General features: G+C 47.3%; 99 protein-coding genes, 2 tRNA genes and 5 pseudogenes (1 of these 106 running past the window's edge). 47 read left to right on the top strand and 59 right to left on the bottom strand.

The features are described 5' to 3' along the window. Positions 1 to 57: 57 nt before the first annotated feature. The 4 genes from CMR00_01870 to CMR00_01885 all read right to left on the bottom strand — a co-directional run bounded on the left by CMR00_01870 (position 58) and on the right by CMR00_01885 (position 7041). Positions 58 to 3585 carry a hypothetical protein gene (locus CMR00_01870; GenBank protein PIO48862.1) on the bottom strand — a complete coding sequence of 1176 codons (3528 nt, stop codon included), beginning with the start codon at positions 3583 to 3585 and terminating at the stop codon, positions 58 to 60. Between the two features lie 73 nt (positions 3586 to 3658). Continuing rightward, entirely contained in the window at positions 3659 to 4363 is a 705-nt protein-coding gene (locus CMR00_01875) for a hypothetical protein (protein PIO48863.1), read from the bottom strand. Next, the gene (locus tag CMR00_01880; GenBank protein PIO48864.1) at positions 4332 to 6200 is read right to left on the bottom strand and encodes a hypothetical protein; all 1869 of its coding nucleotides are present in this window, start codon (positions 6198 to 6200) and stop codon (positions 4332 to 4334) included. The genes CMR00_01875 and CMR00_01880 overlap by 32 nt, the downstream gene beginning before the upstream one ends. Before the next feature lie 13 nt (positions 6201 to 6213). Beyond that, positions 6214 to 7041, bottom strand: coding sequence for a hypothetical protein (locus tag CMR00_01885; GenBank protein PIO48865.1), 828 nt, complete (start codon positions 7039 to 7041; stop codon positions 6214 to 6216). Positions 7042 to 7183: 142 nt separating this feature from the next. Here CMR00_01885 and CMR00_01890 point away from each other — a divergent pair, with 142 nt between their 5' ends. Next, on the top strand, positions 7184 to 8095 hold the full coding sequence (locus tag CMR00_01890) for a hypothetical protein (protein ID PIO48866.1): 912 nt from the start codon (positions 7184 to 7186) through the stop codon (positions 8093 to 8095). An 81-nt stretch (positions 8096 to 8176) separates the two neighbouring features. Here CMR00_01890 and CMR00_01895 read toward each other — a convergent pair whose 3' ends face one another. From CMR00_01895 to CMR00_01930, 8 genes and pseudogenes are all read right to left on the bottom strand, one after another. Then, positions 8177 to 8977 (bottom strand): hypothetical protein, encoded by an 801-nt coding sequence (locus CMR00_01895; protein ID PIO48867.1) that lies wholly within the window; start codon positions 8975 to 8977, stop codon positions 8177 to 8179. A gap of 91 nt (positions 8978 to 9068) precedes the next feature. Beyond that, a complete protein-coding gene (locus CMR00_01900; protein PIO48868.1) occupies positions 9069 to 11900 on the bottom strand; it encodes a TonB-dependent receptor in 2832 nt (943 codons plus the stop codon). Between the two features lie 329 nt (positions 11901 to 12229). After that, complete coding sequence (locus CMR00_01905) at positions 12230 to 12598, bottom strand: hypothetical protein (protein ID PIO48869.1); 369 nt, start codon at positions 12596 to 12598, stop codon at positions 12230 to 12232. Positions 12599 to 12748: 150 nt separating this feature from the next. Further along, positions 12749 to 13207 (bottom strand): glutamyl-tRNA amidotransferase, encoded by a 459-nt coding sequence (locus CMR00_01910; protein PIO48964.1) that lies wholly within the window; start codon positions 13205 to 13207, stop codon positions 12749 to 12751. 73 nt (positions 13208 to 13280) lie between these two features. After that, positions 13281 to 14120, bottom strand: a complete 840-nt coding sequence (gene panB, locus CMR00_01915) for a 3-methyl-2-oxobutanoate hydroxymethyltransferase (GenBank protein PIO48870.1) — start codon at positions 14118 to 14120, stop codon at positions 13281 to 13283. A gap of 81 nt (positions 14121 to 14201) precedes the next feature. Beyond that, the gene (locus CMR00_01920; GenBank protein ID PIO48965.1) at positions 14202 to 14471 is read right to left on the bottom strand and encodes a 30S ribosomal protein S15; all 270 of its coding nucleotides are present in this window, start codon (positions 14469 to 14471) and stop codon (positions 14202 to 14204) included. A gap of 86 nt (positions 14472 to 14557) precedes the next feature. After that, positions 14558 to 16245: pseudogene (locus CMR00_01925) on the bottom strand (arginine--tRNA ligase). Continuing rightward, positions 16242 to 17291: a hypothetical protein gene (locus tag CMR00_01930; protein ID PIO48871.1), complete on the bottom strand. Its 1050-nt coding sequence runs from the start codon at positions 17289 to 17291 to the stop codon at positions 16242 to 16244. The pseudogene CMR00_01925 and the gene CMR00_01930 overlap by 4 nt, the downstream one beginning before the upstream one ends. Before the next feature lie 114 nt (positions 17292 to 17405). Between CMR00_01930 and CMR00_01935 the strand changes: the two genes are divergently transcribed. The 4 genes from CMR00_01935 to CMR00_01950 all read left to right on the top strand — a co-directional run bounded on the left by CMR00_01935 (position 17406) and on the right by CMR00_01950 (position 20397). Next, positions 17406 to 18665, top strand: a complete 1260-nt coding sequence (locus tag CMR00_01935; protein PIO48872.1) for an MFS transporter — start codon at positions 17406 to 17408, stop codon at positions 18663 to 18665. After that, entirely contained in the window at positions 18665 to 18904 is a 240-nt protein-coding gene (locus CMR00_01940; GenBank protein PIO48873.1) for a hypothetical protein, read from the top strand. The genes CMR00_01935 and CMR00_01940 overlap by 1 nt, the downstream gene beginning before the upstream one ends. Continuing rightward, positions 18870 to 19712, top strand: coding sequence for a xanthine dehydrogenase (locus CMR00_01945; protein PIO48874.1), 843 nt, complete (start codon positions 18870 to 18872; stop codon positions 19710 to 19712). Before CMR00_01940 ends, CMR00_01945 begins: the two co-directional genes overlap by 35 nt. 88 nt (positions 19713 to 19800) lie before the next feature. Continuing rightward, positions 19801 to 20397, top strand: coding sequence for a 4-diphosphocytidyl-2C-methyl-D-erythritol synthase (locus CMR00_01950; GenBank protein PIO48875.1), 597 nt, complete (start codon positions 19801 to 19803; stop codon positions 20395 to 20397). A 22-nt stretch (positions 20398 to 20419) separates the two neighbouring features. Here the strand turns inward: CMR00_01950 and CMR00_01955 are convergent, their stop codons facing one another. Both CMR00_01955 and CMR00_01960 read right to left on the bottom strand, forming a co-directional pair. Next, a complete protein-coding gene (locus tag CMR00_01955; GenBank protein ID PIO48876.1) occupies positions 20420 to 21247 on the bottom strand; it encodes a hypothetical protein in 828 nt (275 codons plus the stop codon). Further along, on the bottom strand, positions 21244 to 22539 hold the full coding sequence (locus CMR00_01960; protein ID PIO48877.1) for a hypothetical protein: 1296 nt from the start codon (positions 22537 to 22539) through the stop codon (positions 21244 to 21246). The genes CMR00_01955 and CMR00_01960 overlap by 4 nt, the downstream gene beginning before the upstream one ends. Positions 22540 to 22598: 59 nt before the next feature. Between CMR00_01960 and CMR00_01965 the strand changes: the two genes are divergently transcribed. From CMR00_01965 to CMR00_01980, 4 genes and pseudogenes are all read left to right on the top strand, one after another. Next, positions 22599 to 22916, top strand: a complete 318-nt coding sequence (locus tag CMR00_01965; protein PIO48878.1) for a hypothetical protein — start codon at positions 22599 to 22601, stop codon at positions 22914 to 22916. Positions 22917 to 22919: 3 nt separating this feature from the next. Beyond that, on the top strand, positions 22920 to 23597 hold the full coding sequence (locus tag CMR00_01970) for an N-(5'-phosphoribosyl)anthranilate isomerase (GenBank protein PIO48879.1): 678 nt from the start codon (positions 22920 to 22922) through the stop codon (positions 23595 to 23597). A 38-nt stretch (positions 23598 to 23635) separates the two neighbouring features. Further along, positions 23636 to 24860: pseudogene (locus tag CMR00_01975) on the top strand (aspartate aminotransferase). Between the two features lie 140 nt (positions 24861 to 25000). Next, complete coding sequence (locus tag CMR00_01980) at positions 25001 to 26503, top strand: amino acid transporter (protein ID PIO48880.1); 1503 nt, start codon at positions 25001 to 25003, stop codon at positions 26501 to 26503. Positions 26504 to 26572: 69 nt separating this feature from the next. Here CMR00_01980 and CMR00_01985 read toward each other — a convergent pair whose 3' ends face one another. The 7 genes from CMR00_01985 to CMR00_02015 form a co-directional block, all read right to left on the bottom strand. Continuing rightward, positions 26573 to 27547 (bottom strand): hypothetical protein, encoded by a 975-nt coding sequence (locus tag CMR00_01985; GenBank protein ID PIO48881.1) that lies wholly within the window; start codon positions 27545 to 27547, stop codon positions 26573 to 26575. Further along, positions 27544 to 28083 (bottom strand): hypothetical protein, encoded by a 540-nt coding sequence (locus CMR00_01990; GenBank protein PIO48882.1) that lies wholly within the window; start codon positions 28081 to 28083, stop codon positions 27544 to 27546. The genes CMR00_01985 and CMR00_01990 overlap by 4 nt, the downstream gene beginning before the upstream one ends. A gap of 164 nt (positions 28084 to 28247) precedes the next feature. Beyond that, on the bottom strand, positions 28248 to 28658 hold the full coding sequence (locus CMR00_01995) for a hypothetical protein (protein ID PIO48883.1): 411 nt from the start codon (positions 28656 to 28658) through the stop codon (positions 28248 to 28250). Positions 28659 to 28680: 22 nt separating this feature from the next. Further along, complete coding sequence (locus CMR00_02000; protein PIO48884.1) at positions 28681 to 30516, bottom strand: hypothetical protein; 1836 nt, start codon at positions 30514 to 30516, stop codon at positions 28681 to 28683. Between the two features lie 287 nt (positions 30517 to 30803). Then, positions 30804 to 31265, bottom strand: a complete 462-nt coding sequence (locus CMR00_02005; protein ID PIO48885.1) for a phosphatidylglycerophosphatase A — start codon at positions 31263 to 31265, stop codon at positions 30804 to 30806. Between the two features lie 10 nt (positions 31266 to 31275). Continuing rightward, positions 31276 to 31887, bottom strand: coding sequence for a CDP-diacylglycerol--glycerol-3-phosphate 3-phosphatidyltransferase (gene pgsA, locus CMR00_02010; protein ID PIO48966.1), 612 nt, complete (start codon positions 31885 to 31887; stop codon positions 31276 to 31278). Between the two features lie 94 nt (positions 31888 to 31981). Beyond that, complete coding sequence (locus tag CMR00_02015; GenBank protein ID PIO48967.1) at positions 31982 to 32245, bottom strand: DUF493 domain-containing protein; 264 nt, start codon at positions 32243 to 32245, stop codon at positions 31982 to 31984. 166 nt (positions 32246 to 32411) lie between these two features. On the opposite strand from CMR00_02015, the gene CMR00_02020 reads away from it, so the two are divergent. From CMR00_02020 to CMR00_02045, 6 genes are all read left to right on the top strand, one after another. Then, positions 32412 to 33047: a hypothetical protein gene (locus tag CMR00_02020; protein PIO48886.1), complete on the top strand. Its 636-nt coding sequence runs from the start codon at positions 32412 to 32414 to the stop codon at positions 33045 to 33047. Positions 33048 to 33110: 63 nt separating this feature from the next. Next, positions 33111 to 34052 (top strand): tyrosine recombinase, encoded by a 942-nt coding sequence (locus tag CMR00_02025; GenBank protein ID PIO48887.1) that lies wholly within the window; start codon positions 33111 to 33113, stop codon positions 34050 to 34052. 89 nt (positions 34053 to 34141) lie between these two features. Continuing rightward, entirely contained in the window at positions 34142 to 34489 is a 348-nt protein-coding gene (locus CMR00_02030) for a Fis family transcriptional regulator (protein ID PIO48968.1), read from the top strand. A 208-nt stretch (positions 34490 to 34697) separates the two neighbouring features. Next, complete coding sequence (locus tag CMR00_02035) at positions 34698 to 35627, top strand: HPr kinase/phosphorylase (protein PIO48888.1); 930 nt, start codon at positions 34698 to 34700, stop codon at positions 35625 to 35627. A gap of 102 nt (positions 35628 to 35729) precedes the next feature. Next, positions 35730 to 36386 (top strand): ABC transporter ATP-binding protein, encoded by a 657-nt coding sequence (locus CMR00_02040; GenBank protein ID PIO48889.1) that lies wholly within the window; start codon positions 35730 to 35732, stop codon positions 36384 to 36386. Between the two features lie 130 nt (positions 36387 to 36516). Beyond that, positions 36517 to 37221 (top strand): TIGR00730 family Rossman fold protein, encoded by a 705-nt coding sequence (locus CMR00_02045; protein ID PIO48969.1) that lies wholly within the window; start codon positions 36517 to 36519, stop codon positions 37219 to 37221. Positions 37222 to 37239: 18 nt separating this feature from the next. Here CMR00_02045 and CMR00_02050 read toward each other — a convergent pair whose 3' ends face one another. From CMR00_02050 to CMR00_02080, 7 genes are all read right to left on the bottom strand, one after another. Then, a complete protein-coding gene (locus CMR00_02050; GenBank protein PIO48890.1) occupies positions 37240 to 37914 on the bottom strand; it encodes an ABC transporter permease in 675 nt (224 codons plus the stop codon). Between the two features lie 16 nt (positions 37915 to 37930). Further along, positions 37931 to 38896, bottom strand: coding sequence for a diguanylate cyclase (locus CMR00_02055; GenBank protein ID PIO48891.1), 966 nt, complete (start codon positions 38894 to 38896; stop codon positions 37931 to 37933). Between the two features lie 3 nt (positions 38897 to 38899). Continuing rightward, on the bottom strand, positions 38900 to 39922 hold the full coding sequence (locus tag CMR00_02060) for a GNAT family N-acetyltransferase (protein PIO48892.1): 1023 nt from the start codon (positions 39920 to 39922) through the stop codon (positions 38900 to 38902). 14 nt (positions 39923 to 39936) lie between these two features. Beyond that, positions 39937 to 40536, bottom strand: a complete 600-nt coding sequence (locus CMR00_02065; GenBank protein ID PIO48893.1) for a hypothetical protein — start codon at positions 40534 to 40536, stop codon at positions 39937 to 39939. Positions 40537 to 40659: 123 nt separating this feature from the next. Further along, positions 40660 to 41643, bottom strand: a complete 984-nt coding sequence (locus tag CMR00_02070; protein PIO48894.1) for an electron transfer flavoprotein subunit alpha — start codon at positions 41641 to 41643, stop codon at positions 40660 to 40662. A 61-nt stretch (positions 41644 to 41704) separates the two neighbouring features. Next, positions 41705 to 42448 (bottom strand): electron transfer flavoprotein subunit beta, encoded by a 744-nt coding sequence (locus CMR00_02075; GenBank protein PIO48895.1) that lies wholly within the window; start codon positions 42446 to 42448, stop codon positions 41705 to 41707. A gap of 182 nt (positions 42449 to 42630) precedes the next feature. After that, on the bottom strand, positions 42631 to 43428 hold the full coding sequence (locus CMR00_02080) for an SAM-dependent methyltransferase (protein ID PIO48970.1): 798 nt from the start codon (positions 43426 to 43428) through the stop codon (positions 42631 to 42633). Positions 43429 to 43716: 288 nt separating this feature from the next. Here CMR00_02080 and CMR00_02085 point away from each other — a divergent pair. The 14 genes from CMR00_02085 (at position 43717) to dacB (CMR00_02150) (ending at position 56271) form a co-directional block, all read left to right on the top strand. Beyond that, positions 43717 to 43789 (top strand) — tRNA-Lys (locus CMR00_02085). Between the two features lie 44 nt (positions 43790 to 43833). Further along, positions 43834 to 43915 (top strand) — tRNA-Leu (locus CMR00_02090). Between the two features lie 118 nt (positions 43916 to 44033). Then, complete coding sequence (locus tag CMR00_02095; protein PIO48896.1) at positions 44034 to 44315, top strand: hypothetical protein; 282 nt, start codon at positions 44034 to 44036, stop codon at positions 44313 to 44315. 55 nt (positions 44316 to 44370) lie between these two features. Continuing rightward, positions 44371 to 45414 carry a hypothetical protein gene (locus CMR00_02100; protein PIO48897.1) on the top strand — a complete coding sequence of 348 codons (1044 nt, stop codon included), beginning with the start codon at positions 44371 to 44373 and terminating at the stop codon, positions 45412 to 45414. A gap of 95 nt (positions 45415 to 45509) precedes the next feature. Further along, positions 45510 to 46493: an AAA family ATPase gene (locus tag CMR00_02105; protein PIO48898.1), complete on the top strand. Its 984-nt coding sequence runs from the start codon at positions 45510 to 45512 to the stop codon at positions 46491 to 46493. Positions 46494 to 46502: 9 nt separating this feature from the next. Continuing rightward, positions 46503 to 47372 (top strand): hypothetical protein, encoded by an 870-nt coding sequence (locus tag CMR00_02110; GenBank protein PIO48899.1) that lies wholly within the window; start codon positions 46503 to 46505, stop codon positions 47370 to 47372. Positions 47373 to 47392: 20 nt separating this feature from the next. Continuing rightward, positions 47393 to 48421 carry a hypothetical protein gene (locus CMR00_02115; protein PIO48900.1) on the top strand — a complete coding sequence of 343 codons (1029 nt, stop codon included), beginning with the start codon at positions 47393 to 47395 and terminating at the stop codon, positions 48419 to 48421. Between the two features lie 243 nt (positions 48422 to 48664). Continuing rightward, entirely contained in the window at positions 48665 to 50560 is a 1896-nt protein-coding gene (locus CMR00_02120) for a hypothetical protein (GenBank protein ID PIO48901.1), read from the top strand. A 97-nt stretch (positions 50561 to 50657) separates the two neighbouring features. Further along, the gene (locus CMR00_02125; protein PIO48902.1) at positions 50658 to 51458 is read left to right on the top strand and encodes a hypothetical protein; all 801 of its coding nucleotides are present in this window, start codon (positions 50658 to 50660) and stop codon (positions 51456 to 51458) included. A 92-nt stretch (positions 51459 to 51550) separates the two neighbouring features. Further along, positions 51551 to 52339, top strand: coding sequence for an SMC-Scp complex subunit ScpB (gene scpB, locus CMR00_02130; GenBank protein ID PIO48903.1), 789 nt, complete (start codon positions 51551 to 51553; stop codon positions 52337 to 52339). Then, positions 52329 to 53192 (top strand): pseudouridine synthase, encoded by an 864-nt coding sequence (locus CMR00_02135; GenBank protein PIO48904.1) that lies wholly within the window; start codon positions 52329 to 52331, stop codon positions 53190 to 53192. The genes scpB and CMR00_02135 overlap by 11 nt, the downstream gene beginning before the upstream one ends. Positions 53193 to 53320: 128 nt before the next feature. After that, entirely contained in the window at positions 53321 to 54499 is a 1179-nt protein-coding gene (locus CMR00_02140; protein ID PIO48905.1) for a hypothetical protein, read from the top strand. Between the two features lie 106 nt (positions 54500 to 54605). Then, entirely contained in the window at positions 54606 to 55739 is a 1134-nt protein-coding gene (gene dacB, locus CMR00_02145) for a D-alanyl-D-alanine carboxypeptidase/D-alanyl-D-alanine-endopeptidase (GenBank protein ID PIO48906.1), read from the top strand. Further along, positions 55687 to 56271, top strand: coding sequence for a D-alanyl-D-alanine carboxypeptidase/D-alanyl-D-alanine-endopeptidase (gene dacB, locus CMR00_02150; GenBank protein ID PIO48907.1), 585 nt, complete (start codon positions 55687 to 55689; stop codon positions 56269 to 56271). Before dacB (CMR00_02145) ends, dacB (CMR00_02150) begins: the two co-directional genes overlap by 53 nt. A gap of 66 nt (positions 56272 to 56337) precedes the next feature. On the opposite strand, the gene CMR00_02155 is transcribed toward dacB (CMR00_02150), so the two are convergent. Further along, positions 56338 to 61029: a hypothetical protein gene (locus tag CMR00_02155; GenBank protein PIO48908.1), complete on the bottom strand. Its 4692-nt coding sequence runs from the start codon at positions 61027 to 61029 to the stop codon at positions 56338 to 56340. 143 nt (positions 61030 to 61172) lie between these two features. On the opposite strand from CMR00_02155, the gene CMR00_02160 reads away from it, so the two are divergent. Together CMR00_02160 and CMR00_02165 are read left to right on the top strand one after the other, a co-directional pair. After that, complete coding sequence (locus tag CMR00_02160; protein PIO48909.1) at positions 61173 to 61559, top strand: hypothetical protein; 387 nt, start codon at positions 61173 to 61175, stop codon at positions 61557 to 61559. Further along, the gene (locus CMR00_02165; protein ID PIO48910.1) at positions 61529 to 62242 is read left to right on the top strand and encodes a hypothetical protein; all 714 of its coding nucleotides are present in this window, start codon (positions 61529 to 61531) and stop codon (positions 62240 to 62242) included. Before CMR00_02160 ends, CMR00_02165 begins: the two co-directional genes overlap by 31 nt. Positions 62243 to 62308: 66 nt before the next feature. On the opposite strand, the gene CMR00_02170 is transcribed toward CMR00_02165, so the two are convergent. The 3 genes from CMR00_02170 to CMR00_02180 all read right to left on the bottom strand — a co-directional run bounded on the left by CMR00_02170 (position 62309) and on the right by CMR00_02180 (position 64823). Then, positions 62309 to 62731: a Holliday junction resolvase RuvX gene (locus CMR00_02170; GenBank protein PIO48911.1), complete on the bottom strand. Its 423-nt coding sequence runs from the start codon at positions 62729 to 62731 to the stop codon at positions 62309 to 62311. Beyond that, positions 62697 to 63164 carry a hypothetical protein gene (locus tag CMR00_02175; protein ID PIO48912.1) on the bottom strand — a complete coding sequence of 156 codons (468 nt, stop codon included), beginning with the start codon at positions 63162 to 63164 and terminating at the stop codon, positions 62697 to 62699. The genes CMR00_02170 and CMR00_02175 overlap by 35 nt, the downstream gene beginning before the upstream one ends. 237 nt (positions 63165 to 63401) lie before the next feature. Further along, positions 63402 to 64823, bottom strand: coding sequence for a tRNA (N6-isopentenyl adenosine(37)-C2)-methylthiotransferase MiaB (locus CMR00_02180; GenBank protein ID PIO48971.1), 1422 nt, complete (start codon positions 64821 to 64823; stop codon positions 63402 to 63404). 144 nt (positions 64824 to 64967) lie between these two features. Between CMR00_02180 and CMR00_02185 the strand changes: the two genes are divergently transcribed. Both CMR00_02185 and CMR00_02190 read left to right on the top strand, forming a co-directional pair. Next, on the top strand, positions 64968 to 65705 hold the full coding sequence (locus CMR00_02185) for a hypothetical protein (GenBank protein ID PIO48913.1): 738 nt from the start codon (positions 64968 to 64970) through the stop codon (positions 65703 to 65705). Then, a complete protein-coding gene (locus tag CMR00_02190; GenBank protein PIO48914.1) occupies positions 65654 to 66205 on the top strand; it encodes a hypothetical protein in 552 nt (183 codons plus the stop codon). The genes CMR00_02185 and CMR00_02190 overlap by 52 nt, the downstream gene beginning before the upstream one ends. 32 nt (positions 66206 to 66237) lie before the next feature. Here the strand turns inward: CMR00_02190 and tilS are convergent, their stop codons facing one another. Continuing rightward, positions 66238 to 67218, bottom strand: a complete 981-nt coding sequence (gene tilS / locus CMR00_02195) for a tRNA lysidine(34) synthetase TilS (GenBank protein ID PIO48915.1) — start codon at positions 67216 to 67218, stop codon at positions 66238 to 66240. Between the two features lie 44 nt (positions 67219 to 67262). Between tilS and CMR00_02200 the strand changes: the two genes are divergently transcribed. The 4 genes from CMR00_02200 (at position 67263) to CMR00_02215 (ending at position 72073) form a co-directional block, all read left to right on the top strand. Continuing rightward, complete coding sequence (locus CMR00_02200; GenBank protein ID PIO48972.1) at positions 67263 to 67901, top strand: phosphatidylserine decarboxylase family protein; 639 nt, start codon at positions 67263 to 67265, stop codon at positions 67899 to 67901. A gap of 183 nt (positions 67902 to 68084) precedes the next feature. Continuing rightward, entirely contained in the window at positions 68085 to 69506 is a 1422-nt protein-coding gene (gene dacB / locus CMR00_02205; protein PIO48916.1) for a D-alanyl-D-alanine carboxypeptidase/D-alanyl-D-alanine-endopeptidase, read from the top strand. A 147-nt stretch (positions 69507 to 69653) separates the two neighbouring features. Further along, positions 69654 to 69944, top strand: coding sequence for a hypothetical protein (locus CMR00_02210; protein PIO48917.1), 291 nt, complete (start codon positions 69654 to 69656; stop codon positions 69942 to 69944). Next, the gene (locus CMR00_02215; GenBank protein ID PIO48918.1) at positions 69944 to 72073 is read left to right on the top strand and encodes a hypothetical protein; all 2130 of its coding nucleotides are present in this window, start codon (positions 69944 to 69946) and stop codon (positions 72071 to 72073) included. Before CMR00_02210 ends, CMR00_02215 begins: the two co-directional genes overlap by 1 nt. A gap of 210 nt (positions 72074 to 72283) precedes the next feature. On the opposite strand, the gene CMR00_02220 is transcribed toward CMR00_02215, so the two are convergent. After that, positions 72284 to 73309, bottom strand: a complete 1026-nt coding sequence (locus CMR00_02220) for an alpha/beta hydrolase (GenBank protein PIO48919.1) — start codon at positions 73307 to 73309, stop codon at positions 72284 to 72286. A 105-nt stretch (positions 73310 to 73414) separates the two neighbouring features. Further along, positions 73415 to 73759 (bottom strand): annotated as a pseudogene (locus CMR00_02225) (hypothetical protein). Between the two features lie 165 nt (positions 73760 to 73924). On the opposite strand from CMR00_02225, the gene ggt reads away from it, so the two are divergent. Continuing rightward, complete coding sequence (gene ggt / locus CMR00_02230) at positions 73925 to 75652, top strand: gamma-glutamyltransferase (protein PIO48920.1); 1728 nt, start codon at positions 73925 to 73927, stop codon at positions 75650 to 75652. 107 nt (positions 75653 to 75759) lie between these two features. On the opposite strand, the gene katG is transcribed toward ggt, so the two are convergent. Further along, on the bottom strand, positions 75760 to 78009 hold the full coding sequence (gene katG, locus CMR00_02235) for a catalase/peroxidase HPI (GenBank protein PIO48921.1): 2250 nt from the start codon (positions 78007 to 78009) through the stop codon (positions 75760 to 75762). 261 nt (positions 78010 to 78270) lie between these two features. On the opposite strand from katG, the gene CMR00_02240 reads away from it, so the two are divergent. Next, a complete protein-coding gene (locus CMR00_02240) occupies positions 78271 to 80715 on the top strand; it encodes a hypothetical protein (GenBank protein PIO48922.1) in 2445 nt (814 codons plus the stop codon). On the opposite strand, the gene CMR00_02245 is transcribed toward CMR00_02240, so the two are convergent. The 3 genes from CMR00_02245 to CMR00_02255 form a co-directional block, all read right to left on the bottom strand. After that, positions 80705 to 82120 (bottom strand): transporter, encoded by a 1416-nt coding sequence (locus CMR00_02245; GenBank protein ID PIO48923.1) that lies wholly within the window; start codon positions 82118 to 82120, stop codon positions 80705 to 80707. The genes CMR00_02240 and CMR00_02245 overlap by 11 nt on opposite strands. A 158-nt stretch (positions 82121 to 82278) precedes the next feature. Then, complete coding sequence (locus CMR00_02250) at positions 82279 to 83589, bottom strand: serine--tRNA ligase (protein ID PIO48924.1); 1311 nt, start codon at positions 83587 to 83589, stop codon at positions 82279 to 82281. Between the two features lie 107 nt (positions 83590 to 83696). Beyond that, complete coding sequence (locus CMR00_02255; protein PIO48925.1) at positions 83697 to 86246, bottom strand: hypothetical protein; 2550 nt, start codon at positions 86244 to 86246, stop codon at positions 83697 to 83699. 236 nt (positions 86247 to 86482) lie between these two features. Here CMR00_02255 and CMR00_02260 point away from each other — a divergent pair, with 236 nt between their 5' ends. The 3 genes from CMR00_02260 to CMR00_02270 all read left to right on the top strand — a co-directional run bounded on the left by CMR00_02260 (position 86483) and on the right by CMR00_02270 (position 89723). After that, a complete protein-coding gene (locus tag CMR00_02260; protein ID PIO48926.1) occupies positions 86483 to 87427 on the top strand; it encodes an ABC transporter ATP-binding protein in 945 nt (314 codons plus the stop codon). 10 nt (positions 87428 to 87437) lie between these two features. Then, positions 87438 to 88379 carry a methyltransferase type 12 gene (locus tag CMR00_02265; GenBank protein PIO48927.1) on the top strand — a complete coding sequence of 314 codons (942 nt, stop codon included), beginning with the start codon at positions 87438 to 87440 and terminating at the stop codon, positions 88377 to 88379. 114 nt (positions 88380 to 88493) lie between these two features. Continuing rightward, a complete protein-coding gene (locus CMR00_02270) occupies positions 88494 to 89723 on the top strand; it encodes an N-methyl-L-tryptophan oxidase (GenBank protein PIO48928.1) in 1230 nt (409 codons plus the stop codon). 105 nt (positions 89724 to 89828) lie between these two features. Here the strand turns inward: CMR00_02270 and CMR00_02275 are convergent, their stop codons facing one another. The 3 genes from CMR00_02275 to CMR00_02285 form a co-directional block, all read right to left on the bottom strand. Continuing rightward, complete coding sequence (locus CMR00_02275) at positions 89829 to 90932, bottom strand: RagB/SusD family nutrient uptake outer membrane protein (GenBank protein PIO48929.1); 1104 nt, start codon at positions 90930 to 90932, stop codon at positions 89829 to 89831. Positions 90933 to 91239: 307 nt separating this feature from the next. Continuing rightward, on the bottom strand, positions 91240 to 93219 hold the full coding sequence (locus CMR00_02280) for a hypothetical protein (protein ID PIO48930.1): 1980 nt from the start codon (positions 93217 to 93219) through the stop codon (positions 91240 to 91242). After that, a complete protein-coding gene (locus CMR00_02285; protein ID PIO48931.1) occupies positions 93111 to 94247 on the bottom strand; it encodes a hypothetical protein in 1137 nt (378 codons plus the stop codon). The genes CMR00_02280 and CMR00_02285 overlap by 109 nt, the downstream gene beginning before the upstream one ends. A gap of 197 nt (positions 94248 to 94444) precedes the next feature. Between CMR00_02285 and CMR00_02290 the strand changes: the two genes are divergently transcribed. After that, on the top strand, positions 94445 to 95272 hold the full coding sequence (locus CMR00_02290) for a hypothetical protein (protein PIO48932.1): 828 nt from the start codon (positions 94445 to 94447) through the stop codon (positions 95270 to 95272). Between the two features lie 79 nt (positions 95273 to 95351). Here the strand turns inward: CMR00_02290 and CMR00_02295 are convergent, their stop codons facing one another. From CMR00_02295 to CMR00_02335, 9 genes and pseudogenes are all read right to left on the bottom strand, one after another. Beyond that, positions 95352 to 96488, bottom strand: coding sequence for a fatty acid desaturase (locus CMR00_02295; protein PIO48933.1), 1137 nt, complete (start codon positions 96486 to 96488; stop codon positions 95352 to 95354). A gap of 165 nt (positions 96489 to 96653) precedes the next feature. Next, positions 96654 to 97119 (bottom strand): annotated as a pseudogene (locus CMR00_02300) (methylglyoxal synthase). 3 nt (positions 97120 to 97122) lie between these two features. Next, positions 97123 to 97575 carry a dUTP diphosphatase gene (locus tag CMR00_02305; protein PIO48973.1) on the bottom strand — a complete coding sequence of 151 codons (453 nt, stop codon included), beginning with the start codon at positions 97573 to 97575 and terminating at the stop codon, positions 97123 to 97125. A 19-nt stretch (positions 97576 to 97594) separates the two neighbouring features. Next, entirely contained in the window at positions 97595 to 98554 is a 960-nt protein-coding gene (locus CMR00_02310; protein PIO48934.1) for a hypothetical protein, read from the bottom strand. Between the two features lie 107 nt (positions 98555 to 98661). Further along, a complete protein-coding gene (locus CMR00_02315; GenBank protein PIO48974.1) occupies positions 98662 to 99288 on the bottom strand; it encodes an RNA polymerase subunit sigma in 627 nt (208 codons plus the stop codon). Between the two features lie 376 nt (positions 99289 to 99664). Next, entirely contained in the window at positions 99665 to 99850 is a 186-nt protein-coding gene (locus tag CMR00_02320) for a hypothetical protein (protein ID PIO48935.1), read from the bottom strand. 41 nt (positions 99851 to 99891) lie between these two features. After that, positions 99892 to 101817, bottom strand: a complete 1926-nt coding sequence (pabB, locus tag CMR00_02325; GenBank protein PIO48936.1) for an aminodeoxychorismate synthase, component I — start codon at positions 101815 to 101817, stop codon at positions 99892 to 99894. After that, positions 101745 to 102305, bottom strand: coding sequence for a hypothetical protein (locus CMR00_02330; protein ID PIO48937.1), 561 nt, complete (start codon positions 102303 to 102305; stop codon positions 101745 to 101747). Before CMR00_02330 ends, pabB begins: the two co-directional genes overlap by 73 nt. An 18-nt stretch (positions 102306 to 102323) precedes the next feature. Then, positions 102324 to 102971 (bottom strand): hypothetical protein, encoded by a 648-nt coding sequence (locus CMR00_02335; protein PIO48938.1) that lies wholly within the window; start codon positions 102969 to 102971, stop codon positions 102324 to 102326. Positions 102972 to 103107: 136 nt separating this feature from the next. Between CMR00_02335 and rpmG the strand changes: the two genes are divergently transcribed. From rpmG to CMR00_02355, 4 genes are read left to right on the top strand one after another with little or no spacing between them, the layout of a single operon-like run. Continuing rightward, positions 103108 to 103290, top strand: coding sequence for a 50S ribosomal protein L33 (rpmG, locus tag CMR00_02340; GenBank protein ID PIO48939.1), 183 nt, complete (start codon positions 103108 to 103110; stop codon positions 103288 to 103290). A 47-nt stretch (positions 103291 to 103337) separates the two neighbouring features. After that, positions 103338 to 103655, top strand: coding sequence for a hypothetical protein (locus tag CMR00_02345; GenBank protein PIO48940.1), 318 nt, complete (start codon positions 103338 to 103340; stop codon positions 103653 to 103655). Then, positions 103637 to 105175 (top strand): hypothetical protein, encoded by a 1539-nt coding sequence (locus tag CMR00_02350; protein PIO48941.1) that lies wholly within the window; start codon positions 103637 to 103639, stop codon positions 105173 to 105175. The genes CMR00_02345 and CMR00_02350 overlap by 19 nt, the downstream gene beginning before the upstream one ends. Next, positions 105175 to 106290, top strand: a complete 1116-nt coding sequence (locus tag CMR00_02355; GenBank protein ID PIO48942.1) for a hypothetical protein — start codon at positions 105175 to 105177, stop codon at positions 106288 to 106290. Before CMR00_02350 ends, CMR00_02355 begins: the two co-directional genes overlap by 1 nt. A 3-nt stretch (positions 106291 to 106293) precedes the next feature. Here CMR00_02355 and CMR00_02360 read toward each other — a convergent pair whose 3' ends face one another. From CMR00_02360 to egtD, 8 genes and pseudogenes are all read right to left on the bottom strand, one after another. Beyond that, entirely contained in the window at positions 106294 to 106938 is a 645-nt protein-coding gene (locus CMR00_02360; protein ID PIO48943.1) for an imidazoleglycerol-phosphate dehydratase, read from the bottom strand. Then, positions 106935 to 108122, bottom strand: coding sequence for an AAA family ATPase (locus CMR00_02365; protein ID PIO48944.1), 1188 nt, complete (start codon positions 108120 to 108122; stop codon positions 106935 to 106937). The genes CMR00_02360 and CMR00_02365 overlap by 4 nt, the downstream gene beginning before the upstream one ends. Before the next feature lie 74 nt (positions 108123 to 108196). Further along, positions 108197 to 111289 (bottom strand): hypothetical protein, encoded by a 3093-nt coding sequence (locus tag CMR00_02370; GenBank protein PIO48945.1) that lies wholly within the window; start codon positions 111287 to 111289, stop codon positions 108197 to 108199. Between the two features lie 78 nt (positions 111290 to 111367). After that, complete coding sequence (locus CMR00_02375; protein PIO48975.1) at positions 111368 to 112213, bottom strand: DUF58 domain-containing protein; 846 nt, start codon at positions 112211 to 112213, stop codon at positions 111368 to 111370. A gap of 95 nt (positions 112214 to 112308) precedes the next feature. Continuing rightward, positions 112309 to 112764, bottom strand: a complete 456-nt coding sequence (locus CMR00_02380) for a hypothetical protein (protein ID PIO48946.1) — start codon at positions 112762 to 112764, stop codon at positions 112309 to 112311. Next, the gene (locus tag CMR00_02385) at positions 112697 to 114121 is read right to left on the bottom strand and encodes a hypothetical protein (protein PIO48947.1); all 1425 of its coding nucleotides are present in this window, start codon (positions 114119 to 114121) and stop codon (positions 112697 to 112699) included. Before CMR00_02385 ends, CMR00_02380 begins: the two co-directional genes overlap by 68 nt. Before the next feature lie 48 nt (positions 114122 to 114169). Beyond that, a pseudogene (locus CMR00_02390) lies at positions 114170 to 115227 on the bottom strand (peptide ABC transporter substrate-binding protein). 102 nt (positions 115228 to 115329) lie between these two features. Beyond that, positions 115330 to 115343: the final stretch of an L-histidine N(alpha)-methyltransferase gene (gene egtD / locus CMR00_02395; GenBank protein ID PIO48948.1), read on the bottom strand. 991 nt of this gene lie beyond the right edge of the window; 14 of the gene's 1005 nt are visible here — the last part of the coding sequence; its start codon lies beyond the right edge, outside the window; its stop codon occupies positions 115330 to 115332.

Genomic DNA, 115343 nt, shown 5'->3' on the forward strand with positions numbered 1-115343 from the left:
TAAAGGCTTCGTTTAAGCCGGTTTTTATTCCATAGTAAAATTTTTACATCCCAGTCTTTAAGTGGTTTTCCAATGCGTTCTATTTTTTCTTTTTAATCGTTGCTCGGCACTGTTGCCAATAAACCAGGCGTCTTTGGTTAGTTTGGTCAGCACAGTGCTATTTTCTTCTACTTGTTCGGCTATGCTTTGAGTATCGATTTTTTGCAGGGTTAGGGCTTTGAGGCGGTATTGGTTAGAGCGTTTTTGTATGAGTAAGATGTTGGTATCGACGGTTGCGCTTTCGAAGATGCTGGGACCTAAATCAATGAGAATAAGCGGGTTAAATTTTGTAAAATACTCACGAAGTTTTTCGCCATAGCCTGTGCGCATCCATTTATTGGAGGTAATAAAACAAAGTATGCCATCGGTTTTAAGTAGTTGTAAGCCTTTTTCGTAGAAGAGGGTGTAAATATCGCCGGTGCGAGTGAAGGTTTTGAAAGGTTGTGTTTGATAAAGTTTAGCGAGTTTGCCGCCGTCTCTTTGCAGTTGGATATACGGTGGATTGCCGATAACGATATCAAATCCATCTTTGACTCCAAACATCCATTCGGGGTCGAACCAGTTTGCGGAGTGGTTTTGGGCGTAGGGGTCGAAGTCAGCGATTTGCTGGGCGACGGTGTTTTTCCAGCCATCGTGTTTGAGCAGTTCGACGAGTTCTTGTCGGAGTTGTTTGTCTTTCTCTTGGAGTTGAAGTTTTTCTTTTCGGGTTATGGCGGTGAAGTAGTTGTGGCGGAGGGCTTGGAGTTCAGATTCTTTTTTTTCTATGTCGGGGTTACGCATTAGAAGTTGTGTTGGTTTTTCTAAGCCGATGAGTGCATTAGCGGCGACGAATTTAGTTTCGAGGTTGGGCAGGCTACGGATGCCGAAATTGTCTTTGGTTTTATCGACTGTTTGGTCAATGATGAGCGAGATAAAGAAGCGTAATTTAGCGATTTGTACGGCAATAGGTTGAATGTCGATGCCGTAGATGCAGTTTTCAATCAGGTAGAGTTTGCGACCGTAGTCGCTGGCGTTATTTTCGAAGATGTCATTAATTTCGTTGAGGCGTTTTGCGCGTTCTTCTTTGTCGCCAATTTTAAAGGCTTCTTCGGTTTCTTGAATGGCTTTTTGGCGTTGGAGTTCGCGCCAGTAGGTATTGTTGGGGTCGAGTTTTTGGAGGATATAGACCATTTTGTGCAGAATGCCCATGGGGAAGGCGCCGGAGCCGCAAGCGGGGTCTAAAATTTTGCATTTATTGAGGGCTTCGATGAGGGCTTTTGTTTCGGTTTCGTTGAAGGGGTTAGGGTTGTCGGAATAGGAGAGGAGGTTGCGCAGCCGTGCCTCAAAGGTATCCGAAGCAAAAGTATCAGAAGCATCTATGCTGCCCGTGCTGTCTGTGTTTCTCGCACTTTGCTCTGAGGCCAGGAACTCTCCGACGCTGAGCTTGGCTTTCAGCGGATTTTCTCGGATATGTTTTCGGATTGCCTCAAAAGCGCGTTCATTTCTGACGATATAGTCGTAGGATTCATGCATCCAGAGTTGTCCTTTGCGACCGAGTTGTTTATTGATTTCGTCAGCAGTAAAGGATGTCCAAGAATGCAGGATATCGGACAACTGATGATTGTCAAGGGGTTTGACTAAGACGTGCACATGATTGGGCATAATGACCCATTCATCTAAAATATAGCGTTGATGGTTAAAGTATAGCAAGGCATTGGCGACGATTCTTGCGATTTTTTCTTCTTTTAATACACAACTTCCAGAACCAGCATGCAGCAAGGTTTCAATTCGTTCAGAAAACAGGCGGTAATATTCTTTAAGCTCTGCTTTTGAGAGGGTTTTCAAAGCGGCTTGATGTCTCTGTTTAATATCTGTTGGGATATTGTGTTGTGTCAGCCAGAGTTCTCTTTGTGATTTGATTTGTTCTAGCACGTCGTGTGGAAGTGAATCTGCGAGTCGGAAGGTGACGAAGTACCAGACATTTTCTTGTTGCCAGTGTGGGAGATTGCCGCGGTAAATGTCGACTTCATCAAATGGGTTGAAGAAGGTGTATAGGTGATTGATGTCTTCATCGTCAGCAGGGATGTTGAGAGTGCTTTTACTTTTGAGGTATTGAATCAGGGATTCATCGACCATGTAGTCGACGATTTCGCGCGGGGTATAGAAACTGCCAGTTTGTTTGCGGGCGGTGGTTTGAGTTTCGGGGTTGTAGTTTGCCAGCAGGTTTTCGAAGACTTTGCCGAGAAGTTCAGGATCGAGCGCGACTTCCTCTTCTATCGGGGTATTTTCGGCAACTGTGAATTTGTAACTCTTCAGCAAATTGATTAAGCCTCTGAATGTGTAGCGTTTGTTTGTCGTGGCATAAATTTTGTTTAGGTCAATTTCTTTTTCTTTGCTGAAGAGAAGGTAATCGGGCACGATAGCTTGTTTTTTCTTTTCACGGCTGAAGCCATCGACATATTCAATTTTGCCCTGATCGTTGGGTTTATCTAAGCAATCAAACAAGCCGCCGTTGAGGAACGGAATATCTTTGAACAAGTTCAGCACGTCCTTTTCAGAAATTGTAAATAAATCAGCATAGCGGAAAAGATTTTTGACGCCATATTCTTCGCGGTTTGTCTTGAAGTCGCCGGTTTTGGCGAACTTGCGGTTGTTCATGTTTTGATTGAGCGTTGCAAAAAAGAGGTTTTGCAGAATGGCGTTGTAGTAGCTATGCGAGTTTTTGTTTTTATTAAAATCTTTTAAGATGCTGGTGATAAAATTTTCGTCGAAGAGTTTTTCAGGAACAAGTTCTTTTTCTTTGATAAACCAAACGAAGATGAGGCGCGTAATGAGGCGAATGAGGTTAGTGGCATTGCGAATCTCTTGGTTCTTTTCCAAATCATCAGGGAAAGAGACCGCATCCATAGCGGCAAAATACCAGTTAGAAAGTTCTTGGAAGAATTTTTTGTTGAGGGTATTGACGTCTAAAACATCTAACCAGTATTTGTGCAGTTCATTGAAATTTTTTGCGCTATGCTCGCTAAGGTCTTGAAGGATGCGCAGGTGTCCAGCGTGTGTGGTTTTGGTGTGAATATCGCGCAGGATAATAACTTTACCTGCTTTTTCGCCTTGTCGCCATTGTTGAAGGTGTTTGGAGCGTTCACTGATGGAAATGGAAATCACAGCTTCTTGATTGACGGTATATTTCAGCACTAACGCAACGGGCATTTTTTGGCTAACGCGATTAAAAGCGCGGGTGAGTTCGGAAATTTTAGTGCGTGTAGGAGACTCACTCAGTTCTAAACCAAAAATTGTAAGTCCTTCATAATTTGCATTGCTTTGCTCAAGGGCTTGCTCAACGGAATAAGCATTTTTTTGAGAATTAAAAATTGAGTCATCAATAAGACCAAGAAAATATGTATTCACAACGGTTTGGAAAGTGTCGTTCTCTTTGTAGTGTTCTTTCAAAAGCTCTTTCAAACGCAAGGATTGAGCGGTATTAGAATTGAGCCGAATGCCAAGTTGCTTAAAGAGGTCAGTAGCGGCGTCAAAAAAGGATTTGCTATTGAAGGCGTTGAGGTTCATCGTACTTTACTGGATAGAGTTATGAGAAGAAGATAAACCATAGAGGTTCACTGTGTTCTTCTTGGTAAAAAAATCATGAAGCTGAAATAAAAAACCAGTTGATAAGGTCAAAGTTTTCGGATGTAAATTTTTCTTCGGTCTTTTTTTCTGCTGATATATTTTTAGGATGGAGTGAACCTGAAAATAAATCGTGAATTTGACTTATTGCAACAGGTCTGGCTTGTCCTTGAAGCCAAGATTGAATAGCCTGAGCGAGTTTATTTAGCTCTTCTTGATTGCCATCATCAATTGCTTTCGGAATATAGCGAGGTTGAAGTTGATGATATCGAAGCAGGGTAAGAATTTCTTGATTATTTTTTAGAGTGGTGATGCGATTTTGATCGGATGCAATAGGCTGGTGGATAAGATAAATTTCTTTGTAGTTATGGTCTTTGGTGTCATCGGAGCGTTTGGGATAACCGAGCACGGCAACGAGGCTATCGGGTATCGTTTGCCATTTTTCAGTAGGCTTTAATTTGAAGCCGGTGAAAACGCCGTTGGGTATTTTCTTGAAAAATTCAGCATTCTTTCTGAGGAAATCATAAAGTTCTTGTCGGAATTGTTCTAACGAGAGGTCGTTCAAGCCGAGCGTTTCATCGCTGGTTTCTACATCGTCCCAAGTGATTTGCAGTTGTTCGAGCATTTTTTGGGTTTGTCGTGGCAAGAGCGGATTATCTTCAATCATTTGTTGCAGTTCGGATGTAAGTTTATCGTGCAGTTCTGTGCCGACAACCGTCATTAAAGCCATGCGTTTTTTCGACGCGCGATTTAAGTTTGAGATAATCTTCATAGTTTTTAGCGGGCCAAAAGTTAATGCCCTTGATGGTTTTATTAGGTGAGCCAATACGATCGATGCGTCCCATACGTTGAATAAGCCGAACGGGGTTCCAGTGAATATCGTAGTTGATGACCATGTCGCAATCTTGCAGATTTTGTCCTTCGCTGAGGCAGTCGGTCGCAATCAATACATCAATAGGATTTTCGAGTTTATACCGTGTTTCAGAGTCATGCTCGAAGATGAGGGTTTTCCAAATGTCGTAGGGCACTTTCCATGTACCTTTGTCTAAGAACTTGGATTCTAAACCAAGATGGTTTTGGTACATTTCTGTCCAATCTTTTTCGTTGTAGAGTTTGGTATAAGGAGCGAAGCGTTCTAAAATGGGTTCAAACTTTGCGCCTGAGTAGCCATCGTAGGCTTCGCTGATCGAGCCTGAGACATAAGCGATATTTTGAATACCGCGTTTTTTTAATTGTTTGTAGAGAAACTCTGCCGTGTCCTTGAATACAGTAAAGACAAGTACTTTTTTGTTAGGTGAAGTTTTTTGCTTGCAAGTGATGTGCTCAATGAGTTTATTGAGTTTTTCATCTTGTGCTTTACCAGCGTTGAAGGCTTTTTCATACTCATCTAAGTTGGCTTTTAGTTGGCGAAGTTTCTCGATGTCAGCTTCAAGATGTTGTTTGAAAAGGGCAAGATTGGTGATAGAAGAGAGCAGAATGGGATTTTTCTTGCCAAGCGTGATGGGTTTTTCAGTTTCGGCACTAAGTTGAGCTGCTGTCTCAATAAGTTCTTCTTCCTCTTCTTCGGACATGTCATCTTCAATAGTGGTATCGACTTTGCTTTGATTAAATAATGTTACTTTTTCTAAGGCGTGAAGGTGATGATTTAAGATATTTTCCACTGTGCATTTGAATGAAAACCAACTCGATTCAAGGCGTTTAATTAAAAGGATATACATCATTTTAACGAGAAATTTTTGGCGTTGCTGTTCATCTTCGAGCACGCTTTTAGGCGGAATGGTTTTCATGTAGTCGGCAGGGCGGTAAGCGGTAAGGTTTATAGAAATCGCATCAAGAATATCGTCAAATGATTTTAGATTGCCGATATTTTCAGGGGTTACATATTCATTGATAGGTGCTTCTTTTTTGGGGAAGTTCATTTCGCCAAATTCGCCTTCAATGAGTTGTCGGGTTCTTGCCACAATTAAGGCGTCGGTGAGTTTTTCAAATTGTGGTGGAAGTGTAGCGATGAAGTCGGCAATTTTTCTATTGTCAAGGGCTACCCATTTGCTAAATTCTTTTTGTGCTATTCTGAAAATATTTTCAAGGCTATCGATTTCTAAATCCGTGTCCTGAAAACCATTGTCGTGTCCTTTGGTCATCAGTTTAAATTGATTACGAATGTCCATGAGTTTATTGTTGATGGGGGTTGCCGAAAGTTGCAAAACTTTGACTTCTCGGCTTGTATTTTGAGGCAAAAGCAAGTGCTCGACAAGGAAGTTATAGCGTGAAGATTTGTCGTTTCTCAGGTTATGGCTCTCGTCAATAACGATGAGCAGTTTCGGTCTAGTTTGGAAATAGCGCAGAGTTTTGTCGGCATAGCGATCAAAGCGATCTTCTTGCAAGTCGGTGTGATAGCGGATGTAGAAGTCAAGTTCATCTTGTTCGAAACGGCTTTGCTGACCGATTTTGTATTGTTCCCAGTTGCTTGAAAGTTTTTTAGGACAGAGCAGTAAAACAGTGAATCCTTTGAGTTCAAAGTATTTCATGACGGCAAGGGCAGTCCAAGTTTTGCCCAAGCGACTGCATCGGCTAAAATCGCGCCATTATATTTTTGAGCATTTTAATCAAACTGATTGCGCCTTTTTGTTGATAGGGATAAAGGCTTTTGTAGATAGTAGTTTCTTCTAAATGAGAAATTTCACGCCTGAATTCTGCATCACCTGAAAGTTCCAAAATATCGCCCTTAAACATTTCGTAAAGGACTTTGTAATAAAGGTCGTGAGGGGTGTATTCTTTGTAGAGAGTTTTAATGAGGTCAATGATATAGTCTTTGACATCAACTTTGGTTTTGTTAGGTAGTTCTCTTTTGTCTGAAGCGGTGTGTTCCCACAGTTCTTGAAACCATTTTTTCAAATCTCGAAATTCATGTTCGTAGTCATGTTTAGCGATGTTCATTTCGATATTTGAGCTAAATTGTAAGCCAAGCCCAGCATCGGTGAGGTTTGAGCTACCAACGATGAAATAGTTTTTTGTTTTGGTCTTATCAGTGTAGATATAAGTTTTAGCATGGCAGAAATTTTTTTGAATGGTCTTGACTGCAACTTTATCTTGTTGCAAAAATGCAACCGCTTTTTGGGCGGAGTGACTCAAAGAAAGCGCGGAACTAATACCGATGTTTCCATTGAGTAGATCGAGGATTTTATCTTCATCGGGCTGTACCTCTTCCTGCATCAAGTTTCCTAAAATGAGGCGGAAGTGTTCGACGGCGTTGATATTGTCGTTCATCCACGCCAAGGCATTGACGGAAAAATAACCAGTAACGATGTCTAAAGAACCTTTTTCGGTGCTTTGCTTGACGAAGTCGAACACCGTGTAGTATTCGCTGTCCGAGGTTTTGGTTTTATTATCGAGGAGCATAGTGAGTCATGTTAAGGAGTTATTGAGTAATCTAATGTTAGTGGAGTATGATATGAATTTTTAGGGTATATAATCAAGGAACTTGTAGAAATGAACGTGCTGCTTAACTTTGTATTTTACCTAACACCAAACATGCAAACTTGTGAATCCACTTACGCTGTTTGAAATTGAGCTAATCAAAACCACACGTCGTGCTGCCTTTTGGATGACTGCAGGAATCTACACGCTCTTTGCCGTGTTAGTGCTGAGTTTTCTGGTCTTTGCTGCACGGGCTGTAAATGTCAACAATCAAGAAGTGCTGCTGCGCTTGCCTGAAGGATGGTCGGGCTTGATTGGGCTATTCAAATGGTTTAGCACCATTTATGTGCCTGTTACCATTACGCTGCTTGTAGCAAGCGAATTTACCTACCGCACCGCACGACAAAATGTGATTGATGGGCTCTCCAAGGAAGAGTTTTTTCTCTCCAAACTCTTTCTGGTGCTCTTTACAGCGCTGATTTACTTGCTGATTTTTCTAGGTACCGTGTTCATTTTTGGTGCAATCGGTTCAGCGAAGGTAGGCAGTGAAGCGCCGCTTGTGCGAGCGCAGGATATGGCGTTGCTGGGTGCCTATTTTGTCGTACTCTTGGGCTATGGCAGCATTGCCTTTTTCTTCGCTTTTTTGACGCGCAGTTCAGGTGCTGCAATGGCATCGACACTGCTTTATACAATTATCATTGAAAATATTCTCAGTGCGGCACTGGGATTTACGGAGTTGCTCAAAGGCATGGCGAAGTATTTGCCTACCAAAATTTTTGATGACCTGCTGAACCCCTTGCGATATGATGCAGAAAAATTAGCGGAGATGACGGAGCAAATTCAAAAAATGCGAGATGAAGTGGACTTAATTGCACGCGATATGCCATCCAGAGCCGAGCAAGCAAAGCAATTTCTAGCGCAAATGGAGCAAAATTTACCAGCACATGACACGTCTATCGCTTACATTTTAGCCTTAAGTTATATCATTGCCCTCTGCGCTGCGATCTACCTAATCTTCAAACAGCGTGACCTTTGATTGAGCGCAATTGAAAATGAGAGCAACGCACTGCAAATAGACCATGAAGCGCGTTGCTCTGAAGCCTAAGAGAATCAAAGTTTAATTATCTCTCACGACTGTTGCGCCAAGGGCAGTGGCGCCAGTACGACCAGCAAGACCGCGGATATAAATGGTGTAGATAAAGCCGGGTGTTGGTGAAGCTGAGCCGAGACCAGGTCCAGGAACAGCTGCGCTGAACGAGGCAATAGGCGCCTGTGTGGCAGGATCGAGGAGTTGAACCGTACCAGTGCCCGAATTGATTAGCACATAGCCTGTGGCTTGACGGAAAGAAATATCGGGAAGGGTGCGCACGCTATCGCTGCCACCGCTAACGCGCAGAACAGGTCGGACCGTAGGCGCATTCGGTGAAAGATGCACCACACGCACCAGTGAGCGACCGGGCGGAATGGTCTCAAAGGTCGGGGCAACCGATGTATCACGATACACGGTGAGCGTCGTGCGCGGGAAGCTGTCCGTTAGGGCTACGGTGTAACGCGTCTGGTTGCCCTCAGCTTGAATGGTGGTGTTTAGCGACAGTTGAGGCGGAGTGGGAATAGCCGCTGTAGGAGCACTGGTCAGGTTAATGACAACAGGACCAGCAGGCACATTGTAATACGGGCGATTATCCAGATAGCGAATGGTATCCGGTGCTGTTGAGCTGGGCGCAACCGTTGGACGGCGACCGTTGATTTGCAAATTGACTGCAGGCGCACCCGGAGAAAAATGCAAAACGCGCACATTGGCTGTGTTTGCAAGCGGATCGGGACTTTCCGTTGGACGTGCGCAGCCCAAAATAGCTGACAGGGCGAAGATGAGTAAAGGTGTAAAAGAGAAGCGAAATTTCGACATGGGATTGTTCATTGCGTTTGTAAGTTATTTTGGATTTTTTTGAGGCAAGGGCGCACAAGCCCACTGTGCCAAAAGGTAAAGTCAGACCTGTGCGCCGCCGAATCTACAGTGCATAGGAAATACGAGAATAGAAGTGTGCTCCGTTAAAGCCAAAGGGCGATGCTCCAGAAAATGGCAAAATTCTGCCACTGTTGGCGTTGTTGGGAATCAAGACCGTGCGGTCTGGGTAAATGTTGAAAATGTTGGTGCCACCGACAGCAATGGTCAGCTTATCAAAAAACCGATATGAGACATCAAGATCGGTAATCCAGCGCGCCCCGAAGGTTTGATCGAAGACCGTAATGTCAGGATAGATTACGTTGTTAATAGTTATAGTTGGGTTGAGCTCAGGGAGTTGACCAAAGGCTGGGGCAGCAATTTCGCCAAAACGTACTGTGCGTATCATGACCGCAAGATCACCATAGCTGTAGTTGAGCATCAGGTTCAAGTTGGTCTGCGGTTGACCACGCTCAATGCGGAAGCGTTCTACACGGTCAATGAGCGTCTCTTCAAGTTGACCAAGCTCAGGTGGTGTTGGGGTGTTGATGTTCGTGATCTGATTTTGCGTAAAATTGAACCCAGCCGTGAAGCGCAGCACCCCATACTGACCTAAGTCCGCCGTGTAGCGTGCAACGACATCGACGCCCTGTGTGCGGGTATCAATCGCATTGGTAAAGAAGCGCCCTCCGCCCACACCAGAAAAGCCACGACTGTTGAGGAAGTTGCGAATCGCAGGACCTATAAAGTTCCCGGAGAGGACAATGCGATCTGTTACTGTGATATTGTAGTAGTCAATCGTGAGCGAAAAATTAGGCGAGGGATCGAGCGTAAGTCCGCCAGCTAAATTAAGTGTGCGTTCAGGTTTAAGGGGCTGCGCTCCCAGTGCTCTTGCAACAGGATCATCGACCGTAAAGGTTTTGATTTCAAATGGCACACCACCGATAAAGTTTGTGGAGACTGTTGAGAAACCAATTTGTTGCATTGAGGGCGCACGGAATCCAGTGCTGACGGAGCCACGAATCGCATAACCTTTGAGGAATTCAAAGCGGAAAGCAGCTTTGCCGTTGAGAGTTGAACCAAAATCGCTAAAGTTCTCAAAACGACCTGCGAGATTAAGTAAAAAGTTATCGGTAAAGTTTTGCTCCACTTCTGTGTAAAAGGCAAAGCTATTGCGACCAATGGATTTGGCATCAATTGGCTGGAAACCGGGAAAGACTTGGATACCAGCTGCAGCAAGTCCGCCACGTGTGCCATTAGGACGCAACACAAGTGTATCAGGTCCTCTGCCACGCATGTATGAGGCGGGCTCGCCTTCACGAATGCCATACTGGTCGTTGCGGTACTCTGCACCCAGCGACAAATTCAATGGTGCGCTCAGACCCCAATAGAACTGTGTGTGTGCATCGGCATTGACGGTTGTTTGGAAAAATGAAATGGTACCAGCGTATGCCGAAGTCGGGGTCGGTGAACCAACAGGTAAGCCCAAAATCGGGGCGTCTTGTGCAGAGACAAGTGCCCCAAGTGAAGCATTGTTACTATTAGCGACGTTAAAGTCAAGATAATTTCTGCCATGAACGGCGCCGAAGTTTAAATCCCACGTACCGGCTTTCCCCTCAATACCGGCTGAGAAAGAAAGGTCATAGATATTAGTGCGAATGGCAGGCAAAAAGCCATCAGGATGCAAGCTGACAATATTTCCGTTTGCATCGCGAGAGCGGGCGACGCGATCATCTTGCGGCGGTCGGAAAAAGCCCGTAGCATCGCCGCGCCGATAGCCAAAGCCGCCGAAGCTATAAACAGCAAAAACCTCTGAAATAGGCACAGACAGGTTAAAGAAGAGCGTCCCATCGGTCGTTGCAGCATCTCCAAAGCGGTGATTGATGCGGTTTGCAGTAGCTTCTCTTGGGTCAGGATTGCCATTAACGAGCGGGTAGAGCTGGCGCTCATCACGCCCAGAGCGATTGGTAAAACCTCGGTCGCGCACCTCGCCACTAAGGTTCAAAAAGCCATTTTCGCCCAGTTTAAAGCTATGCGACACATCTGCTTGCAAGACCCGGCCATCACCTTCAATATTCTGACCGAATTGCGCAGAGATATTGGTAGGGGCATCTTTTTTGAGAATGATGTTGATAACACCTGAAATGGCATCCGAGCCGTATTGTGCAGCGGCACCATCGCGCAAAATTTCAATGCGTTCGATTGCACTTGCAGGAATAGCATTCAAATCAACCGCTGCTGCACCCCGACCAATCGAGCCATTGACATTGACCAGTGCCGCTGTGTGCCGACGCTTGCCATTAAGCAGCACCAACACTTGGTCAGGACCCATGCCGCGTAGGGTTGCTGGACGGATGTGGTCTGTTCCATCCGTGATAGAAGGGCGCGGAAAATTGTAAGAAGGCACAAGAAATTGCAAAATCTGGTTGGTTTCAACTTGCCCCATCTGACGAATTTCCTTTGCCGTAATGATGTCAATCGGAGCAGGGGATTCAGTAACGGTGCGATCGCTGCGGCGTGTGCCTGTAACCACAAGTTCTTGCGCTTGCACAAACGTCTCTGTAAGCACAAAATTCTTGGTTACAGTTTCGCCAGGACCAACTTTGACTTTTTCAGTTATAGGTGAATACCCAATGCTAGAGACACGCAATGTGTATTCGCCTGCTGGCACGCGAAAACTGTAGCGACCATCAGCTTGTGACACCGTGCCAAGCTTAGAGTCAACGACTTGAATGCGCACGAAGGGCAGCGGTTCGCCGAACTTGGCATCTGTGATCCTGCCCGTAATTGTGCCATAATCTGTCTGTGCCTTTATGGTGCCTGGCAAAAAGATAGAGATAAGGCTCAGCATCAACACAAGATGCAAAGCCCACTTTGTTTTTGTAGAAAGTATGCTCATATGATGCTTTTGTTGTGTTTGTTGAAAGAGAAAGAGTGTGTCAGAAGAAAAACTAAAAAAGTCAGGTAAAAATTCAAGCTCAATAAAGTAACTTAGGCGACTTTGGGCAATTTGGCTTCAGGCACAAACGGGTGTGCGCCTGCGGCTGTGAAATTAGAAAGCCAAGTAGTGCAAAAGAGCTTTTGTATTGAAGAGAAGTGAGCATGCTAGTGCTGTGCATCGCCAAATATGTCGGTGCAGACTTGAAGACTAATTGCAAAGCGATGCAGCTTTAACTGTTCGGCTCAATGTTTATCGTTTGCACTGCACATGCTGTGCTCCTGAAATACTTATGCTCTAAACCAACGCTGAGCGTCGTGTGCTGTGCGGAAGACCTGCATCTTAACGCCTGCTACTTCAAGCAGATTGCCCAGGAATTTGCCAAGACCAAAATGAAGAAAATTGCTAACAATAAGTGCAGTTTTCCCTGAACATTTGTCCTTGAGCGAAATCAGCACGTCGGCAAAGTCGCGTATCTCCGAGAGTGACGGCAAGTAGTGCAAATGGCACATATCAACCAGAATGTTGAAATCAGGCTTGAAACGGCAATCGCTGGCAACTTGCAAAATGTGCTCTATGCCTTTCTGGAAATTGCCCACACCTTCGACACGAATAGCAACGAGAGATTCGGATTCCAAAATGTCAAATTCGAAAATCATCGGTCTTGATAAGTCGAACTTAATTGATTCAGGTAACTGATTTGGATACGATTGGATATTTCAGGCAACAACTGTGTTGCAAAGTAAAAATTTTACGTAAAATGCAAAACAGATTGGCTTTGAAAATTGGCGTGTGTCTTCAGTTAAGGATTAGTTTGGCAGAAGCTCTTTGGCGATTTTCTGTACCATGCTACCGTCTGCTTTGCCTTTGAGTTCTTTCATAGCAGCACCCATGACTTTGCCAATGTCTTTAGCCGATGTTGCCCCTACTTGCGAGATAATTTTCTGCACGACGTCTTTTACTTCGGCTTCGGAGAGCTGAGCCGGCAAATACTGCTCAATGACGGCAAGTTGCTTGATTTCCTCATCAGCAAGGTCGTGACGCCCGGCTTGCTTAAACTGCTCAATAGAATCACGTCGGCGTTTGACCATTGCCGTAAGCACTTCAAGTTCCTCTTCAGGCGTAAGATCGCCACGCTGCGCACGCTTTTCAGCGGTTTCTTTTTCAATAATATCTTTTTTGATAGCGCGTACAGCCTCGAGGCGAATTTTGTCGCCAGCTTTCATAGCAGCTTTGAGGTCTTCGTTAATGCGTTCTTTGAGCGTCATGGCTAACAGATTGGGTTTGGTTTGTTTGGTCTTGATTTGAGGTCTTTGATTGCAAAGCAAAGGTCAGACGCTGTCAGTAACTTTCATCTTGGCTTGGAAAATCGCCTTGACGCACGTCGTTGATGTAATTTTTGACGGCGGCGCTGATGATTTCTTCCAAATTCGCGTAGCGACGCACAAATCTTGGATGAAATTGTGTGTTAAGCCCAAGCATATCATTGACGACAAGCACCTGTCCATCGCAGGCTGCTCCTGCACCAATGCCGATTGTTGGCACAGAGATTTTCTTCGTTACTTTGGCAGCAAGCGCGCTCGGAATTTTCTCCAGCACCAGACTGAAGACTCCCGCGCGCTCCAAATGTTCGGCGTCTTCTATCAATTGTTCCGCTTCGGCTTGATCCTGCGCGCGAACTTTGTAAGTGCCGAATTTATAAATGGACTGCGGCGTAAGACCTAAATGCCCCATCACAGGAATACCTGCATCAACAATGCGCTTGACCGCATCGAGAATAGTTTTGCCGCCTTCGAGTTTAACGGCATGGCAGCCCGTTTCTTTCATAATTCGACCCGCATTTCTAAGCGCCTCTTCAGAGGAGAGTTGATAGGACATAAACGGCATATCAGCAACAATCATGGCGCGGCGTGTTGCAGCATGAACACCACGCACAACGGCTTTAACATGATAAATCATTTCATCGACCGTGATGGGCAAAGTGGTTTCATTGCCCGAAAAAACATTGCTAGCAGAATCCCCGACGAGCACGATGTCAATGCCTGCAAGATCCAACAGGCGTGCAGTCGTAAAATCATAGGCTGTAAGCACAGCAATTTTTTCGCCACGTTTTTTCATTTCCACGACTGAACGAGTGGTCACTTGGCGCGTTACGGTTTTACTATCTAACTGTGTCGACATAACTCAAAAAGCCTGTTAGAATAGACGAAAAAACCCTGCGCAGCGGCAGGGCTTGCAAGCATAAGCCGCGCTTACGCAGTGTTACTTACGAATATCAAGATCGGTGATAAGTTTGCGGTAGCGCATAATGTCGGTTTTCTGTAAATAACTCAGCAAGCGCTTACGCTTACCGACCAGCTTAAGCAACCCGTAGCGCGAGTGATTGTCTTTGACATGCGTCTTAAGATGCTCGGTAAGCTGGTTAATATGCTCGGTGAGCAGCGCAACCTGCACTTCGGTCGACCCTGTATTTTGCGCAGAACCGCCAAAACGCGCAATAAGCTCAGCTTTTTTCTCTTTTGTTAGAGGCATGATAAAAAAGTCGTTACAAGGTTTGGAAAATTGAGCGCAGAATATAAACGTTTTTTGCATTGCAGCAAAAGCAGAAAAGAGAGGCTTCACATCCGCTCAGGTGCAGTAATCCCCAAAATCTTAAAGCCATTCTTCAGAACCTGCCGCGTTGCCAGTGAAAGATAAAGGCGCGACTTCATTACAGGCTCCGCTTCACCAACAATTCGACACTCCACATAAAACTTGTGAAATGCCGTGGCAACGTCGTTGAGGTAAGTGATAAGTTTTTGTGGCTCTAACTGTGCCACTGCAAGGTCAACAGCTTCGGGGAAACGCATCAGAGTTTTAGCTAAATCAAGTTCTTCCTTGAGTGAAAGATGTTGAAGCATGTCGTATTCAGATGCCTTCGGCTCAAAGCCGCTGGTCTCTGCGGCAACACGCAAAATGCCACAAATACGCGCATGCGCATACTGCAAGTAAAACACGGGATTATCGCTCGATTGCTTCTTGGCAAGATCTAAGTCAAAATTCAGGTGTGTGTCCTTCGAGCGCATAATAAAGAAAAAGCGTGTGGCATCGGCACCAACTTCATCAATAAGATCATCGAGCAGCTCAGCATTGCCTTTGCGCGTCGACATCTTAACGACTTCGCCGTTGACAACTGTCGTAACAAACTGGTGAATAGCAACTCTGACAATACTGGTGTCGTAGCCTAATGCACTTAAAGCGCGCAATACATCGGGATATTCGTCAATGTGGTCGGCACCGAAGACATCGACAATCAAATCAAATCCGCGATCAAATTTGGTAATGTGATAAGCAATGTCAGGTAAGCGGTAAGTCGGCTCCCCATTGGATTTGACGAGAACAGTATCGACAGGCACTTCTTCTTTTGTCTCTTTGCTGACCACTTTCTTACCCAGCAGCGAGGTCTTGAACCAGATTGCGCCATCTTTGTGCTCTATCAAACCACGCTTGCGCAGTTCTTCAAGAACGCGGTCGTTAGCATTTGGCGCATCGCATTCACGACGGTAGAGCTCGAGTTCATTAAAAAATGAGTCATGCACGATGCCTAAACGACGCAACGTGGTCTTGATGGAATCAAAAATTTCAGCTTCTGCGAAGTCTTTGAAAAAGTATGGTGAAGCGCTGTCTTTTTTGGAGTCGCCGTATTGGGCATAAATCTTTTCTGCAATATCCTTAATGTAACTGCCTTGATAGTAATCGCTGGGAAAATCAACCCGAACACCACAGCGCTCAAGGTAGCGCAGTCTGACCGACTCGCCTAAGATGCGCATTTGTCGCCCTGCATTGTTGAAGTAGTATTCGCGTGTAACGGTGTAGCCTTGTGCCTCAAGCAAGTTGGCGATGGTGTCGCCAATCACGCCGCCACGACCGCGCCCAACTGTCAGCGGTCCAGTCGGATTGGCGCTCACATATTCAACGATGGCTTTTTTGCCTGCACCGATTTCAGAGCAGCCGTAGCGTTCGCCTTGTAGCAAGATGTTCTGAACCGATTTAACGACAAATGGCTTGGCGAAATAAAAATTGATGAAGCCTGCGCCGGCAACTTCAGTGCGCTCGACTGTATCGGTGCTAAAAGGCAGTTTGCTGACAATGTCAGATGCAATTTGGCGCGGATTTTTTTGAGCTCTTTTGCTAGCACCATAGCAATGTTGGTGGAGGCATCGCCGAAGCGCTCATCAGCAGGTTTTTCTATAAGAATCTCACGAGACGGTGCCGCACCAAGTTCTAGCAGCGCCGATTGAATACCTGAGACAAGAAGTTCTTTCATTGATTTGAAATTTTAAAACTCACGGCAAGTTCAAGTGTCTGCTGCAATTGCAGTTGTTTGCTGATATTTTCTTGATAGAGCAAAACAAGTGTTAAGCGTGTATCTAGAAAGTTATTGAACTTTAGGAAAACTGTCAGTTTCTCACTGACTTCCAGTGCGCCCAAACGCGCAAATGGAGCAAAGAGTTGCGTTTGCGTCCGAAAGGTTACACTCTTAAAGACTTCAACCAGCCATATGGCAAAGAACTCAACGCCAGCGCGGATGTTGATGCGCTCAATTTCGGGAGTTGTGCGGTCGTCAGCAAAATTCGGGAAACGACTCGTAAAAATCTCGCGTGCGGCAAGACCCAAAGAAATACGCAAAGAATCTGACATAGCAAATGCTAAGCCTAAACTCTGGACACTGTAAGCGGGATCGAAAAATGCAGAAATCTGCGGTGCAGAGGGTTGAGAAAAATCAATTCCGTCTGCAAACTGTGTGCGCAGCGAAGCAGAAAATTGTGGCGAAAGCCAAGCCCCAATGTGGTACTTGAGAAAGGTCGTGATGTCCAAAATATCATTGGTCTTTCGAAAAGAGCCTTCTATCAAGGTTTGACCAAATTCACCCAAAAAGCGTGTTTCCCATAGCCATACTCCTTCTCGGTATCGCAGCAGCACATTTAAGCCGCTCGACCACGCTACAGCATTCACGCCGCCGCCGACCCAATTGCTAAAAGTTGCCTGCACAATTGAAAGATTTGGACGAATCTCATAGAGAAATGCAGGCGGCGGAGAAGCACGCACAAAGCGCTGGCGCACCTCTATAGTCTGAACAACAGCTGTCGTATCCCCGCTTTGTGTCGTATCGGATTGGATGATGCGTGTCTCTTTGCTGATTTCGCGCAGAAGTTGTGCTTGCGCAAGCGGCAGGTGCAAGTTCAAGCTCAAGAAAAAAAGAGTAAGACGAGTGGGCACAGAGAGCATAGCGTTGAAGTGCTGCAGTAGTGGAATAAGAAACTTGCATGCAATCTTGCTCGACCCAAAGTCCGCTTGCCATGACGCACCCACATCATGAGCCTAAAAGAAGCAGAAAGATACAAATCTGCACGGAATATTTTCAGAAGGTGTGAATGATGAACAGTAGGGTTAGAATTTCATATTTTTGTGCCTTGATCAAAAATGATGGATAACAAGACACAGACTGACCCCTACGCAGTTTTCAAAATCAAGGATTATCGGTTTTTTCTTGCCGCACGATTTGCTGTGGTGCTAGGCGTACAAGTGCAAGGCGTTGCTGTAGGCTGGCAAGTCTATGAACTGACCAAAGACCCGCTGTCGTTAGGGTTGGTTGGGTTATCCGAAGCCATACCAGCGCTGTCAGTTGCACTGTATGCTGGCTATGTCGTCGACCGCACAAATCGTAAAACCTTACTGATGCTATCGCTCGTGGCGCTGCTGTGCTGTGCGCTGGCGTTGCTGGGTTTTGCCTACTTGTCAAGCGTAACAGAGACATTTGGCGCACTGGCGATTTATGCGGTAGTGTTTCTGTCAGGACTTGCGCGTGGCTTTTTAAGTCCAGCCATGTTTTCCTTAGCTGCACAAATTGTGCCACGCACACTCTACGCCAACATGGCATCTTGGAACAGTGCATCGTTTGAGACTGCCTCAATTTTAGGACCAGCCTTAGGTGGATTGATGTATGGCGCTCTGGGCGCACAGGGTGCCTATGCCCTCGATGTGGTATTGATGGCACTGTCAATTCTCGCCTTAGCTGGCGTGCTTTCACCACCGACGCCCACACCAAAAGAAGATGAATCAATCTTAGAAAACATTCTGGCAGGTGTGCGCTTTATTTTCAAAAACCAAGTGATTTTAGGAGCACTTTCGCTGGATATGTTTGCGGTCCTATTTGGCGGCGCTGTGGCGCTGCTGCCGGTCTATGCCTCCGAAATCTTGAACGTAGGTCCCGAAGGACTCGGTGTGCTGCGCGCTGCACCGTCTGTGGGTGCTGTGCTGACCGCCCTGCTGGTGGCACATCGACCGTTCGGTAAAAATGCAGGTAAAGTGTTGCTCTTGAGCGTAGCAGGGTTCGGACTGTGCATCATTGGCTTTGGACTTTCAACAAATTTTTATCTTTCTCTCATGATGCTGGCTGCAAGCGGAATGTTTGACAGCGTCAGCGTGATTATTCGCTCAACAATTTTGCAAATGATGACACCCGACGACATGCGTGGGCGCGTCTCAGCTGTCAATACGATGTTTATTGGCTCTTCAAACGAAATTGGAGCATTTGAATCGGGTGTCGCAGCCAAACTCTTAGGCACAGTGCCCTCCGTCGTCTTTGGTGGCAGCATCACCTTGCTGGTTGTGCTCATCGTGATGGGGCTTGCACCAAAATTGCGACAGCTGAGTTTTCTTGAACCTGCTCAAAGCAAGCTCTAATGAAAGAATTAAGCGACATCTTCTCTCTGCTTCAAGCGGCACGCAGCGCAGGCGAGCGATTTGCACTGGCAACGCTGGTCAAAGTGCAAGGCTCATCGTATCGGAGAGTGGGGGCAAAAATGCTTGTAACTGAATCGGGCAAGAGCGTTGGCGCAATCTCTGGCGGCTGCCTCGAGAGCGACGTGCAAAAAATGTTTACTTGCTATGCAAATCAGCGCGTCATTGCTAAGCGTCTATGATGCACTCGATGAAGAGGATATCCAATCTGGCTTCGGGTTAGGGTGCAATGGCGTAATTACCGTGCTGATTGAGCCAAGCACCTTACCGACACTAAACGCACGGCTCGGGCACTATGAAAACTTCCTGCATACACAACAACCGACCACTGTCGCTACAATCTACAGTGCCGAAGGAGTACTAAAATCGCAGATAGGCAAAACACTTTGCTTAACGCAAGCACAAGACCCCATCAGCAACATTGAGCATCACGACTTGGCGCAGGCACTTTGCAGAGAGGCGCAAGAGGCACTGGCGCAGCGATACACAACATGTAAGCAGTATTCTGTTGCGCACGGCGCTGCTGAAGTTTTGATTGAAACGCTTCTGCCCCCAATTCATCTGGTTGTTTTTGGAGCAGGCTACGACGCTGTTCCGCTGGTAAAAATGGCAAAAGAGTTAAGCTGGCGTGTCAGTATAATTGACTACCGCACTTCATGCCTCAGTCGTGAGCGATTTGCATCTGCAGATAGGCTTGTTCTAGCAAAAGCAAATGACCTAGCGACCTTAACACTTGAGCGTGAGTGCACAGCAGCTGTACTGCTCTCACATAATTTTGAATATGATTTGGCAGTGCTGGCAAAACTGCTGCCACTGCAACTGCCCTACCTTGGCATATTAGGACCTAAACGGCGCGCTGAAAAACTGCTCGCTGAACTGCAAAAACGCCAACATGACCATAGCTATCTGCTCGAGAATTTATATGCGCCGGTTGGGTTAGATATTGGTGCAGAACTCCCCGAAGAAATCGCACTTGCAATTTTTAGCTGAAATCAAAGCGGTGATGATGCGCCGCAAAGGTTCGTTCTTGCGAGAGCGAAATGCCCCAATCCACGAGACGCACTGACAAAAAATGAGGATGGGAAAAATCGGCATTGTCATATTAGCAGCAGGTGCATCGAGGCGGTTAGGTGAGCCGAAACAACTGTTGCGTCTCTCGGGCAAGTCGCTCCTACGTCGTACTGCAGAGGAGGCACTTGCCGTCGATGCAGCGTGTGTCATTGTTGTGCTTGGCGCCTATGCTGAAAAAATGATTCCAGAACTTGAAGGGCTGAATGTGCTGATTGCCGAAAATCATGATTGGCAAGAAGGTATGGCGTCATCGATACGAGTGGGAATAGGTGCGCTGCAAAAACAACAAGTTAATGCAGCACTGTTGATGCTGTGCGACCAGCCGTTGATTGGGCGAGAGTTTCTTGAGGAGATGATGGCGGTGTGGCGTAGGTTGAGCGTGCCAGTCGTAGCAGCAGGCTACGGCAATGCAGTGGGTGCTCCTGCACTCTTTGAAAGCGTGCTCTTTGATGACCTCATGAAACTGCGTGGCGAGAGTGGCGCCCGCCAGCTCATTCGTCAGCATCCGTATGAAGTATTGCCATGTCCGGCAGGCTTAGTCGATATTGACACGCCGGAGCATAAAATGGCTGTGGAGGCAATCTTCAAGCTAAAAAGCCAGTGATGAGAGCAAGTCGCGCAGCGTCTTAGATTTCCGCCTCAACTTTTTGCAGCTCATTATCAAAGACGCGGAACATAATTTTGTGCTGTTCATCGGGGCGCTCGTATCCCCAAATCATCGCAAGTTCTTCCATTTCAGTTTCCATGCTAAAGCGTTGCGATTCGCCGAGATAGACTTCGCTGGCGCCCAGCTCTTTTGCTGTGTGCACGATGCTGTAGAACGCATTATAGCCAGGCACAATAATTGGAATAACCGGTTTGCCATACTCTTCAGCAAGGTTCACAACTTCAGTAAAGAGCTTGCGCTCTTCCGAGGTCATTTGCGTGTCGAAGATGGCAATATGATCTTTTTGCATCACGCGCACGGTCATCACAATAATATCGGTGTGGTCGGTGTCTGTTACTTCCAAGCACTTATCGAGATGTTCTAAATTCGTATAGCGTTTGACTGCAACCAGCACGCGTCGAGGTTTCTCTGAGCCGATGGATTCGGGGGTAATTTTAAGACCATTTTCTTGATTGAATTTCTCGAGCTTTTCAATGTCTTCAAGCGAAAGATTTTCGGGTGGGTTTTGAGCGCGACGGGCTTTGGCGCGTCGGTTCAGGCGCTCTGAGATGAAAAAAAGCAGCAGAAAGAACAGTGTGAAGAGTACACCAGAGACGGTGGCGACAGACTTCGTGAAAAGGTTAGCGACAGCCACGGTCAGGAGCACCAGCAGCACAAGCAGAATGCCAACAGGAAATTCCACACTTCCAATTTTAATGTTGAGTGGCACTTTGAACTCGCGTGGACGGCGGTCTTTGAAGCGCAGCGCCAGCATAGCAAACGCATTGAAGACAAAACTCCAAATCACACCGAAAGCGTAGCTTCGCCGAGCACATAGACATTACCATTGCTCAAAATGACTGTGGTAAGTTGAAAAAGGGCAATCATGTTAATCATGCGGTAGCTGGTGCCATAGACAGGATGCGGTCGACGGAACCAGTCAGCCAAGATACCATCTTCGGCGACACGATTGAGTACACCGTTGGCACCGACAAATGAGGTATTGACGGCACTGGAGAGAATCAAAAAGCCGACCACGACCACGAAAGCTTGCAAGCCCAGACGTACCGATTCTGGGGCTTCAACATGCATGGCTAAGCCAGAGAGCAGGTTATCAGCATAGTGAGTAATGCGCACATCGTCGGGGATAATCATCACGGCAAGAAAAGAGAAAATGCCGGTGAAAGTAACACTAAAGATGAGAATGGCAACGGCAGCGCGTTTAAGATTTTGAAGTTTTGGTGCGGCAATTTCACGATAGACTTGCGCCAGTGATTCTTCGCCCGACATTGCCAGCATGGAGTGCCCCAAGGCAAAGATGATGCCGATTGCGCCCAGTGTGCTGCCTGACAGCAGATTTTCGCCAAGTTTGGTGTGTGCAAGAAAGCCTAACGATTCTTCATTGAACGAGATAAGAAACTTTGGCAACTCAAAGCCGCGCACATAGAGCGTAAAAATGCACCAGACCAGCATCACAAGAATCATCACGCCTGTAACTTGGATAATGCGCAGTGCCGCCGTCGAGGATTCAGTAATGCCTTTTTTATTAACCCACCAAAAGTAAGTGATAATTGCAATGGCAAAGGCTTGAGAAGCCGTCCTGACATCAAGCACAGCATCAATGCCGAGCTTGGGTAAGAAACTGTTAATTAAGCCTGTCATGTATTGACCAGCTGAGACCGAGCTAATTGGTCCTGTGAGCACATAGTCGAACATCAAGGCGGAGACAGCGACTTTGGCAATGCCTTCGCCAAGCACATTGCGTACGACGCGATAGACGCCGCCGCGTGTGAAAATTGAGCACGACTCGATATAGACAAGGCGCACAGCAAAGGCAAAGAGCATCACGCCAAAGATGAAATAAGGGGCTGCTTCACCAATAGCGCGCTCGGTAATGCCACCAATGTAGTAAGCCGTCGATGCCAAATCGCCTAAGACGATGGCAGCGGCGCGCCAAAACGAGATAAACGATAGCATCACAGAGGTTACAACCACGACCTTAACGCCGTGTGGAGAAGTTGAAGCAAGCGGTGAAGAAGAAGTGTGAGCGTGATTTGCGGAAGTCGCAAGGTTGCGTTGAGTGCTACTGCTTTGTTCCATATTTTCTCATCATACCGACCTTGCCATGCTGTTCAACCTGCAAGAGATTCGCCACGATTTTGCTGCGGCAAGTCGGTTTGGTTTCAAAAGCTTCAGCGCACAAATATAAAAAAGCCGTTTTGGCGTGCAAAAATCATTTTGTGCATGCCCAAGCTTCGTGCATGCCTAAGTCAAAAGATGCGCAAAATGCGCGTTATGCGTTGATGCTGCGGCAAGAATGCTCGTGCCATGAAAGCAACATGCGATTAGCTGCTTTCTCGATGAGTCTTGCAAAGCCAAGCAAATGCCTTATCTTTTACATAGTTATACATCAAGTCGCAAAACACATATCAACGAAACACAAAGCAAAGGGTTGCAAAGCCAAACCTTGCCTTTGAACAATGAAGGTCAAAATTTGCGGTATCACAAGCTGGGCAGATGCCCGGGTGGCGGTCGCAGCAGGTGCAGACGCCTTAGGCTTTATTTTTTACACGAAAAGTCCAAGGCGAATCTCGGTGCGCGAAGCAAAACGTATTATTCAAAAACTGCCTGTCTTTGTAGAAAAAGTCGGTGTATTTGTCGATAGTCCTTGGCAAGAAATTGAGGAAATCTCGCGCTCTCTGAAACTGACACTGGCACAACTTTCAGGCGAGGGTTTTACTTCTGGCGTGGTCAAGCGTCTATCGGTGCCCACAATGCGTGCGTTTCGTGTACATGAAGCATTCGAGGCCAGTATGGCAATTAACTTTTTGAAGCGTTCGAAGACCACAACGGTATTGCTTGATGCTTACAGCGCTAGACTTTACGGCGGCACAGGTCAATGTATTCAGCTAGAGAGGGCAAAGAGCTTAGTCAAGGATATTTCAGAATTTGGCTATGTGCTGCTTGCAGGCGGGCTGACACCTGAAAATGTAGCAGAAGTCATTTGCAGCGTTCAACCTTATGGCGTCGATGTTGCCAGCGGCGTGGAGAAAGAAGCCGGCAAAAAAGACCCCGACAAAGTGCGCGCGTTTATTGAAAACGCAAAGTCAGCTTGTGCACTTGGAACGAATGGCACACCAGCCAAAGTTTTGCGCTAAATTTCACAGCATTTGACTTTCAACTAAAAACATCAAGAATGAAGCCTGAAACACTGCCTGTCGACCAAGACCGATTTCTGTCAGAGCGCGTGAGACGTGTAGAAGAATCTGCAACGCTGCAAATCACGACGCGCGCCCTCAAAATGAAAGCGGAAGGCAAGGACATTGTGAGCCTATCTGCCGGTGAGCCTGATTTTCCAACGCCGGACTTTGTGTGCCATGCTGCCATAGAGGCAATTCAGAGAGGCTTCACACGATACACCAGCGTGGCGGGTATCCCTGAACTGCGCAAAGCCATTGCAGACAAACTGCAAAGAGAAAATGCTCTGAATTACTCTCCTGAAGAAATTTGTGTCGCTGTAGGTGGCAAGCAAGCCATTATGAACACAATGCTTGCCCTAATTGATAACGGCGATGAAGTGATTATTCCAGCGCCGTATTGGGTAAGTTTCCCGGAGATGGTCAAAATTGCAGACGGTGTGCCTGTAATTGTGCCGACAACACTTGAGCAAGGCTTCAAGATTACGCCTGCGCAATTAGAGGCAGCTCTCACACCCCGAACGAAAAATGTTCATTCTCAATACGCCTTCGAATCCCACAGGCGCGATGTATTCCGAATCAGAAATTCGTGCCTTGATGAGTGTCTTGCAAGAACGCGACATTTTTGTGCTCTCCGACGAAATGTATGAACGGCTCACGTATGGCGAAGTAGAGCACTTTTCACCGGCACGCCTTGAGGCAATGAGAGAAAAAGTAATTGTCAGCAACGCGCTCTCCAAGTCGCATTCAATGACAGGCTGGCGCGTTGGGTATGTGGCTGCGCCGAAGTGGATTATTGATGGCGTTGCCAAACTGCAATCGCAGATGAGCTCACACACGTCTTCGATTTCACAAAAAGCCGCTGTTGCTGCACTGACGGGCGATCAGGCGGTGGTAGCAACCATGCGCGAGGAATTCAAAAAACGGCGTGATTTTGTCTATCGCGAGCTGTCTAAGATCGAAGGTCTTAAAGTAAACTTGCCTCAGGGGGCGTTCTACTTGTTTCCCTCTGTTGCAGGCTTGCTGGGCAAAACAGTCGACGGTGTTGCACTGCACTCTTCTGTAGATGTCGCTGAATTTCTTTTGGAAAAGTACGGGGTCGCTACCGTGCCCGGCGATGCCTTTGGCGCACCGGGCTACCTGCGCCTGTCTTACGCGGCATCAATGACGGAGCTGGAAAAAGCAACGGAGCGCATGCAGAAAGCCTTTGCAAAAGTGGCATAAGTGCAGTCGACCTGTGGCTCTCGTGCTACTCTTTGTATAGCCTGTGATTTTCGCTATAATTCCTGTAAAGCAGTACGCCTAAACAAATCAAGCAGGCACGAAAGAACTTAATTTCGGCAACAAAACAAAAGGAGCAACACGTGGCAAATCCGCTTTTTGCAACGAAATCTATTTCTCAGCTCTTAAAAGATGCAGGTATCGGCGGCGACGGTGAAGTCGTTACACTTAAACGTACGCTCAGTGCAACTAACCTTGTTGCACTCGGTATCGGCGCCATCATCGGTGCGGGGCTGTTTTCGCTGACAGGCCTTGCTGCAGCAAATAATGCAGGTCCAGCCGTTACCATCTCGTTCGTGGTTGGTGCGATTGGCTGTGCCTTTGCAGGGCTGTGCTATGCTGAGTTTGCCTCAATGATTCCTGTTGCAGGCAGCGCTTATACTTATTCCTATGCCACCATGGGGCAGTTTATTGCTTGGATTATTGGCTGGGATTTGGTGCTCGAGTATGCAGTCGGTGCTGCTACAGTCTCTATTAGCTGGTCGCAATACTTGGTCAAACTGCTGGCAAGCTATAACCTTTATTTGCCTGCGCAACTGACGTGCTCCCCGTGGGAAATGGCAAAACAAGCTGATGGAACAATGGTCTCAGGGATATTCAACTTGCCAGCGGTCTTCATTGTGGTCGCAATTTCACTCTTGCTCGTCAAGGGCACAAAAGAATCCGCATTTGTCAATGGTCTTATCGTAATCTTGAAAGTCTCTGTGGTGCTCATCTTTATTGCCTTGGGGTGGGCGTTTATTGACCCTGCCAATCATACGCCTTACATTCCAGAGAACACCACAGATGAGTTTGGACACTTTGGCATTAGCGGCATTTTCCGTGGAGCGGCAGTGGTCTTCTTCGCATTTATCGGCTTCGATGCGGTTTCAACAGCGGCACAAGAAGCTAAAAATCCGCAGCGTGATATGCCCATCGGCATCTTGGGCTCGCTGCTGGTTTGCACAATTCTCTATGTGCTCTTCTCGCATGTGATGACAGGCGTAGCACATTACAGCGAGTTCAAGGGCAGCGCTGCACCAGTCGCAATCGCTATTGCAAAGACCCCATACAGCTGGCTTGGGCAAGCTATCATCATTGCGATTCTTGCTGGCTATTCATCGGTTATTCTCGTGATGCTGCTGGGACAATCGCGTGTGTTTTTTTCAATGTCAAAAGACCGGCTGCTGCCTAAGGTCTTCTCTGAAGTGCATCCAGAATTTCGCACACCCTACAAATCTAACTTGCTCTTCATGCTTTTTGTCAGTCTCTTTGCTGCATTTGTGCCCGTGCAAGTTGTGGGCGAAATGACAAGTATTGGTACACTCTTCGCCTTTATACTCGTCTGTATTGGTGTAATGGTCATGCGCAAAACACAGCCCGATGCACCACGCGCATTTAGAACACCACTTGTGCCACTTGTGCCTATTCTTGGCATTCTGACATGCCTTGCCATGATGATCTCACTGCCAGCCGACACATGGCTGCGTCTGATTATTTGGCTTGTGATTGGGCTAGCCATTTATTTCTTCTATGGCTTGAAAAATAGCCAGACACCAGAGATTGCAACAAACACAAGTCCTGTAACCACAACCACGAACTCTTAGCAAAAGCCTAAAACCTGAATTGGAAAGAAGCCTTCGTGCAAGGTGTGCAAAGATGTCCGTAAGGGACTGCTAAGGTCGCTCGCCAGAGAGAGCCGGTTCGTAGGTCTGCTGCAAGCGTGAAGGATCGACGGTGCGTAAAACTTCAAGTAATTCTTGACGCATTGCAAGTGGTGCGCCCCTAAACACCTCTGCAATCTCAATGGCTTTTGATTCGAAAAATCGGCGTATAAACAGGCTACGCGGAAAGCGCATGTCAATTTCAGCAATAGCTTTAATACAGTTCAAGATGTTTGTGCGCGCAGCATTAGCATCGTAGTAAAATTCATCGAGACCGTTATAGTGATACTCATAGAAGAGCTCTCGCAGCCGAATGAAACGCGCATCAAGAATTTCATCAATCATGACGGCGCGGTTTAGACCGCCATTATCTCCAAACTGCCAGCCACGTGGAAAGGGACCTTGCTCCTGTGCCAGTCGTTTGATGCGCAGAGCTTTTTCGAAATAGGGCGTGCCTGAAAGTTTGCGATAGGTATCAAAATCGTAGCCAATGATAACATTACCGTAAAAATCTAAGAAACTTGCGAGCGGATTGTGCACCAGTTCATTGTGCAAGAGCACACCTTGCTGTTCATTGTAGGAAAATTCTAAAGCACCATCAAGCATACGCAAGGTAGAGGCGGTCAGGGTAGAGCGATAAATCGGGCGTGTAACACCAATAAAGACCTGAGCCGAATACACTGGCGGTGAGGCACCTAAGTTTGCATCCATAAAGACAAATTGAATCTGACACTTGATGCGGTCTTCATCGGTTTCAAACTCCGTGGAGTTCGTCCAGCGATAGTTATTCATGTAGTTGCGCACAGTTTGTGCAAAATTGGCAAGGCGTACACGTGCTTCTGACTGCAAGCGTTCTACATTTAGTGTAACTTCACATTGCAGTTCATAGCCCTGCGCTAAAAGAGAGGATAGAGGTGCAAAAGACAGCACCATAGAAATCATAAGACCACGCAAACGTGTCGACATTGCGCCAAATAAAGACCTCATGGCAGCACAAAGGTCATCGTAAAAGAAATTTTAAGCGCATCACTGACTCGAATCATCAAGAGAGAGGGACGCTCAACCTGGAACTGGGTCAGGCTAACATCCGCGGTGCCCTTCACAATGAGTTTCGAGCCCATGACGTTGTGCTTTGCACAGAAACTAATGTTTTTTGTAACACCGTGAAAGCACAGCTCGCCGCTTACATACAGGTCATCGCCGAAAGTGTCAATAGATGAGCTTTGAAAAGAAACTTCTGGGTAGCGCTGTGCCTCAAGGAGTTCCAGCGCACGTGCATCTCGATCTGAATTGCCGCTGTCAAAGCTCGTAACGTCGGCAACGAAGCGTACGGCTTGAATGGCGGGTGAGTCCTCCGAAAGTTCAATCTCGCAAAGAAACTCTTGTGTTGAGCCAGTTGTCACGTGAAGTGGATGCCATAGCTGATACTTCAAAATGGACTCGCCTTGAACGGCGCACAGCCTACATGCAAAGCGTTGAGAGTGAATCGTATGTGTTAGTGCGAAGGGTTGCTCACTTGGCATAGATTAGTTTGAGAAATTAAAAAGTTAGGGTTGTCATTATGGCGCTAAAACAGTGAGCTACAAACAAGAGTTCCGACAAAATCTTGCAGCAGAAGCCCCTACTGGCTACAATTTAATCCCAACAAATATGAAGCAACCCACAGGAACACGAAGGTAAGCACGATCTAAAAAGCAATGTTAAAGCCAACCGTAGGAATAAGTGGCAAGGCAAGTTGCTCAGTTACAGCGATCTCTGTACCACGCGCTGATTGTGTGATGCCCAAAACATTCTGTCGGTTATAGACATTCATAATATCGAGGTAGAGTTGCCAATTTACTTCGCCCCATTTGCGCATGTAAGTCAAGCGTGCATCTAAGCGGTGATAATCGGGCATGCGGGCACTATTGATGCGCGTACCATCGCCAAAGTCGGGTAGAAAAATCGCAGTACCAGTTTGTGTGCGCAGCACTTGCCACTGTCCATCGATAAATGCTACAATTGGTCGGGTTTGCTGTGCAGGGGTGTAGGGCTGTCCAGATGCAAATCGCCAGGTCAGTCCAAATTCCCACTCGCGGCTCGGGCGAAAGTTAAGCACAACATTAACACTGTGTGGTCTATCAAAAGCAAAGGTACAGTTTGACCGTATTGCATGCGCTCAGAGCGTGTAAAGGCATAACTAATCCACCCGTTGAACTTGTCAGACGGCGATGTGAGTTTTTTTCGAGCAAAATTTCTACACCGTAGATATTGCCTACTCCTGCATTAACTGGTGTAGGCAAAAGCAAGGTCTGCTCTACCTGTACAATGTTGTAAGAAGACGCAAGCAAAGGATTTTGTCCACTTCTCAGTTCAGCTTGCGCTACTACACTGCGCTGCTGCGTTTGCACAATAATGTCGGTGAGCAATTTGTAATAGCCCTCAACTTTGAGTTGCCACTCTGTACCAAACTCTTGCTGAATGCCGAAGATGTAATGCACCGCGCGTTCGGCATTGAGCCTTGAGACAGCATTACGGTCTGATAAATCCAGCACATGAGTCGGGTCGTCAAAGTCTAAGCGCAAAAGTCCAGGATTTTGGTCGATCCATTTTTCAATGCCGAGCGATTGATAAAAAATGCCAAGAGCAGCATTCAGTGAAGTACCGCTGATGACTTCTAGCCGAGCACTCAGGCGTGGCGAGAAGTAGCTTTTTGGAGAAGTTGGTAAAAATCCCAGCGCAATCCTGATTCGATAAAAAAATGTGCGTGTGGGTTGAAATCGATCCTGAATAAACGCACTGATGCGTCCAAAACGCAGGGCAGCATCCAGTGCAGGCGGACGGCTAGAACCGTATTGAAGTTGTCGCTGCGCGACGCGAATGCTATCGCGCACATTGAAATCACGACGCGTGTATCTGAACTCGGTGTCAAGCCAATCGAGTGTTGCGCCAGCTTCAAGCTGGTGCGCGCCTGCACTAAGGTAGAAGCGTTGTGTAAGCGTCCATTTTTGCAGAAGACTTTTTTGGTCGTATTCGAGCACAGGGCGCGTCGTAAATGGGGTAAGTGTGGCTACAGCGTCTTGCGATAAGTTGGCTGTGCTCCCATTTTGATAGCGCGAAAGTATAGTCATCATGCTCAGTGTGGAACTTGGCGTGTATTTCCAAGTGAGTACAGCAAGGTAGTCCAATGCGCCCACACTGCCAGAGCCTGCAACTTGTCCGACCTGTGTGCGCGGAGCCGTACTGCGGCGCTCGACAAATCCATCACTGGCAAGGTAAGCGGCTAGTTCAACTTGGTGCTCGCCTGTTGGACGAACGACAACTTTGAATTGTCCTTCAGTAAAGTTTGGCACAACGCTAAGATTGATAAGCGGACCGATGATTAAATCCAAGTATGTGCGGCGCGCCGATACCCACCACGAGCCATTGAGCGAAGGTATCCAGCCTTCGGTAACCAAATTGGCATCGAGCAAACTGACATTAGCACTCAGACTAAAGAGGCTGCTGCGCGTCCCTTCTCTGAAATTGGCTTCAAGCACGGCGCTCAACCGATCGCCATATCGCACAGGAAACCCGCCTACATAAAGATTCAAGTTGCCCAGCGTCATCGGATTGAAAATAGAGACGCCACCGAAAATGCGATAGGGATTAAAGATTTCGATATTTTCTAAGACAATGAGATTTTGATCAGCACCGCCGCCACGTATCACGAGTTGTGAGTAAAGATCGTTGTTGGGCATCACGCCGGGCAAGGTGTAAAGCGCACGATGAAGATCCTCAAGTGCGCCAGCTGTCATAGCAAGCCGCTTTGGATTGAGCGTATAGGTCGAAGGGTTGTCTATCGTTTCAGCACTGACTTCAATTTCACTGGCTTCAGGGACTTTTTCTTTTAGTGCAATGATGAGCGTGTCGCTAAGGCTTGTGCCAATGATAAGCTCTTGCGTGAAAGGTTGATACCCAGTGAGCGTGGCTTGCAAAGTGTAAGCGCCCGAATCAAGTTCAGCAATAAGAAATCGACCTTTGCGGTCAGTAACTGCGCCTTTGCTCGTACCGAGCAGTACAACTTTTACGCCCGATAGATTTTCTTCAGTAAGTGCATCAAATCACTTTACCGAAAAGTCTATAGCGGTCTGATGATTGCGCCATCACAGCGCATGAAAGCATCAGGAGCAAGAGAATTGACCAGAGCGTTACAAACCATTTCATACACAGTCAAAGTGTTAAGTGCATGAGACTTGCAGTGCGAGCATGGTCGCTAAATCACTTATCCAATGCGGGAGAAAATCCATAACAAGACCTGACAAGTCAGGTTAGCATAAATTCCTGCCATCACATCATCCATCATTACGCCCCAACCATGAGGCAATTTTTGCAGTCTATTCACGGGCTCAGGCTTGATGATGTCGTAGAGACGAAAGATGCTGAAAGACAGTGCCATAGCAAGAAAGGTTTTGGGCAGAAAGAGCAAGGCAATCCACTGACCGACCACTTCATCAATTGTTGCTTCTTTTGGGTCATGACCATATTCTTCTTCCAAAACTGAACTTGACCATACACCCAGCACGAAGCCAATCACAATTGCACCAAGCAAAATAACAGGTTCAGAAAGCTTGGGCACAAACCAGTAGAGCAGTACTGCAAGCAGGCTGCCGAATGTACCTGTGGCGTAGCGCAGATAGCCTGTGCCAAGTCCGGTGCCAAAAAGTTTTGCGAAAAAAAGTATCATTAGCTTCTAGCTAAGCATTTGCCGATGAGCGGACCTCGAGATAGACAGCGCGCAAAGTCTGCCAGTTTTCGACCAGATAGGCAGCACCCGTATAGACCGTGTAAATCGTCAGAGCCAGCATGGCAACATACACCACAGGTGAGTGCAGATACGCAGAGGCTTTGTCGGCAATAGCGCTGCCAAACACACTGCGCTCTGAGCAGAGCATCAAAAAGAGAAGTAAATACGCTAAGACATTCTGCAGTAGCGTTTTGATTTTAGCGGATTTGCTGGTGATGACAGGCTTATCTTTGAGTTCAGCATACAGCCGCAGGGCAGTAACAAGTACATCGCGCGCAAGGACAATGAGCACCATCCAAAGCTCAACGATACCACTTGCTACAAAGATAAGAAAGGCAGAGGTGATAAGAATTTTATCAGCAAGTGGGTCCATAAACGCGCCCCAGCGTGTGGTCTCTCCATACTTGCGAGCATGGTAACCATCGTAGAGGTCAGTCAGAGAAGCAACAGTGAAGACACCAAGACCGATGAGGCGCAGGGCAGAACTCTCTGAGAGCATAAGCCAAACAAACAACGGCGTAAGCACAATGCGCAATACCGTCAGTTGATTGGATAAAGTCATGTTCATTGCCTTTGCTCGTTTTGAGTCTTGCTGTGTTGCTCGAAACATACTTTTCTTAGCGCTTGCGTGCAAGACGAAGGAGCAAAATTGCAATTTAGAGCAAAATCACCCCTTCAATGCGGGAGGCAGCACGGTAAATACCAATAATTTCTTCGCTGGATTGCATTTCAAGTTCAGCGGTTACACTGATATAATTGCCATTGCGAGAGGATTTGGTGGTAAAAGGCTTCGCTTCAAAAATGCCAATCAATTCTTGGGCTTTTTCAAGCGGTGCAATGAATTTGAAGAGAAAGAGGCTAGGATATTTGAGTTGCTCGTCAAGTCGAGCTTGCAGGCCATCAAAGGAGATATCTTTCATGTGCAACAAAAATGAGTTGAGTTTCTCGTAGATAGGTAAGTTCAAGCGAATTAACAAGCCTTTTGCAAAAAATACTGACGAAGTATGGTGTTTATTTGTGTTTTAGGTTCATCAGTTGCTTGCATGCAAGAAAATCGCGCATTCTTTCCTAAATTTCAACAAGTTAATGCAAAAAACTATGTCCGCATCAGAAAAATCATTGAGCGAAAGCAAACTGCTCTCTAAAGCCCAACGGCTACTGAAACATGCACTAGGCAAAGACAATGAAGAAAAATGGCAAGAGCAGTATGCACGCGGCGAATGGGCATGGCTACGCAACTTGGATGAGCTAGCGCACCACAGTATTCTTGCAGGTTACTTTATGCGGCTTAAACCGCATGGCTCGCTGCTCGACATGGGCTGCGGCGAAGGAATCTTGCAGGAGAGCATTCCTGAAACGATGTATTCCAAGTATGTTGGTGTTGATTTTTCTGAGCCGATCAAGCTTGCGGCTCATAAATGCACAGAGCGCACGCAGTTCGTGGTCGGTGATATGAATACCTATGTGCCCAACGAACAATTTGATGCTATTGTCTTTAACGAATCGATTTACTACCTGAATAATCCGCTTAAAGGCTTACAGCGCTACGCTGAGTATCTCAAACCCGATGGTATTTTCCTTATCTCAATTTTTATCAAAGACAAGCACGAGGAGATTTGGCGTCAAATTCAGAGTGTGTTCCCGCCACTGGATGCCGTTACGGTCTATAACCAAAAAGGTACGGGCTGGACTTGCAAAGTGCTCACGGCTCCGAAGAGATGACCGTATGAACGGCATGTTCAACACGCAGAGCATAGCATGTTCATTGTCTAAACACCTTCAATTATGAAAGATGCTCAAGCGTTACTGCATCAATTTCTGTGTCATCTTGAGTTTGAGCGGCGGCTTTCGCGCCATACGCTGGTTGCCTATCAAACCGATCTGAACCAGTTTTGTGAGTTCTTGCAACGCCACTTTGAGACGGCACATCTTGACCATACGGTGCTAAGTCAAATTGATGCGCTCACGATTCGGTTGTGGATGGGCGAGTTGCTCTCGCAAGCTATGCAGCCGCGCTCAATCGGGCGCAAACTTGCAGCTGTAAAAAGTTTCTTTAGATATCTTGTCCATACAGGTGAGCTACCTGCCTCGCCAGCGGCATCGGTCAAGACGCCAAAGATAGATAAGCGTCTGCCGCAGTTTCTCAGCATAGAGCAGACACGAAAACTCTTCGATGAAGAACTTGCTAAAATAGACACCGAAAGTTTTGAAGGATGCCGCGACAGAGCTATACTTGAGCTGCTCTACAGTTCAGGGTTGCGTCTGTCGGAACTTATTTCGCTGCAGCTCGAAGATATAGATATGAAGAATGGGCTTGTGAGAGTGTTAGGAAAAGGTAAGAAACATCGTCTTGTTCCATTCGGAAATTTAGCAAAAGAGGCGCTAAAAAAATACTTTGAAGTTCGTGAGAATGTGCTTAACATTCACGCAGAGAGACGACGCGATAATGCTTCGGTTGTATTTCTGACGGCGAAAGCCGAGCGCGTCTATCCAATGCTAGTGCAACGGCTCGTCAAGAAATATCTGGGAGGGATTACGGAAATGAGAAAGAAAAGCCCGCATGTCCTGCGCCACACTTTTGCCACACATCTGCTCAACAATGGCGCTGATCTCAGAAACGTTAGCGAGATGCTCGGACACAGTAACCTTTCTACAACTGAAATCTACACTCACGTCACATTTGAACGATTGAAGGAGGTCTACCAGCAGTCGCATCCCAAAGCATAATGATTTGGAGCAGTACAGTCCAATATGCGAAGCCCTACAGTTCTTCTTGGGGCGTCGTCTTCTTAAATCACAACGAAAGGAGAAGCGATATGAACAGAGCTCAACTGAACGGACAGAAGCATTTCCCAAGAGAAATGCGGATTCAATTCACGGTGCGCCATACATCGAAACATCATCACCCTGTTGAGCAATACGCACGACTTGCCGTGCAAGAGTTTCAGAAGTATTATGATGGTATTACGGATTGTCATATTGTGCTTGACCACCAAAAGAATGATTATGTCAACAATAAACTGGCTGAAATCACGATTCATGTGCATCACCATACTTTCGTATCCAGAGAGGCTGCAGAGACGTATGAAAAAGCAATTGATGCCTGTGTAATGCATATCAGCCGTCAGTTACAAAAGTATAAAGAAAAAGTACGCCATCTCTAATCATGTCGTTTGAATGAGCAACTTGGGCGAACAGCGTATCGTAGGAGTCTCAGACGTTGTTCGCCCAAACTGTTTAATGATAAAGACTGTGCTACTTCACACAATTTTCACACAATCTCTGGTTTGATGCTCATAGAGTTCAATAAAAAGCCGCTTAAAAAAAAGTTCAATATCCGTTGCGGAGTTTTACAATCAGATTAGCTTAAAGATGGGAGTTGCGCTCGAGCGCCTCAATGAGGTCGATATGTCGAAGCGCAAAGTAGTCGAGCGCGACATTCACCGTCCAGGGCTGGCGCTGGCAGGCTTTACCAACCTTTTTACTTACAAGCGCGTTCAAATTTTTGGCAACACTGAAACACGCTTTCTTAATCACCTGCCACCTGCAAAACGCATTCAAGCCTTCGAGAATATCACCAAGTTCAAAATGCCGTGCATTTGCTTGACCGATAGCAATCGGCTCGATAAAGCACTCATCGAGCTTGCTACACAAGCAGGCATACCTGTGTTTCGCACAGAAATGCCGACTACGAAATTTATTTACCTTGTTACTGATTTTCTCGACGATCACTTCGCACCGCATCAAACTTATCATGGCTCAATGGTCGATGTCTATGGCATTGGCATGCTGCTTGTGGGACGCAGCGGCATTGGTAAGTCAGAAATCGCACTGGATTTGGTTGAGCGCGGTCATCGCTTGGTGGCAGATGATGCGGTGGTCTTAACGCGTAAAGGTGAATCGGTCTTGATTGGCTCAGGCACAAACCTCGTGGGGCATTTTATGGAAATTCGTGGGCTCGGCATTATTGATGTGCAAGCCATGTTTGGGGTGCGTGCCATTCGCTATCAAAAGCGCTTGGAAGTGGTAGTAGAACTGCTCGAGTGGGATTCAAGTCGAGAATACGACCGCACAGGACTTGAGCCCAAATTTCTCAACATTCTCGGCGTCAATGTTCAGCACATTCAGCTGCCGATTTATCCGGGCAAAAATATCACGGTCATTGCAGAGGTGATTGCACTCAATTACCTGCTCAAGCACTATGGTTATGATGCTGCTAAAGCTTTCGAGCAGCGCCTTACTGAAAAATCGCCGCGCAGAGTGGGGCGCGTCAACGTGGCAACGGGCTGCAACGCTCCGTAGAGTATTTCGAGCATGACTTTGAATAAAGTTTGCTTCAGCGTCGGCTCGATTGCATTTTGCAACTTGTTTGCAAACTCAAACATTTGTAGTTAAACGCAAATTATGCCAATTACACTCAAAAATGTGATAAAACAATACACTCCTCAGAGTACACTTACCCTGAACATTCCAAACTTCTCGGTCAATGACGGCGAACATCTCGCATTAGTGGGTCGATCAGGAAGTGGTAAATCCACACTGCTGAATTTGATTGCAGGTATTCTTACCCCAACCAGCGGCATGATTGACCTCAATGGCACAGACATTGCCAAACTCTCTGAAGCAAAACGCGATCTGTTTCGGGCAGAAAACATTGGATATGTGTTTCAAACTTTTAACCTCATTCAAAGCCTTACAGCCTGCGAAAATGTGCTGTTAGCCATGAGCTTTGCCAAGAAAGTGCAGCAGCCCAAAGCCCGCGCTAAAGAACTCTTGCAACTTGTGGGGTTGGGTGAAAAAGCGCATCTAAAACCGCGAGAACTCTCAGTCGGAGAGCAGCAGCGTGTAGCGATTGCTCGCGCTATTGCAAATGAGCCACGCATTATCTTAGCTGATGAACCAACGGCGAATCTGGATGAGCAAAATGCTGATACGGTGTTGAACCTCTTATTGGAACTTGCCTCAAAAGAAAATCGCATACTTTTGCTCGTAACGCACGAGCGTGATGTAGCGGCGCGTTTGCCGCGCACGCTGGAACTAAAATCTATCAATCATGCCTAGCCGTATGCCAAAATCCACTGCAAAAAAGAATGCATCGTCATCTGCCAAAAGAAAGGAGAGTGATGCCACAAGCAAAACGATACTCAACGGCAAACCAAAGAACGGTCTTGCAAAACATGGTCAGAAAGTGATGTGGAGTGCTACTGCAAATCTCAGCGATGAAAAGCTGCGTGCGTGGATTGCATTAAGCCACGAGGGCTGGCGTGTGTTTCGTATTATGTCAGAGTTTGTCGCTGGCTTTGAAAAAATGTCAGAATTAGGTCCTGCGGTGACCATTTTCGGCTCGGCACGCGTCAAAAAAAACGACAAGTATTACAAGATGGCGGAGCACATGGCGGAACTGCTGGCACAAAACGGTTTGGGCGTAATTTCAGGCGGCGGACCCGGCATTATGGAAGCAGCTAACAAAGGTGCAAAAAAAGCAGGCGGGGCATCAATCGGCTTCAATATCGAACTGCCGCACGAACAAAAACCCAATGATTACATTGACCCCGACAAATTGCTTACATTCAATTACTTCTTTGTGCGCAAGATGATGTTCGTCAAGTATTCGCAAGCCTTTATCGTGATGCCGGGCGGTTATGGCACGCTCGATGAACTCTCCGAAGCCATTACACTGATGCAAACCAAAAAGACATCAGCATTCCCCGTTGTGCTGATTGGCTCTGAGTTCTGGGGCGGGTTGATGGATTGGATAAAAAACACAATGTTCAAAAAGTATCACTACATCGCCGCATCCGACCTTGATTTTATGCGCCTTGTCGATACGCCCGAAGAAGCACTAAAAATTATTTTAGATTTCTACGCCGAGTGCGACTTTGCACCGAACTTCTAAGTGGGCTAAAACTCAAAGTCAAACACTGCGAACGGCAAGATGCTGTGCAAGTCGTGCTGAACGCACACGCAAGTTATGCATCCAGAAAAACAGCGCAATAAAGCCAAGCATGGAACCGTAGAGAATTAACCGAATTTCTATGTCCGTGGTGCTTGAGACGGCAGGATTGACATCGCCTTTATCGGAACCGGGATGCAAGCCGGGCACCATTCTCGGCAAAATAAAGTACAGGAAGATTAAGGCAGGGAAAGAAAAAATGCTGTAGACGCTCGAGAGCATAGCACGTTTTTCTGCAGTAGGCACGCTTGCACGCAAGGCGAAATAAGCTGAATACATCAGAAAAACCAGAAAAATGGTGGTCTGACGTGGGTCCCAATGCCAGAATTGTCCCCAAGTAACTTTAGCCCAAATCGCGCCGGTGACCATAGCCAAAAGATTAAACAAAAAGCCGAGGCTTGAGGCGGATTCGGCTGCTATGTCGTGCTCCAAATCTTTTGTGCGCAGATATGCGATGCTATACCAAACGGAAGTGAGAAAAGCAACGACAGCCGTAATCGCCATAGGGACATGAAAGTACATATTGCGTGTGGTCTCGCTGAGCATCCCGACTTTATTTGGCGAAAGTAAGGCGGCTGCAATGATAACGACGAACCAGACATACAGCCCGATTTGAAACGCTAATTTTTTAGTCATGTTACTATCTCTCATGTTAACTGAGTTTGATTCTTGGGTCTACGACGGCATAAAGCACATCAGCAAGTAAGTTTCCTAAGATAATCAACACGGCGGAAACAAAAGTGTTGGCGATAATGAGCGGGTAGTCGCGTGCAAATATGGCTTCTACGGTAACGCGTCCCATTCCCGGAATTGCAAAAATGACTTCCACAAAGAGTGCGCCACCGAGCAAAATCGGCAACGAATTGCCAAGTATGGTAACCACAGGCAAAAGCGCATTGCGCAAGGCGTGTTTGTAGATGACCGTGCTTTCTTTCAAGCCTTTTGCGCGTGCTGTGCGCACATAGTCTTGCTTGAGCACTTCCAGCATGCTGCCACGCACATAACGGGCAAGTCCAGCGGCACTGCCCAAACTCAGCACAAAGACGGGCAAAATCAGATGCAGGATGCGGTCCATGATGCGTTCATCAAGCGGTAGGAATTCTGCGCCCACGCTCTCTAATCCTGAGGCAGGCAGCAAGCCAAGTTTTAAGGCAAAGATGATAATGAGCATCAGCGAGAGCCAAAATTCGGGCATGGAGTAGAGAAAGAGCGCGAAAATCGTTAAACCTCTGTCGTAAAAACTCCCCTGCTTGATGGCGGAAATGACGCCAAGCAAAATCCCGAAAAAAAATTGCAATGAAAGTGCAAGTGTAGAAAGCATTAGCGTAATGGGTGCAGCATCGGCAATGACATCGAAGACAGGGCGCATATAGCTAAAACTCTGACCAAAATCGCCGCGCAAAACACTTGAGAGCCACTTGATGTACTGAATCGGAAGTGGGTCATTTAGACCGAATTGTGCACGCAACTGCTCAGCGACTTTGGGACTGACACCGGGAGCAAGATAGAGTGTGGTAGGGTCGCCGGGTGCCAAGCGAACAATGAAGAAAGTGAGCGTCAGCACGCCAAAAATAAGGGGAATAGCAATGAGCACACGCCGCAAAATGTAAGTTGCCATAGTTCAGAGCAGTTTTCTGAAGGTGCTGCGCAGCACGCCTTTGGCAGCAAATTTTTCCTTGAACTCAATGAGCGAATAAGCGGGGGTCATCTGATTTTCATGCTGCACGTTTTGCGAGACGCCAATGTCCAGGTACTTACAGCCTTTGCTGATTGCCCAGTGCACGACTTTGTTCATTACATAGTGAATCGGGTGATAGGCTGCAAATTCGTAGTCAAGCATGTTGTAAAAACAGAGTGCAACTTGCGCATTGCAAAGAAAGACAAGTGAGCCACCAATCGCTTTGCCTTTAAGACGCACGAGAAAGAGAAAGATGTGCTCAGGCAAGAGACGCTTAAGGCGATAGAGTTCGTCTAAGGTGTGCGTAGGCTTTGCGCCGTGTCGTGCTTTATTTTCTAGGAGAATCGGGTAGAACTCATCAAGACCGGCATAGTTTTCACAGAGTTCAATACTCAAATCAGGATTGCGCTGGCATTGATGAATGTAGCGGCGCACAGTACTTGAAAAATACTTGGTGAAATTGTCCGTATTCTCGAGCTGAATTGCATGAGAGATGTAGTGCCTATCAAAATCGAAGCCTTTGAAGACAAGGGCATAGTCAATGTCTTGAATAAGCTTTTTTTGGTAGATAAACGGTGCGGGTGTCAGTAAAATTTTTTTGAACCCCTGACGTGCGGCGTAGTCCAAGAGTGCATCTACGAGCTGTTCATTTTCAGCGTATTTGAGCATGGGCAAAACAAAACTGCCATAGCTTGCCCCAATTGGGGATTCAAGTGTCTGTCCGTTATCCATCAAAGCGGCAGGCAGCACAGCAAGCAGAGTTGTGCCACGATAGAAAAGTAAGTGGTGGAACGTGAAGCGTCCTTCTGGGTGATAGCTCAGAAAGCGTTGCAAGTGAAAAAACGTGCCGTTGTTAGACTGCCAGACAAAGCTATCCCAATGCTCTGCGTCATTGGGTGAGTAGGGACGCACCGCAATGGCAGAGGATTTACTTACAATTGTCGGTAATGGCGGCGACCCAGACATGGCGTCATTGCCGACTAAGAGCGGCTTTGCAGTTTGCTAATTTCATCACGAATACGGGCAGCTTTTTCGTAATCCTCTTTTGCAATAGCTTCATTGAGTTTAGCGTTAAGCTCCTCGAGTTTGCTCATGGGTGTTGAAGCTGTTGCGCGTTTTTCTGCCCCAGCACTGCCCGTGCCAACGCCATAGCCGCTTTGTTCTGGTGCTTTATCATCAATGATGCCCGCTTCGTTCATCACTTCTTCGGAGACGAAGATAGGGGCATCGCAGCGTACCGCCAGCGCAATAGCATCACTAGGACGTGCATCAATTTCGTGAACGACGCCAGAGAGTTCGCACACGACTTTTGCAAAGAAAGTTTCATTGCGCAGTTCATCAATCATCACTTCAGAGATGTTGATGTTGAACGTATCGGTGATGTTGCGAATCAAATCGTGTGTAAACGGGCGCGGTGCTTTGATATTTTCTAGCTTGAGTGCAATGGCTTGCGCTTCAAAGCCACCGATGATGATGGGTAACTTGCGCTTGCCGCCCACTTCAAAGAGTATGAGCGCATAAGCGCCATTGTTGTGTGGGCTGCTGGAAAGACCAAGTATATCGACTTGAATTTTCTTCATAATACTCTCTCAGTGTCGTTGAAGTTCGAAGCGTCAATGAAGTTTGTCATTTTTTGAAGATACACCAAACAGTGTAGAAAAAGCAAGTAGTACATGTAAAGAACACTTGCGTATGCACTTATGCTACTGATGCACAAGCACTTTCTTAAACTCTTCGGTCAATTTTGGCAACACATCTTCTACCGTACCGACGATACCATAGTCAGCAATTTGAAAAATCGGTGCATCCTTGTCTTTGTTGATAGCCACAATGACTTTTGATGATGCCATGCCAGCAAGATGTTGCACGGCGCCTGAAATGCCGCAAGCGATGTAAAGTTTCGGCGAGACGACTTTACCTGTCTGTCCGACTTGTTCGGAATGCGGGCGCCACCCAGCATCAACGACGGCACGACTTGCACCAACAGCTGCACCTAAGACACTTGCCAGCGTTTCAAGATTTTGCCAATTTTCTTTGCCTTCGCCGTTGGGGTCGCGCAAGCCACGACCGCCGCTGACAACGATATCCGCTTCCGCTACATCCAACTTGCCTGCTGAAGCAACGATTTCTTTCACCACCGCTTTTAAGTCGCTGTCGTCAGGGCTGTAGGTTGAGTGCACAATTTCTGCAGTACGATTCAAGTTGGAGTTGATAGGAAAAACATTCGGGCGAAGACTCAAGATTTTGACCGGCGTTTCAAGTTGCACAGTAGCAATAGCTTTACCTGAGTAGGCGTATCGCTTGGCTAGAATGTTATCGCCTTCGGCTTTGACTTCGATAACATCACTGGCAAGTCCTGCACCAAGGCGAATAGAAAGACGCGGGGCAAGGTCTTTGCCCATCGCAGTTGCCGCAAGCAAGACAAGCTGGGCGGATTCTTCTTTAGTGATGCGCGCCACCAATTTGGAATACGCCAATGCTGAATAATTTAGAAGCGATGGATGCTCGAAAAGAAAAACCTTTGAGGCACCATATTTGCCCAAATCTTGAACAGCACTTTTTAAGTCGCTGCCAATGGCAACAGCATAAACTTCTTGAGCAAGTTCGCTGGCTTTGCTTAAAGCCTCGAACGAAGCGCGCTTGATGACATTGCCGCGCTGCTCAATAAAGACAACAGCTTTTGACATACTCAAAAATGTTTAGGTTAAGTTTGAAATACTCAATGAAAGACCAGCCGGCACAGTATCGCTATACCACATTAGCTTCACGATGAAGTCTATCAACAAGTTCGGCTGGTGAATCCAGAATTTTCCCGGCTTGTTTTTCGACGGGTTTCTCAAGGCGAATAAGACGCACTTTAGATGCTTCAGGCGCTGCAATCTCCAGTGTTTCAATCGGTTTTTTCTTAGCCTCCATAATACCTTTCATATTAGCCACACGCGGAATGTTCAAGCCTTTTTGCGCCGTAAGCACAAAGGGCAAAGATACTTCAACAATTTCTTTACCGCCCTCAATTTCACGCTCAATTGTGGCAACCTTGCCGTCAGTGTGCAATGAAACTGCCACGGTTACGGCAGGTAACTCCAAAAGTTCAGCAATCATGGGTCCGACTTGCGCATCGTTGAAATCTGTGGATTCTTTGCCAAGCAATATCATATCGGGCACACCGCCAAAATGTTGTTTGATAGCGTGTGCTAAAACAAACGCCACACCAAAAGAATCTTTCACATTGGATTTGATGAGCACGGCTTTGTCGGCACCCATCGCAAAGGCTTTACGGATGTTTGCTTGAAACTCCTCACCACCGACACTAAAGAGTACGACACTGCCACCAAATTTCTCGCGCAATTTGAGTGCTTCTTCTAGCGCAAATTCATCGTAAGGATTGATGACGAAATTGACCCCTGCCTGCTCAATGTGCTGCCCATCAGGCGCAATTTTAACGCGAGTAGAGGTGTCAGGAACTTGGTTAAGACAGACTGCAAAATTCATAGTTATTGGAAAATGATGATTGAAATCTTGCGCAAGACAGACTCATGCGCTTAAACTGTGCGGCGTGAAAATACATAATTTTTTGGAGCCAATGCAGTTACAGTCTCATGAAGCTTGTGCAGCGTGAAGCGCTTGACATCTTGACAGCAAGCAATTCCAACTTGCACTTTGCAGTGAGCGCATTACGGTGCGGGCTTTTCAAAAATAAAGATGTGTTGCCATGGCAAGCCGCTTTGAGTCTCAAGCCATTTTAAGCCAACTGCATGCATCTCTTTTTTGACTTGCGCTTGGCTCATCTTATGTAGGGGCTTGATAGGTACAGTATCATCTTCGGCACGATATTCGATTTGAATGACTTTGCCACCAACTTTAAGTGAGCGCACAAGAGCGTGCATCATCTCAAAGGGATATTCAAACTCGTGATAAGCATCGACGAGCAGCACGATATCAATGGCATTTTCTGGTAAGTTTGGATTTTGCGGAGAGCCAAGCGTGGGAATGACATTTTGCACATGGCGTGCTTGCATGCGTGCTGTGATGATCTCGAGCATCTCTGGCTGAATATCGACCGCATACACTTTGCCTTGGCGAACGCGCTCAGCAATGCGAAACGTGAAGTAGCCTGTGCCTGCGCCAATATCAGCCACGACATCAGTAGGTTTAAGTTGCATAGCTTCAAGCACAAGGTCGGGACGCTCTTCAAAGAAGCGTTCAGGTCGCTCGAGCCATGTGGCGCCAAGGTGTCCCATCACTTTTGCGATTTCTCTGCCCATATAAATTTTGCCGATGCCATCGGCGCTGGGGAATGGTGTGTATTGATAGCGCTCGTGTTGGGTGGAATCACGCTGAGTGCCCTGCTCGAGTGTAAGAAGTTCGGCAGAAGACACTTTGTTGCAGCTCCATAGCATGGTAGCAGCAAGCAGCAGCGCAAGCGCAGAAAGTTGCGCGGCAAGAGCGGTGCGCCAGCAAAAAGATAGCATGAGAAAAAATGCAGTTTTTGTTTTGAAATTCATCGACGAGAGCCTATCTTTGCAGTCCGATTTTTTGGAAACTAACTGAAAACAAGAACAAATGCCTTGTGGAAAAAAGCGCAAGCGCCATAAGATGGCGACGCACAAGCGCAAAAAAAGACGCCGCAAGAATCGCCATAAGAAGCGTTTGAGATACGCTAACAAGTAAGCGCAAGTGCAAAGAAAACTTTGTAAGTTTTTTTGAAGTTTCATATCTTACAGATTCCTTGACTAAGCTGCACAAGCAGCCAAATGGATGAGCATATAGCTCAGTTGGTAGAGCATCTCACTTTTAATGAGAGGGTCGATGGTTCGAGTCCATCTATGCTCACGCTTCCTCTCCAAAGGACGGCGGCTGCCAGTGGCAGCCAAACTGCGCGGGTGGCGGAATTGGTAGACGCACTACTTTGAGGTGGTAGCGCCGCGAGGCGTAGGAGTTCAAATCTCCTCCCGCGCACGCCCAAAGAGCCGCTATGTTAAAGCGGCTTTCATTTTTTATTGCTCTTTCGGTACTTTGTGCAAATGCCTCGCCAGAGTTCAGGAGTTTCTAACCGCCAAACGACATTGACCCGATGATGGACACGCCGCTAACTTCGCTGCCGTTTCTCGACCGTTCTCAACCGCCACAACCAAAATCTCCAATCCGCGTCGATTTCCCGACCTGGCATGAAGCCATGTTGCCAAATGGTCTGAAAATTATGGTCTATGAGCAACATGATACGCCCGTGGTCTCTATACGCCTCTACAGTCATGCAGGGGCGCTGTATGATGGCACGCATCAAAAAGCCTCTATGTTCGCTTTCGCGCTGTTGATGCAAGGCACACGCTCGCGTACTGCTGAGCAAAATTGCCGATGAAGTTGACTTACTGGGTGCGGAGCTGGGGGCGTTTGCGGGGATTGACAGTGCATCAGTGTCGCTGTCAATTATGACCAAGTATTTAGACCGAGGGCTAGCATTGATGAGTGATGTAGTGCTAAATCCAACTTTTGAAGAAAAAGAAATTGAGTTTGTACGCCAACAAAGTCTGAATCGTCTGCGCTTCTCGAAATCTGATGCAACTCACTTAGCTAGTGATGCACTTACAAAAGCGATCTATCAACCGCATCCGTATTCGCAACCGATGCTGGGCACAGAAGAGGCACTTCAAGCCCTGACGCGCGAGGCAATTGTGAGGTTTTATGAGACGTATGTCGTGCCGAATAACAGTTTCATAGTTGTCGCAGGCGATGTCAAAGCGCAAGAGATTGTTGAAAAACTGGCTGAGGCATTTGGTGAGTGGTCAGCTAAGGCGCTTGTAACAAGCAATTTTCCTATTCCTACGCGTCCTAACTCACCGCGTGTGATTTTGGTACAAAAAGAAGGCGCTGTACAATCGGTGCTGATGCTCGGGCATCTTTCTATTGCGCGTGCTCATCCAGACTACCTAAAATGCTATGTGATGAACATGATTCTGGGTGGCTATTTCGGCTCGCGCCTCAATCTCAGACTGCGTGAGCAGCGCGGCTACACCTACAACATTCGTAGCGCTTTTGATGCAAAGCGAGAGCTTGGAGATTTTTACATTTTCACGCAGGTGCGCAAAGAGGTAACCAAACAGGCTTTACAAGATATTCTGAGCGAACTTCAAGCAATCATTGAGCATGGCGTGAGTGAAGAAGAACTTCAAGACGCTAAAAGCTACATTGCAGGCAACTTCATTATTCAGAACGAATCTCCCGAGACCATTCTCAGTCGCCTTGCCACGATTGAACTCTATGGACTGAGCAAAGACTACTACAACGTGTATGTTGAACAACTGCAACGCTTGACGCTCGAAGATGTGTCTAATGCGGCAAAAATGTATATTCATCCTAGTTGCTTAACGCATGTCGTTGCAGGCGACGCTGACGCTGTACGTGCGGACTTAGAGGAGTTTGGCGACCTTGTCGTGCCCGACGGTAGTAATACTCAATGACCTCTTAGCGTAGCCGGCAGTGTATTGCGTTTCAAGCATTAGTCAAAACGACGCGCAAAGCCCGCAGACTGGTGCGCTTTAACTCATTCAAATCCATGCAACCATCAACGCCAACACTGACGCTTGCAGAAGAACTTGCAGCGTCATACAAGACACTTAAAGCTGAAATTCACAAAGTCATCATCGGTCAAGATGAGATCATTGAGCAACTGATGATGACGATTCTGGCTCGCGGTCACTGCCTAATGGTGGGGGTACCCGGACTAGCCAAGACATTGCTTATTTCGACCTTCGCCAAAATTTTGGACTTAAGTTTTAGCCGCATTCAATTCACGCCGGACTTAATGCCCTCGGATATCACGGGTACGGAGATTTTGGAGGAAGATCACGAGACGGGCAGGAAGTTTTTCAAATTTATTCAGGGTCCGTTATTTGCAAGCGTGGTTTTAGCTGATGAAATCAACCGTACGCCGCCGAAAACACAAGCGGCTTTGCTCGAAGCCATGCAGGAGCACCAGGTGACATCGGCAGGCAAGCGTTATGCGCTGCCCGAGCCGTTTTTCGTGTTGGCTACACAAAACCCAGTTGAGCAAGAAGGTACATATCCTTTACCTGAAGCACAGCTCGATCGCTTCATGTTCAATCTTTGGATTGATTATCCTTCGTTCGAAGAAGAAAAAGCAATTGTCAAAGCCACGACGTCGTCTGAGAAGCCAGTACTGCAGAAGGTAATGAATGCCGAGAAAATTCTTTTGTTTCAAAAACTCGTGCGCGATGTGCCAGTCTCAGACAATGTCATTGAGTATGCGGTGCGGCTAGTAAGCAAAACACGTCCGCAAAGCACCGACGACAAGATGATTAAGCAGTTTGTCAGTTGGGGTGCAGGTCCGCGTGCCTCGCAGTATTTGATTTTAGGAGCAAAGGCGCGCTGCCTGCTCTTCGGGCGCTACACGCCTGATATTGCCGACGTGCAAGCGGTCGCCTTACCTGTGCTGCGGCATCGATTGCTGACAAATTTTAGTGCAGAATCAGAGGGCATCAAACCGGAGACAATCATTACTGCTTTGACCAAAACGTGATAGAAGCAAATGTTAGAAAGAGTGGTCAATACCCTGCGTACGGCTCTTAAGCTCAATGAAGTACAACTCGGGTTATTTGCCTTCTTTCTATGCATGCTGGGCGCATTGATCTTCAGTGTGTCGCTCATCTACCTCAACTTCTCAGAAGTGATTACGACTTTGTTGGCTTTTTTGGGAGGCTCGCTGATTGGTGCAGTAATCGGAAGCGTGGTGTATCGTGTGGTCAAGCGTAATCGTGAGTTAGCCGAGTCGCTGCAAAAAGCTACTGAATCGCTCAATGACGCCAATAGCCGGCTGCAACTCTACAATCAGTCTTTAGCGGATACAGTCAAGCGGCGCACGGAAGAATTGCTCTTTGCGGAGCTGCAGTACCGTAGCCTTTTTGATTCTACAGCTGAACTGATTTTCATTTGCACATCAGATTACCGTGTAATCGAAATCAATCGTGCAGTTGAGATATTTTTGGGTTGGGATAGAAACAGTTTACAGGAGTTTAATTTGCTCAGTCGACTCTCACCTGAAGATGCCGAGCGCTTTATCGAGGCTGCGCAGGTGACACAATCAGGCGAAATCTCGCAAATAGAGCTCTCACTTGATGATCTTTCGGGCGAGACACACTTTTTCAAAGCAGAGTTCTCACCGCTGATTTTTGGAACACTGTCCATCTCGGGTGGATTCAAAATCTTGATGCAAGATGTAACACTGGAAAAACGCTCTCGCTTAGAGCGTGAAGTCGTCATCAAAGTCAGCGAAATTTTTAATCAGTCTGAGACAATTGCTGAAGTTGCTGAGCGAGTCTCAAAAGAACTACGCTCACTCTTTGAGCCAGCGTTTCTCTTGCTCTACCGATATGACGAGTCGACAAAAAACTGTTCTTAGCACACTCTAACGAGTACAATTTGCCTGAAAGTGCGCAAGTCTATACGACAAAAGAGCTGGCAAAGGGCATTGCGCCAGAAGTGGTAAGAACAAAATCAGAAATCTTTGTCGAAGATGTACTTAAAGAGCCACGCCTAAAAGATGTTGAAGAGTATTTGATACGTGTGGCAGGTCGAAGTCTATTTACGGTGCCTCTTATTGCAGCAGAACAATTGCAAGGTGTGCTGCAGATTCTCTCACTGCATCAGCATCGATTTTCAGAAGATGATAAACGCTTGGTGCGCATTCTTGCCAGTGAACTTGCTGAGGGACTTTACCGCAAAAAACTCAGTGATGCGCTTGCTGAAGCCAATAAAACACTGGCTGAAAAAAACGCAGAACTCGAACAATTCGTCTACTCTGTCTCGCATGACCTCAAAGCCCCACTGATTTCTATTCAAGGCTTTGCTTCACAAGTGCAAGAGCTGTACTACGATAAGCTGCAATACGAAGCACGATTTGCACTAGAACGCATTCGCTACAATGCAAAGGTAATGGAAGATATGATTATGGAACTCTTGGATTTGTCGCGTGTCGGGCGTGAGACCGTCAAGATGGATGTCATATATCTTTATGAAATGACGTCGTCTATTATTGAGAATTATCGGGGACACATTGAAGCACAGCGAGCCAAAATCAACATTTCACCTGATTTACCAGCCGTGCACTTTCCACGTCGACGCTTGGAACAGGTAATGACAAACCTCATTGGCAATGCTATCCGATACACTGCGCGTGTCAAAGACCCGTGCATATCTGTTTATGCTATTGACCACCTCGAGATGCATGAAATCGTGGTCAAAGATAATGGTATTGGTATTGCACAAAAAGATTTCGAGAAAGTCTTTCGGCTCTTCGAGCGTGGCGAGAGCGACCAACCCGGTTCTGGCGTTGGACTTGCTATTGTCAAAAAAATCGTGGAGCAGTATGGGGGTAAAATCTGGATTCAATCTGAACTGGGGAAAGGCGCTGAATTTCATTTTACGATTAAAAAACGTGAATACACATAGTGAAAAAGCCAGTAACCGACTGACTTTGATAGCTTTCAACCTTGCTTGCTCTTGAAATAACCTTGTGTCCTATCTCTACGGTGTTCCTATTCTGCTGCTGGTATAATCTCTGCCATAGTTGCGTTTAGCATGATCAACATGAGTACACGCACAAAGCAGGCAATGAAACTACATCATGCTGCAACGATTTGACCTAACTCTGTCGTTACTTTAACAAATTTTATCAACTTTAATTCAAAAAGTATGGCGACGATTCCAATTGACATTCGCACAGGCACCATCAAAAAAGAACGTATCATTGGTATTGACTTAGGTACAACCAATAGTCTTGTAGCCTACATGCACGGCGATAGCCCAGCGATTATCTCCAACAAGTACACCAAAGAACGCATTGTGCCCTCTGTGGTTTATTTTGGCGAAGATTTCACGCCGATTGTAGGCACGGGTGCAAAAGAATTGCTGTCAGAACATCCCGATCGGGTGGTGTATTCAGTCAAACGGTTGATGGGAAGATCTTTTAGCGATGTCAGAGAGGAACTCCCGCATCTGAATTACCGCATCAGTGAAAGTGAGTCGGAGCGTATCTGCAAAATTGAAATTAGCAACGGCAAGGAAACGCGCTACTTTACACCGATTGAAATCTCGGCGATGATTTTGCGCGAACTCAAGCGCTGGGCAGACGATTACTTCGAAGAGCCTGTTACAAAAGCCGTAATTACAGTACCAGCGTATTTCAACGATGCACAACGCCAAGCCACAAAAGACGCCGGCAAACTTGCAGGCTTGGAAGTCTTGCGCATTGTCAATGAACCAACTGCTGCTGCCTTAGCCTATGGCTTAGACAAAACCAAAAATGGGACAATTGCGGTCTATGATCTCGGCGGAGGCACATTTGATATTTCCATCTTGAAACTCGAGGATGGTATTTTTGATGTGCTCTCCACCAATGGTGACACACACCTTGGCGGTGATGACCTAGACCAAGCCTTGCTGGCTGCCATGGCAGAGGAAATTCAACAGGCACTCAGGTTCGATATTTTCTCCAATGCCCAAATCAAGCAACGCTTGCGCCTTGAGTGCGAGCGCGTCAAATGCGAGCTAACCGACAAGGCTGAAGCAATACTGCATGTGGATATCTGCGGACAAGACTTCAAGCGCAAAATTTCGCGCGAAGAATTTGAGCGTATCATTTTGCCCGTGGTAGAGCGCACAAAACAGCCTTGTCTCAAAGCCCTGAAAGATGCTGGACTTTCAGCAAGCGAGATTGATGCTGTGGTGCTTGTCGGTGGCTCAACGCGCACTCCATTTGTCAAGAAGTTTGTCTCAGAGATCTTCGGCGGCAAGAAACCGTATGATTCGCTTAATCCTGAAGAGGTCGTGGCACTGGGTGCAGCGGTGCAAGCCGGCGTCATTTCAGGTGATACTGATGATGTCCTGCTCTTGGACATTACACCACTTTCACTGGGCATTGAGACCGTTGGTGGCGTGTTTGTGCCAATTATTCCACGCAATACCAAAGTGCCAATTAAAGTGGCACAGGAGTTTACAACCTCTGTCGATAACCAGACCGGTATAGACATTCACATTTTGCAAGGCGAGCGCGAGCTGGCTAAAGACAATCGCAGTCTCGCCAAATTTACGCTGGGACCGCTGCCGCCCTTGCCTGCAGGGATGCCCAGAATTTTAGTGATGTTTGCTATTGATGCTGACGGTGTACTTACCGTCTCGGCTAAAGATCAGCGTACAGGCAAAGAGCAGTCGATTACGGTAAAACCCACTTACGGGCTCACAGATGAGGAAGTCGAGAAAATGCTGCTCGATGGTTTCACGCATGCTAAAGAAGATGTAGAGCAACGCTTGTTGATTGAGGCGCAAGTAGAAGCGCGTGGCATGATTTCGGCAATTGAAAAGCAGATAGCGCAAGAATCTGAGGTATTTGCACAGTTGCCTAAGCACGAACAAGAAGCCATTTATGCTGTGCTGGCTGACTTAAAGCAAGCGGTTGAGGGCAGCGAGCGTCAGAAAATCACGGAGCTGATAGAAAAAGCTAATGCGATAACGACGCCGTTTGCACAAGCAGTCATGAACGAGGCAGTGGCGCGTGCACTTGCGCAAAAGAAAGTGGATGAAGTAGCGTAAAGAAAACATGAGTTGCACGGTACGGCACGCATCTGCAAAAAATCGGACGAATAAACTACTTAAGCAAGTACTCGAAGAGTTTGTGCTCTGATAAGACATGAAAAGAGCAGAAGTCATAAACCATTGTGCTGAGGTAAAACGTCGCTCGTTGGCACGCGTGATGTCGAAGCAAGGTATTTGTTCACGCCAAGAAGCCGTGCGCTGGATTGAGTCGGGCAAAGTCAGAGTCAATGGGAAAGTGGCGCAGTCGCCCGAGCTGCTGGTGGCACTCAATGCAAAAATTGAAGTTGTTGGCGTAGAGACCCCTTTGCCTAAAAAAACATTGCGCTATGTGGTCATGAATAAGCGTAGAGGTGTTGTTACGACGCACAGAGATGAGCTCGGTAGAGCAACGGTCTACGACGATTTGCGTCCATTTTTAATCAGGCAGAATATCACAGAGCGGCTGTTTGCTGTCGGACGATTGGATAAAGATACTGAAGGGTTACTGCTGTTTACCAATGACAATCAGCTTGCCAACTTTCTCACTGCGCCTGAAAACGGCGTGCCAAAAACTTACCTTGCCACACTGAACAAATCACTGACAACGAGTGCCTTAGAGCAATTGCAGAGCGGCGTAGAAATTAAAGCCAGAGGAGAGCATTATGTGGCACAACCCCGTGACATCGTGCAGCAAAGCGCCAGAGTAATTCAACTCACACTAAGTGAAGGGAAAAACCGTCAGGTGCGCCGACTCTTTGAAGCCATCGGTTACACAGTCGAGCACTTGGTGCGAATTGGCTTTGCTGGGTTGCGCTTGAATCTGCTCTGCAATCCACCCAAATTAAACTCACAGCCACTGGCAAGTGGTGAGTGCATAGAGTGCCAGCCTGAAGAGCTGCTCAAGGGCTTGGGCTAAGCTATCAAGGTCGTTATATTGCGCCGTCAAATTCTCTGAAAACTAACTTTCTGAAATCAAGTACCAAATCAAACTTGGAACAGCAACACAATATGCCTTTTGAGACGCCGCAAGGCTATGAGCAAAATGGAACTGCGGCACCTTTAGATGCAGCGCTTGAAGCGCAGAAAGATGCTCAGAACGAAAATGGCGTTGAGTCAAGCCAAGCGGAACCCTTAGAAGTGCAAAGAGACGCGCAGGAAATTTTACTTCGCCAAGATTGCAAGCAGCAAATTGAAGCCTTGATTTTTGCAAGCGATGAAGCGTTACCAGTTAAAATCATTCGCCAAGCGATTGGTCAAGAAAGATTCACCGATTTGGATATTGAGCAGATGATTGATGAACTCAATCAAGACTATGAACGCACAGGACGCACGTTTCGGATTCGCCATATTGCACAAGGGTATCGATTTCTTACAGAGAAACAGTTTCACCCCACGATTCAAAAACTGATGCAGCCAAAGTTGCAGCGCAGGCTTTCACAAGCAGCATTAGAGACGCTGGCAATTATTGCTTACCGTCAGCCGATTTCAAAAGCTGAAATTGAAGCCATACGCGGCACAAATGCTGACTATGTGATTCGAATGCTCTTAGAGCGCAATTTGATTGAAGTCTGCGGACGCGGCGAAGGTGTCGGTAAGCCACTCCTCTATGGCACAACCAAGGAATTTTTGGACTATTTCAACTTAGGCTCACTTTCGGATTTGCCTAAGCCGCGCGAAATCGAAGAACTGATGCGTGAAACTGAAGCGCAGCTGTTTGTGCAACAGGAAATGAATGCGCGTCTCAAAGTCGAGTTCGATAAAGACGACAAAAAGTCTGCTGATAGCGATGAAGACTAGTACTGCAACTGAACGCAAGAAGCAACGCCGTTCGACACGCAAGACAAATTCAGATGTAAGCCGTCTTGTGCCACAAGCAGCAGCAAGTGCTAAGGTTCAGACGCGTACCCAACGCAAAACAGAGCAGAGCGAACTGATTCGCCTAAACAAGTTTATTTCGCTCTGTGGTGTAGCGTCACGGCGTAAAGCCGATGAACTGATTGCAAATGGCGAGGTCATCGTCAATGGCAATGTGGTCAGGGAACTGGGCTTCAAAATCCACCGCTTCAAAGACGAGGTGATTGTCGAAGGTAAGCGACTTCAAGAGCCGAAGCGAAAGTTGTATATTCTACTCAATAAGCCCAAAGATGTTATAACGACAAATAGCGATGAGCGGCAACGAAAGACGGTGGTGGATATCGTGGGTCTTGATGAGCGTGTCTATCCTGTTGGACGATTAGATCGCAATACGACGGGCGCTTTGCTCCTGACCAACGATGGTGAGTTTGCAAATAAACTCATGCACCCAGCACACGGCATTGAGAAAGAGTATCTGGCAACACTTGATAAAAAATTTCTGCGCGCTGACCTGCCGAAACTCACTGGGGGACTGCGTTTGAAAGATACAGGTGAAAAGGTAAGCCCATGCAAAGCCAAAATTTTGGGCGATGGTTCTGTGGTGTGGATAGCATTAAGTGAAGGGAAAAATCGTCAAGTGCACCGCATGTTCTGGTCACTGGGTTATGAGGTCAAAAAACTTGAGCGCATTCGCTATGCAGGCTTAGGTATTGAGGGCTTAAGGCGAGGGGAGTGGCGATACCTTTCAGCTGCAGAAGTAGCGCATCTTTGCGCACGCTTAGACAAAGAGACATAGGGACCTACATTTCTCCGCTGCACATCGCAAAATCGTATTGACGCAAATCATATCGTAAATTTGCAAATGTCTTTAGAGAGTATCAGACAACTTGGAATCAGACAAATTGAACTAAAACCATACAAACTATGCTGAAAAAACTTTTCCTGCTGCCACTTCTCTTATGCTTGGTATTTTCTGAACTGGTATTGATGGGTTGCGGCACGCCGCGTGAGCGCTCCAACGACAAAATGAAGGCAGCACTGCTCGAGTACAGAGACTATCAAGAAAAACAAGCCATGCTGGCAACTGCAACACCTGAACAAGCTAAGAAAATTGAAGCCGAACTTGAGATTCTGCAGAACAAAGCCCTCAAAATGATGCAGGAAGCGGTTAAAGAAGACCCAACCAACATTGATGCCATCAATAACTATGGTCTTTTCTTACAAGGCACAGGCTACCCCAACGAAGCCATTCCCGTCTTTTTGCAAGGCTTGAGTATGCTGCCTAAGCCCCCATTTCAGGGTGAAAAAGCCGTGAGAGATTCTCTCCAAAACCTCTATGTCGGCTTCCATAACTACATTGCAAACTGCTACATGATGCTGCCGGGCAAAGCCGATTCTGCGGTCTATTATGCTGAGCAAATCAAAGATGAGTTTCCGTCGCTCTATGCAAAAATCGCACGTCAAGCGGGCATTCAACTGCAAGCCCAAAAGAAATTTGACGAGGCTATCAGATACTTTGAAGCATCTGTCGATGCCTACTTACCAGCATTGCTGCGCAACCGCAACGATGAAAACATTGAGGGTAACGAAAAGTCAGTTTACAACTTAGAACAAGCCTACCGTGCACGGGCAAAAGCTAAAGGTCTGCCTAAACCAAGCAAAGAAGACTATGCAAAAATAATAGCAGGCTATGAGAAAGCCATTGCCTCAATGGAGAAAGCAGGCTTGGATGCGCGCAATTTGCCAAACTACATGCGTTATGCTGATGTCTGTGCCGAAGCAGGCGAACTCAAAAAAGCAGATGAAGCATTCAAGAAAGCGGTTGCACTCAACACCAATCCGCGCAATGTGGCGCCACGCACTAACTACGGACTCTTCCTCAAAGACACCCGCCGTGCGCGTGAAGCTGTTGAAGTGCTCAGAAAAGTGGTCGATGATAACCCTGATTACGCACTAGGATACTACAACCTTGCAACAGCGCTGATTGATGCAGGACGCAAAGCTGAAGCCATACCCATGCTCAAAAAGTACGTGGAACTTGGTTTGAAAGACCCAACTGAAAAGAAAAATGCTGAGATTGTCAAAAAAGAGTTCAATTTGTAAGCAAGTTTTGCTGCTTGAAGTCAAAATGCGCCCTTGCAAGCCTGATTGCAGGGGCAAATTGTTTATTTAATTGCAAAATTGCCTCTGCGGCACAAGATCAGACACTATGTGGCGACCCCTTTGCTATCCGCTTATGCTAAGTACTGCGGTCTGGTTTGTGCTTCTGACTCAGCCCGTGCTCGTGGGTGCGCAGGTGATTTTCCAAAAAGAAATGTTTGCGCACAAAACGCTCCCACGGCGCTCCAAAGAAGAACAGCAGAAAGTCAAAGCCTTGAAGCAAGACTTGGAGCAACTGTTTGCAGACCCTTCAATGCAACACGTGCTCTGGGGTGTGCGCATTGAATCACTTAGCCGTAAAGAAGTCTTGTTCAAACAGCTTAGCGAAAAGAATTTTATTCCTGCCTCTAACCAAAAACTTTTGACCGTCGCTGCCGCATTGACTTACCTTGACACCGCCTTTTGTTACTCAACATCTGTTTTCGCAAGAGGCAGTCTGGTACGCACACCCGACAACATCGGTGCCCTGAACGGCGACCTGATTGTGACCAGCGATGGTAACCCTTGCCTCTCAGGTAAATGGCTTCAACCAGAAGTGCCTGATAATCCTTCCCCGACAAAATTTTTCGAGGCAGTTGCTGATAGCTTGCTCAAAGCCGGCATTTCAGTCATCAAAGGCAATTTGATTGGCGACGACAGCGCCTTCGAGATCTCGCAAACTTCACAAGATTGGTTCGGCGGCGATGGCGACTACGCTACAGGCTTGGAATGGGATGATCTGTCCTACGGTATGGCAGCACCAATTTCTGCACTGTCATTCAATGAAAATTCAATTCTCGTGCAAGCCTTCCCAGCCGATACCGTAGGCAAAGCGCCAGTAATTGTGCTCACGCCTGCAACAGGATTTGTGTCCATTCAAAATAATGCTGTAACCTCAGCGAAAAATGCACGCCGCACTCTGATGATCACACGTGCGATTGGAACAAACACTATTGTCATTTCAGGTGAATTGCCTATCACACAAAAGCGTGGATACAGCGAAAAAATTGCAATCGAAAAGCCCGCAATGTATTTTCTGACAGTGCTAACTGAAACACTCTCGCAAAAGGGAATTCGCATTGAAGGAGAAATTCGACGCAAACTTCCGCACGAAAACTTTGCACGCGATTCCCTGCGACTCATAGCACGCTATACTTCACCCCCGCTCATTGAAATTTTTAAGCTATCTGCAAAAGGAAAGTAGCAACTATCTCTCAGAACAAGTTTTGCGCACTGTTGGTGCGGCTTATCAAGGTGGCAGCAAAGGCTCACTGGAAGCAGGATTGCAAGCTATACGCAAAGTCCTCTCAATGGCAGGTGTCAAGTTCGATGAATTTCTAGGCTTCGATGCAAGCGGACTGAGCCGTAAAAACCGCATCTCCCCTGATGCGATTGTGAGCCTGCTGCGCTGGTTGTACAATTCCAATAAATTCGAAAACTTCCTTAAAACGCTGGCAATTGCAGGCTACGATGGGACACTAATAGATCGACTGCGAAAGACTGCAGCCGAAAAGCGCATCTTTGCCAAAACAGGTTATCTCTCTGGTGTGCGCACACTCTCTGGCTATCTCTATGGCGAAAATGGCGAATGGTTTGCCTTCTCACTGATGGCAATGAACTTCACACAAGCACGGCGTAACATCGAAGAATTGCAAGACAAAGTCTTGGAAATGCTTGCCAACTTTGCTGCAAAGCCTGTGCCCGCCGAAGTGCCCGCCGCATCTACTGCACCTTGAGATATCTAGAAAAATCACTGTGCACTGCCGCACGCTGCATTCATGAGGCATAGCCTATAACTTCGCTTAGCGTACCACAGCAAGTTTGCCAACTTTTTCAGGTACGCCTTCTGCCGTAACGCGGTAAAGATAAATGCCAGATGAGACCTTCTCGCCTTGCTCTGTATCCAAAAACCAGCGTGCGCCGCCAGTCTCGCCTGTGTGCTCAATGCGCTTGATGACGCGCCCTGTGAGAGTCAAAATTTCAATCGTAGCTTTGCGCGTAAGATTGGCAAACATTACAAAATCTACGCCTGCACTTTTGCGGTAAGGATTGGGATAGGTGAAAACGCCTGACAAATCTTCTTTGACTTCAGAAAAGACAACCACATTCCCGCTCGAAGCTGTGTCAATCAGTGTGCCATCCGTAGCGCGTAAGTTGCGCAGCGCAATAGAAACCGAGACACCAAGTGCTCCAATTTGCCGACCTGCAAGACGTAAGCGTAAGCGATTTTCATGATTATCAACTTCGACACCGACAATGCTTCCACTAGGGCGCACATCATAATTCTCAAGCACTTGCGCTGATGCAGCTTCAATCGGTTTGCTCATGATAAGTTCGACTTGGTCTGGAGCCAGCACGCGGCGAGAGAGCACAAAGAAGGCAGAGGCTGACATACGCTGCACTTCAAACGATACGGTGCGAAAAGCTGCGGCAAGACGAGCATTAAAAATGTCGCGCACGGCATCATTCACGCTCACAGTGTAACGCCCCGTGTCTAATGGCGCACGTTGAAATGAGAGCACAACCTCTCTAGCACCACGCGCCAAAATTGCCGATGAGGGATACATCGGTAGGCTTCCTGACTTTTGAACTTCAAACCAAGCTGGATTGAGCGGCGCGTCTTGCAACGCCTCACTGAAGCGAAGACGTAAATGATCATCAGCGTCATACTCTGCAGAGAGCAGGCGCGGCAACGCTTTCGGGACCCCTAACACATAAACACTTGTGTCGCTTTCTTGCCGACCATCAAACGCCGTAACAGCATAAACATAAAATCGACCGCGCTGCACATCTCGATCAATAAAGATGCTATCGGCTGTAACGGCGCGCCGTGAGAGTGTAAAAGGATACAAAGGAAATGAAGTATACTCAGCGCGATAGATACGATAGTTCTGTGCCTCGGGTGTTCTGTTCCAAGAAAGTGCAAGCGCGGTTTCATCAAGCGGTTCAATGCTCACACCGACAGGTGCAAGCGGTAGTGTGCTACCTTGAAATTCATAGCCATACGTCTGAAGATCATCGCCAAAGAAAATTTCGTTGCGTCCATTGCCGTCAATATCAGCGATAAGAAGTTCTTGCGCAGTTGCCGCTGGAAAAATCCAAAATGGCTCAAAGCGTTGTCTCGGCACATTCCACTTGAAAAGGTAGAGATTAGGATAAGCCAAAATGCAGAGTTCATCAATGCCATCTCGGTCAATATCGGCACTTTGAATAGCGCTCTCGAAGATGGATTTAGCGCGGTAGTTAAAAAATCGCTGTGACCAAATTTTCTCATAGCGATCATTGCCAGTGGCTTGCCAGCACTCTGCAAGCCAGACTGGTGCGGCATAGTCGCGTGTCTGAAAGTCGAAGTTGAGATCAGCATGTGTCATCACAACAAACTGCTTTTTGCCATTGCCTAAGAAATTGCCGCTCACAATAAAATTGCTCCCGCCAAGATAAGGCGTACGGTTGAGCCAAGTGTGAGCGTAAGTGTTACCGATGCCTGAATACTCGTAGATGTAAAAATTACCATCGAAGTCACCGACAAGAATTTCAGGTTTGCCGTCGCCATCGAAATCTTCGACGAGAGATTTGGGTTGTTCGAACTGTGGGCGCGTCCCATCTTTAGCGCGACGAACGGGATTGGGCAGTGTTGCCAATCGTCGAAATGTTGAATCTAAAATGAAGTAAGCCGTGTCGTTGCGCACAAGAAGATGTTGCTCACCCGTCCCTTTGGTATCCGCAATACGCGATGCCCAGAAATTGCGTGAAGTAGTGTCTTGAAACAAAATGCGTGCAAAAGGCGATGAGGTCGGCGCAGATTGCGAAAAAATGATGCTGCGTCCAATCGAGTAAGCAACTGTTTCCAACAGTCCATCCTGATTGAGGTCGCCAACATGCTGAGGAATCATGATCGGTGAAGTGACGGAATCCAAAAGTTCGAACCGCTCACCTGTAAATTCAAAGCGTTTGAGGCGAGAAAAACGCAAGCCCTGAAGAGGCAAGGCTTCATTGAGCAAGACTTCACGGCGAGCGTTGCGGTTGAAATCCTGCACTTGTGTGAGCAGTGTGCCAGCAGGCAAGCGAAACTCGCGCCGTTCACGAAAGAGTGTCTGCCCGAAGGTCGGTGGCTGAAAAATCTCGCCGTTAAGTGTGAAAAATTGCCGTGCACTTTCCGCTGTAAGCCCAGCCACATTACGCACATGCAGATACCACTCATATTCAACATTTGGCTGAACTTCCGAGCGACGCAGCAGCGCAAAGTGCCGTCGACGAATGAAAGGGAGGCGAAATGGACGAAAAGTCTCACCTGAATGGCGACGTCTGAAAAAAAGTGTGGCTTCGCAAAGATCATCCGTTTCAGCTTCAATCAAGATGCCATATTGGTCGTTGATAATAACTTGCTCACTGCGCACACTATCAAGGCACGGCGGCGTACGATCCAAAAAGTATTGAATACGGTGCTCGACAGTTCTGCCATTCTGCTCACGAACAACAAGCCGAATCACATAGACCGAATCAGGCAAAGCGGCGACATTCCAAAAACCAAGTGTATCGCGCAAACGTTGGCGTGCGGTAGCAGGTTGAATCGTTTGCCATGCAGTACGGTCGCTTAGTCCAGGACGAAATTGCAGTTCATAGTGCTGAAATTGCGGCGAGATAGCCGTGCCAATAATAGGCACACGAGACAAAGTAAAGTTGTTAGGGAAAATACCGCTGTCGTAAGCTGGAGAAAGAATTTTTGCAATTGGTGCACCAAGGGCTTGAAGCGCGCGTTCAAGATTGAGCCTGCCACCGCCACTGCTGTGGTCCCAACCTTCATCTTCAATATCATCAGCTGTGGAGACCAAAATGCCGCGCACTTGTTCAGGTGAAAGTGAAGCGTTAAGTGAGAGCACTAAGGCAGCAGCACCTGAGGCATGTGCAGCAGATGCACTTGTGCCGCCAAACGAGGCAGAATAAAAGTTACGGTAGAAGGGATAAGTTGTTGGAATGCCTTCGCCGGGTGCGGCAAAATCCACACGAAAGCCACGCGTAGAAAACTGCGTGATTTCATCGAAGCGTGTCGTTGCGGCTGTAGCAATGACTTCATCGTAGCCTGCAGGGTAGCGTTGTTGTTCGCCGCCAGCGTTGCCTGCCGAAGCACACATCACCACGCCCTTGGAATAAGCATACTTGACCGCATCGCGCATCACAGGTGAAGCGACCACATCACCAAAGCTCATATTAACGACGCGAATGCCGTTGTCAGCCGCATAAATAAGTGCTGAGGCAATGTCTTTATCAGAGGCAAAATCGCCGCCGTAGCCACCAGCAGCGGTAAAAACACGCAGGGCAACAAGTCGGCAGTGCGGCGCAAGACCTGCAATGCCAATCCGATTGTTCGTAGCAGCCGCAGCAATCCCTGCGCAGGCTGTCCCATGAAAATTATCGTCAAACGGGTCAGGATCTGGAAATTGAAAATCGGAAAAGCCGTTAAGCGCATCGTTGTTAAAAGGTTGGTCTGTAAAGTCCCAACCGATCACATCGTCGGGGTAGCCGTTGCCGTCTTGGTCAATGCCATCAAAGTCGCCACTAATGCCGTTGGGGTCCAGTTCGAAGGTTTCAGGATTGCGCCGCTCACGAAAGTCCCATGGCTCAAATGTGCCGTTGCGGTTACGGTCTTCAGCAGGCTTGACAAAAAGCTTTGGCGCAAGGTCGGGATGTGTGTAATCAATGCCAGTGTCAATAATGCCGATGAGAATGGAAGAGTCGCCTTTTGTGAGTTGCCATGCAGCTTCCGCTTGAATTTTCGCAAGATTCCATTGCGAAGCATAAGCTGAATCGTTTGGCACACGCCAATTGCTGGCAGTCGAAGAGAAGGGCGGCAATACTGAATTTTCCTGCAAGGCGTGTGAAGCGTGAGAAGACGCAGAGAAATGATGAGTATCCAGCGAAAGCAAGCGGACCGGCGTGGCGTATTCTATATCAGGATTGCGTAAAAGTTCAGCAAGTAATTGTTCCACATCAAGTGCGGAGATACCGCTTTCCAGACGAATAACGACAATTCGGTCAATTTCACGTAAGCGAGAGACTTGCAGCGTTTTTTCAGACCTACCAAGTGTTTTAGGCGTAAGCGCAAGCACGGTGGCGTTAGGAATCCTGAGGTTGCCCAAGCGCAGGTTAGTAGGTCTGGCTGAAAGGCAAGCCGCTTGGAGTGTGAAAAAAGTTTGCGCAGGCAGCGAAGGCTTAAATTTGACGATGAGTTCATTGGGTGAGACATGCAGAGCAGGCATCGTAGAACTAGGCGTAGGTATCGGCTGCCCCTGACGAAATCGGAGGGCTTCAGGTTGTGCAAGCAGCAAGTGAGGCAAAAGGCAAAATGGCAAAAGTAAAATAAGACGTTGAACAAAGATTTTTGAGACAAAAAGCATAGGGCTTGATTTAAATTTGCAAGCAAAATAGATGTGTCTGCTACAAGAATCAAGGGCACCGAAATTCGCTAAACTCAATCTGCACATGCCTTTCCGCATTTGTTTGTGTTTTTTCTTTTTGTCACTGCTCTGTGCATCAGCTGTAGCACAGGTAAAAGTTGGGCTTGATGTCTTACTTGAGCAAGGCGATCAGGCATTGCAATCAAAGAGGCTTGGGCTAATTACAAACGCAACGGGCGTCGATAGGACAGGTGAGCCAAACTACAAGCGGCTCTTGCAAGCAGGCTTTCGCATTGAAGCACTTTTTTGCGCCAGAACATGGCTTTCAGACAAGTGAGGAAGCAGGCAAACGCATTCAAAGCACAAGGACCGAGCAGCGCATTCCAGTTTATTCGCTCTACGGCAAGACCAAAAAGCCAACGCCCGACATGCTCCAGCACCTTGATGCTGTGCTCTTCGACATCCAAGACATTGGCACGCGCTGCTACACGTACGTTTCTACGATGCAACTTGCAATGGAAGCCTGCGCAGAACAGCGCAAAGCTTTTATCGTCCTTGATCGTCCAAATCCGATTGCCCCGATTGCCCGCAGGGTTTTATGTTGGATACTGCATACCGATCATTTGTAGGCTATGTCAAAGTCCCGTTTGTGCATGCGCTGACAGTGGGTGAGCTTGCTCGAATGATTCAAGCTGAAGTCTTACCAAGTTTGAACTTGCGCGTAATTTCAATGCAGAATTTTTCGCGTCAGCGCTTTGCCGACGAAGATTCGCTGTTTAGACTGATACCGCCATCACCGAACATTACAAGTGTGAATGCGATGCTGCTCTATCCTGCGCTGGTGCATTTGGAGGGAACGAACATCAGTGAAGGGCGAGGCACAGAGCAGCCGTTTGAGTGCTTTGGTGCACCGTTTCTCAACACAGAAAAAGTCTTAGAGCAACTGCGTGCATTTGGACTATCGGGTGTAGCGTTTGACGCGGTATCCTTTACGCCGCAGCGTTTGGCAGGCAAAGCAAGCAATCCAAAATTTCGTGGTGAGTTGTGTAAAGGTATTCAGGTCAGGATTATCGACCGGCGTGCAGTGGAGCCGTTTGCCTTAGGTGTAGCAATTCTACTAGCGTTGAAACGCACGCATCCAAACGAGCTACAATGGCTCAGCAGTGGACAGTCTCTCGACAGACTTGCAGGGACAGGTCGCTTGCGTCAGCTCGTAGAGCAAGGCGCTTCATTGCAAACGATTCTTGAGGAGAGCCGAAGAAGCTACGCAGAGTACGAGCAAAAATGGAAAATGTATTGGCTTTATGAGTAGTAAGACTTACAAGCCAATGCACAAATAGCATGGCAAGGGCATGGTAAGATTGAACAAGCTAAGCAATTAGCGTTGCTCTAAGTAAGTTTGAAGCAAAATTGCGGCGGCGGCTTTATCGAGTCTGCCCTTGATGTGACGCTCTTTGCGAGAGACACCGCTAGCAATCAGAATCTGCATGGCTTTTTTTGAAGAGCCAAATTCTGCAATGCGCTCAATTGGAAGCGTGGGGAAGTGCTGGTGCAAGCGCTCAATAAAAGCATTAACAACACTTGTCATTCGGTTAGCAGAACCATCGCCGCTGGTAGGATAGCCCACCAAGATTTTTTCAATGCCATCTTGATCAAGAATCAACTGGATTTGCTTGTAAAGTTCAGATTCACTGAAGGTGCCGACAGGTTGCGCAAAGAGACAAAGCGGATCACTTTTGGCTAAGCCAATTCGTTTGGTGCCGTAGTCAATTGCCAGAATCCTTTTTTTGATTGTTGTCATGGAAATAGGTCGTAGGTGCGTCTTTTTGAAGAGAGCGCTTAATCAGCTTACTGGGTTTGAAATGCACTTTGCGCCGCCGTCCTGAATACTCCACCACTTTACCTGTGCGCGGGTCTCTGATTGTAGCAGAAGGTCTCATATACTTGACTTCAAAGACGCCCAAGCCGCGCAGCTCAATGCGAACCTCAGGATTAGCACTGCGAATAAGTTTAGAGAGTGACTCTAGCGTGGTATCAACAACATCTACCACTTCGGATTCAGATTTTCGAAGTCGCCGCGCTACATCGGCAACAAGGTCGCGTCGGGTGAGCGTACGCTCAATCTTCCGCGCATTGGATGGCTTATCTTTATTCATAGGGAAACTTCTAAGAAAGGGCATTTTATGAGACTGCAACTGCAAATCTGTCGCACAAAAATAGCAAACAAAAAACAAAACCGCCTGAATTTTCTCGGGAATCGCTGCTGCTGCCCCAGCGACTCAACCTATCAAAACTCAGGCGGAGACTTAAGCTAACTTTACTGCAAGCATACCCTTGTTGCAAGGGACGAACAACTACAACCATCTGAACGCAAGATGCAGCGAAAGGTTTTATAGGAATGTGATTGTTATCACAAAGCGTGAGATTTGCCAACCGACCGAGCAAGTGCAAAAAGAAAGGAAAAGTCAAATCTAGACACGCTCGCCGAAGAGTGTGGCAGAAGTTGCACCTGTAATTTTGACCGAAACCACATCTCCAACAGATTCTCCTGTTTTGGGAAAGACGACTACTCGGTTCGTATCCGTGCGCCCCATCCAGTGCTCGCATGAGCGTTTGCTATCACCTTCAATCAAAACTTCATAGGTCTTGCCAATGGATTGCTGATAGAGCTCAAGTGAAATGCGCTGTTGCAGTTGAATAATTTCAGCAAGGCGACGCTGTTTGATGTCCAACGGCACATCATCTGCCAGTCTTTTGGCCGCAGGCGTGTTGGGTCGCTCAGAGTAGATAAAGGTAAAAGCGTAATCGTAGCGCACTTCATTTAGGAGCGAAAGTGTCTCTTGATGCTCTGCTTCAGTTTCGCCACAAAAGCCAGTGATAATGTCCGTTGAAAGTGAGCACTCTGGGATTTTGGCACGAATCATCTCAATTTTTTTGAGATAGTCCTCGCGCGTGTGGTTGCGGTTCATTCGGCTAAGCACGCTTGTAGCGCCAGACTGAACAGGCAGATGAATGAACTTGCACAGATTCGGACGTTCTCTCATCACCTGGATAAGGTCTTCAGAAATGTCCTTCGGGTGCGAGGTCGTAAAACGAATGCGCATGGCGCTATTGATAAGGCTAACACGATACATCAGCTCAGCAAAGTCTACACCACTGTCTGCATCGTAGTAGGAATTCACGTTTTGACCGAGTAAGGTTACTTCTTTGAAGCCCTCGTCAGAGAGTTGTTGAATTTCGTTTAGAATTGACACCACAGGTCGAGAGCGCTCACGACCGCGTGTGAAAGGTACGACGCAAAACGAGCACATGTTGTCGCAGCCGCGCATAATGGAGACGAAGGCACTGATGCCTTCACGGCGCACTGGCGTAATGTCGGCATAGGTTTCTTCAAGTGAGAGAAACACATTAGCGGCTTTTTGCCCTGTTTCAGCAAGTGCAAGCAGCTCTGGAATTGAGCGGTAAGCGTCTGGACCTGCAATAAGATCGACGATTTTTTCTTCTTCGAAGAGCTTAGCTTTCAGTCGCTCTGCCATACAGCCGAGGACGCCAATAACCAACTTCGGATTGCGCCGCTTGTAAGGCTTAAGCGCATTGAGCCGATGATGAATTTTAAGCTCGGCATGCTCACGAATCGCACAGGTATTAAGAAAAATGACATCGGCTTCCTCAATGCGGTCGGTGGTGCTGTAGCCATCTTGATAGAGCACAGAGGCGACAATTTCCGAATCAGAAAAATTCATCTGGCAGCCATAAGTTTCAATGTAGACTTTACCTTTTGTACCATCATACACTGAGCGCTTAGAGAGCGCTACGAAAGTCTCTTGCCCATCAGGCGCGACTTCGCGTGAGCCAGCAACGATGTTGAGCGTAGGCAACCGAAGTTCTGACATAAGTTCCATGAAAGTTTTATAGCGAAAATGCAAAGATACAACTTGGTAAATCTTCCCCATACGGGGCATGCACAAGTTGGCTGAGACTAAAAATCTTTTTACACCCTATTGCGTTTCAAGTGTATCATTAAACGACATTTTTTAATGAAGCCACGACTTGTTGTTCTTGGAACGGGATTCGGCGCATTGAGTTTGCTCAAAGACCTCTCGCCAAGTCGCTATGCCGTTACAGTCATTAGCCCGCGCAATCATTTTCTTTTTACACCGCTTTTGCCGAGCACAACGGTGGGTACAATTGAATTTCTAAGCATTGCTGAGCCTATTCGCCTAGCTGCAAAAGGCACCATGTTTGTGCAGGCATCGGCATTTGCACTCGACCCATTGCGGAAAGCAGTCTGTTGCAAAGACCCATTCAGCGGCAAAGAATTTGACATGTATTACGATGTGCTGGTCATTGCCGTGGGTGCAGTCAGTAATACCTTCGGCATTGAAGGCGTAACGGAGCATGCACTTTTTCTCAAGGAACTCTCTGATGCGCGCTTGATTCGCCAAAAAGTCATTGACAATTTTGAGCAGGCGTCGTTGCCAACGGTAAGTGAGTCGGAGCGCAAGCGATTGCTGCATTTCGTCGTGGTTGGCGGTGGACCAACAGGCGTAGAATACGCAGCAGAACTTGCCGACTTTTTTGACGATGAAGTCAAAGTGTATTTCCCAAACCTCATCCAAGATGCACGCATCACACTGGTCGAAGCCGGCAAGCAAATTCTGAGCTCATTTGATGAAAGGCTTGCAAGCTACACCTTGAAAGTCTTCCAGCGCCGGCGCATCAAATCCATACTGAATGCGCCTGTAAAAAAGTCGAAGCCGGCAGAGTGCATTTAGCCACAGGTGAGGTGCTGGAAACAGGGCTGATTGTTTGGTCGACCGGCAACGGTCCTACGCCTTTCGTGAAAGCCTTGCCATTTCAGAAAGATCGAGTGGGTCGGATTCTCACAGATCGGTATTTGCGCGTGCTGGGGCAGACGGACATCTTCGCGCTCGGTGATTGCGCTACAATTGAAGGCTACTCACAACCAGCAACAGCGCAGGTGGCTATGCAAGCCGGTAAATATCTTGCAAAACTCTTAAATCGTGTGTCGTCGCCAAGTGAAGCTGAAAAAAGTATCGCACCGTTTGAACGCCAAAACTTCGGAATGCTTGCTTACATTGGTGATGACAGAGCCCTTGCAGATTTGCCAAATGTAAAGTGGAAAGGATTTTTGACATGGCTATTTTGGCGCGCCGCCTATCTGACAAAACTTGTCAGCATCAAAAACAAAATGCAAGTGCTCTTCGACTGGATTAAATCTCGCCTATTCGGGCGCGACCTCAGCCGATTTTAAGCCCCAAGCAAAACACCGATGTCGTTAGGCTTTTAGGGTAGGTGCTTTTTGTAAGAAAAAATTTTGTCGCCTCGCCAGATGACTTCAAGGCGCGGACTGACTACAATTTTTCTGCCCGATTGTCTTTCAAGTAGCCCAGCCAGACGGTCTAATAATTGTGCAGACGGTGCAACACCACAGCATTGCAAGGCGCGCTTAAAAATCTCTTTTTGCTCAAACTTGGTCAAAGCCTTCAAAGCGCGAACATCAAACGCATGATTCTTAAACGATAAGCCTCTCTTTCGCATCAGTTTCTGAATATGCCCGTCGACAAACTCTGAAAGTTCTGCTACGTGCTTCGAAAAACGCAGCAAACTGGGCACGAGCTTATGCTCAAAGCGTTCCTCAATGAGCGGAATAACTTTATGGCGAATGAAATTGCGGTCAAAGCATAGCTCAAAATTGGTCCGATCGGTGCGGTATGAAAGATGCTTATCGTTGAGGTAAGCAAGAATATCAGCACGCTCAAAGTTCAAGAGAGGACGAAGAATGTACTCTCGCCGTTCAGGAATGCCCGATAAGCCCAGCAGCGAGGTGCCACGAAAGAAATTGAAAAGCACGGTTTCAGCATTGTCCCCAGCATGATGTGCTGTAACCAGTTTGTCGAACTGATGGATTTGTATCAGGCGCGCAAAAAAGTCGTAACGCAAGTGACGAGCAGTTTCTTCGAGCGATAGCTTTTTAGTTTTTGAAAGTTCTTTGGTGTCGAATCGTTCTGTGAAAAGTGTGATGCCCAGTAAGGCGCAGGTCTGTTGGCAGAAGTGTTCATCACCTAAGCTAGCGCGTGCACGCAGTTGAAAATTGCAGTGTGCCGCGGCAATCTCGATTTTTAGAATGAAACGCACTGCAGCAAGCAAATGAAGCAGCGCCGTGGAATCAGCGCCACCTGAAAAGGCGACTAAGATGCGCTCGCCTTTCTGAAAAAATTTGCGAGTTTGACAATGCTCCAAAAATTTCTTTTCAAAGGCATGCATGCATTCAACGATTTCTATTAGTTTTGCGCCAAATTTTTTGCACAATGATTACAAAATACGGATACTCCACCTTCGCAAAAGTTGGTGCTCTATCGCTTGTGCTGCTTGTGCTTGCCTTCGCTTTGCCGCTGTCGCTGGCAATGCTCTCTGCAGGCTTAGGGTTGTTTCTGATTGCCTTCACACTGCAATTTTTTCGTGACCCAGAACGTACGCCACCCAGAATCGAGCGCGTCATTCTTTCGCCCGCCGATGGGAAAATCGTGCTGATTAAAGACACCGAGCATCCCTTTTTCAACGGTGCTGCAAAATTAGTCAGTATTTTTATGTCGCCCATCAATGTGCATGTCAATCGCAATCCGATTTCAGGTAAGGTCGTGCATCTGCGGCATATTGAAGGCGAATACATCGCAGCATTTGATCATCAGTCAGGTGAGCGCAATGAGCGTACGGAAATTGGGATTGAAAATGCGCATATCAAGGTTTTCTTCAAGCAAATTTCAGGCTATGTGGCGCGGCGCATTATCTGTGAGCTTGAAGCGAACGACACGGTGAAAATTGGTGAGCGCTTCGGGATGATTAAATTTGGCTCTCGCGTTGATGTGTTCATGCCCCCCGAAGTCAAACTCTGCGTCAGAGAAGGTGAGCGCGTAACGGCAGGCGAAACCATTTTAGCCGAATACTAAACGCAGTTAAGTCGACGCACTTAAAACGTTTTAGTTCAAAAACTTATTGCAATTTTGTTTGCAAAAAGGGGGAATTGTGCTAACTTTGCCAAGTTTTTGATGCAGTGTACCTGAACCAGCGTTGCTAGAGCAGCAATACGGCAGCGCCAGAAGTTGTTGTGCCAAAAAACCGCTTACACAGAGATGAGGCAACAGACTAAACTTTCTTGCTACCTTTACGTGCTCACCAGCATCATGCTGGTCAGCACGCTTCTTGTTGAGACCGCAGACGCCAACGTATACAAACGCCGACGACCAAAAGTGTTGTCCGCCGTTTCGCTGAAACTCACTGGCACAAGCCAAGCGGAGCGTATGGCTGAATGCGCCGAAAAAATTGAGCAAATTCTGCAAGCACGCAAGCGCGGCATCATGGGCGTATGCATTCAAACCACAGACAATGAAACCATTTTTGCCTACCAACAAAATCAACTCTTCAAGCCGGCTTCAAATCTTAAACTGATCACATCCGCTGTTGCGATTGAAACACTTGGAGCAGACTATCGCTACCGCACCGACTTCTTCATTGATGGCACACTCAAAGATGGGGTACTGCATGGTAATCTGGTCCTGATTGGCAGCACAGACCCGATGCTTTCTGGATACTTTGATAAAACGATCAACGAGGTTGTGAATGCATGGGTCGATACGCTGCGTCGGTACGGCATTATGAAAATCGAGGGCGACCTAATTCTCGATAATAGTTACTATGTTGGCAATCGATATCAACCGATCAGTGCAGAAGAAATACGCTTTGCTACCGTTGCCAATTTTAGCCGTGCAAACGAGCAGCAATTAAGTAAAGTCTCGCGTGTGCGTGTTATCAAAACGAAAGATGGCAAAAAGCGTGTGGTGCGTCGAGGCTTTCGCAGAAAAAGTCGCTTGAAGATGGTTACAATTGAGCCGAATGTCTATTGCGCAAACACGCTGCTGGCGGCACTCCAACAGGCTGGCATGATGCACAAAGATGCCCATGTCGAGAAAATCTCTTATAGCCGAAAAATCGATAGAACCAGATGGAAGTATCTTTACTCACACTACTCGATTTCTCTAGCTGAAGCGCTCAAAGCTACAAATAAGCGTTCGGATAACTTCTATGCCGACCAATTGCTTCGCACACTGGGTGGTGAATATTATGGTGAAGGCTCAATCGAAAAAGGGCTCGAAGTGGTAAAAGAGTTTTTGAAGAACGAAGTGAAAGTTAGCTCGAAAGAGTACAAACTCACGGATGGTTCAGGACTGTCGCATGAGAATTTTGTAACGCCGCATCTGATTGTGGAGACGCTGCGCTACATGCGCGAGCATAGCAAAGCCTTTCATGAATACTATGAATCGTTAGCCATTCCTATGACCGATGGCACACTTGCAGGCAGAATCAATCATGCACTGGCGCACAACATTCGTGCAAAGACAGGGTCAATTACAGGCGTCGTGTCGCTCTCTGGATACTTGAAGAGTCGCAGCGGTAAAGAGATGTATTTTTCTATCATTGCAAACGGATTAGGTCGGCGCTCTAGACATGCAAAAGCCTTAGAAGATACGATTTGTAAACTCCTGCTTGAGATTTAACGCCTCACCTGAAGTTTTCCCCACATCTTTATCGGCTCTCTATTTTGCACCTAATTGGATTATGAGAAGAGCTTGTGTATCTTTCAAGAAAATGAACGGCTTGAACACAAGCTGGCACTGAACATTTGAAGTAAAGGAGAAGTAAGTATGAATGCACAAAAGCACATCACCCTCGTGCTTGGCATGGAGCGCTACAACGCCGAGCTATTTGAGCACATCAAATCACAAATCCGCGCACGCTGTCCTCAATTACGCTTGCATGTGTTTTTCGATAACGACGTGCTCGAGCGTCCAAAAAAAGTTGAAGCGGCAATTAGTGTGAGTGACGTGGTCTTCACGGCACTTATCGTCTTAGACGATGCCGCAAATGCCATGATAGAGATGCTCAAAAACACAATCCGAGTTTCATCTTTGCGTTCGAATCGCTGCCGCCACTGATGATGATGAATAAAGTGGGGAGCTATCACTTTTCAGGCGGTAAGGGTGAGATGCCAAAACCCGTCAAAGCGCTAGGCAAAATTTTAGGTGGCGGCAGAGAAGAAGATGCTTTCTATGGGTATGTGCAGATGCAGCGCCTTGCCAATCGAGTGATGCGCTTCCTGCCCGAACACTTCGGTGGCGAAAAAGTCCACGATGCGAGAATCTGGATGACAGTCAGCACTTACTGGTCGAACAGCGGCGAAGACAATGTGCTCAATATGCTGCTCTACATTGCCGAAAAACTCTTGCATTTACCTGTAAAGAGCGAGGCACCGAAAGAAATTGGGACAATGGGAGTTTATCACCCCGAATACTACAATGCCACGAAAGAATTCTTCCCTGATCTCAAGCATTACTTGAAATGGGAAAAGAAAACAGGGCGCGACAGAGGCGATAAACCAAAAGTTGGATTGCTTTTACCACGTAAGCATGTGCTCTCAGGACAAAGTTATGCAGGTGAGATTATCACGGCGCTCGAGGCACAAGGGTTACGCGTGTATGCTTGTTATGCGATGGGCATTGAACTGCACATTGCTGTGCGCACATTCATGAAAGAAGCAGGGATTGAATTGCTCATTAATCTGTTTGGCTTCCCCTTGGTGGGCGGTCCAGCAGGCTCTACCAAAACAGGCATTGCACATCCTGCCGCATCGGAAATTTTGTCGGGACTGAATACCCCTTACATTGTAACACAGCCGCTGTATGTGCAAACCAAAGAAAGTTGGCGCCAGCATGGCGTCAATCCGATTCAGGCAATGATTATCTATTCACTGCCTGAAATGGATGGCTCAATTTGTCCTGTGGTCCTAGGAGCATTGGAAAACAATACGCTCAAACTCGATCAGTCACGTCTGGTGCGGCTAAGCAAACTGGTCAAGCGTTGGATTGCGCTAAAGCACAAGCACAATGCTGAAAAGAAGATTGCAGTGGTGCTCTACAACTACCCACCAAATCAAGGTAAGCTAGGCACGGCGGCACTGCTCAATGTGCCAAAGAGTTTAGTCAATTTTGTGCGCGAACTGCATCGGCAAGGCTACAACACCGGTGACTTTTTAGAGCGTTATGCTGCTCACCCTGATACGCTGACGCATGATTTAGCAAAATCTATTGAAGCCGATACAGTAACCGAAACGGCCACCATGCAAGACTATGCCAGATGGGTTGCACCGAATGAGCAAGAACGCATTGAAGCGCGCTGGGGTAAAGCCCCGGGCGACATTGCTGTGGCAGGCAAAGATCGATTCATTATCGGCGGCTTGCGCTTTGGCAACCTCTACATCGGCGCACAACCGCAACTTTTTATTCAAGGCGACCCAATGCGACTGCTCTTCGACAAAGAAAACACGCCACATCACCAATTCGTCATGTTCTACAAGTGGCTTGTCTATGGGCTCGGAGCAGATGCACTGGTGCATTTCGGTATGCACGGCACTGCAGAATGGATGCCCGGCTTGCAACTTGGACTCACACAAGAGTGTTGGTCTGACATCTTACTGGGAGAACTGCCGCAGTTTTACATCTACCCGATGAATAATCCGTCAGAAGCTAATATTGCCAAACGCCGAGGCTATGCCACCATCATTTCACACGCTATCCCGCCGTATGCGCGTGCTGGACTGTACAAAGAGTTTCAAGCCCTGCGCGATTTGCTAGGCGACTTCGAAAACGGCAGAGATTTTCCCGAACTGCGCGATGCAATTGTCCAAAAAGCCGCTCTGCTAAATTTGAACGATGATGTCCCGCCAAACGATGATTTTGCAAAATATGCCAGCGATCTTGCAGCCTACCTCAAAGAAATGGAAAACCGCTTAATTTGCGGCGATTTGCACACGCTGGGTGAAAATCCTGATAAAGCCACGCAGGTTGAACTCATCACCGAAGCCTTGAAAAATCATAGCGACTTGAAGTTGTTGGATTTTGCGGCAGAATGCTTAGGCACGGAACCCTATGCGATACTCAGTCAGCGTGCAAAAGCAGGGGATAAAGATGCACAACTCAAGAAGGAAAGACTTGAAGAGTTTTGCCGAAGTATTGTTAGACAATATGTGATTGAAGAAAAACCAATCACACACACTCTTGAAGTATAATCGCTCATAAGTATGCTAATCGGAGTTGTTTTCCTTTGGCTAATGGGCGTACTGACGGTGGCGGCACTGGGTATCACAGCCTATCAATATCTGCGATACAAAGTGCGAACGCACCAATACCTCTCGCTCAAAAAACTCTCTGAGCAAGCCTTGCGCGATTCCTTTCGCTTGAATTGATTTCAGGTGAAAGGAGCAAGCGTATCGGGCGCCTCACAAGTTTTTCTTAGAACTGGTGGGGATAGTCTTCTGCAAAGACGCCGTGCTCGAAGTAGGTGAAGCCTGCTGCATCTGGCTGAGAATTAGTTCAGCGGTGCGTTTGGGCAGTTCCAGCGTAATCAGGTGCCCACACTTTTTGATGAGTTCAAAGCGTCCATTGCGTGCATATTCATAAAGCGCCTTGGTATGCTTCCAACTCACCACCTGATCGCCTTTGCCAGCGACAAGCAAAACAGGAATGGAAAGATTTGCAATTTGCTTTGGCAAGTTCTCAGTAACCTCGCGCTTGGCTAAGGCTTTTGCGGTCTCACGGATAGCCTTGCCGGAAATGAAGCGCAAGCTATTGACCCCAACCAAGATGTTTTCTTTGCTGGTATGGTTGCGCGCCAGCGTGAGTCGGGCATAAGCATAAATGAGCCACCAGATTTTAATCTTGCGCAGGATTTTGTCGAAGATAAACGGGATAACCGTTGGAATAACTTTTTCGAGTTGCGCACTGTTTGGAAAGATGCCAAAGTTGAAAAAGGTCAGTGAGCTAATCTCATCTTCGAAGCGCTGTGCATAATTGAGCGCAACAAATGAACCCAGTGAGAAAGCCGCAATGTGATACTGCTTCAAGCCGAGATGTTGCACCAACGCATGCAAATCAAGCGAGAGTGCAGAGAGAGAGTAGTCTTCACCTTCGTCAGACCAGCCATGTCCTTTGAGATCATAAGCAATTGTGCGTACGCCACTTTGATTGAGATAGGCGATAACTTCATGCCACCACATCCACCAGCAATCCCAGCCATGAATCAAAATGATGGTAGGCATATCCGCTGGTGCATCTGGATGAGAATCGTGATAGTGATGAACGGCACCATTCAGTCGAATAAAATGACTTTTTTGAATGAGCGATTGTTCGTAGCGCGCATAGCGCTGTGTGCGTAGGTTACGACTCTGCAAGCGTGCAGTAATTTCTCGTTCGTAGAGCAAAAATTTTTCTGTGGGTGAAGCGTCAGTGCAGATTTGCGGCGTCATAGTTACTCCCAAAAAGTTAGTTTTGGCAAAGTATAGCGCAATTTACTGCGGAGAACTTGGTTGACTCGGCAGTGTTGGCGGCAAGGCAGGCGGAACATTCGTGCGTCTGACCGCGGTGATAAAATACTTGGTGTCACCGCGCCAAAAGAATTGAACATATTTTTCTTCGTATTCCAAGCCAACTCGCTCGCCCGTGAGAGCCGCTTCTTTTAAGGCTTTGATAACATCTTGTCGATCGCGTTCAACCGAAAAGTAAAACATATTTTGCTGCGTACTGCCAACTGCGCCCGGAATCAGCGTGTTGAGTTGTCCTTCAAACGTCTTAAAAATGTAGCCCTTCTCAGTAATTTTGACAACCACACCACCGCGCTCACCTTTGCTGTATGTGCCATGATAAAGAAAAAGAAAGACGAGCAGAAAGAGCACAAAGAAAGAAACACCGCCAATGATACCGAACTTCTTGACTGTGGTCATACATGGTCATTTTTAACGAAATTGCAGATTTCTGTGGCGAAATCAAAATGCAATTGAACTTGCCGAAGGTAAAAACAAGTCGTAGTTTTTCGCACAGAAATGTGTTGTAACAACATCAGACAACAAACCTCATCAAATAGAATGAAAGCCATTTTATCACATCTTTTCTTGTCATGCATTTTCTTTTGCACGGTATTTTTGATGCTGAGTAAGACGCTCATAGCGCAGATGCGTCCCACCATAGCACAAAAAGCAATGGTGGTATCGGCGCAGAAACTTGCCTCAGAAGCAGGCATTGCGATACTGAAAAAAGGCGGCAATGCGATTGATGCTGCCGTAGCAACTGAACTGGCGCTTGCTGTGACACACCCAATTGCTGGAAATCTGGGGGGCGGCGGGTTTATGCTCATTCGCTTGGCAAATGGAGAAGTCTATGCGCTGGACTACCGCGAAAAAGCCCCGCTGAAAGCCACACGCACCATGTATCTGGACAGCGCAAGCAATCCGTTGCCTGACAAAAGTAAAATTGGACACTTGGCAGTAGGCGTCCCCGGCACCGTGGCAGGTATCGTGGAAGCGCACCGCCGGTTTGGCAAACTGCCTTTCAAGATGCTCGTGCAGCCAGCAATTGACCTTGCTGAAAAAGGCTTTCTACTCACACGCTTCAAAGCTGAACAGCTCAATCGATTTGCGGCACTCTTCGCTCGCTTTGAAGGCTCACGCAAGTATTTCACCAAAGGCGACACCAGCAAAAAGTGGCAAGAAGGTGATTTGTTCATACAAAAAGACTTAGCAGAAACACTCAAACGCATTCGCGATAAAGGGCGCGAGGGCTTCTACAAAGGCAAGACCGCTGAACTCATCATTGCAGAAATGCAACGCGGCGGTGGACTAATCTCACAAGAAGATTTAGACAAGTATGAAGCAAAGTGGCGAGAGCCTATCAAAGGAAATTACCGTGGCTATGAAGTCATTTCAATGTCGCCACCCAGTGCAGGAGGCATTGGGCTCATTCAGTTGCTCTCATTCGTTGAGCCTTACAACCTTAAAGAAATGGGCTTCCAAAGTTCTGAGACTATTCATCTCTTTGGTGAAGCGATGCGACGCGTTTATGCCGATCGAGTATTGCTCGGCGATCCAGACTTTGTCAAAATTCCTGTGCAAGCCATGCTAAACAAAGCATACTTGCAAGAGCGTTGGAAATCGTTCTCACCCGACACCATCACGCCAAGTTCTGCAATCTCATACGGTAAAATGCTCACGGCAGAATCCACTGAAACGACACACTATTCTGTAGTGGATGCTGAAGGAAATGCTGTGGCAACGACAACCACACTCAACGGTGGGTTTGGCTCGTTTGTCGCTGTAACAGGTGCAGGGTTTTTACTCAATAACGAAATGGATGATTTTAGTTTGAAACCCGGCTTTGCAAATCCGGGCATTCAGGGCTATGTGGGATTGATGGGCAGCGAAGCCAATAGCATTGTACCACAGAAGCGAATGCTGAGTTCAATGTCGCCCACAATCCTAACAAAGGATGGCAAACTCTTTATGGTGCTTGGTACACCCGGCGGTTCTACAATTATCACGCAAGTCTTTCAAGTGATTACAAATGTGATTGATTTTGGAATGAACATTCAAGAAGCAGTCAGTGCAAAACGCATTCATCACCAATGGCAGCCTGACGATATGCGCTATGAAAAAGATGCACTGCGCAAAGATGTCATTCGTGCTCTTGAACGGCGAGGCTGGAAGTTGCGAGAATTGCCCGGTTACTTTGGTGCAGCTGATGCCATCATGGTCGGTGCAGATGGCTTGCTGTATGGCGGTGCAGACCCCAGAAATGAAGATGCCGCAGTCGGATTTTAACAACTCACACTAAGCAAAAGAAAAGGCAGTCTTTTCAGACTGCCTTTTCTTGCTGTGCAAGAGCACGAAGTCATGACTTGCTCATACAAGCAAAGACTGAGCTCATCTTAATTGAAGTGCAAGTCATAGCGGTCGAGGTTCATCACTTTGTTCCATGCAGCGATAAAATCACGTACGAACTTCTCATGTGCATCATCGCATGCATAGACTTCAACGAGAGCACGCAACTCGGAATTTGAGCCGAAGATTAGATCGACACGCGTGGCTGTCCATTTGAGCGCGCCCGTCTTCCGATCACGTCCTTCAAAGAAGTATTTAGCTTCTGAAGTCGGATGCCAGACGGTGCTCATGTCAAGCAAATTGACAAAGAAGTCTGTAGTCAAAGCGCCGACACGCTTCGTAAAGACACCATGTTGTGAGTGATCATAATTTGCATTGAGTACGCGCAAACCGCCAAGCAGCACGGTCATTTCAGGTGCCGTGAGCGAGAGTAACTCCGCTTTGTCAATGAGTAATTCTTCAGCTGGTGCACTAACACCTTCTTTGAGGTAGTTACGGAATCCATCGGCAAGCGGCTCGAGCACAGCGAAGGATTCGATATCGGTCTGCTCTTGCAGAGCATCCCCACGTCCGGGCGTGAAGGGAACTTTCATCTCAAAGCCAGCATTTTTTGCAGCTTGTTCTACAGCAGCGCATCCAGCTAAGACAATGAGGTCCGCCATTGAGACACGCTTGTCACCACTTGTCGTGTGGAACTCCTGCTGAATACGCTCGAGGGTTTGCAGGACTTTAGCAAGTTGCGCAGGGTTATTGACTTCCCAATCTTTTTGCGGGGCAAGGCGAATGCGTGCACCATTTGCACCACCACGTCGGTCTGAACTGCGGAAGGTGGATGCCGATGCCCAAGCGGTTGAGACAAGCTCAGAAATAGAGAGACCGGAAGAGAGAATTTTTTTCTTTAAGGCAGCAATGTCGTTTTCATCAATGAGCGGGTGTGTAACGGGAGGAATCGGATCTTGCCAGATAAAATCAACTTGCGGTGCTTCAGGACCAAGATAGCGTGTGCGTGGACCCATATCGCGGTGTGTGAGCTTAAACCAAGCCCGTGCAAAAGCGTCGGCAAGCTTTTCTGGATGTTCGTAGAAATCGCGTGAAATTTTTTCATAAATCGGGTCGACACGCAGCGCATAGTCCGTAACCAACATAAACGGTGCATGACGCTTCGAAGGATCATGTGCATCAGGAACGGTGCCTTCGCCCATACCATTCTTAGGCTTGTATTGCCAAGCGCCGGCTGGACTCTTGGTGAGTTCCCACTCGTACTCGAAAAGATGTTTGAAATAGTCGTGACTCCACTGCGTCGGTGTGCGTGTCCAAGCGCCTTCCAGACCGCTGGTGATGGTGTGCTCTGCATTGCCTTTGCCGAAGGTATTCTTCCAACCGAGACCTTGCTCCTCGATACTGGCACCGGCAGGTGCAGGACCGACATATTTGCTGGGGTCTGCTGCGCCATGTGCTTTACCAAAGGTATGTCCACCTGCAATAAGCGCAACCGTTTCTTCATCGTTCATCGCCATTCGACCAAAGGTTTCACGAATGTCACGAGCAGCAGCGAGCGGATCGGGTTTGCCGTTTGGTCCTTCAGGATTAACATAAATCAGACCCATCTGTACAGCTGCAAGGGGTATCTCTAACTGGCGATCGCCAACATAGCGATGATCACCGAGCCACTCAGTTTCAGAGCCCCAGTAGATATCTTCTTCAGGCTCCCAGACATCGACACGACCGCCAGAAAAGCCAAGGGTCTTAAAGCCCATGGATTCAAGGGCGCAATTGCCCGCAAGAATAATCAGATCTGCCCAAGAGAGTTTGCGACCATACTTTTTCTTGACGGGCCAAAGTAAATAACGTGCTTTGTCAAGATTGGCGTTATCGGGCCAGCTGTTAAGTGGAGCAAAGCGAATCGCACCTGAACTGGCCCCACCGCGTCCATCGTGAATGCGATACGTGCCTGCACTATGCCAAGCCAGACGAATGAACAATCCGCCATAATGACCATAATCAGCAGGCCACCAGTCTTGAGACTGCGTCATCAAATCAAAGATGTCTTTTTTGACCGCTTGAAGATCAAGCGTCTTAAACTCTTCAGCATAATTGAATGATGGATCCATGGGGTTAGAGAGCGAGGAATGCTGGCGCAAAATGTTAAGTTTGAGCTGATTCGGCCACCAGTCACGATTGCGTGTACCAGCGCCTGCACCATGTTTGAGATGACCTGTGAATGGGCACTTGCTTGCGCCGTTGGTAGCACCATTTGTATGCGTAGCTGTGGTGCCTGCAAGAGATTGATCTGCCATATTGAGTAGTCCTCCTACATCATTGGGTTGCGTTGAAGAAAATTGGTTAAAATCAAAAAGAACAGCGACTCTGTGTCAGATAACTGAAAGATAAATCAATAATAATAACGATTACTAATAAGCTAGAAGATAATCTAAAAAGCACTTGAATGCAAGCTTGAGGTGAATTTTTTTGTATGCTGTGCTGTATAGACAGGATGTGATATAGCGCAAACTACCTAACAAGCAAGAGTAATAGGTTGACTAAAACAAATCTCAGTTATGATACCTTCATCTAAAAGCCCGTCTACTTCATCCACAGATACAGCGAGTCGAGAGCGGCAACTCTTGACAATGATTGAAATTGAACGCTTTTTGCTCATGGAGCGCAATCTTAACCGAAAGAATTGCCTGCCTCTACTCAAACTGTGTGCAGAACTTGCGGAAGTTGATCGCATCACCGTGTTCCAATATCATCCGAGTGAAAGTGGCATCGAGGCTCTAAGTGTCATTGCTGAATGGTGCGCTGAGGGTGTGGAAATGCAAACGCAATGGCAGAACCTCAACTTGCAAGGTGAGCAATACCAAACTGTACTTGAACGAGCTCGACAAATGCTCAACACAGGTGAGATGCTAATGTGCCATGTCAAAGAGTTGACGATAGCTGAACAGATGCTCTCTTCATCAGGTGGTGTGCAAGCACTTTTACTCATCCCCATATCGGTAAAAAATAGGTTTTGTGGCATTGCGGCATTGCAAAGAGTGAAGTCATCGGCACTGTGGGACGAGGAGATACGAAATTTTCTCAAATCGACAGCTGTAGCGGTCTCGATTGCACTGGAGCGTAAGTATGCTGAACAGGATTTGGTCGAAGCCAAAGAGCAGTTTCAAGCGGTTTTAGATGCGGTGCCCGGTTTTGTCTCATGGGTTGATTCCAATCTCACTTATCTGGGACTCAATCAATACTTAGCCTCAATGCTGGGAAAGCCTGTCGAAGAATATATTGGCAAAAAAGTTGGGTTTCTCAATCCAAAATTTCATGATTTTCTCAAGCGTCTGTTTGAATCGCCGTATCAAGGGAGCATTATGGAAGATACTGTAACAATTGGTGGTCGGCGCATGCAGCATTTGATTGTAGCACAAAAGTATCACCATGGCAAAGCGGCAGTGTGTGTGGGCATTAACATTACTGACCGAAAGATTATGGAAGAAAAATTGCGTGAGCAAGCAGCGCTTTTGGAGATTACACGTGATGCGGTGATTCTTCAAGAGCTTGATGGAAGAGTGCTTTATTGGAATGCGAGTGCAAAGCGCATTTACGGCTGGACAAAAGAAGAAGTGCTAGGCAGAAATATCAAGTACGACCTTTATTCGGAATCTGATATTGCTGAAGATGAGGTGCGCAGGCAAATCTTGTTTGAAAAAGGGGAGTGGTCAGGGGAACTGCGTCAGCGCACGAAAGATGGCAATGTCATCATTGTAGAAAGTCAATGTGTGCTTGTGCCTAATGAAAATGGAGAGCCTGACAAAGTGCTCATCGTCAATACGGATATTACTGAGAAGAAAAACTTAGAGAGTCAGATGCTGCGTAATCAGCGCATGGATAGCATCGGACTGCTCGCCAGCGGCATTGCACACGATATGAACAACGTGCTGGCGCCAATTCTTGCAGGCTTACTTTTGCTGCGTCAGTACAATCCTGACGAACAAGCAAGGCGCTGGATAGATATGCTTGAGCAAAGTGCAGAGCGTGGCAAAGAGTTGATGAGACAAATTCTAAGTTTTGCGCGCGGCGAAAGTGGTGAAAAGACAGTTTTGAATCTGAGCCAACTGGCAAAAGATGTCTACCGTTTTGTCTCGCAAACATTCCCGAAAGAAATTGCAGTACAGCTTGAGGCTCCTTCTACGATCTGGATGATTTTAGGTGACTCAACGAAGCTGTATCAAGCCATCTTGAACCTCTGCGTAAACGCTCGCGACGCCATGCCGAATGGCGGCAAACTTACGCTTGAAGTCAAGAACGTCGTTCTTAGTGCAAAGCAAGCGGCACTCTATGTTGATGCAAAAGAAGGTGAGTATGTGCAGCTGACGGTAACGGATACAGGCACAGGTATTTCGCCCGACGTGCTCGACAAAATTTTCGAACCTTTCTTTACGACAAAGGAAGTCGGCAAAGGCACGGGGCTTGGGTTATCCATCGTCTATTCTGTAGTGAACAGTCACGGTGGATTTCTTGATGTGCAGACCAAAGTAGGACATGGCACGTCGTTTATGCTTTATTTTCCTGCAACAAAAGCCCAGCAGACGCAGGTAACAGAAGAACCAATTGAAGCTATGGTGGGCTGTGGCGAAGTCATTCTGCTTGTTGAAGATGATGTGGGAGTGCGTGAAGTAGCTAACGCGGTTCTGCTTAGCATGGGCTACACTGTGCGCACAGCCAATAATGGGGCAGAAGCGGTAGCAGTCTTCGCAAAGCATCAAGATGAAATTAATCTGGTTTTGACTGACATTATGATGCCGATTATGGACGGTATTGCCTGTGTGCATGCCATTCGCGCCATCAAGCCGAGTGTGCCTGTGGTAATCATGACAGGGCTAATGGATGGCGAAAAGGTTGCAAAGTTAAGTACCGTTGGCATTCAAGGCTCAATCAATAAACCATTTCGTGCTGAAGCACTTTTGCAGACGGTGTTTCGTGCGCTAAAACAGACTGAGGTCAGAACATAGTTGTAACCAGCGCAACCCAAAGCGTGATAACAGGTGGACCAAAAAGAGCAAGAAACCCGCCCAGACGGCGAAAGTCGTGTTGTTCCAAGAGACCAGTGCTGAAAGCAATTGCATTAGGTGGTGTAGAGACAGGCAAGAGCAGGGCAGTTGAAGCGCACAGCCCGATAACCATACCAGTTTGAAGGGCATGTTCAGGTGAGAGCAGTGCACCAACAGGAATTAAGACGCTTGCTGCAGCAGTATTGCTCATGACATTTGAAACAAGTGTTGTAACATAACCCAGCAAAAGAATAACCAGGTAAGGATTTACGTCTTGCAAGCGTAAGAAACTGGCGGCATACTGTGCCAGACCTGACTTTTCTATAGCAAGTCCAAGTGACAGACCGCCTGCTACCAGCATCAAACTATCCCAAGCCAAGGCGCGTAAATCTTTAGCACGAATAATCCCGCTCATGGTCAGCACGACAATTGGAATAGCGCCGACGGCTGCGACATGAATTTTGTGCAGGGTAGAGGTCATCCACAGTAAAAGCGTTACGACAAGTGTGATGCCAACCGTCCAGCGAGGCAGGCGCATGAGTTTTGCATGTTCCTGACTAGAAGGTGTCGGTAGGCTAATTTCAATTGTCTGGCTGACAAGCGAGCGCGAGAGCAAAAACCACGAGGCTGCCAAAAAAATGAGTGCGATAGGCAAGCCATAGAGCATCCACTCAGCAAAACTTACATTGATGTGATTGGTTGCCAGTGCCCCAACAGTAATTGCATTCGGCGGTGAGCCAATGATTGTAATCATTCCGCCCAACGATGCTGCAGCAGGAATGCCCAGCAGCAAATCTTTCGAGAGCATATTCTCTTTTTGGGCACGATTGAGAAACGGAAGAATGGCGGCAATCATCATCGCTGTGGTTGCCGTGTTCGACATGATGGCTGAGAGAACTGCAGTCATCAGCATCATGCCCATAAGCAGGCGAGGCGCAGCATTGCCAAAAGATTTGAGCGCAAAACTAAAAATGACTCTATCCAAACATGTGCGTCGCATGCCTTCGGAAATGAAAAAGCCACTGAGCATAAGCCAAATCACAGGGCTCGACCATGTATTGACATACTGCATCACATCAACTGGCACACCCTCTGCCTTAAGGCTTCCCATAGCAAAGACAAGGTAAGCCATAATCAAAATGCCAACTGCAAAGGGTGGTATGGCTTCAGTAATCCAAAGCGAGACGGCAACAGCGAGCATAAAGAGCGTGTAGAGTGCAGGCTTGCCGAGTTGATCAGCAGGCGCAAGCCAAACCACAAGAAAGCCGATGGCAATTGAGAGCAGAAATAAAGTGGCTTGTCGCCCAAAGGGCCAGATTTGTCTCAAGGAATGTTGTGCGACAGCGTAGCGGGAGTCGTTTTCCATACTACTTACTACTAATGTTACAAAGACTGCGTAATTTAACACTTTTTGCGCAATTTATATGGCACAACCGCAAGCAGGGCAAGCAAATCTTTGCAAATGCAAATTCGGGATTAGTGCTGCAAATAAAACCTAACACAATACTTTTGACGCTACGATGCTCATTCTATTACATCAAAATGTGTGTAGGGACGAAGCACTTCGGGCACAATAACTTTGCCATCTTTGGTTTGATAATTTTCCAACAGCGAGACCATCAGGCGCGAAGTAGCTACGCCCGAGCCATTGAGCGTATGTACAAATTCGGGTTTGGACTTTTCATCGCGCTTGAAGCGAATCATTGCGCGGCGAGCCTGATAGGCTTCAAAGTTAGAGCAACTTGAGGCTTCCAAAAACCGCTGTTCAGCTGGCGACCACACTTCAAGGTCGTAACACTTTGCAGCATTTGCGCCGATATCGCCTGAGCAAAGCAGCAAAACGCGATACGGTAACTTCAAAGCCTCTAAGATGGCTTCAGCATCGGCACGCAGTGATTCAAGTTCATCATAAGATGATTCGGGCAACGTGAATTTTACCAATTCAACTTTATTGAACTGGTGCACACGCAAAAAGCCCTTGACATCTTTACCATAGCTGCCAGCCTCACTGCGAAAACAAGCTGAATACGCTGCGTATTTGATAGGCAAGTCTTTAGCTCGGAGCGTCTCTTCGCGGTGCAGGTTGGTAACGGGCACTTCCGCAGTTGGAATCGCAAAGAGTTGTAGTCCACTCTCCTCATATCGCTCTTGTTCATCGTAGCCAACACGATAGACTTGTCCGACAAACTTCGGGAATTGTCCTGTGCCACGCAGCGAGGCTTGATTGACAAAGAACGGTGGAAAAACTTCCGTGTAGCCATGCTTTGAGATATGCGTGTCGAGCATGAAATTGATAAGCGCACGCTCCAGTGTAGCGCCCTTGCCGACATAGACCGGAAATCCTGCGCCTGTAATTTTTGCACCACGCTCAAAATCTAAAATGCCCAGCGCCTTACCAAGTTGCAGGTGGTCTTTAACAGGGAAATCAAACTGGCGTTGATGCTCTAAGACTTCTTTATAGACCTTGTTTTCACTTGCATCTTTGCCAATCGGTACACTCTCATGCAACATATTTGGGAGTGCAAGCAAAATGGCTTCTTGCGCCGCTTCGTTGGCACGAATCTCGCTATCTAAGGCTGCAATTTTATCCGACACACCTTTCATCTCAGCGATTTTATCTTCCGCGTTGCCTTTATTTTTCTTGATAGCAGCAATTTCGTCAGAGACTTTATTACGCAAGGCTTTGAGCGAGTCGGCTTCAGCAACCATAGCACGGCGGCGCTGATCAAGTGCAAGCAGTTCATCGACTTTCGAAACTTCGCTGGGCATCTGCCTTGCAGCAAGCATGGCTTTGACAGTGTCGGGGGATTCACGGATGAGTTTAAGGTCTATCATCAGAAATGAACGAAATAGTTGTAGTGTTTTTGGGCGCAAAAATAACACAAAATGCAGCCTTTGTGAAGGGAGCAAGGAAAGGAAAAGCAACAATCAACAAAGTGAAGTCAGGTGTGCAATCGGTTAGCTTCGGCAGCAAGCGGCAGCAGCAGCGTAAAAGTGCTACCTTTTCCAAGTTCGCTCTGCACATGGATTTTCCCGCCATGCGCTTCAACGGTTTGCCGCACCAGTGAGAGCCCTAAGCCTGTCCCGCCAACTTGCTTTGCGGCAGGATTCGATGAACGATAAAATGGCTCAAAAATTTGCGTCAATTCATCTGCAGCAATACCTATGCCTGAATCCGTGATGCGCATGCCTGCATAGCTATCTTGCCGAAAGACTTCTACCTTTAGCTTCTTTTCGTTGGGAGAGTATTTGATGGCATTAGAAAGTAAGTTGTCTATGGCTTGAGTAAGTGCATCATGATCGCCATAGATATTCAGCGGATCGTCAGTGATATGTTTTTCTACGATACAGTTCTGACTTCTGAAGTATGCCGCTGTGTTTACTAAGATTTTGTGCGTAAGCACAGCTAAGTCAAGTTCTGAAAAATTGTATTCCAGTGTGCGGTTTTCGTGTCTAGCAAAGGTGAGAATATTTGCAATCATTCGTTCTAGTCGGGCAATTTCTTCTTGAATGATGTTCAAATAGTCTTGTGCAGCAGGATTTTCTGCAGAAACTTCACTTTGCAAGAGCTCAGCAAAGAGTTTGATGGAGGTGAGCGGTGTGCGCAAATCGTGTGAGACACCGGACACGAAGCGAACTCTCATGTCTGCAAGCTCTTTGAGGCGTCCTGCGATAGCGCTTTGAAGAATTAAGGCTTTTTGAAGTTTCATTTTCTCAATAAGTGCACTGGCTTGTGCGGTAAGTGCATCGAGTAAATCGAGGTCTTCATTACTGTAAGGGTTTTGAGATTTTTTTTCACCGAGTGCAAACCAGCCAATTATCTTCTGTTGCTCTGAGCGCAACGGAAAAATCAAGGTTACACCCGACTCAATCAATTTAGCATTGTCCAGCGGTATGATGGCTGAGCCTGGCTCTACTTTTTCTGGATGGGCAAGCGGTATGCTGTCTTCTGCATGAAGCGATGCAAAAGGCTGTAAGTCTATCGCTTCTGTCTCTGGCTGTTGTGCGAGCACATCCAAGTGTGCTTCATCATTTTTTAACAGAAGGAGCAAAAAACGGGGTTTCAAGAAATTGTCAATCTGCATCAGTAGCTGATGGGCAAGATGCTGAGGGCTAACGGCATGGTTCATGTCGTTAAGCGTGCGTCGTGCAACCTCACGGTAGTTATACTGCACACGGAAGAATTGCTTATCGACAAAAGCTTGAATACGCTGACGCACAGGCTCAATTAACAAAGCAAGCACAGCAATCAGCGATGCAACCCAAAACGACTTTCCCCAATCCGCTATATCGCCTACCACCCACGCAATCAAATTGATGAGCAAAATGTATGCGAGGGTTACCATGCCCAACATTAAGGCATAGACTGTGCCACGGTTGAAAATGAAATCGATATCCATCAAGCGGTAACGCACGATGGAAATTGCAAAAGTCAGCGGCGTGAGCGTCAAAGCCAGCATCATCACTTCTCGTGCTAAGAGCGCTTCCCCTAAGAGTTGCTTTGGCAAAAGCCAGAGCAGGGCAAACGTCAAAGGTCCTGCAAGAAGTCCCAGCAGTATCCAGCGCAGTTTGCGTCGGTCAGATTCTTCATCTGCCATGATGTAATGATGCAAGAAATTGGCAACGCCCCAAATGATACAGATAGCAAAGAACCAGTGCGAGGCTGTGGTGAGCCATGCAAGCCACCCAAGAAGTTGTAAGGAGAGAATTTCACCCCAATCTACCCAAGCAAGCATGATGCACCACAGCAGCAGCAAGGCGCCTGCAAGCGCATACAGTGCAATCCAGCGGGCTTTATCGTGTTGAGCGGTCTGACCAAAATATCTTTTCGCAGGAAAACGATAAGTAAAATGCAAAAACATCACAGGCATAATCAATAAAGCAGATGCGCTAAGCAGGCTAGAGAGTTGCCGCAAAGGTGTGGGCAAAGCAAGGTAAAAATGTGAAGCTGTAATCATCAAGGCGGTCAGGACACTTGCACTGTGAAAGAGTTGTGCAGCTTCGTCATTGGGCTTTTTTAGATAGACAATAATTCCTACGACAAAAAATAATCCAGCGCAGAGCGCCACGACCAGCAAGTCCCACACTGAAAAGCGAGGCATGAGTTTGACTTGCAGAACTTTTTGCAGCTCGACTGGAACAATCTGGCTGGTGATATGCTCACTGTGAAACGGATTGATGATGCGCTGCAGTGTGTCACGTGCAAGACGCAGTGTTACCCATTCATTCGGACGTTTTTGCTCCAAGACTAACTCTACTTCACTAAGCCATCTGACAGGTAGCGCACTTAGCACTTGTAGTTTGTCACCTTCCTTGATTCCATAGCGCAGCCCATCAGGAGATACCTGCGAGATTACTGGAGCATATTGCGAGAGTTTTAGTGAAAAGGGTAGGTCAGCTTTGTGCGTAAGTTCAACAATGCCCATAGCACCTACGAAAAACGCGATGATATCGAAGCCTATCACAACAGTCTGCCGAAGAGAAAAACGCATATGCCTTATTTTAGAGAGAGCCAAGAAGTAACAACCCCCAAGCGACTTGCAAGTTGCAGGACATAAATAAGAAAATTTGATGAAGAACAATCTGCATGTGCAAGTTGCTAAATTTACAACATCTCGTAGCCGATTGCAGAGAGAGCATGTGTGTTAGAACGTCTGAGCGCAGGTCTGGCTTTTTCTGAAAGATTTCTTTAGCTTTGTATCCGAGTTTTTCAAGTAAGTAAAGCCAAGTGGGAAAAGCGCATACCAAGCGTTATCTCCCGATTAGAGACGAAATCAATTCTATGCGAATCATTGAGGCACGCGCACTGACCAAGATATATGGTAAAGTGCGTGCGGTCGACGAAGCGACTTTCCATGTGCAGCAAGGACAAGTCTTCGGATTCTTAGGTCCTAATGGCAGCGGTAAGACGACGACGATTGGCATGCTCCTTGGCATCATCAATGCTTCAGGCGGCGAGATTTGGCTCTTTGAGACACGCGATCTTAATGCGGCACGACGTCGCATTGGAGCAACACTCGAAACCCCGAATTTTTATCCCTACCTTAGCGGTTATGATAACCTTCGCATTGTGGCTAAAATCAAAGGCGCAACAGAGGCGCAAATTCAAGCGGCGTTAGAATTGGTCGAGCTTTCAAGTCGGCAGAAAGATAAATTTTCAACCTACTCACTTGGCATGAAGCAGCGACTGGCGATTGCTGCCGCAGCACTATCCAACCCCGAGCTCATCATCTTAGATGAACCCACCAACGGTTTAGACCCGGAAGGCATCCGTGATGTGCGTCGCATCATTAAATCGCTTGCTGCCGCCGGCAAAACGGTGTTTCTCTCAAGCCATCTGCTGAGCGAAGTCGAGCAAACCTGCACGCACATTGCAATCATCAAAAAAGGCAAAATTTTGAAGCAAGGCAGTTTGCGTGAGATTGTCAGCAATAACCTCTTTGCGCTCATTCGTTCGGAGGATATGACAGCGCTCAAATCTGTGGTCAGCCAGTATGATAAATTCGTTTCTGCAACTACAGAACCCGATGGGCTATTGGTAGAACTTGCAGACAATGATCTTGCAGCCCTCAATCGTTTCCTATTCGAGAAAGGTATCTCACTTTCACATCTTGCATCGCGCCAACAAACACTCGAAGAAGCCTTCTTAGAACTGACTGAAGCACAATCCTGATTGCCTTCACATGGAATACATTGCTTGTCCGATTTCAGAAGCCACTGACTTTGATGTGCGTTATGAAGTGCCGAATCGCTTTGAGGTGGCAAAAGGCGATGAATGGCATATAGTGGTATCGCGCGCGTCAGGGCTTGCAATGCTCAACCCGCGCCCACCACAAAGCGAGATTGCAAAATTCTATGAAGCGCTGGATTACGACCCTTTCATCTCACTCAAACACGCAGCATCGCTGCAAGACAAAGTCTATAAGTTTATCCGACGGTTTATTTCACTGCGCTACAAAGCACGTGCGGTGTTGAAACGGATGCAATTTGAGGCGAACCAAACTTACAACGTGCTCGAAATTGGTTGCGCAACAGGCGATTTTCTCTTAGAACTGCGTAGGCAAAGCCCTGCCTCACTGAATCTGATGGGCATTGAGGTGTCAGAAAAAGCTGCACGCTATGCGCGTCAAGAAAACGAACTCAACGTGTCTCAAGGCGAGTTGCTGACAGTGGATGTCTCAGAACAACAAGATTTAATCGTGATGTGGCATACGCTCGAGCATATTCATCGATTGAATGAGACGCTCGATAAAATTTATACGCTGCTCAAGCCAAATGGTACTTTTATGACAGCAATGCCAAACTTGGATAGTCTGGACGCTGCACACTATGGTAAGTATTGGGTTGGACTTGATGCACCGCGTCATCTGTATCACTTCACACCGAAAAGTTTTGCAGCACTTCTCAAAAAACACGGTCTTGCTATTGTAGATATGCACGGGCTAGTGCTGGATAGTTACTACAATGCTTTGCTAAGTGAGCAACTTTGTGCAGCCGTGAAAGGCAAGGCGGGAGGTATGCTTACGCTGCTGAAAGCGCTGTTTTGGGGCTCGCTGGCGGCTATTCACGGAGTTACACCTGAAGTCGCCTCCAGCGTCTGTTACTATGTGCGTAAAATTCGCTGAACAGTTACCTAAATGTTGATACAACCAATCAACTAAAAAGCGCTCGGCTATCGTAGAGCAAGGCGTTCCGCGTAAGGTTTTCAATAAGACATATAAACCTCAATTCCTTTTACAATGAAGCGACGAGAGTTTCTTTTGGGAGTACTGGGCTCTACTCTTCTTCTGCCTACAAGCACGACAGTTGGCAAAAAGCCACGCTATGATGTGGCTGTAATTGGCTTGGGGGGAATGGGAAGTGCAGTCGCCTATCAGCTGGCGAAGCGTAAGGTAAAGGTATGCGGTATTGAGCAATTCGGTATTGCTCATCAAGAAGGCGGCTCGCATGGTGAGACGCGCATCATTCGTAAAGCCTACTTTGAGCATCCAGACTATATTCCCTTGCTGAATCGTGCTTATGAACTCTGGCGCGCCTTTGAAGCAGAGTCGGGGCAAACACTCTTTGTGCAAAACGGCTTAGTGATGGCTGGTCCGATAGAAGACCCGAATATCAAAGGCACACTGCAGTGCTACGAAAAGTATTCGAGCTTGCCGCACGAGATTCTGTCCGTCGCTGAAGCACAGAAGCGTTTTCCACAATTTGCTTTCCGTGATGGCGATACAATTATTTATGATCCTATTGGAGGAAGTTTGATGGTAGAGAAAGCCATTCAAACCTACATTGATGCAGCTCGCAAAAGTGGAGCCACACTTTTTTTCAATGAACCGCTGCAAGCATGGAAAGCGCATCGTGAGGGCTTTGAGATTCAAACACAGCGTCAAAAAATTTATGCCAAGCAGCTGATTCTAACAACGGGAGCATGGCTCAAACCGTTGCTGGCAGAACTGAACATCAAACTTGACATTTGGCGCAAATGTCTGTTTTGGTATCGCTCTAGCGCGTTAGCGACGGCGCGCAAACTTTCTGAACATGATTTTTCAAACGAGAAGATGCCAAACTTTTACATGGCAACAGCATTAGGAGCCTTCTACGGTTTGGCAGCCGCCAGTGCACGAGGAGTCAAAATTGGTGAGCATATACGCAATGAATCAGTGGCAACACCCAAAGATACTAAGCGCCCAGTTGACAGCAGCGATGAATCGCCTTTTCTGACTTTTATCCAAACTGCTTTTTCCTGCAGCACCCCAGAGCGCAGTGCAGCGGCAACCTGCATGTACGACATGTCGCCCGATGGAAACTTCATCATTGATGAACATCCAAACTACAAAGGCTTATTTTTCGCTGGTGGGTTTTCAGGACATGGCTATAAGTTTGCTTCACTCATCGGTGAAATAATGGCAGAGCTTGCCTTAGAAGGACGGACCTCACAACCAATTAACTTCCTGCGTTTGAGTCGTTTTTCCTAAGTCCTGTTATTAGATCAGACATAAAAAAGCGGAGAGGCTAGTCTGCCTCTCCGCTTTAAGTCAAGTAACTTCAAGCCAAACACTAAGAACGGTCTGCGCGACGCTTTACTGGCGCGGTACGTCAGCGATTGGGCGCTCAAAATTCACGACAATTCTATCGCCGGTGCGGTCAATTGGTAATTCGTTGAGCCGACCGGGCAAGTTATTAGGATTCGGTGAGCCCGGTCGTGTAGGGAAGCGGCGCATATCAATCCAGCGATGCCCTTCGCAAAAGAGTGAGTAGCGGCGCTCGTAAATGAGGCGGTCGAGTGCATCGTCTCTATTGGCTAAGACTGGAATTTCTGGTACGCCAGCGGCACGGCGCACACGGTTAATGTCTGCTGTTGCAGCTGCCAGATTTTGCGTACTGCCAAGGATATTGGCTTCAGCACGCAGCAGCAAAAGCTCTTCATTTCGGATAATTGGAATAGGTGCCACGTTGCTTGGAAATACCGAAACAACAAATGTGGAAGAAACACCATAGGCAGAAGTCAGTGAGCGACGGAACAACTTGGTTTGAATCCGGCGATCGGTAGCCGTGTCTTGATTCTGCTGATAAACACTGGGATGTGCCCACCAGCGCACGGCTTGTGCAGGTGGCTCAAAAAGTGGGTTGAGCGCATCGCCGGGAGCCGTGCTAAAGACATGATAAACACCAAGGTTCATATCATCTGGAGTATCGCCTTCGCGCAGGAAAGACTGGCTAAGTGCGCTAAGGCAGGTGTTGTAATCGCCTTGGTAGGCGGCTACGCGGGCACGCAAGGCACGATTGAAACGCGCAAAAGTTGTAGGTGTATTAAAATTGGCAAAACCGTTCGAAAGACGGAAGTTAAAGCGTGTACCAGCTGCAGTCAAGGCAGCATGAGCTTCATCTAACAAGCGGTTGATTTCGCGAAAGCCCTCCGCCTTGGAAACAAAAGGATGAGCAGACGGATCGGGTGAGAAGCGGATTTTAATACCGTTCTCGTTGAGTTGATTGAGCACGATCAGCAGTTGATAAGCGATTATTGTCTTTGCAAAGCCTTCTACACCACGTTTTTCTTCTGCGGGTAGGTTCGCTGCCACATCCAGCAAGGCATTGGCGGTTGCAATTACATTGTATCGCTGAATGTAGTTGTTGTTGTTGAACGGACCACCTGGATCCAAAGCGCCGCCTTTGTATTCAGCCATGTAGCGTGGGTCGTCGCCGCCGAAGTAGTAGGCTTCTCGTCCGATGATCGAGGTGCCATAGAGATAAATCCTACAGCGTTTCGCATGGAGGACTCGACGCCAGTAACCAGACTTTGCACGCCTGCTGTGGCTGGATCAGCAGAGTTAGGATTCGGAAAATTCCGATCGGGGCAACCGTAGAAGACAAACAGTGATGAAATTAGGAGTGAAAATAAGCCAAATCGGCATAAAGCGGTTGATACCGCTGCAAGTGTATTCATAGTTTGAAACTTGTTCTTGGTTAGAAAGTTCATTTCTATCTCCTCCTTTACAGTCCAAATGAAAGGTTGAAGTAGAAACTACGTGCTGAAGGAAATGGGGTTACATCAACAGAACGTCCGATAGCGATATTGCCGAAGTTGCTGACCTCAGGATCGTAACCGGCGTAAGGTGTGAAGAGCAGCAGGTTTCTACCCGTCAGTCCGATACGCAAGTAAGAAATCGCGCCACCAAATAAGCTATTAATCAAGTTACGGTCAAAGGTATAGGTAAGTGCTAGCTCGCGCAAGCGCAAGAAAGTACCATCTTCAATCCATGGTGTCCCAAGAGGCTGATTGGTTGGCTGTCCTGTGACAGGATTTCTCCCAGTGCGCAGTGCGGTGCGTTGAATTTCACCGTCTAAGCCAGCGTCAGGTGAGGTGCCGCCAAGATCGGTTAGGAAGCGAGTGAGATTAATGACATTGCCGCCTTGTTTCCAATCTAACAGAAAGTAAAGTTCAACGCCTTTGAAGCGCAGAGAGTTCGAGAACCCAACGCGAAAATCAGGTAGTTCATTACCCAGCACTAAGCCATTAAACCGTCCCGGTGCAGCATTCGGGTTCGGGGCATTAGGATTCGGTCCGAAACTCTCACGACCGACAATAGTTGTTGGCGAATAGCCCTTGCCAATGTAGTAGGCGCCTAATGCAACGCCGAATCCACCAGTCGTGAAGTCTGGCACTTTGAGTTCAGTGATTTCAGCTGTGGTTCGGAAGAAATTCAGTCGTGCATCCCAGCTGAAGTCGGCCGTGCGCACAGGGCTGAGGTTAAGTGCCACTTCAATGCCGTTGGTGACCATGTCGCCACCATTTTCAAAGCGGGTGGTTCCCCCAGAGGACGGCGCAATCTGGGCTTCAACGACAAGACCAGAGATTTGGCGCAGGTAGTATGAAAATTCAAGTGAAGCAAAGCCGCCAGCAAGACCGAGGTCGAAACCAAGTTCTATTTCGGTTACGCGCTCGGGTTCAATGTCGGGGTTGCCCGGGCGAGAGGGAAGGGTCAAGCCACTTAGTCCGCTAATGTTACCCGCACCAAGAGTCGTGAACTTAGCAATTGGCGGTGCAAATGTACCCGCTTGACCTGCCGCCACACGAATCTTTGCGGATTCAACGGTTGTGCGCAGACTTTCCCATAAGGGAAGTTTAGACAGCAGCAACGAGGCCCCACCTTTGGGGAAGAAGTAAAACTTATCGACATCACCATTAGCACTGCTTCGGTCCGCACGCAAACCGAGGGTGAGGAAGACCAGACCTTCTATGTCAACATCTTCCTGAATATAGAGCCCTTGGTCGTACTGTTTCGTAACAATTTGCAGTTGCTGTACGTTAGCAACTTGGTTAAGATTGTTTGAGATGGAGGGCAAGCCCCTTGTTACCAGCAGCAAACTATTGATATCACGGTTTTCTAACTGCAAGCCCGCTGAGGTGGTAAAAGAAATTCCGCCAGCCTGCAGATTGTGTATCAGACTTGTATAAAGATTGTTGTAGAAGGTTGGGGTATTGTTTTTGAGACTTCGTCCGGGCAGAGGCGCAAGCTGTTCGTGAATCGTGTTAATCGGTGAAAAAATAGTATTGACTTGTGTAAAGTAATCTGCGCCACCTTGCGCCACAAAACTCAAGCGCTGAGTCTCTGTGCGAAAGAGCGTCCAGTCTAATTTGACGGAGCCGACCACTCGGTCAATGCGCTCATTATTGGTCACTTTATCAATAATCTCAAAAGGGTTGGCGCCGTTGTTGGTCGGATCAGAGTAGCTACCGCCTTGTGGACGCACATCTATAAAACTTGGAATAAACGCAGCAAGATATGGCAGACTCACATTGTTGTTCGAGTTGCCGGTGGCGCTACGATCCGAGTTCGTGTTGATATAGTTTAAGCCGACATCTACGAGCAGGTTATCGGAGAAGCGATGCGAAAGGTTAAGCCGTGCGCTGTAGCGGCTATAACCTGTGTTGCGAATAATGCCTTGCTCGGTGCGCGCTGTACCACTGATTGAAAAATGGTATTTGCACTGCCGCCGCGTACATTGAGGTTCGTTTCACTAATGAACCCTGTCTGACCGTAGAGTTCATCCTCGTAGTCGATAAAGGGCAGGTTAGCAGGTGCTGGACGTCCAAAAAAGCGGAAGTATCCAGTCGTATCTGCTGACCAGTTACGCGTACCTTGCTTTTTGAGGATACGGGAAAAACCAGTCTGCTGTGAAAAATCAATGGTCGCTTTGTCAGCGGGTCGTCCTTGCCTTGTTGTGATTAAAATTACGCCAGCAGCTGCCTTTGCCCCATAGACCGCAGCGGCCGTTGGACCCTTCAGAATCTGAATCTCTTCAATATCATTCGGGTTAATATCAGCCAAGCGATTTGACGGTTGGCTTTGTGGTCTGGGACTGCCTACGCCCGTCGCAGCCGTTAGTGCGTCTAACCCACTTTGGATTTGGTCATTGCTAATAATGACACCATCCACAAAAATGAGCGGTTGCGAGTTGCCAACCAGCGTGGAGACACCGCGCAAGTTGATGCTGATACCGCCGCCCGGTGCACCAGTGTTCTGGCTAATTGAAAGACCAGGGATTTTCGCGGCAAACGTTTGCTCAATAGTCTGAGCAGGTGCCGGCAGAAGCTCTTCGGCTTTGAGGGTGCCAATAGCCGTCGGTGAGTTTTCGCGTCGAATCCCAGTTGCAACACCTGTAACGACTAACTCTTCTGCACGTAAAATGTCCTCTTGCAACTCGATGACCAAGTTATCCGTGCTTTCTGTAACGACCACAGTCCTTTCCTTATAGCCTACAAGTTTGACAGAAAGCGTTGCTGTGGACACTTTCAGCGTCAGTCGAAACCGCCCTAATGCATCGGTAAGTGTGCCGCCGCCCGTTTCTTTGACGCGTACGGCTGCACCTAAAAGCGGCTCAGCGGTCTTGGCATCGACGACTTTGCCAGAGATGCTCAATTCTTGCGCCATTGCAGAATTGCTCATAACAAGCAGGCCTAGGTATAGCCCTAGCCATAATGCGTATCGTTTTTTCATGTTGCTTTTGTGATTTGTTTTGTTGTTTGTGGTTTATGCTGTGAAATGCATACACCTAAGCATGCACCTCTATCGCATTGATGTGTTGCATAGAATGAAGAATAGAATATATATAGTTCCCAGAGAGGTACTACTCTGAGAGAAATAAGGTAAGTACTAAATACACAGAAGAAAAGTATTTTTAGGCATATTTGCAAATGCCAACTTCAAATTTTACAGCGTTTCAAAAAACCACGCAACAAATGCCTGTTTTCGCACCCTGCCTGAGGTCGTTCTCTACACTGTGTAGTCTGTTGCTGATCGCTACAATCGCTTGCGCGCAGGTTAATACCGAATCGTTACTGCGCAGTACGCGCGCTGGATTTGCAGCACGGCTTGGTTTTGGCTTTGGCTTGAATGCCGGCAACTCAGAATTTTTTCGATGGCAAGCTGATGCGCGCCTTGATTATCAGGCAGACTTTTTTTATGCCTTTGCCGTGGGCAACATTGAGCGCGGTACAGCAAATGAGCAGGTGTTTCTCAATCGCGGGTTTGCACATCTGCGCCTCATTCTCAACGTGGATACACTTTTTCATCCTGAAGTTTTTGCACAGCGAGAGTTCAATGAATTTATTTTGCTCAAAGAACGCACACTAGCGGGCGCAGGAGCGCGTCTGAGTCTGCTATATCTCTCCCCCAACGATTCTGTAATGTCACTACGGCTCACGCTGGGCATTGGAGCCATGTGGGAAAATGAAAAATTCACGAGCGAAAACCTCGAGACTAAACTCTTACGCTCGACCAACTATCTTGCAGTGTGGTGGCGTATCACAAAGAGTACATCGCTACAAATCATCGGATATTTTCAAGTTGATATCATGCGACTCAGTGATCACCGCATTTTGATCGATGGCTCACTGAGCGTGGGCATCACAGATGCGCTTGCACTTTCACTAACCTTAAACTATCGCTACGACAATGAACCGGTGCCAACGGTCAGACCTTTCGATATTGATCTGCGCAACACAGTAACTTTTTCCTTTTAATCAGATCCTAGACTTGCTGGGAATAGTAAGGGCGAGTCTGCAACTCGCCCTCATGCTAGCTGTTTAGTTGCAAGTGTTCTCACGCTAACTTGCCAAGCCCATTTGCCATAGCTTTCCACATCGCTACGCTTTGCTTGAACTCACGCTGAGCTTGTTCAAACTTTTGTTTGGCTTCTTCGAGTTGGTGCGCGAGTGCTTCACTTTTTTGGGCTTTCAAGCTCTGATACTGCTCGCGCAAATGTGCAACGCGTTCGGCAGCAGCACTAAAATGTGCTTTTGCTGATGAGATGGTCTGTAGCGCAAATGAAGCAACCGCAGGTGAGTTAGCCGAAAGTTGCTCCTTCAATTTTTTCTCTTGCAGGGCAATGCGACGCTCTAAAATACGTTCAGGACTCATGCGATGCAGATTCCAAGTAAGACCAACATGAGAAAGTCCGTTAATAACCCACTTGGTCGGGTCGTAGTCGAACCAGCGTACCCCATTGCGGTAATCACCTGGAAACGCATGGTGAAAGTTATGGTAGCCTTCACCGTAAGTGAAAAGTGCGGTTACCCAGTTATCGCGTGCCGTAATTTTGTCCGAATATGGGCGTGTGCCAGCATAATGACAGAGCGAATTGATAAACCAAGTGAAATGATGATTGAGCACTAAACGTAGTGCGCCTGCAATAAATAATCCCCCAAAAGCATCGCCCCATGTTGCCCCAAGTAGCATAGGCAAGACAAAACACATAAACGTGGCAATTGGAATGTAGTGGTTGTGTTGAAAACGCAGCAAGGGGTCAGCCCAGAGGTCTTTGACTTTCGTAACATCAGCACGCCAATTTTTTGTGAACAACCAACCGACATGCGCAAACCAGAATCCTTTATGAATCGCGTAAGGATCTTCTTCACGATCTTCATAGCGGTGATGAATGCGGTGGTCATAACTCCAATCAATAATAGTGCCTTCAAAAGCCGCAGAGCCGAAAAAGACAAAGAACCACTTGACAGGTGCTGCAGCTTCATAACTTCGGTGCGAAAACAAACGATGATAGCCTGCAGTGATAGAAATGCCAGTCGCATAGAGGTAAAAGACAGCTAAAGCAACTGTTGCCCAGTTGAAACTGCCGCTCCAAATCCAATACGCTGTGCCAACAATGGCAGCAAGCGTAGTACCTATAATAAAGGTTACATTTATCCAGTTATACTGAAGTTGTGGTGCCGAGGCTTGCATAAATTGTGCGGTGTTAGTCGTTTTTTTAAGCTTGTATAGTTGAAATTGAAAAAACTGAAGCCTTGCGAAGTAAATTGAGATGCACTAAACCTTAAAGATAGCGCATTTGTTTTGCTCTACCAATACGTGCCGAAAGTTTTTGTCAAAAGTCAGTCAAAATTTCCCTTACCTCTCAAGCCTATCGAGATAGTTAGCAAAAGTCTCAACCAGTCGATCGTAGTGCTGTGCAATGAGTGGGGAGGAGATAATAAAATCAGCGGTTGCACGATTGCATGCGACAGGAATATTCCATACAACGGCAATGCGCAGCAGCGCTTTGACATCAGGGTCATGTGGTTGAGGCTCAAGTGGATCCCAAAAGAAAAGGAGCACATCAATTTCATGTTCTGAGATTTTTGCCCCGATTTGTAAGTCGCCGCCCAGAGGACCGCTTTTGAACTTATGCACCGCAAGTCCAATCTGTTGCTCAATCAAATGTCCTGTTGTGCCTGTAGCATAGAGGATATGCTGCAAAAGAGAGCCACGATTAAAAACGCACCCATTCCAGCAGGTCTTGCTTGCGGTTATCGTGTGCGACGAGTGCAATACGCTTTTGAGCAGGAAGCGCAAGGTGTTGCCAGCGTGAAGTCATAGTTTATGATATGTTAGGCGTCGAGATACCAGTATGACCAAATCCCCCAGTGCTGCGTGCAGTGTCCGAGAGCGTATTGACTTCAATCAACGAGGCACGTTCAACTTTAGCGATAACCATCTGCGCAATACGGTCGCCATGATGCACTTGAAATGGCTCTTTGCCATGATTGATAAGAATCACCTTGACTTCACCTCTGTAATCGGCATCAATCGTAGCAGGTGCATTTGCAAGTGAAATTGCATGACGCAGAGCAAGACCGCTGCGCGGACGCAGTTGTGCTTCATATCCTTCTGGAAGTTCAATTGCAAAGCCTGTTGGAATTAGCACAGGGACTTGCGGCTCGAGTGTAATCGGGTCGCTAAGACAGGCGGCAATGTCCATACCTGCTGCTTGTGCAGTAGCATAGTGCGGGACAATGGCGCTGGCGTGAAGCCGTAAAAATTTGACCGTAATGCTCAATGGCTTGCAGTGCTCAGTTCCAGTTGGGATTGGTGATAAGTTGTGCTAAGTCAAGCTGAGCATCATGGGTAGTCGCAGCGTAGATAATTTCACCCCACTTCCAGACCACAACTTGATGACCTTGACTAGTATGCATAGTCCGAAAACAACGACCATCGGCGCTAATGGCTTGCATAACTTCATGCGGCACGGTCAGACGCCCTTGCATATCTTTCTCGTTGATGACATAGACAGCAACCACACTTTCGGCATTCTCTGCATTCTTTTTGCCTTTACTGTTTTTGAAGACAATTTCACCAGCATTAAGTGAGCCAAGCGCCGTGAGGCGAGCCGTAGCAAGCGAGAAGCCTTTCACTTTAGGTATAACGGCTTGAATGCCGGCAATTTTAGCAAAGTAGTTTTCAACGACTTGCGCCTCAGAAGTATGCATATCTGCTCGTTCTTGTTTCGGATCAAACGTGAAGGCAATAATTTCACATAAGTTTGGAGCAGCGCTATGCACAACTGTTCTTGCAGTATCAAACAGACCAGTCTCACTATTTGTGCGCACAAAGCCTGCAAAAATCAGCATGGCTAAGACAGTAAAAGCAAGCCCAGCAGCAAAGAACGAGTTTGCGCGACGACTTGCACCTGTATCAACAAAGAGCCAACTTGAGAGCATTTCATACCATGAGTCTGCTCGATGTACTTCTTGCTGTGGCAGAGCAGCAGGCGAGAGAGAAGAGAACTGAGAAAATTGGCTCATGCTGGGATTGCCTATCGTCTGGCGTTTGATGGCATCTACAAGACTTTTCGGAGCTTTCACGCGCTTTAAGCGACTTTTCAGAATCGCTTTTGTAGCTTTTTCAGCTTCAAACTCAGCTCGGCATGCTTCGCAGACACGAATGTGCTCGAGGAATTCAGATAGCTTGGGTTCATGAAGTTCGCCATCAACAGCGGCGCTCATCAGACTCAGGGACTCTTTGCAATCCATCTTACTACTTTGGTTTGCGTTGGTCAAAAACGCCTTGCTCTGTCACTGTCAAAGGCGAGTATAAAAGCTTATGCATCATAGACTGCTCTTGCTTACGCCGTAAAGTCTCAGTCGTCCAGCCAGTCTTCGGGGTTAATTTTATAGCCGTGTTGCTTTGCATATTCCATTAGTTTATCGCGCAGAATTTTCCTGCCACGATGCAGTCTTGAACGCACTGTGCCAATCGGACAGTCAACCATATTGGCAATTTCTTCGTAGGTGAAACCCTCGATATCGCAAAGTTGCACGACCTCCTTGAAATCTTCGGGCAGACTCTCCAGCGCTCGGGCAACTTCATCATCAAGCAATTCACCAAACATCTTCTCTTGCATATCGTTGGAATCCAGAGAACTGTGCTTAACCGTATGATAAAACTCTTTTATCTCGTCGTAATCGACTTTGTCAGGCTCTTTGGATTCCTTGCGATACTTGTTAATGTAACTGTTCTTAAGAATACGAAACAGCCATGCTTTGCAGTTCGTTCCTTTCTCGAAGGATTCAAAGAAGCGATAGGCTTTCATGTAAGTCTCTTGCACCAGATCGTTGGCATCTTCAGGGTCGCCAGTCATACGCAGGGCAAAGTTGTAGAGCGAATCAATATGCACCATCGCCTCTTTCTGGAAATCCATTTGCTTTTCAATTTCTGCGCGCGTAAGCTTTTCAGGCGCTTTACGCTGTGCCGCTTCGCTTTGCATTAAGTCTAAGTCTTCATCAGTAAGTGCTTCAACTGCATCGAAATCAATCGCTTCTTCCTGCAAAGCTAAATCTGCCGGCAAAACACGAGACTTGGGAGTGGAGCGATGTTCTAATTCTGACTTGCCGTGTGCGGCAGCCTTCGATGATGTGTCAGCAGACTTTGTCGACTGCTTTGTGGATTTTGCCTTCCGAGACTTGGCTTTGTCAGAGACCTTAGCCGATGGAACTGATTTTTTGTTAGACTTGATGATAAGTATAATCATATAGGGTGATCCTTTTCACGATTGGCGTCACAACGTGTTGCGACTCGTTCGTTTTCAGCACTGCACTACTTCTTCGCAAAACAAGCTATGAAGTTTTACCGAGAGTTGCAACCTAAACTTTACGCTGCGATTTTCTGCATGCTAATCTGCGGCGCTGTTGCGATTTCTTAGCTGGCTTTTTAGGCTTCGGCATAACGCCTAATCGGTAATCTGCACTTTGCGCTAACCTGTAGATCTCTTGGAGAGTCGCGGTGTAGTCGGGATGCTCATCGGGGATGAAAAGCCACTTTTTGAGCACTGGATGTTGCTTTGAAGCTATTTTGGTTTGTATGTGCAGCCCTATAAATAAACCTCACAGAGCTCAACTTGACGCAAGCCGCGCACAGAGTTGCATAGCCACACTTCATCAGCTGTAAGTAAATCGCTCAAAACAAGCACATGTTCCTTCGCATTAGAGTGCGTTTGCAAAAAGTGCTGGCGATAAATTCCGTTCAAGACGCCACAAGAAAGCGGGGGTGTCAGATACCATTCACCTTTTTTGATGATGACATTGTGAATTGCACCCTCGGTAAGCTCACCACGCTCGTTGAAGAAAAGTACATCGACAAAGCCTTGCTCCAGAGCTTTGCGATACATCGTGTCATAAAGCCTGCGCTGCGTGGTCTTATGCCGATAAAATTTATCCTGAGACGATGTATGCTCGTGCGCCAGTGCAACTTTGTAGCAAGTGTCGGTATCTTGTGCTAACTCGTTGTGTTGGCAAAAGCACTGTCCATGCTGGTTTAGACGCAAGCGCACGCGGTAGGCTTTTTCGGGCAAGAAAGAACGTGCAAGCGCTGTAAGGTGCTGCTCAATTTCAGCTTGGTTGAATGCAAATCCAAAATAGCGTGATGAATCGGCTAAACGGGCAAGATGTTCAGCAAGAAATACATAACGCCCGTCCCAAAGTATGGTCTCAAGTAGCTCAAAGTCTTGAGCTGGCACTGTAAAAAACTTAGCTTTGAGCATGCATTCCTCAAACTCTTGACGCGCATCGGAATCCCACACAATACCGCTACCGACACCAAATTCACCATGATGCTTATGCAAAACTGCGGTACGAATCGCCACATTGAAGAGCGCTTCGCGCTCTGGTGAAATGAATCCAATTGCGCCTGTATAGCTTCCACGCGGTGATTGTTCCAATTCATGAATGATTTGCATGGCACGAATTTTAGGAGCACCTGTAATTGAGCCACATGGAAAAATGGCTTTGAAAAGCTCCAGGTAGGTTGTGCTCTCGTGCAACTCCGCTTCTAGTGTTGAAGTCATCTGCAAGAGTGTTTCGTATCGCTCTACTTCAAATAGACGTGGGGCACGAACGCTACCGAGTTTGGCAAGCCGACCTAAGTCGTTACGAATCAGGTCCACAATCATCAAGTTTTCAGCACGATTTTTGGCATCGCTTTGCAGAGCGAGTGCAAGTGTGTCGTCTTCGTCATTGGTTAAGCCCCGCTGACTTGTACCTTTCATGGGCTTGCAGAAAAGACGTGTGCTGCATCGACGAAAGAAAAGTTCAGGCGAAAACGATAGCGCTGTGATACAGCGTATTTGAACAACGGCACTGTATGCAACGCGCTGCTTTTGTTTGAGCGATTGATAGAGCGCAAGCGGCGAGCCTTCAAAATGAAAACGAAACTTCGTCGTAAAATTGATTTGATAGACATCGCCGGCGCAAATGTAAGCCTGAATGCGTGCGATATTTTGCAAATAAGTTTGCTCTAATGTCTCAAGGTGAAAGTCACGAACAGCAAAACACGCATCGAGCGGTGCAGCAGTTAGACGATGCGCATGACTTGCACATGTGCCTGTGTGGTGATTGAAAATGATTGGCGACGCATAGACCTCAAACCAGACAAGCGGATACGGCAAATGCACTTGCACATGTTGAAACTGTGCTTCAAAAGCAAAGCCAGCTTCGTAGGCTAAGTAACCAGCAATGAAATAGCCCTGATGTAGGAAATCTTCGAGTTGAAGAAGAAGTGGCTCAACTTCATGGAGTTGGTAAGCTGCAAGTGTGGTCAGCGGTTCAATGAAAAGAAAAGAACGGAAGTTTTCGCTGTCGAATCGCGTGGTCTCCAAGAGCACAGCATCGGGTGCCGCTCTGAGTGTGGAATAGAACGCATCAGGAAGTGCGGTGTAGTGGGTGCTGTTCACTGCGAGAAGTTGTAATATGGCGAAATCATCACATAGACCAGCACGCCAGTTACGGCGACATAAAACCAAAGCGGCAGTGTCCAGCGTGCGATTTTCTTATGCTTGTCAAATTCGCCACGCCATGAGCGTGCAATCGTAAAGAGAGCAAGCGGTAGGATAATTGCAGCTAAAACAATGTGCGTGATGAGCACAAAGAAATAGACATAGCGAATTAGCCCTTCGCCTCCGAACTTTGTTGCAGGCGCTTGCGAGTGATAAATCACGTATGAGATGAGAAAGATACTCGAGAGCACAAAGGTGCTAACCATCAAGGTTTTGTGCAGTGCGATGTTTCTACTGCGAATGGCAAGGTAGGCAGCAACTAAAAACACGGCGCATGTGCCGTTGATAAACGCATGAAATTTTGGCAAGTATGCGACATTGATGCCACTTTCAAATGCCAGAGCTTGTGGGAAAAAAATAAGGAACGCTACAAGACTGACAACCACAAGTGAAAGTGTATAGACAATCAGCGAGAGCGTTTTTTCACTTGCTTGCTTGAGATTCAAAGTTGGCATTGGCTTTACTTCGTTTGGTTAGTTTTGCGATTCAGTCATCTTGTGTGCTTTCTGACGCGCTTCAGCTTCTTCGGCAATGAAAGGCTTTGCAAGTTCGCGCACTTGCGTCTTCAAAACCGAGATACTGGCGTTGTCATTGTAGCTAAAATATCCACGAATTTGTCCATCTTGATCAATCAGAATCAGTTTTGTACTGTGTCCTGACGGCAAGTTTTCTGCAGGGAGCATAAAGCCTTTTTCTGAAAGTGCAATGACACTATCAATTGGACCATGCAAGAATTTCCAGCGCGTGTCGGTTACGCCATGTGCGGCAGCGTATGCTTTGAGCACTTCGAGCGTATCATGACCGGGATCGACTGTAACGGAGACGAACTGAATTCGGTTGGAGGCCGCATACAGGTTGTAGAGTTCAGCCATTTGCTTGGTCATGATTGGGCAGGCGCCGGGGCAGCGTGTAAAGAAAAAATCAAAAATGGTGATTTTGCCAAGCAAGTCTTTTTCCGTAAAAGGCAAGCCATCCTGATCACGCATAGTAAAAGGTGGCACTTTAGCTATGACTGGAATTTCTTGGCGCGAAAAATTTGCGCTTTGAATAGCAAATACGGCAATGCCCGTGATAGTGACAACGCTAATGCCAAGAAAAAGAACCGTGCGATTGAGGTTCATACTACTGAGTTTATACTGATGACTGATGTATTGCGTTAGAGCTCAAATTTAACTTTTGTGGAAAAATTAAGAAAGACTATATTTGACGCTCATTTTTGAGACCAACACCAAACCAACACCAAACTAAGCAATAACTATGGCTGCAAAGAAAGGCAACCGTGTCGTCATTACGCTAGAGTGCACAGAGGCTCGCAAGGAAGGCAAGACGCCGTCGCGCTACACAACTGAGAAAAACAAGCGTAACGACACCGAGCGGCTTGAACTCATGAAATACAATCCTTACCTCAAGCGCCGCACGCTGCACAAAGAAGTCAAGTAAGCACAGGTCAAGTATGCATAGCAAGTTTGTAAAAGCTTACTAGAACCGTGATAGGCGTAACACTCTACGCCTTTTTTTTTACATTTGCTCAATTTTACTGTTTATCATCGCGCCGTATGCCACGTCGAGATACGCAATCCCCAATCGTTCCGATTTGTTTTGCGATACTTGCCCTTGTGCTGCTTTTTTCTACTCCACAGTTTGCACAGGATGTTCAGCCGCCGCGCAAAGTCGATAAGCTCAGCTTTATTTCCAAGACCACATGCGGTGTTGATGCATTTTTGGAAAAGCGACCAGAGGCTGATGGACGAGGCGTAATCATCGTCATTCTCGACACAGGGTCGATATGGGGATTGAAGGTTTGAAGAAAACATCTCTCGGTACAACCAAAGTCATTGATGTGCAAGATTTTTCGGGTGCAGGTGATGTACGACTCATCAAGGCAAAAGTCGTAGAAAAAGCAGGTACACTTGAGGTGCTGGATACTTTGAGTGGCTTGCGGCTCAGCGGCATTGAAGCCTTGCCAAAACCAAGTGATGGCGCTTATTTGATTGGGGCGTTCAAGGAACTGCGGTTGCAAAATGGGGAAGTGCCAGATGTGGATGGCGATAGTAAGTCGGAGACGGTGTTTGGGGTGCTAGCCTATCGTGTTCAAGATGGTGCAATTGCTTTCGTGGATACCAATGCAGATGGCAATCTTGCTGATGAAAAACCACTGCGGAGCTACAAAGAACGCTTCGATACCTTCACGTTTGCCCAGAAAGACACAACGAAACTGCCTGTTATGACCTGTGCATTGAACATTTTTCTTGATGAGTTGCGTGTTGTCTTACACTTTGATGATGGGGCACACGGCTCACATGTGGCAGGCATTGCTGCGGGGTACAACATTTATGCAACGCCAACGCAGCCGGGCTACAACGGCATTGCGCCGGGTGCGGAATTGGTGAGCTTGAAAATCAGTGACGGGGCAATCGGTCAGCTGAGCACAACAGGCAGTATGAAGAAAGCCTACGACTATGCGGCGCGTCTTGCGCTGTTGCAGCCTAAGCCTGTGGTGGTCAATATGAGCTTTGGTGTGGCATCGGAACTTGAGAGCAATGCGGACATGGAAAAGTATTTGGATTCGCTACTGGAAGCTACGCCAAATCTATATGTTGTTGTCTCAAATGGCAATGAAGGTCCGGGCATTTCATCGACGGGCTTACCTGCAGCTGCCTCACGGGTGATTTCAGTTGGGGCGTTACTCAACCGTGATATTGCGCGTGATGCGTACAATTTAGACCAGCGAGAGCATAGCATTTGGAATTTTAGCAGTCGTGGCGCAGAGACGGCAAAGCCAGACTTAGTGGCGCCCGGCTCAGCATTTTCTACGGTGCCGAACCATTCGCAAATGCCGCTGATGAGTGGCACAAGCATGGCGTCACCGCATGTAGCAGGCGCAATTGCACTATTGCTGAGTGCCTTGCTTAAAGAAGACCCTGAGGGTGTACGCGCAGGGTACTATTCCCAACGCGTCATCAAACAAGCCTTGCGTGCGTCGGCGCGTCCGTTGAGCGCAGCACTAGCGTACAGCGAACTTGACTATGGGGCTGGATTGCTTAATGTGCCACGTGCGCTGGAAGCCTTGCAGAGCTATCGCAAGAGTGGCTTTGCTGAACAGATGATTGATTACACCGTGCGTGTGGCTTCAGCGGTTCATGGCACAGAATACGCTACGCCTGCTGCCTATCACCGCAGCACAGTAATTCCCGAAGCCGAAGTCTTTCAAGTTCTGCCGAAATTTCCGCCGAAGGTAAGGACAGTTGAACAAGAAAATTTTTTCCGCATCTTCGAACTTCGCTCTACTGCGCCATGGCTAAAACTTCCACAAAAAATGTCGTGATGCGCGGCAGCGCTGGAACAAACATTCGCGTCATCTACGACCGCACAAAACTCAAAAATCCTGGCGTCTATCATGGCAAAGTCATAGCAACACGACGTGCAGCGAATTCCAAATTTCCCGAAGTCGAGTTCGAGCTGCACAATACGCTGGTTGTGCCCTACACCTTTGGCGATGAAGGCTTTATGAGTTTTTCACGACAAACGCTCAGAGCGGGTGAAATTCGTCGATATTTCTTTGCTGTACCAAAAGGGGCATCTGCACTTAATGTTACAGTGCTAAGCGAGAAAGGGTTTGCGTGCGATGTCTCAGGCGCGGTGATTTCGCCAAGAGGTGCCGTTGTTACGCCCATTCCACGCATTGGCGACGGTGAGACACAGTCTGGCGTGAGTGTCGTGCGAGAGCTTGAGGCAGGCGTCTATGAAGTCGTCTTGCAAGCTGATGCTGATGCAAAAACTGCATCACGCTTTTCCTTGGAAGTTGAAATTGAGCGTGTAACATTCGACATTCAAACGCTAACCCCAACACTGTTGCAAGCCAGTGTCATAAACTCCAACACCAGCATTTCACGCGGCAGCGTTAGCGCAAGAATTGGCAGTTATGTCAAAACCGTTGTAGATACGATTTACGCAGGAAAAATCTACCGTATGCCTGTTCTGCTCGATGAGCGAGATGGCTCTCTGACCATGCGCATTTCAATGAGCAAAGAAGATTACAACAAAAACACAGATATCGGACTTTTGATTGTCGATAGTCTTGGCAGAAAACTTGTGTCACAATCTGTTGATGCAGCAACCGAAGCTGTGCGTCTTGTAAATCCGTATGACAAAGCAGCGCAAGTATTTTTTGAGATTCACTACGGGTTTGCTCATGACACACCTGACACTTATGCGCGACTTGTTATCACAGAAACTCACGGGATTACACCGGTGCTGCTTGAAGCAAGCACAAACACTTCGGTTGAACTGTTGCCCTTTATTCCACAGCGTTTTGAGTGGTGCATTCCTCAATTGCCGCCCCTGCCCAAGGGCTATGTCTATCGTGGCGACCTGCGCTTTGAAGATTTATTCAATCGCTTGAAATCTATACAGCCTTTCACATTACCAGCTTTGCCATAGTGCTCATGCCAGCAAGCCTTTGGTCGAGGCGATTTGATGAGAAGAGATGCGTACAGCCGCACGCATTGCAACAGCAAAGGCTTTAAAGAGCGCTTCAATTTTGTGATGTGTATTTTTGCCGTAGAGAATCTCGAGGTGGATGTTGGCTTTCAAATGCTCCGCCAGGGAGAGAAAGAAGTGTTCAACCATCTCTGTTGCCATATCACTGATTTTGGCGCGAGCAAATTTTGCATTAAAGACAAGATAACTGCGCCCGCTTAAATCCACGACAGCACGCGCAAGCGTCTCATCCATGGGAATGTAAGCGTAGCCATAGCGTTCAATGCCGACCTTATCGCCAAGTGCTTGAGCAAGGGCACGACCTAAAACGATGGCAACATCTTCAACCGTATGGTGGTCATCGACATGCACATCACCAGCGCAAGTCAGTTCAAGGTCAATGTGCGAGTGCTTGGAGAAGAGCTCCAGCATGTGATTGAGAAAATTAATTCCGGTTTGAATCTTGTAGTGCCCTTCGCCATCGAGATTGAGTGAGAGAGAAATATCGGTCTCTTTCGTTTTACGCGAGACTGTAGCGCAGCGCAAGGCGTGAGTGTCTTTGCCGTTTTGTGCAAGTGCTTTGCGAGAAGTTGTATGTGTTGAGTTCATGGATATGTAGGTGAATGACGAGAATCTAAGACTTTACGCTTTTGGTCCAAAATGATGCGCATAGCGCTGGCTAAATCGTCGAAGCGCACAATGTGTTCGCTTTTTGGTCGTGCAGCAACCGTAGCTACAGCAAACAGCAAGGCGTTTTTGACATCTCCGCCCGATGCACCAAGCGAAAGTTCAGCGAGTGTTTCAAAATCCAAATTGGGCTCGAGCGGCAATTGCGGCGGGATGTGAATGCGCCAAATCTCTTTTAGTTGTGCTTTTTCGGGCAGACGAAATTCAATGTGAGCAAGCATGCGGCGCAAAAAAGCAGAATCGTAATTGCCAACCAAATTTGAAGCAAAAATCACCAGACCATTAAAACGGTCAAGTTCGATGAGCGTTGTGCTTCGTGTCAAATTGACACTATGGTCAGCTGATTGCGAGACCTGCGTCAGACGCTTTCCCAAAATTGAATCGGCTTCATCGAAGAAAAGTACAGCGCCTGTGCGCGCAGCTTGGGCAAACGCAGCTTTGATGTTCTTAGGTGTTTCACCCACATACTTAGATTCTAGCTCCGCATAGCTAACCATCAAAATCTCTTTACCCAATGAATTTGCAATGGCTTCAGCGGCAAGCGTCTTGCCTGTGCCGGGCAAACCATAGAAGTTGAGGGCAACTTTTCGCCCTGTTCGATCAATCGATTGCAAATTCCATGTCTCATAAATCAGGCGCTGCTGGTTAATAAGTGTAAGCACATCTTGTAAGGCTCTGCGTGTGGCATCATCTAAGATGAGGCGATCGAGGGAGTAAAGCGGCTTTTGCGGAATGAAATTTTCCAAGCGTTTTTTGATTTCTTCATCAAGGGCTTGAGACGTACCGTTTTGCGCCACCGTGCGTTTTTCTGCAAGTCCGCTTTGTTCCAAGCGGGCTTTGTGCGGATTAAAGTTAAAGGTCATTTCAGGGCGATGAAAGTGCGCACTGAACGTCGCTTTATCCAGCATTTTGCGTAAGCCTGCAACAAAAGCATTCGTGAGTGCACTTTCCAATTCGCGCGATGAATCCTTGCCTTCAGCAGCACAAGCTGGACAATACAGCATCGGTAAGCCTTCAAGCTTTGCGTTCAGGTCGGCAATGTGCTTAACACCACGATAGGAAAGCACCAGCGGCACCTTGTGGATTGGACAAATCTCAGCAGACATTCATTATGCGCTTCAAAGTTTTTCTTTAGACTCTAAAAAAAACCTAACCTGTTCGTTAAAGGTTGCGACGCTCGTCACTTTATCAGCACCATTTTTTTGGTTTCCACAAAATTTCCGGCTTGCAGTCGATAGAAATATACACCGCTTGAGAGAGCTTTGTTGCCAGCAGAAAACAGCACGCTGTATTGACCTGCAGCTTGTCGAGCATTCACTAGTGTGGCAACTTCACGACCTAAGACGTCAAAGACTTTCAAGCTTACTGTGGTGGCTTGTGGCAGTTGATAGCGAATGGTTGTTGTCGGATTGAAGGGATTGGGATAATTCTGCTCCAACACAAAGGCTTGCGGTACAGTTTTGGTGTCTTGCTCTGCCGAGAGTGGATTTTGAATAACCACGGCATCGGGCGTTGTGGAGAGCGTAAAAATTGCTGAGCCAAACGGAGCGAGAGTAATTGTAACTGCACTAAGCTCTGAGCCTCGCACTTCTCGGCGCGTATTGTCGTAGAGATTGTTGAGAAAATAGGTTGCATTGTCTTGAATGCCGCCGGTGAAAAGGACGGCACCAGCTGTGCGCAGGTTGAGCGTTGCAGTTTGCGCTTGGTCAGAGAAATTGACGACCGTGAGCCCGTTTTGATTTTCAAAAGGACGTGTGAAAGCGTAGATAAAATTGTTGTTGTTTGTGGGAATGAGTCGCTGCAAGGATTGGGTCCAGAATGCAGGGAATTGTGCGCGAATATGCGCTAAGCGTTGGTAGTGCGGCATGAGCAAGGTGCGTCCAAAGTGATTCCAGTTGACGACACCACGACGACGCACGTTAAGATCGGGCTCACCTAAGTTGGTAGCAGATGTGGGAAAGCCTGCGCCGACTTCTTGACCAGTGTAGAGCAAGGGATGTCCGGGTGCTGTAAAGATTACGCTTGCCATAGCCATGGTGCGCCGATATGCCGTGAGCGTGTCGGGTGTGCGATATAAAAACGCAATGCGATCTTCATCTTTGTTTTCCAAAAAGCGCATGTAGTAAGAATTAGGTCCGGGATAGAACCCGTTGTTGAAGAGTTCGTTGTGTAGTGTGTTAATGGCTTGCGGTGTGAAGTTGAAGGGGCGAATTGCGCCGCCATAGAGTTTCCAGTCATAGCCGGCATCAGCGCCGCCACGCAAGCCCCCCGATTCATGATCTGCAAAGATGGTCTCGCTGCCAATTCCTGTACCATCTGACTCAGCAAGTAAGTAAATGTCGCCTTTAATGCGCTTGAGTTCTCGGCGGAGAAACTCATCAAAGTTTGCTCTACCATTTCGCCGATGCGGTCCCCAATAGATATCAAAACGAAAGCCATCGAGATCAAACTCTTTGAGCCAATACTTATAGACATCAAGCATAGCGTGGCGCGCATCGAGATCGCTCCACTCGAAATTGAGCAAGGCTTGACTAAACCCGCCATAATACACGAAGCCTGCAGCGTCAGTGCCCCAGCCTAATCCGTTGGTGTTCGTCCCCGGTCCTGAAGTTGGAATCGTGCGTTGATACCATGTAAAGTAGGGTGAGCGTCTGCCCAAGGTGCGTGCACTGACCGCCCAGGGATGATTGCGTCCTGTGTGGTTTGGCGTAACATCAACAATAACCTTCAAGCCTAAACGGTGAGCTTCTGTGACAAAGTCTTTGAAATCTTGTAGTGTGCCGTAGGTGGAGACAACTGAGTAAAAATCGACGATGTTGTAACCAATCCCGATGCCATTGTCAATGCGGTCGTTGTCAGTTTTCATGACAGGCATAATCCAGATAACATTGAAGCCCATGTTGCGAATGTATTCCAAGCCGCCGGGCGCGCTGCCACGTGCAAGAAGGTCGCGCAAGATGCCCAAGTTTTGATTTGAGGCGGCTTTAGGAAAGAGCAAATAGAGCCGCATTTGGCGTACCCAATCTGGTGAGGTTTCGTAGCGCGGCAAGATCACTTCACCGTTTGCGCGCACAGTAAAATACTGCCGCACGGTATCAGCATTGCCATCTGTATCGCGTGCAATAAGAATGAAAGGATAATCGCCTGCACGCGTCGGCTTAGGAATCGTAACGCTCGCATCGGTTCTGCCCGATAAACCAAGCGCTACGCCGTCAACGTCGCGCCATAAGAACGTAAGCGCCTGACCTTGCGGATCGGTGCTGGCACTTGCCGAAAGCGTAATGCTATTGCCCGAGACGCTTACAGTTGCAACAGCAACCGGCACTTGTGGCACAAATTTCGTTACAACCACACTATCAACAAAAGTCTCGTTGTCAACGCTGGCGCTGACGCGAATGACATTGCGTCCATTTTGCAGTGCAACTGTTCTATCAAAAGAGCCCATGACAACCGCTTGCACTTGTGCTGATGCATTGTTGACGCTGATTTGAACAGTGCTGATGCGATTGTCTGTAACAACACCACCGACATGAAACGAATCTTTGCGCGTTACAAAACTTGGTGATTCAATTTGGATAGGGCGGGCGCGCACTTCAAATTGAATCGAGTCGGTTTGTGTTGCGCCATTTGAAGCGGTTGCAGAAATGCGAAACGTATGCAAGCCATCGGATAAATTGCTCTGTGGCTGATAGGAAAAAATGCCTGTGGCGGCATTGTAGAATGTGTTGGCGTTAGCGATTGGTTGGTTGTCAAGGCTAGCAGAGAGGGAGGTCAGACTAAGATTGCGCGCAAGAAAAATTCCAGCACTTAGCGTTGGACGAGCTACGCGAACGACAAAGCTCTGATTAAAAGGCTGCGAACCACTGGCGTGTGGAAACACTGCAACTTGAAATAAGGTAAGCGGCTCAACGGTGAGAATCGAGTTGTCATTGTCGGCAGCGTTAAAACGTCGGTTGAGCGGATCGGTGCGCCAGCCAGTTACCACACCATTTTCATTGATTTTGTATTGATATGTACCAAGTGGCAGACGAATGACTTTTTCCCACAGTCCAGTCACTGAATTAAACTCTGCTTGTGAGGGCGCGCCAGCGGCGATATTCCCATTTGTGTTAGGTCCCCAGTTGTTGAATTGTCCAGGAAAATGCACACGCGAAGGCGCTGGTGTGCTAAGCGATTGATAACGAAAGAAAATACTGACAGAATCCTGTGCATGTGCAGCAGAAAGGGCAAGAAGAATAAAAAACAGTAGAGCAGAAAGATGAGACCATCGCATAGTGTAATTAGAAATTCTTTTTTGAATTTTTGCTAATCTACAACACAAGCATGTTCGGCAGCAATACGTGCGTGCTTTTTACCCGAGCCTACTGCGTTTTTTGAGGTAAGCTAAAAGCGCAAGGTCAAAAGGCTGATCGGTGCTGATAGGCACATAGTCAATGGCGCTATCGATCAAATTTTGTTTTAAGGCTCGTTCGCGTGCCTCAAAGGCAGCTTTGTAAGCACTTTGCAGTTGGCGCGGGCTTGTCATCAAGCGCTCGCCTGTCTCAAGGTCAATAATTTCTGCATCGCTATCGAAGCTAAAGTCGCGCTCTCTAGGATCAAGAATGTGAAAGGCAATGACTTCATGATGCCGATGTCGGAAGTGTTTGAGTGCAGCGATAAGTTTTTCGGGTGTGTCCCAAAAATCGCTGAGCACCACAATGAAACTACGCTTTTCCAAATACTCTGCAAATTTTTGCAGTGCGGCTGCAGTATGAGTGGTGTTACCGCGTGCTTGCTGTGTAGCTTGGCTGGTTTGATGTAAAATTTTTAGAATCAAATTCTGGTGCGAAGGTTTCAAGCTAGGTGGTAAAAAAGTGTGTAAGGTATTGCTGTAAGTTGTCAGGCTTACCGCATCACGCTGACTGGTCATAAACACAGTGAGTGCGGCAGCAAGATAGCTGGCGTATTCAATTTTCGGCAAAGACACTTTGGACGATGAAAACGCCATTGAACTGGAGACATCGAGCAAAATGTAGCAACGCAAATTTGTCTCTTCTTCATACTGCTTGATGTAATAGCGTCCGGTTCTGCCATAGACGCGCCAATCAATGTGCCGGGTTTCATCGCCGAATGTATATTGGCGATGCTCAGCAAACTCGACGCTAAAGCCGTGATACGGACTTTTGTGTAGCCCTGTAATAAAGCCTTCGACAATCATCTTTGCTTTGAGCTCAATTGTACTCAAGCGTGAGATGACGCTAGGCTGCAAGTATTTGCGATAATCTTCCAACTGCGTCTAAGTTTTGCTTGGCGTTACTTAATAATGATCTCGCGCGGCAATTGTGCAAGCGGCTTAAGCGCAGCACTAAGTGCATTGCTTAACTTGTGCAAGAGACGCTGAAGTTCATCAGCAATATCACTCTGTCCAAAAATTTCCGAAAATAACTGCGCCTTTGCATTAGCTTGCAGGTAATGCCACAGCTGTGCCTGCACATTGTCTTCTTCTGCGTCATCTGCACCAAAAAGCACATCAAAAAACGAAATGCGCTGCGGATATTCAACCAACACGACACTTGCACTTGCATCCAGTTTCGCAAGGTCTTTAGCAACTTCAACAGCGCGATTAAAGCCGCCAAGTTCATCAACCAAGCCAATTTTTTGGGCACTCTCGCCAATCCAGACTCGACCTTGTGCAATAGAATCAACATCTGAGACGGTCATCTTTCGACCTTCGGCAACACGCGCTAAAAAAACGCTGATACCCTTCATTGATTAAGGCATCGGCTTTTTGATAGGCTTCAGGAGAGAGCTTTTCAAACGCATTGAGTGCATCGGCAAACTTGCCGCGTACAAGCACTTGGCGTTTGAGTCCAATATCTTCCTGCAGCTTTTTAATGTTCGGCTTTATTGCAAAAATGCCGATAGAGCCTGTGATGGTCAGTGGGTGCGCAAGAATTTTGTTTGCATCGGCTGAAATCCAATACCCACCTGAAGCAGCGACGCCAGACATTGAAACCACAACCGGCTTTTCAGCTTTAACTTTCAGAATCGCTTGTCCCATTTTATCTGACGCAGTAACAGACCCGCCCGGACTATCCACGCGCAAAATCACGGCTTTGATCGTGTTATCTTTGCGAACACGCTCGAGCGCTTTTTCAATGACTTTATCGCCCACATTATCCTGTCCATCAGGCTGCGGTGAGCCTTTGCCATCGACAATAGTGCCTTGAACATAGACGACTGCAATTTTCTCGCCCTTTTGTTTTTCTGCTGCAGCTTCGAAGGCACGTTGTGAGACAAAGATGTCTTCATCGCGCGTTGCAGAAAACTTTGCTTTGAGTTGCTCTTTGAGATCTTTCATGTAGACAATGCTATCGGCGAGTTTGAATTCAATGCACTGCTTTTCGGAGAAAAATGCTACATCGTTGATGAGGCGACGCACGTCGCTCTCGGAGAGATTGCGCCCCTTACAAATTGCGTCGATGTAGGCTTTGTCAAAAGCATTGAGCAAGGCTTCATCTTGCTCTCGGTCAGCATCGCTTTGGCTATCGCTGATAAAAGGTTCAACGGCACTTTTGTACTTGCCGCGCCGGATAGCTTCAACTTCTACACCAATTTTTTCTAGCGCTGTCTTGAAGTAAAGACTCTCAAAGCTCAAGCCATCAATGAAATAGACGCTGTATGGCTCGAGATAAATTTTGCTGCAAGCTGACGCAAGGTAATAGTCTTTATCGCTGCCGCCGCTGAGATATGCCCAAACTTCTTTGCCCGACTGACGCACGGCGGTGATAGCATCACGCAATTCTGCGAGCTTTGAAAACGGTGCTGAAAGCGCAGAAATTTCCAGTACAATCAACTGAATGCGATTGTCATCTTTCGCACGGTTTAGTGTGCGCAGCGCACTTTGAAATGTAGAAATCGGTTTTTGTGAGCCAAAGGGAGGTACATCAACAAAAATGCGCTCTGGCAACGCCCCACCGATGGACATCATCAGCACGGCTGTTTTTGGAATCTCGGTCTTAGGTTGCAAGGCACGAATAAAAGTGAGCACGCCGAGAAGTCCAAGCAAGATTAAGACAATGAGGAGAATGCGACGAGAGCCACGCTTTGCTGTTTGTTCTGCCATATTGCTAAAAAGTTGGATTAAAGTTTGAAAAATTCTCAATGCACACTGCTACTTTGCAGATACTGAGGCACTGATTTGCATGTCCGGCAAACTTGTTTCATAGAGTAAGCAGCTGACATAGTGTGTGGGATGGTTTGGCAATGCTTGCAACTGTGGCTCAGTGTGTTGGCATAGCGCTTGAGCTTTTGGGCATCTTGGGTGAAAGCGACAACCACTCGGCACGTTGGCTGGACTTGGAATATCGCCAACAAGCACAATGCGCTTGCGCTTGAGCTTAGGGTTTGGTATCGGCACAGCTGAAAGCAGAGCTTCAGTGTAAGGATGTTTGGGCATCTGATAGAGCGTATCGCAGTCGGCAAGTTCAACCAGTTTGCCCAGATACATCACCGCCACACGGTCAGAGATGTGTTCTACAACAGAAAGGTCATGCGCAATGAAGAGATAAGTCAAGCCGAGTGCTTTCTGCAAATCTTGCAAGAGATTGATAATCTGCGACTGAATCGAGACATCGAGTGCGGAGACAGGTTCATCGCAGATGATGAATTTCGGCTCTACAGCTAAGGCACGCGCAATACCCAAGCGCTGACGCTGACCGCCAGAAAATTCATGCGGATATCGATTCAAATACTGCGGGCTAAGTCCGACTTGCTCCAAGAGTTGTGCTGCGCGTTTTTCAGCAGCTTGACCTTCTGCAAGCTGATGCACTTCTAAAACCTCGCGCAGCATTTGTCCTACGGTCAAGCGCGGGTTGAGTGAGCTGAAAGGATCTTGAAAGATGATTTGCATGTCCTTGCGCAGGTGGCGCAATTCTTTGCGACTCAGGGCACGAATGTTTTTGCCCTCAAAGTAAATTTCGCCATCGGTCGCTCAATGAGCCGAAGCAAGCTGCGTCCGACCGTCGTTTTGCCGCAGCCTGACTCACCAACTAAGCCAAGCGTTTCGCCACGCCGAATCGAGAAGGAGACACCATCGACGGCTTTGAGATAGCCAACGGTTTTGGAGAAAATCCCACGACGAATAGGAAAGTAGGTCTTCAAATTTTTGACAACGAGCAAATCGGCTGTGTCTGGTGCCTGTGCCTTCGGTAAATGCGTCAATTCAGACATTTAACTGAGAACTAAGATGCCATTGATTGGTTAGGAGAAAAATAAAGCATTTGGCACAACTTTGTATAGGAGAAGAAACAACTGGCATCAAAGAGTACAAGATTAGACGGCGCGCC

This window comes from [Chlorobium] sp. 445, assembly GCA_002763895.1.
Taxonomy (GTDB): Bacteria; Bacteroidota; Chlorobiia; order Chlorobiales; family Thermochlorobacteraceae; genus Thermochlorobacter.

Bases quoted from the DNA above. Each gene is read 5' to 3' on its own strand.
- CMR00_01870 (PIO48862.1), bottom strand. From the start codon at position 3,585: ATGAACCTCAACGCCTTCAATAGCAAATCCTTTTTTGACGCCGCTACT.
- CMR00_01875 (PIO48863.1), bottom strand. From the start codon at position 4,363: ATGACGGTTGTCGGCACAGAACTGCACGATAAACTTACATCCGAACTG.
- CMR00_01885 (PIO48865.1), bottom strand. From the start codon at position 7,041: ATGCTCCTCGATAATAAAACCAAAACCTCGGACAGCGAATACTACACG.
- CMR00_01895 (PIO48867.1), bottom strand. From the start codon at position 8,977: ATGAACAATCCCATGTCGAAATTTCGCTTCTCTTTTACACCTTTACTC.
- CMR00_01900 (PIO48868.1), bottom strand. From the start codon at position 11,900: ATGAGCATACTTTCTACAAAAACAAAGTGGGCTTTGCATCTTGTGTTG.
- CMR00_01905 (PIO48869.1), bottom strand. From the start codon at position 12,598: ATGATTTTCGAATTTGACATTTTGGAATCCGAATCTCTCGTTGCTATT.
- CMR00_01910 (PIO48964.1), bottom strand. From the start codon at position 13,207: ATGACGCTCAAAGAACGCATTAACGAAGACCTCAAAGCTGCTATGAAA.
- panB (PIO48870.1), bottom strand. From the start codon at position 14,120: ATGTCGACACAGTTAGATAGTAAAACCGTAACGCGCCAAGTGACCACT.
- CMR00_01920 (PIO48965.1), bottom strand. From the start codon at position 14,471: ATGCCTCTAACAAAAGAGAAAAAAGCTGAGCTTATTGCGCGTTTTGGC.
- CMR00_01935 (PIO48872.1), top strand. From the start codon at position 17,406: ATGGATAACAAGACACAGACTGACCCCTACGCAGTTTTCAAAATCAAG.
- CMR00_01940 (PIO48873.1), top strand. From the start codon at position 18,665: ATGAAAGAATTAAGCGACATCTTCTCTCTGCTTCAAGCGGCACGCAGC.
- CMR00_01945 (PIO48874.1), top strand. From the start codon at position 18,870: ATGCAAATCAGCGCGTCATTGCTAAGCGTCTATGATGCACTCGATGAA.
- CMR00_01950 (PIO48875.1), top strand. From the start codon at position 19,801: ATGGGAAAAATCGGCATTGTCATATTAGCAGCAGGTGCATCGAGGCGG.
- CMR00_01960 (PIO48877.1), bottom strand. From the start codon at position 22,539: ATGGAACAAAGCAGTAGCACTCAACGCAACCTTGCGACTTCCGCAAAT.
- CMR00_01970 (PIO48879.1), top strand. From the start codon at position 22,920: ATGAAGGTCAAAATTTGCGGTATCACAAGCTGGGCAGATGCCCGGGTG.
- CMR00_01985 (PIO48881.1), bottom strand. From the start codon at position 27,547: ATGAGGTCTTTATTTGGCGCAATGTCGACACGTTTGCGTGGTCTTATG.
- CMR00_01990 (PIO48882.1), bottom strand. From the start codon at position 28,083: ATGCCAAGTGAGCAACCCTTCGCACTAACACATACGATTCACTCTCAA.
- CMR00_02005 (PIO48885.1), bottom strand. From the start codon at position 31,265: ATGATACTTTTTTTCGCAAAACTTTTTGGCACCGGACTTGGCACAGGC.
- pgsA (PIO48966.1), bottom strand. From the start codon at position 31,887: ATGACTTTATCCAATCAACTGACGGTATTGCGCATTGTGCTTACGCCG.
- CMR00_02015 (PIO48967.1), bottom strand. From the start codon at position 32,245: ATGAAAGATATCTCCTTTGATGGCCTGCAAGCTCGACTTGACGAGCAA.
- CMR00_02020 (PIO48886.1), top strand. From the start codon at position 32,412: ATGCAAAAAACTATGTCCGCATCAGAAAAATCATTGAGCGAAAGCAAA.
- CMR00_02025 (PIO48887.1), top strand. From the start codon at position 33,111: ATGAAAGATGCTCAAGCGTTACTGCATCAATTTCTGTGTCATCTTGAG.
- CMR00_02030 (PIO48968.1), top strand. From the start codon at position 34,142: ATGAACAGAGCTCAACTGAACGGACAGAAGCATTTCCCAAGAGAAATG.
- CMR00_02035 (PIO48888.1), top strand. From the start codon at position 34,698: ATGGGAGTTGCGCTCGAGCGCCTCAATGAGGTCGATATGTCGAAGCGC.
- CMR00_02040 (PIO48889.1), top strand. From the start codon at position 35,730: ATGCCAATTACACTCAAAAATGTGATAAAACAATACACTCCTCAGAGT.
- CMR00_02045 (PIO48969.1), top strand. From the start codon at position 36,517: ATGTGGAGTGCTACTGCAAATCTCAGCGATGAAAAGCTGCGTGCGTGG.
- CMR00_02050 (PIO48890.1), bottom strand. From the start codon at position 37,914: ATGACTAAAAAATTAGCGTTTCAAATCGGGCTGTATGTCTGGTTCGTC.
- CMR00_02055 (PIO48891.1), bottom strand. From the start codon at position 38,896: ATGGCAACTTACATTTTGCGGCGTGTGCTCATTGCTATTCCCCTTATT.
- CMR00_02060 (PIO48892.1), bottom strand. From the start codon at position 39,922: ATGTCTGGGTCGCCGCCATTACCGACAATTGTAAGTAAATCCTCTGCC.
- CMR00_02065 (PIO48893.1), bottom strand. From the start codon at position 40,536: ATGAAGAAAATTCAAGTCGATATACTTGGTCTTTCCAGCAGCCCACAC.
- CMR00_02070 (PIO48894.1), bottom strand. From the start codon at position 41,643: ATGTCAAAAGCTGTTGTCTTTATTGAGCAGCGCGGCAATGTCATCAAG.
- CMR00_02075 (PIO48895.1), bottom strand. From the start codon at position 42,448: ATGAATTTTGCAGTCTGTCTTAACCAAGTTCCTGACACCTCTACTCGC.
- CMR00_02080 (PIO48970.1), bottom strand. From the start codon at position 43,428: ATGCTATCTTTTTGCTGGCGCACCGCTCTTGCCGCGCAACTTTCTGCG.
- CMR00_02095 (PIO48896.1), top strand. From the start codon at position 44,034: ATGGACACGCCGCTAACTTCGCTGCCGTTTCTCGACCGTTCTCAACCG.
- CMR00_02105 (PIO48898.1), top strand. From the start codon at position 45,510: ATGCAACCATCAACGCCAACACTGACGCTTGCAGAAGAACTTGCAGCG.
- CMR00_02110 (PIO48899.1), top strand. From the start codon at position 46,503: ATGTTAGAAAGAGTGGTCAATACCCTGCGTACGGCTCTTAAGCTCAAT.
- CMR00_02120 (PIO48901.1), top strand. From the start codon at position 48,665: ATGGCGACGATTCCAATTGACATTCGCACAGGCACCATCAAAAAAGAA.
- CMR00_02125 (PIO48902.1), top strand. From the start codon at position 50,658: ATGAAAAGAGCAGAAGTCATAAACCATTGTGCTGAGGTAAAACGTCGC.
- scpB (PIO48903.1), top strand. From the start codon at position 51,551: ATGCCTTTTGAGACGCCGCAAGGCTATGAGCAAAATGGAACTGCGGCA.
- CMR00_02135 (PIO48904.1), top strand. From the start codon at position 52,329: ATGAAGACTAGTACTGCAACTGAACGCAAGAAGCAACGCCGTTCGACA.
- CMR00_02140 (PIO48905.1), top strand. From the start codon at position 53,321: ATGCTGAAAAAACTTTTCCTGCTGCCACTTCTCTTATGCTTGGTATTT.
- dacB (PIO48906.1), top strand. From the start codon at position 54,606: ATGTGGCGACCCCTTTGCTATCCGCTTATGCTAAGTACTGCGGTCTGG.
- CMR00_02155 (PIO48908.1), bottom strand. From the start codon at position 61,029: ATGCGGAAAGGCATGTGCAGATTGAGTTTAGCGAATTTCGGTGCCCTT.
- CMR00_02165 (PIO48910.1), top strand. From the start codon at position 61,529: ATGTTGGATACTGCATACCGATCATTTGTAGGCTATGTCAAAGTCCCG.
- CMR00_02170 (PIO48911.1), bottom strand. From the start codon at position 62,731: ATGACAACAATCAAAAAAAGGATTCTGGCAATTGACTACGGCACCAAA.
- CMR00_02180 (PIO48971.1), bottom strand. From the start codon at position 64,823: ATGTCAGAACTTCGGTTGCCTACGCTCAACATCGTTGCTGGCTCACGC.
- CMR00_02185 (PIO48913.1), top strand. From the start codon at position 64,968: ATGAAGCCACGACTTGTTGTTCTTGGAACGGGATTCGGCGCATTGAGT.
- tilS (PIO48915.1), bottom strand. From the start codon at position 67,218: ATGCATGCCTTTGAAAAGAAATTTTTGGAGCATTGTCAAACTCGCAAA.
- CMR00_02200 (PIO48972.1), top strand. From the start codon at position 67,263: ATGATTACAAAATACGGATACTCCACCTTCGCAAAAGTTGGTGCTCTA.
- dacB (PIO48916.1), top strand. From the start codon at position 68,085: ATGAGGCAACAGACTAAACTTTCTTGCTACCTTTACGTGCTCACCAGC.
- CMR00_02210 (PIO48917.1), top strand. From the start codon at position 69,654: ATGAATGCACAAAAGCACATCACCCTCGTGCTTGGCATGGAGCGCTAC.
- CMR00_02215 (PIO48918.1), top strand. From the start codon at position 69,944: ATGATGATGAATAAAGTGGGGAGCTATCACTTTTCAGGCGGTAAGGGT.
- CMR00_02220 (PIO48919.1), bottom strand. From the start codon at position 73,309: ATGACGCCGCAAATCTGCACTGACGCTTCACCCACAGAAAAATTTTTG.
- ggt (PIO48920.1), top strand. From the start codon at position 73,925: ATGAAAGCCATTTTATCACATCTTTTCTTGTCATGCATTTTCTTTTGC.
- katG (PIO48921.1), bottom strand. From the start codon at position 78,009: ATGGCAGATCAATCTCTTGCAGGCACCACAGCTACGCATACAAATGGT.
- CMR00_02240 (PIO48922.1), top strand. From the start codon at position 78,271: ATGATACCTTCATCTAAAAGCCCGTCTACTTCATCCACAGATACAGCG.
- CMR00_02245 (PIO48923.1), bottom strand. From the start codon at position 82,120: ATGGAAAACGACTCCCGCTACGCTGTCGCACAACATTCCTTGAGACAA.
- CMR00_02250 (PIO48924.1), bottom strand. From the start codon at position 83,589: ATGATAGACCTTAAACTCATCCGTGAATCCCCCGACACTGTCAAAGCC.
- CMR00_02255 (PIO48925.1), bottom strand. From the start codon at position 86,246: ATGCGTTTTTCTCTTCGGCAGACTGTTGTGATAGGCTTCGATATCATC.
- CMR00_02265 (PIO48927.1), top strand. From the start codon at position 87,438: ATGGAATACATTGCTTGTCCGATTTCAGAAGCCACTGACTTTGATGTG.
- CMR00_02270 (PIO48928.1), top strand. From the start codon at position 88,494: ATGAAGCGACGAGAGTTTCTTTTGGGAGTACTGGGCTCTACTCTTCTT.
- CMR00_02275 (PIO48929.1), bottom strand. From the start codon at position 90,932: ATGGCTGAATACAAAGGCGGCGCTTTGGATCCAGGTGGTCCGTTCAAC.
- CMR00_02285 (PIO48931.1), bottom strand. From the start codon at position 94,247: ATGAAAAAACGATACGCATTATGGCTAGGGCTATACCTAGGCCTGCTT.
- CMR00_02290 (PIO48932.1), top strand. From the start codon at position 94,445: ATGCCAACTTCAAATTTTACAGCGTTTCAAAAAACCACGCAACAAATG.
- CMR00_02295 (PIO48933.1), bottom strand. From the start codon at position 96,488: ATGCAAGCCTCGGCACCACAACTTCAGTATAACTGGATAAATGTAACC.
- CMR00_02310 (PIO48934.1), bottom strand. From the start codon at position 98,554: ATGGATTGCAAAGAGTCCCTGAGTCTGATGAGCGCCGCTGTTGATGGC.
- CMR00_02315 (PIO48974.1), bottom strand. From the start codon at position 99,288: ATGCAAAGCGAAGCGGCACAGCGTAAAGCGCCTGAAAAGCTTACGCGC.
- CMR00_02330 (PIO48937.1), bottom strand. From the start codon at position 102,305: ATGCCAACTTTGAATCTCAAGCAAGCAAGTGAAAAAACGCTCTCGCTG.
- CMR00_02335 (PIO48938.1), bottom strand. From the start codon at position 102,971: ATGAACCTCAATCGCACGGTTCTTTTTCTTGGCATTAGCGTTGTCACT.
- rpmG (PIO48939.1), top strand. From the start codon at position 103,108: ATGGCTGCAAAGAAAGGCAACCGTGTCGTCATTACGCTAGAGTGCACA.
- CMR00_02350 (PIO48941.1), top strand. From the start codon at position 103,637: ATGGGGATTGAAGGTTTGAAGAAAACATCTCTCGGTACAACCAAAGTC.
- CMR00_02355 (PIO48942.1), top strand. From the start codon at position 105,175: ATGCGCGGCAGCGCTGGAACAAACATTCGCGTCATCTACGACCGCACA.
- CMR00_02360 (PIO48943.1), bottom strand. From the start codon at position 106,938: ATGAACTCAACACATACAACTTCTCGCAAAGCACTTGCACAAAACGGC.
- CMR00_02365 (PIO48944.1), bottom strand. From the start codon at position 108,122: ATGTCTGCTGAGATTTGTCCAATCCACAAGGTGCCGCTGGTGCTTTCC.
- CMR00_02370 (PIO48945.1), bottom strand. From the start codon at position 111,289: ATGCGATGGTCTCATCTTTCTGCTCTACTGTTTTTTATTCTTCTTGCC.
- CMR00_02375 (PIO48975.1), bottom strand. From the start codon at position 112,213: ATGATTGTCGAAGGCTTTATTACAGGGCTACACAAAAGTCCGTATCAC.
- CMR00_02380 (PIO48946.1), bottom strand. From the start codon at position 112,764: ATGAAGGGTATCAGCGTTTTTTTAGCGCGTGTTGCCGAAGGTCGAAAG.
- CMR00_02385 (PIO48947.1), bottom strand. From the start codon at position 114,121: ATGGCAGAACAAACAGCAAAGCGTGGCTCTCGTCGCATTCTCCTCATT.